The organism is Alteromonas sp. B31-7 (genome assembly GCF_015767655.1).
GTDB lineage: Bacteria > Pseudomonadota > Gammaproteobacteria > Enterobacterales > Alteromonadaceae > Alteromonas > Alteromonas australica.
Window position 1 is genome coordinate 2,133,841 of sequence record NZ_CP065233.1, and the last position, 115,343, is coordinate 2,249,183.

Genomic DNA, 115,343 nt, shown 5'->3' on the forward strand with positions numbered 1-115,343 from the left:
GCCATTGTGCGCTTAATTCAACTTTTCCCTCACAATGGAATAACCCCTAGTTTAGAGGCAGAATACAACAAACAGTCAGCGTTAGAATTCGAACAAATTCGAGATTTCCTGATACTCCATTATTCGGTAAATGAACGAACTGATAGTGCTTTTTTTAACGATATGCGGAATTTAGACTTACCCGATACCTTAAGGCACAAAATCGCACTTTTCAAAGAAAATGGCAGTTTGTTTAGAGATCAGAATGACTTGTTCTTAGAGAGTTCTTGGCTTCAAGTCATGTATGGGCAGGGTATTACTCCGAATGATTATCATGGTTTGGTTAATACATTTAGCGATGAAAAATTAAAAGAAATGTTAACAAGGTTGCTAAAAATAAAACGTGAACCGCTTTCACAATTACCGAGTCATGATGAATACCTAAATGGGATGGTAAAACGTGCGAAGCAGAACATGAGCGCTAACGCGTGATAAAAATGAGTGAAAATGCTCCTAACACCCTAGAAGTGGTATGAAATTCGCTATTTCCACTTAACACAAAAAAGAAAGCAGCTAATAGGCTGCTTTCTTTTTTCCCTTCGCCACTCCCCTTAAATGTTACTTTATTGTCAGTTGTATGCCTTATATGTAACTTATTTGTAAATGAATACGTATGCATAGCATTGCTCCCTTTTTATACAAACCAGTAATATTTGTTGTTGAACCATCACACTCCTTCGCCATTAACGAGACGGGGCAAACATGCCCATTATGTCGCGATAAAAACGAATGGGAATAAGTAGCACTTTTAATTGTTGTCGTGCTTAAAGTGCTTATAAAAAACAAGGAATGGGACACCAATGAAAACTTTTAAACCCAGCACCATCATGGCGGCATTGTTGAGTAGTGGGGTTGCGTTGTACACGCATCCAGCGCTTGCTCAAACAGCCCCCGACGCACCCACAGATGAAATTGAACGCCCTCAAGAAGATACGGTAGAACGTATAGAAGTGAGGGGATTTAGTACTAGCCTCATCCAATCCCTTAATCAGAAACGCTTTTCCGACATGGTTACGGAGCAAATATCTGCAGATGATCTCGGTGGGTTACCCGATGTCTCTATGGCAGATGCATTAACTCGATTACCGGGTATTTCCGCTGTACGAACCGGGGGACAAGCTGCACAAATCAACATACGCGGCCTATCTGGCGACTTTGTTTTTTCAACATTAAATGGCAGAGAGCAGGTGTCTACCAGCGGCAGTCGTGCCATTGAATTTGATCAATATCCCTCTGAACTTATCAGTGAAGCGGCGGTGTATAAATCGCCCAAAGCCTCTTTAATTGAAGGAGGAATAGCGGGCACGGTTGAACTCAAGACAGCTTCACCTTTAGCCATTGAAGAGCAACATAAATTTAGTGCTAATATGCGCGGTATGTATAACGACCGCGCCTCAGAAGTGAGTGACGCAACGGAATATGGCCACAGGCTGAGTTTTTCATATCAAGGCAAATTTCTTGACGATACGCTAGGTGTTTCCCTTGGTTATGCCAGGTTATTCCAACCCAGTGTCTCTACTCAGTTTATTGGCTTAGCCTATAATGGTCAGGTTGATGTAGATGGTCTTGAAGGGGATACAGACGGCCCAGCAGATTGTCCAAATTGTGAACTCATTTCAGAAGGCTTTGAAATGCAGCATAAAGGTGGGGAAGAAACCCGTGATGGATATGTGGCAGCGTTTGAATGGGCACCCATTGACACCTTTACACTAAAAGCAGATGCCTTTATTTCAAAGTTTGATTCAGAAGCCTTTGCCCGTGGTTTTAGGGTCAAACTGGGCGGCGTCAATGCAGGTATTACTAACCCTGTCGTGGTAAACAACAGCGTAGTGGGGGGCACGTTTACGCGCACCGACAGCAGCTTCACTCGTATCGAATTAGTCAACGACGATAATCAAGACTTCGACAGTGTCACCAATTTAGGAGTCAATGCGGCCTGGGAAATTACGCCAGACTTTGCGGTTCAATTCGATGTGTCACGCTCCAGTGCTGAAAGTGATTTTAGAAACGGTCTGCTGTGGTCTCTCGTAGGAGAAGACGCAAATGCCGCAAACCCAGTGTTTGATGAAAATATTCAAATTTCCTATTTACTCAACGGGTTAAATTTACCGGATATTGGGTTTAACCAAATGAATGACTTTACAGATTTAGATAAAGTCATGGTAAGTAAATACGGTATCTACCCTTATGAAAATAAGGATGAATTAGATGCCTACAGGGTCGATTTTCAGTACTTCCTAGATGTTCCTATTATTTCTGGTATCGAGTTTGGTTACCGCTATTCTGACAGAGAATATAGAAATGATCGCTCTGTTTTCGAGTACGGCAATGACAGCGCCTTTTCGGTTAGTGAGCCGCCATTACAACTTACTGATGCCATGGTAGAGGAAGTGAATTGGAGTGGCGATTTTTCTTATTTCCCAAGTTATCTTTCTGTAGATTTAGACAGTGCGTTAGATGCATGGTTTCCTAATGGACGACCTGAGCCCATACAAACCTGGGGACCTGGCGCAGCTGGGGTGATTAATGGCCCAGGTACTGGCCCTGCTACTGCATGGACATTGCAGGAAAGCGGCACCGTGTTTGAAACGGTGAATTCCGCTTATCTAATGGCCAGTATTAATACCGAGCTAGGTAGCTTACCCATCACGGGTAATGTGGGTGTGCGCTATGTGAAAAGTAAGCAAAGCTCCACCACTTTGCAGCGTGCCACGCAACTTATCACTGATGTAGAAACGGGTACGTCTGTTGAAGTGAGTGACCCAACGGCAGGCGCACAAAATATTACTGATGATGCAGGCCTCATTAATAATTTTTACCGTCCTGCAATTATATCGCATGAATATAACGATGTACTTCCATCAATTAACCTGAATTTTAAATTAACCGATGACATGCAATTGCGCGCTGCAGCCGCGAAAGTGATGGGGCGAGCTCCCATTAACCGCTTTGCAGCCAACGCCTCAACCACCATTGAAACCGTCACCGCATTTCAAGATAGAGACTCAGGGGAAATTACCCTTTCTAACCCCACTGCAAAAGTAAGTGGAAGTGCAAGAAACAGCCCCTATTTAGAACCATTTTATGCTACTCAGTATGACCTTTCATGGGAATACTACTTCTCAGAATCTGAAGGTGCCTTAGTGGTGGCAGGTTTTTACAAAGACATCGAGTCTTTTGTAGAAGATGTTGAAATTGAACCCTACGACTTCGAGGCCAATGGCATTGTTATTCCCGATAACGTGCAAGTACCGGTTTACCTTACTCCTGAGTTTACTGGGCAAGAAGCCGAACTTGCGCGAGATGAAAATGGCGACCCCATTTTTATTACCGTACCTACTGAAAATGGCAGCTACAGCACCGCGGTTAATAATGCAGAAGGCGGTTACATTCGCGGAGTTGAAGTTGCCTACACACAAATTTATAGCATGTTACCGGGTATGTTCTCTGGATTGGGGGTAAGCGCAAGTTATTCGTACACCGAAAGTGAAATTCAGCGAACTTTAGGTGACGGCGTTTACGCTGCTAATTTACCCGGCCTTTCAGAAAACGTAGCGACAGTAACCGTGTTTTGGGAATATGAGGGCTTTGAAACCCGCTTATCTGGTCGTTATCGAGATGCATTTGTTTCACAGCAAGTAGCGGTGAACGATCAAGTGGTTAATTTTGATGAGGAACTGGTCATTGATTACCAAGCGTCATATGAAATAAACGATAACTGGAGCGTACTGTTCCAAGTAAATAACCTCACAGACGAACCCACGAAAAGCTACTTCGCTTCCGAAGAGCAAACAGGCACCATTCAATACTTTGGCACGCAATACTACCTAGGGATGACATACCAACTATGAAAAACATCACCTTAGGATTACTTAAATGTGTTTCGTTTGCCAAACCTTGTGAGATGACTCAGGAGAATTCTATGTTTACTAATACACGAGTATGGCGCGCAGCTCTACTCCTAGTAGGCGCAATAATGTTAGCCGGTTGTGGAGGTTCAGACGTTGAGTCTGGCACCAATACCTTGTTAACGTGTGAGGTACCTAATGTTCCTAATGATTCAGGAACGGCGTGCGTACCTCCACCCCCTATTCAGTGCGAGGCACCTACCGTGCCCAATGAAACCAACGACGCCTGTGTCGTGGGCGCAGACCCTGCATTACCAGACCCTGTGTTTACACCTTCAGAAAACCAGGCCGTGCTTTACTATAACCGTGCAGCAGTGGATGCTGATAATTCAAGCAACGATCCAGCATATGAAGGTTGGCGATTACACACGTGGAATAACGACACCTGCGATGCCTATGCTGATGCCGATACAGATTGGGCAAATGGCCGTACACATACAGGTATAGACCCTAATTATGGTGCTTATTGGATACTGGAATTAAAAGAAGGGTATGGCGACTGCCATAACTTCATTATTCACCAAGGAACCGATGATGCCGGTAAAGAGATGGGCGGCGGCGATTTTCAGGCGTCGCTTGTTCAGGATGACGACACCTTTGTTCGTATGAACTTTACTTTATCGGGGGAACCAACGCTTTTTGAATACCCCATTATGTCACTTGGCCCACAGCCGGTGGACATTGACGGGTTTGCAGCGCATTGGTTAGACGCCAACACTATTTTGTGGAATGTTCCAGATACCGTAGCAGAAGTTAAGCTGCACTATTCAGCGCAAGCTGACTTAGAAAGCAGTCTAGAGGAAGGCATTAATGGTACAGCAGTCACTCTGATGTCCAGCAGCCTCACTGAAGCGCAGGCATCACGTGTGCCGCATCTTTCAAGTATGCAGGCCTGGGAAGGGGATTGGTCGGTTGAAGATGCAAAAACCGTCTTGACCACACAAGCGGTTGTTGGTGGGTATGATGCCGATGGTACGTTAGTGGTAGCAACGGGTATTCAACTTGCGAATGCGATTGATGCACTTTACACCCAAGGTGAGGACGACGCTGATGAAGCACAACTTGGCGGCATTTACACAGACTCCGGCATAGCGGCCGCACTGTGGGCACCGACAGCCACAAACGTTGATCTTTTGCTGTACAGTGAGAATAAAAAGCTAAACCAGCGTATAGAAATGCTGCGTGATGACGTCTCAGGCGTATGGCGCTACGAGGGGGATATGTCACTAGATAGGCAGCTTTATCGTTATGAAGTCACTGTTTACCACCCCATTACCGAAACAATAGAAACCCTGTTAGTTACCGACCCGTATTCAGTATCGTTAAGTACCAATGGCCGCTTTTCACGTTTTGTAAATTTAGCTGATGAAGACTTAAAACCCGATGGTTGGGACACCCACGATATCCCTACAGTTGATCACTTTGAAGATGCGGTAATTTACGAAGGGCATGTGCGCGATTTTAGTGTACGTGATATGTCGACGTCGCCAGAAAATCGCGGTAAATATTTGGCCTTTACTGAACAGGGAACCGCCCCGGTTGAACACCTTAAAAAATTAGTAGAGGCGGGCTTAACCTATTTTCACGTGCTACCTGCTAATGACATAGCGACTGTCGACGAAGACCCCGCTAACACGATAGATTTATATGATACTGTTGGTGATTTATGCCGCTTAAATAGTGAAGCTGCGGTGTGTGAAGAAGAAAGTGAAGATGCGTTAATCATTGATGTTTACAACGCTTATGACCCACTATCTCAAGCAGGTAAGGCACAACAACTCACGCATGACTTACAGGCTATCGATACCTTCAATTGGGGGTACGACCCTCACCACTTCAACGCGCCAGAAGGCAGTTATGCTTCCAGTGCAGAAGGTGTTGAACGAATCATCGAAATGCGTGCAATGATTCAAGCTTTACATGAAATGGGGCTTAGGGTGGCGTTAGATGTGGTGTACAACCATACCAATGCGTCAGGCGTATTTAGTAAATCTGTTCTAGACAAAGCCGTGCCAGGCTATTACCACCGTTACGAGGTAGATACCGGGGCTATCGTTCGGGAAACCTGTTGCGATGACACAGAGCCACGTAATGTCATGATGGAAAAGTTCATGGAAGACTCTTTGTTAATGTGGGCTGAGCACTATAAGTACGACTCGTTTCGCTTTGACATCATGAGTCAAGCAACAAAAGAGACCATGGTTCGCTTACGTGATGCCGTTCACGCTATTGATGAAGACAATTATTTCTATGGCGAAGGGTGGACTAAAATTGACCGCGGGTACGAACAAGCTAGCCAATTGAACATGGCAGGGACAGAAATTGGTACCTATAACGACCGAATTCGGGAAGCTATCCGTCAAGGCAATATCTTTAATCCAGACTCTGATGCACTGTTAAGCGATCAAGACCGCGTAAAAATGAGCATGATTGGAACACTTAAGGATTATGTTCTTGAAACGTCCGCGGGTACTGCTGTGGCCACCAGTAATTTAGGGGGGTACGCTGAAGACCCTGCAGACATCATTAATTACGTGTCAAAGCATGATAATGAAACCCTATGGGATCAGCTTAATTACACCTTACCTCAAACGATTACCTTGGAAGAGCGGGTACGGGCTCAAAATGTGGCCATGGGTATTAACCTAGTGTCTCAGGGCATTCCATTTTTACAGATGGGCGGCGACATGCTGCGTTCTAAATCCATGGACAGAAATACTTACGATTCTGGCGATTGGTTCAACTATGTAGACTTTACCTACGAGACGAATAACTGGAACGTAGGTTTGCCGTTAGCGCAAGACAATGAAAGCCGGTGGGAAGAAATGGGCGAGTTTATTTACAGCCCCGACCGCGCAGCCTCTATGGCCGACATTATGTTTGCATCCGATGTCTTTGCTGAACTTCTCAGTATTCGTATGAGTAGCCCATTGTTTAGACTAACCACAGCAGACGATATTATCGACAGAGTCGGGTTCCATAATATAGGTGCAAGTCAACAACAAGGCTTGATTGCCATGAGCATCGATGATGGTGTGACTGACGGTGATGAAAGTCGTACCGATCTCGACATGATGAACGATGCAATCATGGTGCTTGTAAATACCGGTTATGAAGAGAAATCGATTGCTGTTAACACAGCAACAGGCTTTTCACTGCATGTCACTCAAATGAACTCTGTCGATGCCGCTGTGCGTGGTGCTAGCTTTACTGAAGGTGAGGATGGAAACGGAATTTTCACGGTACCTGCGCTAACCATTGCAGTTTTCGTTAAACCGCAATCTGGGGCGCAGGGTTACGGATTATCAGCGTTCGCCACCTCGGGGGCGCCAGACGTGGTGCCTTACGGCGATACTGTGGCGTATTTACGCGGCGACATGAATGGTTGGTCTACTGATGATGCATTTACATATCAAGGCGATGGTAAATACACGGTAGCGGTTGCATTAGAAGCCGACACAACTTACAGCTTTAAGTTTGCTTCCGAAGATTGGGCAACAGTGAATTTCGGAGCAGGCGAGGGCGAAGATGTAAATGTGGTTGCACTAGCGGATAAAGTATTAGCTCGAACCAATAATAATTTGTCGTTCACGCCAACCGTATCTGCAACCTATTTGTTTACGATTGATGCGACAGACAGTGAGGCGCCGGTGCTTCTTGTTGAAAATGAAGAGCCCTATGTTGGCACACCCGTGTACCTTCGTGGTGCAATGAACGGATGGGGAACCGACGAAGAGTTTGTATACCAAGGGGGCCGCATTTACACGTTTGCCCGTGACATTGACGCGGGCAGTTACGAGTTTAAAGTTGCGTCAGAAGATTGGAGTACCGTCAATTTTGGCGCATTAACAGGTAATGATGCCGACCGTATTTTAACGCCTGGGCAAACGTTATCCGTCGCAGCGACGAATGATAACTTGGTCCTAAATGTTGAATCGGCTGACCGTTATGTCTTTGTATTTAATGTCACCGATGTCAATGCCCCAACCTTAGGCGTATTTAAAGAAAACTACTGGGGTGACACAGACGTGTATATTCGCGGTGGCATGAACGGCTGGGGCGTTGAAGATATGTTTAGTTATCAGGGAGAAGGCGTGTATACCACCGACATTGAACTTAGTGCAGGTAGCATTGAATTCAAAGTTGCCTCTGAAGATTGGGCCACTGTTAATCTTGGGAATCCCAATGATGCGGTGTCGAATCTGGTCGTTGAAGGGGAAGCAAAAACCTTAGGTAGCAGCAACAATAACCTAACCATTGAAGTAATAGATGGTGGTTTATATGAGTTTAAGGTAAGTGGCCCAGATGGAAATGCACCTACGCTAACGGTAACGATGAAGTAATATTAATTACGTGTAGTTAAAACTCAAAAGATAAAAACCGCGGCTAGCTCGCGGTTTTTTTATTCGCTTTTTTTGATTTCACCAATCGCAAATTTTCATCACCTAATTAATCCAAATAGCGCACAATACTTGTAATAAGACTGATGTGAACCTCCATGGCACAGTACTTGTAAACAAAAAATATACCGACATAAGTTAGTTAGCCGTTAATGGAAAAATCTTACCTATTGCATGTGAATGCGAGTGTAACAAGGAGATGATATGAAAAGGGCAATTGTAGTAGAAGGCGGCGCCATGCGCGGAATTTTTGCTGCGGGCGTACTCGATAAGTTTATGGAAGAAAACTATTACCCTTTTGATTTCGCTGTAGGGGTTTCAGCTGGTGCAACGAACCTGTCTACTTATGTGTCACGTATGCATGGGTTAAGTAAAACCATCATCACGCAATATGCTACAAAGCGCGAATTTTTCAGCCCCCTTCGCTTTATAAAGGGCGGACACATGACGGATGTGCACTGGCTATGGCATCATTCTAAACAATCTCTGGGTATCACTGGGCCAAACAGTAGTGCAGCGATGCCACTGTATGTAGGTATCACAAACACGCAAACAGGGCAGTGCGAATACCATCAGGCTACAGAAGACAATGTAGATGCCCTTATGGTTGCTTCTTGTGCACTGCCGACAGCATTTAGAGAGCAGCCTATTATTAATGGAACGCGCTACGTGGATGGCGGCGTGGCCGATGCCATTCCAGTCAAACAAGCGTACGACATGGGTGCCAGGGATATTACCGTGGTGCTTTCACAACCCCATGGGTTTACCAAACCCGAAGTTAAATCCACCTGGCTAATGGAAAAAATGTACGGTGACCAGCCTGCGTTGCTCAAGACGATGCTAGCGCGGGCAGGTATTTACAACGATACTCTCAAGTTTCTTTCCAACCCCCCGGATGATTGTAAATTAACCTTAGTGGCCCCCGACAGCGGCTTTTGCGTAAAGCGCCTTACTATGGATAAACGAAAGCTGCTTAAAGGGTATGCACAAGGCCGTCGTATGGCGCGGCGATTAGTTAAAGACACAGTAGCCATAGCAATTTGATTGCCGTGATAAAATGCATTTTTAGCGCTACGTCATATTAGGCTAGAGGTCTAGTCGCTATCATGGCACACTCTCGCTATTCATTCGTTAGCGAGAGTATTCACCTCGTGCAGTTAGAAAAACAGCAAATAAGTATTGGGCTGAGTAACCCTAAAAACCCTGTAAATGTTGCCTCTATCCTAAGGGCAGCAGGGTGTTATGGTGTAGCCAGCGTATTTTATACTGGGCAGCGTTACCGCTTTGCCAAAGACTTTAATGCAGATACCAAAGCCTTTCATAAAACCATCCCTACTATTGGGGTCGAAAACCTCAAAGAGGTGGTACCTAAGGGCGCTAAAGTAGTGGCGGTAGAGTTGGTAGAAGGCGCCACGCCTTTGCCTTCATTCACACACCCTGACAATGCGTTTTATATATTGGGCCCAGAAGATGGAAGTTTAGATAGTCGCGTGCTCTCATGGTGCGACCATGTTGTTTATATTCCGACGTTTTCTTGTATGAACTTAGCAGCCACCGCAAATGTACTTCTCTATGATAGGTTAGCTAAGTCTAACTACGAACACGGTGATGGCTTAATTCGTAAAAGTAGAGATAACAACAATCAAACCAAAATTTAGCCGTTGGTGGAGGCGCTAGCGGCAACATGAGTAACAAATTTTGGGTGAATACGTATGCATGTTTGTTAACATGTAATTAACGCGTATGCTGTATTAAATTTTTACCCATGCACGTTAATTTCTATGTACACACCGACATTTTCACGTTTTCGCCGCCACATTCTCGTTGCTGTCACCTCTGTATTTTTATCTTCTTGTGGTGGGGGAGAAGTCGCTAATGAAGCGGATTTATCAGACAATTATTTATCTTCAACGATGCAACACGATGACGTGTTGAAGGAGGCTAGCCTGGAAAGCCGTTTAGCAAGTGTGCCTACAGTGCAAGCTAAGCCCGTGGTTTATCAAGTGTTTACTCGCCTATTCGGCAACACGAATAGCACCAATAAACCTTGGGGAACCATTGACGAAAATGGCGTGGGTAAGTTTAGTGACTTTACACCTCAGGCACTTAAATCTATCAAATCATTGGGCACTAGCCACATTTGGTTTACCGGTGTTCCCCATCACGCTTTAATTAGCGACTATACAGAATACGGAATACGCGGTGATGATCCTGACGTGGTTAAAGGCCGCGCAGGTTCGCCTTATGCGGTTAAAGATTACTACAATGTTAACCCCGACCTTGCCGATGATCCCGCCAAGCGTTTAGAAGAGTTTGAAGCTCTCGTTGCCAGAACCCATGAGGCGGGAATGAAAGTCATCATTGATATTGTGCCTAATCACGTGGCCCGCGACTATGAATCACTGTTAGCGCCAGAGGGAGTCAGCGACTTTGGTGCCCATGATGATACCTCTGTTGAATATGCCCGCGACAACAACTTTTATTATGTGGTTGGCGAAGCGTTTGAAGTTCCTGATGGTGGTGACTATAAGCCCCTTGGTGGTGACAGTCATCCCTTATCCGATGGCAAGTTTGATGAGTTTCCAGCTAAGTGGACAGGTAATGGGGCACGTGCTGCTCAGCCCGATATTAATGACTGGTATGAAACCGTTAAGGTCAACTATGGCGTAAGGCCCGACGGTACATATGATTTCCCAACCCTACCTGAAGGTTTTAGCGCGGAACATGCGGCGTTCTGGGAAGGAAAAGACGTACCGGATTCCTGGTACAAGTTTAGAGATATAGCGCATTATTGGCTCGATAAAGGGGTAGACGGGTTTCGCTATGATATGGCCGAAATGGTACCCGTTGAATTTTGGTCATTTTTAAACAGCAGCATAAAACAAAAGGCGCCAGACGCCTTCCTGTTGGCTGAAGTTTACCAACCAGATAAATACCGTACTTATATCCAGCAAGGTAAAATGGATTATTTGTACGATAAAGTAGGTTTCTACGATACGTTGAAAACAATTATGCAGGGCAGTGGTGCAGTAAGTGATTTGGTCGCTATCCATGACGAAGTTCGCGATATAGCGCCACATATGCTGCATTTTTTAGAAAATCACGATGAACAGCGCATAGCCAGCCCAGATTTTGCCGGCGACGCTGACAAAGGAAAACCTGCATTAGCCGTAAGTGCACTAATTAGTCGCGCGCCTACCTTGCTTTACTTTGGACAAAATGTTGGCGAAGACGGTAGCGAAGAGACTGGGTTTGGCGACCCAACACGAACCACTATTTTTGATTATGCAGGCGTACCGGCTCATCAACGTTTTATGAACAACGGCAAATTTGATGCAGGGCAGTCAACAGAGAAAGAAAAAGCGTTGCATCGCTTTTATAAAGACGTCATGAACATCGCTACAAGCAATAGCGCAATTACTGGGCGTTATCAAAGTCTACATGCCCTGAACCTAAGCGTTGAAGGATCTGCGTATTCTGAGCAGCAGTTTGCATTTCTACGCGAGAAAAACGGACAGGGGATTATTGTTCTCGCCAACTTTAGCGAAACGCCTACGGGCCCCATTTCACTCGCGGTACCGGCCACTGCGATACAGGCCTCGGGCAGCAGCCTTGACCTTAAACCTTTACTTTCTCATGACGGTTTAATGCTTGAGCAAGGCGAGGTGAACTACCGCGCTACAACAACGTTAGGCGCGTTGGAAACCAAGGTGTTTGCTTTTTAAGTAAGCACGGTGATTCCCACCAAGTCAGCGCAAGCGTTCAACGTGGAAGGCTATTGTTTTTTACATGGTATTTTGACCAGGTGTTCTTAAAAGGACTTCGGTGAATACGTATGCATAGCGTTGGTCTGGTTACGTGGACAAGGTAATATCTCGATATAATCTTGCACTTAACGTATTTTTAACATTGGTGTTCATGTGTTTAATTTTAACAGCGTAAGCCAATCTATTTGTGTAAACCGCTATCGTGCATTACCGTTATTCATCACTTCGGCTGTATCACTAGCATCGGTTCCCGTTTATGCATTGCAGCAGGGGGAAATTGAAGTATACCCACCTAACTGGTGGGCAGGTATGCAAAATCCTGAAGTAGAGTTGATGATTTACGGTGAAGACGTAGCTGATGACGCCGTCTCTCTTGCTACGGGAAATGTAAAAGTTAGCCGAGTTAAGGCACTTGATAGTGAAAACTATCTTTTCGTAACGCTTGATACTTCAGGCGCCCAGGCACAAGACCTCGTACTTACATTAACCGACAATGATGGAAGCCAACGTACGGTGCATTACTCTCTTGAAAAACGCAAAGAAGGCTCTGCGTCAAGAAAAGGCTTTGGACCAGAAGACGCTATCTACCTTATTGCACCTGACCGCTTTGCAAATGGTAATACCGCAAATGATAACGTTGACGGTTATCAAGATAAGGTAGACCGCCAATTTAAAGGTGGCCGTCATGGCGGCGATATCCAAGGTATCGTGGACAACTTAGATTACATTAAAAGCATGGGCTTCACGCAGATTTGGACCATGCCTATGCTTGAAAATGCGATGAACAAGTACAGCTACCATGGCTATTCAACCACAGATTACTACCTCATTGACCCGCGCTTTGGGTCTAATGACGCCTTTATAGATTTCAGTGAAAAAGCAAAATCCGAAGGGGTTGGCGTTATCATGGATATGGTGCTTAATCACATCGGTAGTAATCATAAGTGGATGGAAGATACGCCATCAAAGGATTGGATCAATAATGAAGGAAAGTTCGTCGGCACCACCCATAAAAGAGAATCTCTGCACGACCCTCATGCAATAGAAAGCGATATCAAAGGGTTTAGCGATGGGTGGTTTGTGCCTACCATGCCAGATTTAAATCAACGCAATCCACACTTGGCGAACTATTTAGTTCAAAATGCTATTTGGTGGGTAGAAACTGCAGATTTAAGTGGTATTCGCGTAGATACATACTCTTACCCTGATAAAGCGTTTTTAAGTGAATGGACAAATCGCTTAATGGACGAATACCCTAACTTTAATATCGTGGGTGAAGAATGGTCTGTAAACCCTGCAATCACGGCCTATTGGCAAGCAGATAGTCAGCGCCACGATGACTATGATAGCGCGCTACCATCCGTGATGGATTTTCCATTGCAAGCTGCCGTTGTTAAAGCGTTAAACAGCGATGAAAGTTGGAACTCTGGTTTTATTACGGTTTATGAAACCCTGGCTACCGACTTTTTATATGGCGACCCGAACAATCTGGTTGTCTTTCCCGATAACCACGATATGAGCAGAATCTTTACGCAACTTGGACACGATAAAGCCAAGTGGAATATGGCGATGACTTTATTGCTTACAACCCGAGGGATCCCACAGGTATTTTACGGAACGGAAATTCTAATGGGTAACGAAGGCAGTGACGATCACGGTATTATACGCTCTGATTTCCCCGGCGGGTGGCCTTCAGATAGTGATAAAAACGCCTTTACGGGTAAGGGGCTTAACAGCGATGAGCGTTGGGCTCAGCAGCGCATTAAAGCCTTATTGCAGCTGCGCCAAACATACCCGCAACTATTTCAAGGCAAGTTAAAGCACTATGCGCCCGTTGACGGTGTTTACACCTATTTTCGAGAGGCTGAAAAGGGGGCTAAGCGCAGTGCCCAATCAGATAACGGAAACAATGTTGAAAGCATCATGGTAATTCTTAACAAGAAAGCGGTAGATTTACCTTTATCGGACTACGCAGAGATGCTTGAGTCGAACGATTCGATTACAAGAATAAGTGACGGTAAAACGTTCAAGCCAACAGATACCATTAGCCTTCCGGCGATGTCAGCAAATGTTTTCATTGTGCGATAACGGTATCCATTAAACTAAAACAATAAATAGAGCAAAGTATGCAAGCAAACCAACCCCGCCTGAGTTTTTGGCAAATATGGAATGTCAGTTTTGGCTTTCTTGGTGTTCAATTTGGATTTGCCCTCCAAAATGCAAATGTGAGCCGAATCCTCACGGATTTGGGCGCAGACCTTCACTCCTTGTCCCTATTTTGGTTAGTGGCACCCATCATGGGGCTTATTGTACAGCCCATTGTGGGTTCAGCCTCCGATAGAACATGGAATAAATTAGGTAGACGACGTCCTTTTATTCTCGGTGGCGCCATTGCCGCAGTAGTCGGTATGGTGTTATTGCCCAATGCGCCATTATTCGTGGTGTTTATTGCTCCCATGCTGATGGGCGCCCTCATGGTCGCCCTTATGGATGCTTCTTTTAATGTTTGCTTCCAGCCATTTAGATCTCTTGTGTCGGATATGGTGCCGCCATCTCAACGGAATGTAGGGTATTCCATTCAATCTCTGCTTATTAATATAGGCGCGGTTATTGGTTCCATTCTTCCTTTTGTTCTGACGAACGTAGTAGGGCTTGACAATACCGCACAAATGGGTGAAGTCGCGCCGTCTGTGATATGGGCATTTTACATTGGTGCGACGGTATTACTGGGCAGTGTTCTTTGGACGGTGTTGCGCACGAAGGAATACAGCCCTGAAGACTACAACCGCTATAAAGGTATTCATGCAAACGCAGCAGCGGTAGAGAAAAAAGCCCCTTTTGTGACACGGATGAAAGGGTTTTTCTCATTAGTGATCCATATGCCTAAAACCATGCGTCAATTGGCCATTGTGCAGTTTTTTTCGTGGTTCGCGCTCTTTATTATGTGGGTGTACACCACGCCCGCTATTACGCAACATATCTGGAACGTGGACAAACAATGGTTTGACCCCGCGTATATTGCGTCAGTACCCGCAGTCCCCCTTGCTATTACCCAAGCTAGAGGGGAGGCCGGCGATTGGGTTGGTATATTATTCGCTGCTTATTCTGTATTTGCCGCCATTTTTTCCGTTTTCCTAGCGCGCTTAGCGGACTCGTTTGGAAGGAAGGTGGTATATGCAGGTGCCCTAGCTATTGGTGGTGTGAGCTATATGAGTTTCTTACTGTTTCAGGATTTAACCTTGGTCAATGTGAATTTGTGGATCACCGAGGTGACCGTACCTATGGGGGCAGTGAAGTTGCTTATTCCAATGATTGGCATTGGTATCGCATGGGCGGCCATTCTTGCCATGCCGTATGCAATGTTAGCCGGTTCATTACCCGCAGAAAAAACCGGTGTTTATATGGGAATTTTCAATTTCACCGTGGCAGCGCCTCAAATTGTTTCAGGATTAACCGCAGGTTGGATTTTAAATCACATTTTTGACAACGATGCTAAATACATCATTGTGCTGGCGGGGGTTTCTATGGTGTTAGGTGCTATTGCCGTTTTCTTTGTCGATGAAGTCACTACCCAGCATGCTACAGACGCGCAAAACAACCCTAACTCAAATGAACACCCGCTTGAACAAGGGAAGTAAAGGAAACAAAATAATGAATAAAAAAATCACACTAATTGCACTTGCCGTCTCCGCGTTGATTAATACTGGATGTGCCGTATCTAACCAGAATGCGTCTTCGAATGCACAAGTGAGTACTGCTGCCGTTGAGGTATACGGTACGCAAACCCCTTTTGCCAGTGAAGCGGTGTATTTTGTCATGACAGACAGGTTTGTGGATGGCGACCCGTCTAATAACTATGAAAATCAAGGCGGAGAGTATTCTACTTGGCAACGCCCATTAGTCGGCCCGAATGGCGAAAAAGCCTACGTAGGTTACATGGGGGGGGACTTAAAAGGCATTTTAAACAACGCCGAATACATTGCTGATATGGGCTTTACCGCAGTATGGATGACGCCGGTTCATGATAACCCTGACTATGCATTTAATGGTGACGAGCCCATTACCTATGGCGGGGCGTTTAAGGATGGTGGTAAAACAGGTTACCATGGGTATTGGGCAACGAATTTCTATAAAGCCGACGAACATATTGTTAGCCAAGATCTTACGGTGAAAGCCTACACCGACCAAATGCGAAATCACGGCTTAAAATCAGTGTTTGATATTGTAGCGAACCACGGAAGTCCTAGTTTTACAATGGAAACCGACTTACCTGGTTACGGCGAAATTTACGATGCAAAAGGCAAACTCGTTGCTGACCATCAAAATTTAGCCCCAGAGGATCTTGACCCAGAAAACAACCCGCTGCACCGTTTTTTCCACTATTATCCCGACTTGGTCAAGCTGTCTAATCTGGATGATGAAAATCCAGAAGTCCGAGATTACCTGATAAATAGCTATCTTTATTGGATATCTCAAGGAGCGGATGGTTTCCGTATAGATACCATACGCCATGTTCCCCACAGTTTTTGGAGAGAAATGTCCGACCGCATAAGAGCGCAACACCCTGACTTTTTTATGTTTGGCGAAAGCTTCCAGTACGATGCTAACTTCATTGCCCAACATACGTTACCTAAAAACGGTGGTGTCAGTGTGCTTGATTTCCCCATGCAAAAGGCCATGGTTGAAGTATTTGAAAAGCCATTGGAAAGTGATTTTTCTACATTAGAAGAAGTACTGTTTCTAACGCACGGCCCTTACAATAACCCTTACGATCTAACCACATTTTACGACAACCATGATATGGCGCGTATCAATGCGACGGACAATGGCTTTATTAATGCGCATAATTGGTTATTTACCGCTCGTGGCATCCCCGTCATATACCAAGGCTCTGAAATTGGCTTTATGCGAGGAACCTCAGAGCATCAGGGAAACCGAAATTACTTTGGGCAAGACAATATAGATGCTGCACCTGCACACCCTATTTATCAAAAACTCCGTAATATCGCCAACGTTCGCAAAACCACTCCCGCGTTACAACGTGGCTTGCAGGTGAATTTGGCGTTTGAAGGGCATAGCGCGGCATTCTATCGAATACTTCAGCACGAAGATATAAATCAAATTGCATTGGTGCTGCTCAATAAAGGTAGCGAACCAAAAGCGTTCACCATAGACCAATTCATGCAACAAGGAGAATGGGTTGAGCAGTTGTCAGGTAACACGCAAACGGTAGATAGCCAAGCACAGCTGAGTACAACCGTTGAGGCAAATGGTGTTGAGGTTTGGGTACTGAACGACCAAATTAAACACCCAGCGTTATTAAATACCGTGGTATCACAAATGGCACGACAATAAGACAGGCATAATGCGAAAACAAAAAGGCGGTGTAGGGGCTAAACCTTACACCGCTTTTTCATTTGTATTGTTCGGCTTAAAGCGCTACTGGCTACCACAAGATTGACGTACGATAACCTCAGCCGGCATAAGGTAGTCGTCTACCTCTTCATTATTAATTGCTTTTAGCAGAGCAGAAACTAACAATTCCCCGGCTAATTTTGTGTTTTGCTGAACGGTGGTGAGGGCAGGGGTGGTATACGCTGACACTGCAATATTATCGTAACCGACCACAGCAACGTCATCGGGTACTTTAATTTTTGCTTGCCTTAATGCGCGCAGAGCTCCCATGGCAATGAGGTCTGACGCACACACAATGGCTTGAGGCAATTCACCCGCTTCAATTAATCCTCGAATAGCTTCTGAACCGGCGTCTTCGGTAGATATAGCATCGAACTGACTACTGTTTTTGTCTAATCCATGGGCAAGCAATGTACGATAATAACCCGTAAACCTCGCTTTAAATTCAGGTGCGTGGTCGCCGTTGTCGCCAATAAACGCAAACGTGGTTTTTCCTTGCGAGATGAGGTGCTGAGTAATGCTTTCACCGCCTTGAAAATTATCACAGCCAATGCTGATACCGGGATGCTTTTCGTCAGGCGCGCCCCACCTCACAAAATGAGTACCTTGCGACTCTAATTGGGCAACTTTGTTTTGATAATCGGTGTAGTCGCCATAGCCCAGTAGAATGATACCATCTGCTTTATTGGAGTCTTCGTATTCGGCGTGCCAGTCATCTTCTAAGTTTTGGAAAGACACTAGCAGGTCATAGTTAGCCTGCGCACACGCGCGAGTAATGCTCCCTAGCATGGCAAGAAAGAAAGGGTTTATCATTGAATCGTCAGACGTAGGATCTTCAAACAGCAAAAGGGCAATGGTACTGCTTTTTTGCAGCCGCAAATTGCTTGCGTTTTTATCAACTTTATAATTGAGTTCTCGCGCAATACGTTGAACCCGTTCCCGGGTTTCTTGATTTACAAGAGAGCTATTATTCAGCGCTCTAGAAACGGTTGACTGAGAAACGCCCGCTAGATGGGCAATATCAAAAGAGGTTGCTTTTTCTTTCATAAACACCATGTTCTGCTGCTACGACAGTGTTATCGCCGGTACAGATTAGCATATTTTTAGTTAAAGGCGTGACTTTAGCTACTTATGTTAAGCGATTACCGAATACCGTGTCTTGTTGACGAATATGACAAGGGAGATATCACCAGCAGGGGGGCGTGATAGATGCATATTCAACCACTTGCAAAGGTAAAACTAATTAAACGTGGTTGAACTAATTGTGTCAGTGTTATACTCCACTAAATTTTATGATTAGTTGCGTTAAGGGGAACATGCGAATGGCCGAGACTGACCATCGTCCGACCAATTTTATCCGTCAGATCATTGACAAAGACCTTGCCAATGGTGTGCACGACACTATCAAAACTCGATTCCCACCTGAACCCAATGGCTTTTTGCACATTGGTCATGCAAAGTCGATTTGCTTAAATTTTGGTATTGCCCAAGATTATCAGGGTACGTGTAATTTACGTTTTGACGACACCAATCCAGCAAAAGAAGATATTTCTTTCGTGAACTCAATTAAAGAAGATGTTCACTGGTTGGGTTTCGAATGGGACGGTGAAGAAAGGTACTCATCAAATTACTTTGATCAGCTTCACGGATTCGCAAAAGAGTTGATTAGCAAAGGCTTAGCCTATGTTGACTTCTCTAGTCAAGATGCCATGCGTGAAATGCGCGGCACATTGACCGAAGCGGGTAAAAATAGCCCTTATCGTGATACCGACATTGAAACGAATTTACGTGAATTCGAAAAAATGACGGCGGGCGAATACAAAGAAGGTGAATGTAGTTTACGTGCCAAAATTGACATGTCTTCACCTTTCATGTGTATGCGCGATCCTGTTATTTATCGTGTGAAGCATGCTCATCATCATCAAACCGGTGATAAGTGGTGTGTGTATCCAATGTACGATTTCACGCATTGTATTTCGGACGCCATTGAAGGCATTACGCACTCATTATGCACGTTGGAGTTTCAAGATAACCGCAGACTTTATGACTGGGTTATTGAGAATATCACCATAGATTGTGCCCCTAGGCAGTATGAATTCTCTCGCCTAAACCTAGAATATACGGTGCTAAGCAAGCGCAGGTTAATTCAACTTGTTGAAGAAAATCATGTAAGTGGCTGGGACGACCCACGTATGCCTACCGTTGCTGGCTTGCGCCGCCGAGGTTATACCCCTGGCGCGGTACGCGAGTTTTGTAAGCGTATTGGTGTTACGAAAATGGATAACATGGTAGAAATGTCTATGTTAGAAGCTTGTATTCGTGACGATCTTAACGTTAACGCCCCTCGCGCAATGGCAGTGCTAGACCCTATCAAATTAGTTATTGAGAACTATGCAGATGGGCAAAGTGAAATTCTCAATGCGCCTAATCACCCTAATGATGAGACGATGGGAACACGGGAAATTAGTTTTGGTCGAGAAATTTGGATTGAAGCAGAAGATTTTCGTGAATCCGCCAACAAAAAATTTAAGCGCTTAGTGTTAGATAAAGAAGTGCGTTTACGCAATGCCTACGTGGTTAAAGCAAATCGTGTGGAAAAAGACGCTGATGGCAACGTCACAACAGTGTATTGCACATATGACCCAGATACCTTAGGTAAAGATCCTGCCGATGGCCGTAAAGTAAAAGGTGTGATTCATTGGGTAGATGCTGGTACGGCGCAAGCAGCAGAGTTTCGTTTGTACGATCGTTTATTTAACGTGCCCAATCCTGCAGCACAAGAGGACTTTACCAGCGCGATCAACCCAGACTCATTGCAAATTATGCAAGGGTGGGTGGAAGCAGGTTTAGACAAAAATGTACCTGAAGTTGGCGCTTGGCAATTTGAGCGAACGGGATATTTCTGCTTAGATGCCGATAGCGTTGAAGGCAAGCCCGTTTTCAACCGTACCGTTGGACTTCGTGATACCTGGGCTAAAATTGGCGATTAATGGCTAACACAGCCTAGTCGAAACTTAAAAAAGCCGCGATTAAGATAATCGCGGCTTTTTTATTGCGCATTCAATGAAAGAAGCTTGGTCAATGTGCTTGCTGTGCCTTTTTTGAAACGGCAAGCTTTAACACTATTTTGGTTGGCAATCTAGCGATTCACCATTCACGTCTATGCTTTCGTCGCCCATTAAATAAAGATAAGTAGGCATAATCTCGGCAGGCGTCTTTAATGTGGCAGGGTCCTCTGCGGGGAACGCTTGTGCACGCATATTGGTGCGTGTACCGCCTGGGTTAATGCAGTTGAAGCGTAGTGACTTATTTTGGTACTCATCAGCTAATGTTTGCATTGCACCTTCAGTCGCAAATTTAGACACGGCGTATGTCCCCCAAAAAGCACGCCCTTTGCGTCCCACACTTGAGGTCGTAAAAACGACCGAAGCATGTGGCGCTTTCTCTAGCACAGGGAAGAGGGCTTGTGTCATAAAAATGGTACCGTTTACGTTTATTTGCATAACATCGCGCCATTCATCTTCGCCAATGTCTTTAAATGCACTTAAATGCCCTAACACTGACGCATTATGTAATAGGCCATCTAATCGCCCAAACTGGTCTAAGATGGTTTGTGCCATTTGCTGATAGTGAGAAACGGTTGCCCCTTTTAAATCCAGTGGAACAATGGCCGGTTCACTGCCGCCTGCAGCGACTATATCATCGTAAACCTTTTCCAATTTACTCACTGTTCTGCCTAGCAATATGCAGGTAGCGCCATGTTTTGCGTAGCACCGTGCGGCTTCAGCGCCTATACCATCACCTGCACCGGTAATGAGAATAATCTTCCCCGCTAACAAATTTTCAGGGGCATGATACGCATTCATTGTCTTCATTTAATTTACTCACCCAATTAGGCACTAGGCCATGATTTGTATAGATTTGCCGATCATACTTACCTAGCGCAATAAGTAAAACCATATACAGTGAAAAAGGTTAAACGTAAAAATATTTAACACAATTAGTTAACAAATCTTTGCAAAGTTGCAACAAAGTTAATAAGATTGAAATAGATACAACTGGTCTAACTTGTTTAATTAACGTTATTCACTGAAGAGATTGTCGCAATAACTAGCCGTCCAGCAGTATGAATATTATTTAAACACAGAATAACAACAATGCTTGTAGGGAGTAGTAATGAGAAAACTCATATTAAGTTCCAGTGTGGCTCTTGCACTGGGTCTAACAGGCTGTGGTGGTTCAGACGATACACTTTCTGACATTCAGGCTGAAACTGAAGTTCAAACACCTTTTTCACGAATTGTCTTCGATCCATCTTCAGGCGATTTAAATATCCCCAACGATCTTCTAATGCTTCCTGGCGACGACGGTTTCTTTGATTACACATTGAATATACCCGTAGACGATGCCACAGACTTTTCAGATCCTCAAAATGCACTTAACGTACTGGATGGTTGGTCTACACAACACCCCTTTGCCATTAATGTAGAAACCCCCGCGGGTGTGTCACTGGACGAAAGCACGCTATCAGCCGGTATTATGCTGTTCGAAGCCACATTAGGTTTAGACCAAAGCGACGCAGACTGCGCGCAGGTTTCCATTCCATCTGCTGGGTGTAAATTGGGTGATCAACTTACCTATGGCGTAGATTTTGTTTTATCTCTCGCCGATGACGACACAGTAACCGTTGTGCCGCTAAAGCCGCTTAAATCAGGTCAAGGCTACATGCTGGTAATGACCACTGGCTTAAAAGATACTTCGGGTAAATCTGTACAAGGGTCTACGTCTTGGGATTTAACGCGTCAGGATATTGATACCTTGCCATTATCGTCAGACGATCAACTATTACTTCAAGGCATAGTGAACTCGTTAGTCGACCCTGTAATTGCCCAAGGGTATGCTAGAGAGGACATCACCTATGTTTCTGCGTTTACTACTCAGTCTGTAGGTGTAGCGCTTAATACCATTAAAAAGGTCATGGTAAGCGACTTCGCACAAGCGTTTGCTGCCGGTGAAGCCACTGCCGCACAAGAGTTGCCCATTATCGTAGTAGGCGATTCAGCAGCACCTACGGCGATGGAGCGGTTAGAATTAGTGGATGAGGCCACGGTTGATGGCGCAGTTCAATTGGGAATTGCCTCGTTACCAGAAGGCTCAGAACAAACCATTGCATTTATTGAAGCGACAGACTTTAGTTCTTTGCAAACCTGTGCCGGTTTATCTGCCACTGCGTCTGGTCAAATGTCAGCCGAGTGGGGGGCATTGAACGAGTTTGCGACTGCGGTTGCATCAGGAATTTACACTCAGGTCGCGCCATTTTGTGCGGTACAGCACTATGAAGGGACGATTTCGCTACCTTACTTTTTGGGTACGCCCAGCGCCGAAAACCCTGAAGCCCCTGTTAACGAGTTTTGGACAGCAGCCTGTGATAGCGGCATTGTTCTCGCAAGTGCCTCAGACGAGGTGTTAAGCAGCGCAACGCCTGGTCCTAACCATGAGTTTTGTTCGGGTATCGGGCTTGCAGATTTACGTGTGAATGGCGAGATGCTTGATTCTGCACGGAACATCACAAAATTTAACCCGTATCCACAGCCCAAGGGCGGCAATGACGGTAATGAAACCCTAGATGTACAAGTTACTGTGCCTGATGTGGCGGTAGCGGCATCACTAGGGGTAACGCTAACCATGCCTGAAGCGGGTTGGCCAGTGGTTATTTTAGCCCACGGTATTACCAGTAAAAAAGAAGATATGTTGGCTATTTCAGGTGCATTATCCTTAGCTGGCGTTGCCACTATTGCCATTGACCAGCCATTGCATGGTTCTCGTGGTTATGACCTCACCGGTGACGGTGTGGACGACATTAATGCAACTGATGTCAGTGCCACCCATTATATGAACCTTGCAAGCCTGCCTACGGCCCGTGATAACCTTCGCCAGAGCGTGTCTGATTTACTTGGTTTGCGCTTGGGCATTAACGCGGTAGTTGATGCAACCACAACCCAAGGGGTGAAGTTTGATACCTCTCGCGTTTCTATCATGGGCGTTTCACTAGGCGCGATCACAGGCGGTAACTTCGCTGCCGTTGCGAATACCACCATGGGTGACGAATTAGCAGCCCTAGATAGTATGTTCGCCATTAAAGAGGCGTCACTCGAGTCACCAGGAGGTGGTTTAGCGCAGTTCCTTCTAGAGTCGCCAGCTTTCGGTCCGTTGATTAAAGGTTTACTACTTAGTTCAGCGTCTGAAGAATTCGTTGCACTGTTAGTACAGCTGTATGGCGATACGTCAGATTTGACTGAAGAGCAACTCGTGGCGGCGGTCACTGCATTCATGGATGCGTTAACAGACGAGCAGACCGCTGAAGTAGAAGCCGTATTCAGTGAGTTTGCTTTTGCCGCCCAAACCATGATGGATGCCGGCGATCCTACTAACTATGCCGAAACCTTAGGTGCAACCACTCCGGTTCACATGATGACCGTAGTGGGTGACGGCGGTGATGAAAACTTGCCAGATCAAGTGATTCCCGTGTCTACCGCTTTACCTTTGTCAGGCCAATTACCGCTGGCAAGCACTATCGGGCTAGAGCAAGTCACTACCACGAAAGCAGATACCCAACCGGTGAGCGGCTTAGTGTTGTTTAACAGTGGCGCACACGCGTCAAGTTTAAGCCCGGCTTCAAATGCAGATGTGACTACGGAAATGCAAAAAGAGGTAGCAGCTTATATTGCCTCTGATGCCACCGTAATTAATATCAGTGATGAGAGCGTTGTTGCTAACTAATTGAGTAACTTTGTTATTTTAAAAAGCCGGCGTATAGCCGGCTTTTTTGTATGCCCACTAAAAATGTTGTTTGAATGTTTACTATTGTTAATGTAGTGTTAATTGGTCGGATCTGTTGAAGTCACAAAACGCGACGTCTGCGGGTTCCGAACAACAACAATAGAAGGACATATTTGTGAAAATAACGACAGAAAAAAGGGCCATTCAAAAAACACTGGTTGCATTGGCAATTGCCACGACGCTAAGTGCCTGTGGCGATAATGATAACGACTTTAGCCATATCGATACTCCCAGTAATGAAACCCCTAGCACACCCACGACACCAATCACCACGCCGGTAACTGCCTTCGATGATGACGCATCTCTTGATGCTGAAATACGTTGGACCACCTATGGTGTACCACATATTAAAGCAGACAACTTGGAAAGCATGGCCTATGGGGTGGGCTATGCTTTCGCCAAAGACAACCTGTGTGTGTTGGCGGATCAAATCGTCAAGTACAATTCCCAGCGTGCTAAATATTTTGGCCCTGATGCAAATCAAGGTAGTGGTGACGCTGAACACCTTATAAACGATTTCGGCTTTTTGACGCTGGGGATAAGAGCGTTAGCAGAAGAAAATTTACCCCGCTTGTCAGCAAATTCTAGAGCCATGTTTCAAGGGTACACGGCAGGATACAATCGTTACCTCACTGAAACCCCGCTAGCGGACCAAGACCAAGCATGTGCAGGACAACCTTGGGTTACTGAAATTGACAGCGTCGATTTACTAACCTATTCATTAGGTGTAGCGTTGCTGCCTGGAGCAGCAAACTTTCTAGGCCCTATGTTTTTAGCTGCCCCGGAAGGTGAGAATTACGCGCCAACTGTGGTGTCAAGTGATAGCGGTGTGTCATCCGCGTTGGCAATAACGCCTAACATCTCACTTCCCGAAAAAAATCCACAGGAAATGGGATCTAATGGCTGGGGGTTAGGCAGCGACAAAACCACAAACGGGAAAGGCATGGTACTGGGTAACCCCCATTTTCCTCATACCGGCAACCTTAGATTTTGGCAATTCCATACTCAAATACCGGGGCATCTTAATGTCACAGGCAGTTCATTAATGGGGTTGCCTGGTGCCGTTAACATTGGCTTTAACGAAAACGTGGCGTGGACTCACACCTTCTCTACCGCTGAACATTTTGTCGTTTATCAACTGTCTTTAGACGAGGGTGACGCTTCAGGGCTTACGCACATCGTAGATGGAAATAAACGCACTATTTACGAAAAACCGTTACAAATTGAAGTGGCTGTGGCACCTGGGCAAACCATAACATTAAGTAAAACCGCTTATTACACTAACTATGGCCCCATGATTGAAGTGCCTGGCAGCTTTGATTGGACATCCACAAACGCCTTTGCCATTAAGGATGCTAACTTACCAAACTTTGATGTTGTAGATCATTGGTTAGCCATGAATATGGCCACATCAATGGATGAGTTTAAACAAGCATTTAAGGATTACGACGGGGTTATTTTTAACAATACAATGGCCGCGTCAGCAGATGGCGAAGTTTTCTATATAGATGACTCCACGGTCCCCAATCTTACAGATACCGCTATTAACGAGCTCACTAGCAATCCAGTATTGATTCAAACCAAGGCATCTGCAGGCTTTACCGTATTACCCGGCTTTTTATCTGCCTTTGATTTTAATAGTCCGGTACCGTATGAAAATGCGCCCAAATATGAAGGCAGTGACTCAGTCCAAAACTCAAATGATAGTTTCTGGTTAACCAATCTTTCGTCTCCAATTACAGGGGTATCCCCCTTATACGGTCAAGTAGACAATCAACAGTCTTTGCGCTCGCGTATGGGACAAAAATTTATTGAATCTGAAGCTGGAAGTGATGGCACCTTTACGCCGCAAGAAGTAGAGGCGCTTTTACTCTCAAACAGAAGTTATCTGGCGGAAGAAGTATTGCCAAGCTTACTGCAGCTATGTAGTGAGCAAGGATCTGCTCCTGTCGTAGTGGATGGCAATAATGTGTCCGTTGAAGACGCATGCAGTGCGCTATCAACATGGGACGGAACCATGAATACGGAAAGTGTAGGGGCGCATGTATTTAGAGAATTTGCCTTTCAATTTGCACAAAACCCCCAGTGGGTGACACCATTCTCCCTTGAGAACCCGGTGTCTACCCCTAGCGGCTTGATTCAAAACGATGAAACATTGAATCAGTTCGCTCGTGCTGTACAGGTAATTAATGAAGCCGGTGTGGCTGTCGATGCAAAACTTGGCGACGTTCAATTTGTTGAGCGAAGTTTGCCTGATGGCAGTGCAACAGGAGAGAAAATACCCTGGGGTGGCGCGCATAATATTGAGGGTGGATTTAATGTGTTTAATATCGTGGCAGGCAACAATGGCACGCTTTTGCCCCGGCATACTTATGCGCCGTTAAATTCAAACACCATCATGAGTGCAGAAGCGCAGGGATATCACATAAACTATGGCAGTAGTTGGATGTTGGTCATTAACTTCACGGACGAGGGGCCACAGGGAAGGGGAATACTTACCTATTCACAATCTCGTGTGTTTGGCAGTGACCACTTCTTAGACCAAACATTGCTGTATTCTCAGCAACCTAGTTTAAGAGACATGTATTTTACAGAAGAAGATATAGCTGCAAATACAATCAATGAGTTAATCCTATCGTCAGACTAAAAATTGACTGGTATTATAGCCGTCATTTTTTTAACGACGCCTGTAATATCAAGATTGGGCGATAAAGCGAAGAAGGGGTAAACTTTTTACCCCTTCGGATTAAACTGGGAGAGTAGTTTGGAGTTTTTGTACGAATACGGTTTATTTGTTGCCAAAGCCGTCACTTTAGTTGTGGCATTCGTTGTGATTGTTTCCACCATAGTGGGCGCGGCGAGCAAACAAAAGCAAGGTAAGGGGCAACTTGAAATAACATCACTGTCTGAACAGTTAAAAGACATAACCCATTACGCGCGGCAAGTACTGTTAGATAAAAATGCACAAAAGCAGCTTGCCAAAGAACAAAAGAAAGAAGAGAAACAAAAGAAGAAAAACAAGGAACCGCAAGATAAAAAGTCACGTTTGTTTGTGTTGGATTTCAAAGGCTCTATGGACGCCAATGAAGTTGAGCATTTACGTGAAGAAATTACCGCCCTTCTTTGTATTGCACAAAGTGAAGACGAAGTTTTGGTGCGATTAGAGAGTGGCGGTGGTGTCGTACATGGTTACGGACTTGCAGCGTCGCAACTACAACGCATTAAAGAAAAAGGGCTTAAACTTACTATAGCCGTTGATAAAGTCGCCGCTAGCGGTGGGTATATGATGGCTTGCGTAGCTGATAAATTAATAGCATCCCAATTTGCATATATTGGCTCTATTGGCGTGCTAGCGCAATTGCCTAACTTTAATAAACTATTAAAGAAAAACGATATTGAATTTGAACAACACACAGCCGGGGAGTACAAACGTACGCTAACTGTGTTTGGTGAAAATAACGACGAAGGTCGGGAAAAATTCAAAGAAGAAATAGAAGAAATTCATACCTTATTTAAAGACTTTGTTCACAGCCAACGTCCAGACATGGACATTGAGAAAGTGGCAACTGGAGAGTATTGGCCTGGCGTTAAGGCAAAAGAACTCGGCTTGGTTGATGCGTTATCCACCTCGGATGACTATATCCTTTCTCATCACCCTGAGCGTGAAATATTTAGTGTTAAGTACTCAGTTAAAAAGAATGTTGCAGAAAAATTAGGCTTGTCTGTGGCCTCAGTAGCTGAGCGCGTGTTAATGAAAAGCTGGAACAAAGCAAGACATTGGTTTTAAGTAAAAACGAATTCTATCATGGGGTTAACCTGGTTACGCATAACCCTTCTGATGGATTTATCTAGTCAGCGGGCTGCTAATAAGAAATATAAAAATGGCGAAAAATACCAAAACAGATATTCTCGATGCCGCAGAATTGTTGTTTTCTCAATATGGGTTTACACAAACCTCTATGCGAGAAATTACAACGCAAGCGAATGTTAATTTGGCATCTGTTAACTACCATTTTGGTAGTAAGAAAAACCTGATCCAATCGGTATTAAAACGTTATTTCGATATTTTAATGCCCGAAGTAGCGCTTTGTTTAAAATCATTGTCGCCATCAATGGGAACGCGTGGCATTGCCGAATTGCTTCAATCGCTCATTCCCCCAATGTTGAAACTTAATACACTTGGGCCTAATGGAACGGCTATTTTTGTTCAACTATTGGGGCGAGGTTACAATGAAACACAAGGGCATTTGCGTCGGTTCATTATGACCAATTATGGCGAAACTGTTCGCGCTTTGGTTGCGAGTATACAAAGGTGTTTGCCTGAGTTACCGGAAGAAGAATTATTTTGGCGGCTTCACTTTGCGATGGGAAGCTTTGTATTTTCAATGGCATCCAGTCAGGCACTTACCGAAATTGCAGAGTCTGACTTCCATAAGCAGGTAGAGATTGAAGAGGTAATTAGTCACCTTGTTCCTTTTGTGGCGCAAGGCTTAGCGGGAAATCTCCCAAACAATATATCAACAATCTAGGCTTATCGTGGCAAAATTGCAGTGGCAGATTTAGCGCGTAGCTTTTCTGCCCAATCGTCTTTTACCGAAAAGCCAGTCACTTTTTATACTAATTTTTTCTCACTTTTTGCACGGAGGACTTGTGTCAGTATCCATTCAACAACTTTCTACCTATTTAAACGGACTTTTGCGAGTACAGGAAATAACCGACTACTGCCCGAATGGCTTGCAGGTTGAAGGTAGGAGGGAAGTCACTCATATTGTGACTGGTGTAACGGCGTCGCAAGCACTCGTTGATGCCGCTATTGCACAAGGGGCGGACACCCTTTTAGTTCACCACGGATACTTTTGGAAAGGTGAGTCACAAACCATCACGGGCATGAAGAAGAAGCGTATTTCTGCGTTACTAAAAAACGATATCAATTTGCTTGCGTACCACTTACCGTTAGATGTTCACCCTGAATATGGCAATAATCGGCAACTCGCGAAGTTGCTTAATGTTCATCAAGTTAAAGCAGTATCTAGTGTGAAACCTGTCGGTGTTTTGATGGAAGGCGAACTTCCCAGCCCAATTAAGGGTGAAGACTTAAAGCAATTACTGGCTACGCAATTAAGCCGCGAAATTCTTATGGAGTGCCCGCAGAATAAAGAGATAACACGTATTGCGTGGTGTACGGGAGGCGGCCAAGGTTTTATAGAGCAAGCCGTGGAGGCCAACGTAGATGCTTTTATTACTGGCGAGGTATCAGAACAAACCATTCATGTCGCACGGGAAATGGACATTGCGTTTTTCGCCGCGGGTCATCATGCAACCGAACGTTATGGAGTAAAAGCATTAGGTGAGCACTTGTCAGAGCACTTCGATATACCTGTAACCTTTATAGACATACCTAACCCTGCGTAATGCAAAAGCCTAATGTATTACCTGGTACATTAAGTGAATTAACGATGAATAGTTTATGGAAAATGACCGCCTTTTTAACGGCATAGCAACTAAGTTTGCTGATAATATATATGGTACGACTAAGGGGCAATTGCGCCATCTTATCTTGTGTGATGCCTTGCAACCTTTCACCCAAGTGCCCTTATCTATATTAGAAGTCGGCGGGGGCACAGGTGTGATGGCCGCCCATTTAGCTGAGCAAGGACATCGTATTACGCTGACTGACGGTTCAAAAGATGTGCTTGAATTGGCCAGCGCTAATTTAGCTGCGTTTAGCAACGTCGATATAAAGCAGCAGTATCTTCAAGATATTACAGATATTGATGCTTATGATCTGGTTGTATGCCATGCGGTTTTAGAGTGGCTTGATAAGCCCTTCGACGCCATACGTTTTTTGTATAGCAACCTAAAGCCCGGTGGGTTGCTAAGCCTTAGCTTCTTTAATAGAGATGCTGCGCTCATGGCGAATGCCATTTACGGTAACTTTGAATATATTGAACGTGGCCTTAAGGTTAAAAACCAAGTTAAACTGAACCCGCAAAATGCCTTACCTGCTAAGCAAGTAGTGGAATTTTGTGAAAATTCAGGCTTTCATATCTTAAGTAAAACCGGGGTTCGCTGTTTTCACGATTACATGAAAGATAACAGCCATCAAACATCTAAATTCGACCAACTCGTAAGCGTGGAAAGGCAATACAATCAAACCGAACCGTTTCTATGGCTTGGGAAATATTTCCATTTGATGCTGCAAAAACCAGCAGCAAACGAACACAAAGAGTAACGATTTACACGTCCACGAGGTTGTCATTGGCAGTGACATCGCTGTTGTGGGTGAATAATAAAAGGTTGCTCACAGTCACCTGTGCAATTTCGGCTAATGCCTCCTGGGTAAAAAAGCCTTGGTGCCCCGTCACCAGTACATTGGGGAAAGTGAGCAGGCGTTGAAAAATATCGTCCTGAATAATGTCTAATGAGTGATCGCTAAAGAATAATTCACTTTCTCTTTCATAAACGTCAAGGCCAAGGTAACCAAGGTGCTGTTTTTTCAACGCACCAATGACCGCTGTGTCATCGATAAGCCCTCCACGCGATGTATTAATAAGCATGGCGCCTTTAGGCATAAGGGCTAATGTATCCTCGTTTATTAAATGATAGCTATCGTCGTTTAGTGGACAGTGCAAAGACACAATTTGACACTGAGACATTACGTTTTCTAACGAGGTGTAGGTTGCCCCAAGCTTTTCAACCTCGCGATGAGGATTTGGGTCACAACATAAAATTTTACAACCAAACCCATTAAGAATACGGATGACTGCTTGACCAATCTTGCCTGTACCAATGATGCCAACGGTTTTATTGAAAAGGGTGAAGCCCATTAGGCCTTCCAAGGCAAAGTTTCCTTCTCTTACTCTGTTGTAGGCTTTATGGGTTTTACGGTTTAACGTGAGGATTAACGCCAATGTATGTTCTGCAACTGTTTGTGGACTGTATGCGGGCACACGGGAAACCTTAATCCCTAGCGCTTTCGCTGCGTGTACATCCACGTTATTGAACCCAGCGCAGCGCAGGGCGACATGTTTTACTTTTAAATTGGCTAAGGTCGCAAGGGTAGGCGCACTTAAATCGTCATTAACAAACACACAAACTGCATCAAAACCCTTACAGGTTATCGCAGTTTGCGCATTTAATGGGTGGGGGAAAAACGTAAAGTCAATAGTGGAGGATGGAGTTTCATCTACACTTTTCTGTTTCAATCGCAACGATGAAAAAATAGCATTATCGTAAGCTTGAGCACTGAAAAACGCGACCTTGAGCATACGGTTACCTCCCTGTTTATTATGACTTATGCTAAGTGGGACTCAATGTCTTTTGCTATGTCTTCTGGTTTCGTGGTGGGGGCATATCGTTTAACAACAGTGCCATCTTTTGAAACCAAAAATTTCGTAAAATTCCACTTTATCCGCTTAGAGCCAAGTAAACCTGGCGCTTGGTCTTTTAGTTCAACATACATAGGGTGGGTTTGCGGGCCATTCACATCCGTTTTTTTAAAAAGCGAAAATGAAACGCCAAAATTGATATTACAAAACGCCGCGATTTCTTCATCACTGCCTGGCTCTTGATGGCCAAACTGGTCACAGGGGAACCCAAGAATTTCAAATCCCTTGTCTTTATAGCGCGAGTACAAGTTTTCTAGCCCTTCATATTGTTTGGTAAAACCGCACTTACTCGCGGTATTGACGATAAGAAGCAGTTTCCCTCTATAGCTTTCCATCTCTTGTGGTTCGCCAGTGTTTTTCGTGAGTGTGTGGGCATAAATTGACATCGCGTTTCCTCAGTATTGTTGTTTTTATTACTGTTGTCTTTGCTTCATTAAAGCTTGATACTTTGGGTATCAGTATAACCCTAGAATGGATAGTAAGATCAGCATGACAAAAATGAAAGTAAGCTTTTTGGGATTGGGTGTTATGGGGTATCCCATGGCGGGTCATTTGGTTTCTGCAGGTTTTGATGTGACTGTGTTCAATCGAACTACACAGAAAGCAAAGCAGTGGGTTGAAAAATATGGCGCCAAACTCGCTTTAAGCCCATCTGAAGCAGCCAAAGATGCTGATGTTGTACTAATGTGTGTGGGTGACGACAACGACGTTAGAACGGTGGCAAAAGAAGCCATTGCTGCGATGAATGAAGGCGCATTATTAATAGACCATACAACCGCATCTGCCACGGTAGCAAAGGAAATCGACCGGGTGTGTAAAGACCATGGTTTAGGTTTTCTTGATGCGCCTGTCTCTGGCGGGCAAGCTGGCGCTGAAAATGGTCAGTTAACCGTGATGGTCGGCGGGACGGAAAGAGACTATATCAAAGCTAAGCCTCTTTTCGACGCTTATTCTCGCCACAGCCAATTACTCGGGGAATGTGGCAGTGGGCAGCTAGCCAAAATGATGAATCAAATTTGCATTGCTGGGATTGTTCAAGGCCTAGCTGAAGCGTTGCACTTTGGCCAAAAAGCAGGCTTAGACTGCAGTGCTGTTATTGACGTCATCAGCAAAGGAGCCGCACAATCGTGGCAGATGGAGAATCGCGCCCAAACTATGCTTGATAACAGCTATGAATTTGGCTTCGCCGTGGACTGGATGCGAAAAGACTTATCTATTGCATTGGATGAAGCTCGAAGAAATGGCTCTACACTTGCGTTAACCGCATTAGTGGATCAATATTATGCTGATGTACAAAAAATGGGCGGTAATAGATGGGATACATCTAGCCTGCTAACACGGCTGAAGTAAGGCAGGCGAAAAGCCTTATTTTACCCTTTTTTTTCAGCAGCGGCTTGTGCTAACAATGTCAGTTGGTTTAGTCGTTGCTGGTTGCCCTGTGTGAGTTCAAGTTCCGCAACACAACTCAGTAGGCTCTGTACAGAGAACTTTCGATATACCGCAGTATCCGCTTCAATCATACATTGAACAAGGTTAAGACCAAAGGCCGCCGTATCTGCTGACAAGGTGAACGCATCATAGAAGTGTTTGAGTGCGCCTAAAAAGTTTTTTTCAACAAACATGTGTGTGCCTGTTTCATTAAGCGCAACAGCTTGTTCGTGATTTAAACCCAATTCTTTTCCACTTGTAATAATTAATGCACTGTTGCTAACTTGTTCTGTAATAGCCTGAGTTTCTTCGTTTTTTTGCCTGGCTAATAGTAACAATGCGTTCGCTTTTTCTTCGTTGCCCAACCCATAATGCACTTTGGCGGCAATAACCAATAGTGAAGGTTCTGTCCGTAAATAATTATCCATGTAATCTTCGTCTAAAAGACTTGCGGCTTTGTCTTCATCCTGTTCGAGAATGGCAGAAAATGCTAATAGGTAGTCGCGCTTTTGCAGCATTTGCCTATCACCTTGATTTCGACCAGCAATGCCCACTAATTTTCTTGCTTGCGACAAGCTTTCTCTACGGTTAGTCGTAGGAGACTCTTCAGCAAGAAGTAGATAGAACTCTGCTAATTCAAAGGTAAAATCGTTAAAACGATCTTTCGCACTTCGGTGCATAGCGCGTTTTTTCTGAAACAAGTCTATGGCTTCTACCACTTTATTTTGCTTTTGAAAGGCAATAGATTTCATTCTGGTTGCCGATAAACTCAACTCGCTAAACTTAATGTTTTCGAGGTAATCTTCCACCTGTCCGTAGGACTTTTTTTCGAAGGACAGTGACGCCAACCACTCAAACGCCCGGTCTCTAGCTAAGCTAGAATGCACCATGGTGCTTAATTCCGACTGACATTCCGGCCATTTACCTGCAGCATATTGGCAACGTATTTTACCCCATTGTGCCCACAGCACTTTGTCAGAGCGGGTAAGTACTTCATCATAGATATTCATGGCTCGTTGAATCTCGCCATTTTCATAAAGAAGCCGTGCATACAATTTGCGAATGTCATTCACTAAACGAGAGGGCACACCTTCTCTCACTTGCTTTTGAAGTAAACTTATTGCGTTACTTCGCTGCTTGTTATCCATTTCTTTTAATATCGGGTCAGCATAGTGGCGATAAGAAATATAGTGTCGAATTTGTCGAGTGAGTGACGCAATGGTGTAGGGTTTAATGAGTAGAATGTCAGGCTGAAGATCCATAATTCTACCAATGGCCTGTGGCGATCTATCCGACGTAAGAAAGATAATACCTGTACTTGGACGAATGTAACCCGCTTCACGAAGGGCGTGGATCCATTCTACACCAGACTTGCCTTGACCAAGGTGATAGTCCATTAAAAGCAGCTCGAAATGTTGTTTGCGCAGTGCGCTTTTCAACTCTACACCCGATGCAAAACTACGTACGTTTAAATGACCAATGGGCAGCAGATGACCACGAAGGGTCGTTCTTGCTGTCGCATTGTCTTCAACAATTGCAATCCTGTATTCCATCGGTGCTGTACTCAACATTCTATCAAACAATAGCTTACCAGTGCTTCGGCTAAAGTGCATTAAGCAAAAAGATGTAAAACGAAGCGGCGACATGTATCTATCGACTTAGTCCTAAGAAAACATAAGGAATCCAACCTTTGGTGTCACAATTAATTTACAATTATTTTAAATTGATTTGACGTTAACGTTTACGTGAAGGTTAACAATTCGTTACTGTTACTCTCATGAGTTAATCACAGGCAGAAAAGTATGAAACAGGTTCCTTTACTTATTAATGGTGAATTTATAACGTCGGCAACCGATGAGTTCATTACGGTGACTAATCCAGCCAACAACACACCCATAGCACACGCGCCCTGCGCGACTGAGAGCGAAATGGAAGGGGCGATCGCATCAGCAACACACGCATTCTCAAAATGGAAAAACGTGCCCGTTACTGAGCGAGCACGAGTCATGATGCGCTATCAGGCACTACTTAAAGCACACCATGATGAAATTGCGACTTTGCTCGCTCAAGAAACGGGGAAAACCTTCGACGACGCAAAAGGCGATGTGTGGCGTGGCATAGAAGTGGTTGAGCAAGCGATGAACGCCCCCGCATTAATGATGGGCGAAACTGTTGAAAACGTTGCAAGAGGCGTCGATACCTACAGTGTCACGCAACCCCTTGGTGTTTGCGCAGGTATTACCCCATTTAATTTTCCAGCCATGATCCCACTTTGGATGTTTCCCCTCGCTATTGTTTGCGGTAACACCTTTATTTTAAAACCGTCAGAACAAGACCCCTTAACGCCTAATCGCTTAGCTGAATTATTTCTTGAAGCGGGTGCGCCTGCCGGCGTTCTCAATGTTGTCCATGGCGGTAAAGAGCAAGTAGAGCCTTTGTTAACCGACCCTCGCATTAAAGCAGTTTCTTTCGTGGGTTCGGTTCCTGTTGGTCAACACATTTATCGTACCGCAACGGCGAATATGAAAAGAGCACAATGCTTTGCGGGTGCCAAAAACCATACGGTAATTATGCCCGATGCCAATAAGGAGCATGTATTAAATAATCTTGTTGGCGCTTCAGTAGGCGCAGCGGGACAGCGTTGTATGGCAATTTCTGTGGCGGTCTTTGTTGGCCAGGCGCAACAGTGGATACCTGAATTAGTCGCCCGAATTGCTAAAGTAAAACCTGGCCTGTGGGACGACGAGGAAGCAGGATTTGGCCCTCTCATCAGCCCTCAGGCAAAACGACGTGTATTAGGTTTAATTCAAGAAGCGAAAGAAGAAGGGGCCGAATGTTTATTAGATGGTTCCACCGCCACTGTGGAAGGTTATGAAGACGGCAACTGGGTAGGCCCAACGGTGTTTAATAAGGTCACTGCCGATATGCGTATTTATACAGAAGAAGTTTTTGGCCCAGTACTTTCCTGTATGTCAGTGGATTCACTCGATGATGCCCTGACACTGGTTAACAACAACCCTTATGGTAATGGTACTTCCATATTTACAAACAGTGGTGCAGCAGCGCGAAAATACCAAAGAAATGTCGAGGTAGGGCAGGTAGGTATTAATGTTCCAATTCCTGTGCCCTTGCCATTTTTTTCCTTCACAGGGTGGAAAAACTCTTTTTATGGCGACCTCCACGCCTACGGAAAACAAGCCATTCGTTTCTATAGCGAGACTAAAACGGTCACCGCTAGATGGCTAGAAGACGACGTACCAAGCGGTACAAATTTAACCATTTCGTTAGACTAATCCAAAACGGCAGTGTGGAGTAAAACACAATGAATGTAGAGCTTTCAGAAGACCAAGTGGCGTTTCAGGAGACAGCACGACAGTTTAGTGAACAAGCACTGGCACCTTTTGCGGCGCAGTGGGATCGCGAACATTTTTTCCCTAAAGAAACCATACAAAAAGCCGGTGAACTGGGTTTTTGCGGCTTATATAGCCCAGAAAGTGAAGGTGGTTTAGGTCTCAGTCGTTTGGATGCCTCTGTGATATTTGAACAATTGGCAATGGGGTGTACGACAACCACCGCCATGTTAACTATTCATAATATGGCAACCTGGATGATAGCCACCTGGGGAAGTGATGAGGTTCGCGCTAAGTGGTGTCCTAGTCTCGTCACTGGCGAACAACTGGCATCCTATTGTCTTACCGAGCCCGGTGCGGGTTCTGATGCTGCATCACTAAAAACAAAAGCGGAAAAAAAGCAGTCTGGCTATATTCTGAATGGTTCGAAGGTTTTTATTTCTGGTGCCGGTGAAACAGACGTTCTTGTGGTAATGGCTCGCACTGGCGGCAGCGGTCCTAAGGGCGTTAGCGCATTCGCTGTACCGGCCAATGCGCCGGGAATAAGCTACGGTAAAAAAGAGAGGAAAATGGGGTGGAACGCTCAACCCACTAGAATGATTGCATTTGATAATGTAGAGATTGACGCAAATTGGCGATTAGGCGAGGAAGGCCAGGGCTTTAAAATGGCCATGCAAGGCTTAGACGGCGGGCGTATTAATATTGCAACTTGCTCTGTAGGGACGGCCCAACAAGCACTTAATTTGGCCAACGCCTATCTACGTGAACGCGAGCAATTTCAAAAGCCTATTGCCACATTTCAAGCGTTACAATTTAAATTAGCCGATATGGCCACGGAATTGGTGGCAGCAAGGCAACTCGTTCGTATGGCAGCGTGTAAACTAGACGCGAACCACCCAGACAAATCCACTTACTGCGCTATGGCGAAACGGTTTGCCACCGATGTGGGTTTTAAAGTGTGTAATGAAGCCTTACAGTTACATGGTGGGTATGGCTATATTAATGAATACCCATTAGAACGCCATGTTCGCGATGTACGCGTTCATCAAATTCTTGAAGGCACAAATGAAATTATGCGCGTTATCATAGCAAGGCGATTACTTGCAGATACCACAAGCCTGCTTTAACAGGGATAAGGAGTTTTTATGCAACAGTCAGCCCCCGTCGTCATCGCCGAAGAGCGTAAAACCAAAAGCGGCCATGTATTGGGCGTCCTCACTTTAAACAAACCTAAGGCTCTGAATGCCCTAGACTTGCCCATGGCGAGTATCCTGTTAGATACATTAGAGCAATGGAAATCACGGCAAGATATCACGTGCATTGTTCTCACATCAGCAGGCGATAAAGCGTTTTGTGCGGGCGGCGATATCGTCTCTATGTACCACGCAATGTGTGAATCCCAAGGAGAGATCCCTGCATTTTTAACATCATTCTTCAAAACTGAATATACCTTGGACTACTGCATACATTATTACCCCAAGCCTATCGTGGTATGGGGTTCAGGTATTGTAATGGGCGGCGGTATGGGCCTTTTATGTGGAGCAAGTCATAAAGTGGTGACAGAAACATCACGATTGGCAATGCCTGAAATTTCCATTGGTCTTTATCCCGATGTAGGAGGCAGCTATTTTTTACCGCGCATGCCAGGTAAAACAGGCTTGTTCTTAGGATTGACAGCCACGCAAATGAACGGTGCTGATGCTGTACATGCGGGATTGGCTGACTATTTGGTGGCTGCCAATCAACTAGACATCTTAATGCAGAAGTTAAACGACGTTGAGTGGGGCGGTGTTAATCATCACGATTCGGTCTCTCAGGTACTCGCGAACTTAGATGCGCCACTAAGCCCGCCCAAGAGCCTTATCGCTCTGCATCAAAACGCTATTAATACATGGTGTGACGGCAAAACAGTGGCTGCGGTGGTAGACAATATTTTAAGCGCCCAAGAAAGTGATCTACCGGTTAGTGAAGACCCAGAGGCACACGCAGTGGCGATAAAATGGCTTAATAAAGCACAAAAAAACCTCAAAAATGGGTCGCCTATTACCGCCCATCTGGTTTTTGAGCAGTGTGTTCGCGGGGCAACGATGACGTTGGCTGAATGTTTCAAAATGGAGGCCGTTATGTCTTGCAGATGCGGAGAGTCAGGCGAATTTCAAGAGGGCGTAAGGGCGCTGCTCATCGACAAGGACCTTTCCCCTAAGTGGAAATATAACCACGTAGAAGAAGTTCCCCACGACGTTGTTGAAGGTTTTTTCAGTTCTCCTTGGGCAGAAGACGAACATCCGCTGGCTCACTTAGGAGAGGAAAAATGACACACATCGCATTTATTGGTTTGGGCAATATGGGCGGTCCTATGGCCGTAAACTTAGTGCAAAGTGGACATAGGGTAACCGTATTTGATTTGTCGGTGCCGGCGATGGATTCACTAAAGCGTGAAGGCGCCAGTGTTGCTGATTCGGCGTTGAGTGCGGTAAAGGATGCAGACATTGTCGTGACTATGTTACCGGCGGCTCAACACGTTGAGCGCTTGTATTTAGGTAATGATGGTATTATTCGTGGCGCCAAACCCGGAACCCTATTTATCGACTCCTCTACCATAGATGCAGATACTGCAAAACGGGTTGGCGCTGATGCATATGCGTGTAACATGCACTTTATTGATGCTCCCGTCTCTGGCGGCACGGCAGGCGCGAAAGCGGGAACGCTCACCTTTATTATGGGAGGCAGCCCACACGCGGTTGCGCAGGCGACACCTGTTTTACAATGTATGGGGCGGAATTTGTTTCACGCCGGCGATTTAGGGGCAGGACAGATTGCAAAAATTTGCAACAATATGCTGTTGGCGGTGCTTATGGCGGGTACTTCAGAAGCCCTAACGATGGCCACAAAAAATGGCATAGACCCTAAGGTTATGTCTGACATTATGCTGCAAAGCTCGGGGTGCAACTGGACACTGGAGAAGTACAATCCGTGTCCAGATGTTATGGAAAATGTGCCCTCTAGCAATCAGTATGAAGGTGGTTTTATGGTTAAGCTTATGAACAAAGATTTAAACCTTGCCATGAACACTGCGGCCGACAGTGTCTCTACCACACCCATGGCAACAGCAGCGCAAAGCTTGTATAGAATGCTGGAGTCACAGGGCCATGGAGAAAAAGACTTCTCCAGTGTTTATACACTCTTTAATAAACACACTAACACGTAAAGCAATACACAAGAGAGAGGGCTAAGCCACAGTTTCCAATAAGACACTGACAGTGAAAATTGATAAACTTATTACTCGTCGTCGTTTTTTGGATATTTTTTATGTGGCAATGCCCTTTATGCCAACTCCCCATCAATGTAAATGAAAAAGCCATTCAATGTGCAAACAAACACACTTTCGATAAGGCCAAAGCAGGCTACGTAAATTTACTTCCTGTACAGTTTAAAAAATCTAAGTCGCCGGGAGACGATAAGGAAATGGTACGTGCACGGCGCATGTTCCATGAACAAAAGGGTTATCAGCCGCTTAAAGACACCATGTGTGAAATTTTAGCGCGGTATTTCGCCAGCCAATCTTTAGAAAATACGCCGTTAACCCTGTACGATGCTGGTTGTGGCGAAGGAAGCTACTTACATGCGTGTGTGAAAGGGTTAAAAGAAAGCGGCTTTATCCTTGACGGTGCAGGCAGTGATATTTCGAAAACCGCTGTTGAACTGGCAGCGAAAGCCTACAAGTCGTGCCAATTCGTTGTCGCTAGCAGCTTTGATTTACCGCTACAAAATAGTACGCTAGACGCCGCCATCCAGGTGTTTGCGCCGGGATGCACAAAAGAATATGCTCGTGTATTGAAACCCCATGGCGTGTTGCTTACGGTTGACCCTGCGCCAAGGCATCTCTTTGAATTAAAATCACTGGTATATAGCAACCCACAGCCGCATAAAGACGAATCAACGGAACGTGAGGGTTTCAATCAAATAAAACATGAAAACCTCTCTTACACGTTATCTTTACCATCCCCAGAACAGCGTCTCGCTCTTGTTAAAATGACGCCTTATTACTGGCGCTTAACACCTGAAAAATTAGATAAGGTGGTAGAAAATTTAGCATCGGTCACCGTCGACTTTAACATTCAGGTATTTTCACTATCATCCTCATAAAAACCTGAGTAAACCGCGTTCAAGCCAGAAGAATACAAATGCAAAAACAAAAAGCCGTATTTTTAGACCGTGACGGGATCATCAACATAGACCATGGTTATGTGGGGCACTACCACAATTTTGATTATGTGGAAGGTGTATTTGACATGATCAAGCACTTTGTCGCGCAAGGTTTTAAACCTATTATTGTGACTAATCAATCAGGTATTGCACGTGGCTACTTCACGGAGGCCGACTTTCTAAACCTGATGAAACAGGTTCAGGATGAATTTTCCGACCAAGGGTTACCTCACATTCCCGTATTTTACTGTCCACACCATCCTGAAGGAAACCTTTCCGCCTACCAAGTCATGTGTGAGTGTCGAAAACCCAAACCCGGTATGCTGTTAAACGCCGCCAAACAATATGCTATTGATTTACCAAATAGCATAATGATTGGAGATAGTTGGCGCGACATAGAAGCTGGCCAGGCAGCTGGGGTGAAATGGTGTGTCTATGTGTCTGATAAAGCCCCTCCGTTAGAGGCTGATAAAAGCCAGGTTTACCTCGTCAATAAACTCACCGATATACCAGGCTCTATAGAGTAAAAAAGCGCCCGTAGGCGCTTTTTTAATGTTGTTGCGAGAACCGCGACAAATGTTTTATCGCTTGGCTAAGTAGGTCCACATTGAGCGGGGCGTTACTACGCTTATTGGTGGCCAAATCGGTAATTTCATAACTGCCATTACTTAACACATCAGTACGTTTTCCGTTATGAAACACCACGATACGTTCACCAGATGTACTCACCAACCAATTGCGACTTGGCGATAACAGGCTTTGCCCTGTGGAATAGAAGTGCGAAGGAGCATTACAGCCCAATGCATTTAAAATAGTAGGAGCAAGGTCTTCAGTACTTGCCATCGTACCCTTAATAGGCAGGTTGCTGTATAAGGTGCCAGCGTTATTCGTGTTATTACTGCTGTAACCCGTTGCCACAATCACTTTACTGTTGGTAAGCAACTCAGACGTTAAATAGCTTTCAATACTCGATGCCGTTAAAAACGCAATATGTAAACCACCGTGTTGACTACCTAAAGGTTGCGTATAACTGTCAAACCTTTGCGAGGGAAGAGCCTCGTCAAAGTGGAGTGATACGGGCATTCCAAGCCCCACAGGGAGCGCCAATAGCACCGGGCGTTTAGCTGATAACGATGCTTGATATATTTCTGGAACCCCAAATAAGGTGGTGGAAATCAGGCTTTCTTGATTGCTTGCGGTAGAGTAGTAGCGAGCCACGGTATTCAGATTAAAGCCGTCAATATTGGCAATTGGCATATCGTCTGTTTGCACAATTACCGTCATATTATCGTTTGCATTAACCGAACAATACACCGGCTCTGCTGGGTAATTGATGTTGTGAATGTCTGAATTGAATTGTAGTTGCTTGCGTTCTTCATACGCCGCTAGGTCAAGTAACCCATAACGAGACATCGTGGTTTTTGCCGTCGCTGGATACGATAACGGGAACATGTTGTCCTGTTTGATAATAGGCTGATACAGCTTAGCGTCTGCCCACACATGAACGGCATGACTTGACACAAAACAAACAACGAAAAAGCTCGCTACAGGTATACCAATTTTATACTTAGTAAAGCGCTCAACCCGTTTCCAAATCGCATTGGCAAGTACCAATTGAAAACCTAGCCACACTATGAACAACAAAAACAAGTACGCCCATTGCTGCCAGTCAAATGCACCAATTTGCGTTTGTGCTTCATCTTTAAGTAGGTCAGCGGCATGCACGCTAATATGAAAACCTGTACGGTTAAACAGGAGGGCATCGAAAGCAAGGAGTGCAAGCCCAACCGCAGCAATCACCGACGCCGTTGCTTTAATCACCCTAGGGTTCGACACCAGATAACAAAGTGGCAATATAAAAATAACGAAGCCAAAGAAGGTCATGAAACCAATATGACCGAACCAATTGGTAAGTAAATACACTGTTCCCACACCTGTACCTGGCATAGGCGATGAAAATACAAAAATTGAAGCAATCACAATAGCAATAATAATATTGGCTAGCGCAAACCAGTGGCCCCAATTTACCAGTTTCGTCACCCGTTGACGGCGTGGAGATTCAGCTAAAATCATAAGGGCGCCTATTTACCTTGAACACTCTTTTTAAGAACGTTAGCGAATTGATCAGCCATGGTTTCTCTGTTCTCAGGTGCAACCTGTGTATTAAGGATATGGGTAATAACGTTACCTAGTACCATAAGAGATAAATCTCTGTCGGCTTCGTTTTTCTCTAATGTTAGAATGACGTCGTTCATTAGCGCTTCGAACTGATCGTTTGTGTAACGGCTCTGTTGGGGCATTGTTACGCCTCTTTTTAATAATTTCTTTGATAAAAAGAATGGTTTTAGTCGTAAAATGATTATAATCGTTGTTTGAGTGATAACAATCATTCATTCTAAAATCCCGCAAATCCTTGGATATTTCTGACACTTTTTAAGCAACAGGACACCCTTTTTACTATGAGTGCACTGATTCACCACTTTGTCGTACATCGTCTCATCCTCAATAAAGAAGAAAAAATTGAGGCTATTCCACGTGATAACTGCTTGGCCGTGACGCCAGAAATTGAGTTATTGGCGCATCAAATTAATCACAGTTTCAATGCTAAACCCGGCAAAGGCGTCGGCCATTTTGTTGATAACGCGCCCAGCGTAGATAACGAAAACGAAGATAATGACGAAGAAAAAAGTGGCATCACTGATGTTTCAGCGTTCGCTAACGAATTAAAAAACTACATGGCAGAGAAAAAAGCCGCGGGAGACAATGTAGAAGATGCATTTCATCGTTTTTCCGTATCGGCAACCAATCGCTTAGTTAAAACCTTGGCCGATACCGGAACCGTAGAAACCGGTTTTTTAATCTTCTGCCAATATGAATACCTTGCTACACAGTACTTAATGATTGCGTTACTGAATACCCGCTCTCATGTAGAAGTTACGCATTCCCTTGATTTGTCAGCCAGAGAGCATTTAGACCTTGCTCGCATGCAATTGGCTGTGCGGTTTGATTTAACCCAGTGGGATATCCAGCCAGAACAACAACGTTACGTAAGTTTTATTAAAGGCCGCATGGGAAGAAAAGTTTCAGACTTTTTTATGCAGTTTGTCGGATGCGAAGAGTTGGTCGACGTGAAGCAACAAAATAAACAGTTAATTTCAACTGTTGATGCGTACTTAGCCAGTGAAGCCCTAGACCCTCAAGAACAGCATCAACACAGAGAAGAAGTTAAAAGCTACTTCAAGGAAAAAATTGATGCGGGCGAGAGTTTATCTGTGGATGAATTAGCCAACCGCTTACCCGCGAACGAAGAAACGAATAACAATTTTTCCGCGTTTTCACAGCAAATGGAAACCCCACTTGAAAAAGAAATTCAACCCGACCCCGCAGCACTAAAACAATTAGCCAAATTTAGCGGGCAAGGCGGCGGTGTTTCTATTAGCTTTGAAAGAAAATTAATGGGTGATAGGGTATTTTACGATCCTGCCACCGATACCCTAACGTTGAGAGGATTACCACCAAATTTAAAAGATCAGCTTAATCGACAATCTTCTATGGACTAATCACTGATTTAAGCCTTAAAAAAACGTATACTACACAAAGAAAAATGAACACGATTCAAGGGTGTTATGCAATTATTTGTAAATGATTTGACAGTGATGGACTTTTCATACCTTTGCCCGAAGCGCGGCATGGTAGGTGAAAGCTGGATTGTCGACGTGGTTCTGGATGGAGAGCTCAATGAAGAGAGCATGGTCCAAGACTTCGGTAAAGTGAAAAAAAACCTAAAACGATTGATTGATGAATATGTTGATCACAAATTGCTTGTGCCAGCAGAATACGCAGGTTCAAAGGTTATACATGATGAAGTAACTGAACAAGTTGAAGTACAATTTACCTGCGAAGACGGCCGGCAAATTATGCTGCACTGTCCCGCTGAAGCTTACGCAATTTTGTATTCAGACGTGGTCACCATGGCGTCTGTCAGTGTTTATTTGAAAGAAGTTCTGGCTACGCATTTACCAGAAAACGTAGATAATATTACGTTGAAGTTAAGAACAGAAGTGATTCATTCCCCCTTCTATCACTATACCCATGGTTTAAAGAAGCATGACGGTAACTGTCAGCGTATTGCTCACGGCCATCGTTCTCGTATTGATATTTTACTAGATGGTCAAGTGAGTGAAGCTGAGCAAAGATACTGGGCTAAACGGTGGGAAGATATCTATATTGCCACGCAAGAAGACGAAATTGCCTACACTGAACGGAAAATAACTGGCAGTGTTGCTGAACCGTCTGCCTATCTCTGTTTTGCTTATGAATCTTCGCAAGGGTATTTTGAACTCATTATTCCAAAATCAGACTGTGAAGTTATCGACACCGATTCTACCGTGGAATGCTTAGCGCAATATCTATTGGAAGAGCAAAAAAAGCGTACACCTGATTCTCACTGCCAAGTTATTGCCTACGAAGGGGTTGGAAAAGGCGCCATGGTAAGCGAATAATCTAGGGCAAATAAGCAAGGAAATGAGCCACTCTATGACATTGATGAAGAAAGTTAATTTTGACGTTAACCCTATTGGTAAATTCGGAAAAATAGTACGACGCACAAGTCTATTATGTGTTTGCGTACTCTTCTCAATGGTCAGTGTGGCCAGCGAAGCAAACGAAACGTCCCCTTTGGTTTTACATGGCGAAATGACCCAAGGGGCACTATTACGAGGTCAAGTGCCAGAGGGTGCCAAGGTACGACTCGATGGCGTAAAGGTAGAGATTAACTCACAGGGTAAATTTGTTATCGGTTTTGAACGCAAAGCCCCGTTGAACCATGAACTCACTGTATCTTTACCCGATGGAAGTGTCATCACTAAACCCATCACGTTGACCGAGCGGAATTATAACATCCAGCGCATTGACGGCCTCGACCAAAAAATGGTGACGCCACCGCAATCGGTCACCGATCGCATTAAACAAGACAACATTGATGTCGCGATTGCCCGTCAGCCTAAATCGGCTCTCGATGCAGTATTCACGCGTTTCATTTGGCCGGCAAAAGGGCCAATTACTGGCGTTTATGGTAGCCAACGTATATTAAATGGTACGCCTAAGTGGCCGCATTATGGCGTAGATGTTGGCGGTCCAACAGGAACGCCAGTTTATGCGCCAGCCAGCGGGAAAGTGACCCTAGCCAAAGATCTATATTACTCTGGCAACACCCTGATTATGGATCACGGGATGGGGGTTTTCTCTACCTTTCTTCATTTAGATTCTATAAATGTAAAAGTGGGGGAATACGTAGAGCAGGGTAAACCTATCGGTACCATTGGCGCAACAGGGCGTGCCACAGGCCCACATTTAGATTGGCGTATCAACTTAGGTAAGATGCGATTAGACCCGCAAACTATCGTTACGGGCCAGCCTAACTAACGCCTAGCTGCTTATTCGTGTGTGATTCTTTGCGCGAGAAAAGTGCGCGCTAATCAACGCGCACCTTGATGAATACCGCGCGTTATCTGGTTTAACATGAAACGCGCTCAACCCGCTTAATGGTCTAACCATTGTTGAAATTTTTCTTCATTTTCAATGGTAAAGTAGGCTCTATCCTGACGCGCTTGCAATACCGGCAAGGCGACATTGACGATTTGCCCATCGCGAATGAGTGTTAGGGTTACATGTGTATCAGATGCACAATCCAGTAACCGCTGTAATTTTGCTTGATTAACAACTTGATTATTTAAAGCCAAAATAATGTCATTTATCATAACGCCCGCTTTTGAGGCAGCTAACCCTTCAAACACCTGAATCACAGATAACCCCATGGCCGCGGGCTTACAAGTTGCGCCTAATTGATGTCGAATTTCTGTTGCATCAGTATAACCGCCTTTATCTTCTGCGCTTACTACAGATCGCGTGTGCAGTTTAACGCCTATATCATCAAGCCAAGTTTCAAGAGGCACATCGTCAGTGCCGTAAACCACGCTATCGAGATAATCGTTAACGTCAATATCAAACTCTTGCTGACACAAGGTAGCAATGACGTTATCTGGCGTACCACATTCGTCACGACCATAAATCTCCCAAAGGCGCTTCATGACAGTATCAAGTGACACGGTTTGATTCGAACGATGGCGAAGGAGCAAATCTAGGCCAAAAGCAATGATGCCGCCCTTGGTGTAGTATGAAACTATGTTGTTAGTGGCACTGGCGTCTTGTTTGTAAAACTTTGTCCATGCGTCGAAACTACTTTGTGCCACCGACTGTTTATATCGTCCAGCATTTTGTAGCAGGCGCGAAATATTCTGCGCGACAATGTCGAGGTACTTTTTGCCATCTATCAACTTAGCCCGAGCAAGGGTGAGATCATCATAAAAACTGGTAAAACCTTCATATATCCACAGTTGGTTTGTGTATGTTTCTTCACCTAGTTTTGGTGTAACCATCACATCTGGTTTAATGCGTTTCACATGCCAAGTGTGAAATAGCTCGTGACTACATAAGCTTAAAAAGGTGATGTAACCGTCTGTTTTATTTGCCTGGCTATTGTCTCCCAACCGCGGTAGGTCGTGACGAGGATAGAGCAGTGCGGTGGAGTTTCGATGTTCTAAACCGCCAAAACCATTTTCCGCCAGTAAGGTCATAAATACGTAGCGAGATACAGGCTGGGGGTGGTCAAACAACGCCATATGATGGCGACAAATGGGCTTAAGATCCTGTGCAATTCGCGCTAAGTCCAGTTGATGGCTACCACTAAAAACCAACTCGAAGGTCACACCATCCACCTCGTAACTCAGGGTTTCGCATTCACCAATAAAAATAGGGTGATCAATAAATTCAGCGTAGTTGTGGCTTTCATATGCCCAATATTGAGGATTACTGTCTAGCGCAATAGGTGTCATACCGGTATGCGCCTGCCAATGGCTCTGCGCCGGCTTTTCTATCTGTAATGTGCAACGCACTTCGCTCATTTCCACTACATTCAAAAACGCACTTGTGCCATTAATGAAGGCATATTCATGATTAATAAACGCCGAACGTACTGATAAGTCATTCGCGTAAACCACATAATTGACAATAACGCCATCGCCGTTGGTGGCAACCTCCCAGGTTTGCTTGTCTATTTTCTGAGCCGCTATTTCTGCCCCAGTGTCGGCATGGGTAAAGGTTATTTCCGTGATACTTTTTGCGAAGTCGCGAATCATATAACTGCCGGGGATCCAAGACGGTAGCGCAAAGGTGAGGGTGGCTTCGTTGTGTTCTGGAACCTTAAGTTCCACGGCGAAAAGATGCTGCTGCCAAGATTTAACACTAAGCTGATACTGAAGAGATAAAGTACGCATAAAAAACCTAACAATAAACGAGACCTTCATGATGCCTTATCATGAAGGTTTTGTCAGCTAGGCTAAAATTAGTTACATTGGTGGTAATAACAATTAAAAATGGCGAAGCATGGAAGAAAAAGTGGTAAATAGGCGCATGAACCGAGAAGACGTTGAAAGTTTACGTTCACTCCTTCCTGGCACTATGGTAGACCTTCAAATTACTACGCCTACCGCGCCACGGCGCGTTAAAACTGGCTATGTAGGAATGGAACTGGGTAACTGTCTTTTATTTCAAGCGCCCACGTCAGCCAAATGGATGTCCACCCGAGATTTGCTCACTATTGGTAACGATTTAGTGGTTCGTTACGTACTGGAAGGAGACGCAGGGCAAGTCATTGCATTTCGCGTAAAAGTATTAAAGTTGCTCTCGAAACCTACGGGGCTGCTAATAACGAGTTTTCCTTCTCACATTGAATCCATTGGTCTTCGTGCGAATAAACGTTCGCAACCAGGTATTTCAGTTATCGTGACCTCTGAAACATTTCCTGAAGCGGATAAAGTGACGGGGATAATCGTGGACATATCACAACATGGTTGCAAAATTGCGCTCCCCTTAAACCCAGAGTGGCCCGTATTATTAGATAATGCGAATCTCACCCTTACTTATTCTACCGATGGCGTGGAGTCTAAAATTCAGGCGTCGGTGCGGAATCACAAATTAGAAAGTGATTTTGTATATTACGGAGTAAAATTTAACAGTGATAGCGAAACAGTAAATGCGCTTTTATCACGCCACACATTAATTAGTTAGTATTAAAAGCGCTTGACCTAAAATAACTAGAAAGAGAATTGTTATGCGTACTATTGAACGACTGCTAACCCAATACAGCGAAAGCCATCAAAACAAAGCCAACGTTGCCATTCACGCTGTTGCTGTGCCCAGCATTTACTTTGTTACTTTGGGGCTTTTATACGCCATTCCCGTGCCGGAACTGCTTGCGAAGGTCAATGTTACGTGGGCCCACCTTATTGCGCTGCCCATACTCTATTATTATTTTTCGCTTTCAGGCCCAATAGGCGCTGCCATGACACTGCTTACCATTGTGTGTTTTTCTGCTATACGATTGCTTGAGTTTTACGGTGTGTCGGTTTGGCAAACCTGTTTAGCGCTATTTGTGATCATGTGGGCATTACAATTTATTGGCCATAAAATTGAAGGTAAGAAGCCCTCTTTTTTGGAAGATTTGCGCTTTCTACTTGTTGGGCCTGCCTGGTGGTGGGTACATTGGCTTAAGCGGCTAAATATCAGTTATTAAAATTAAAATCTCATGACTTTCTTTCCTGCGATAAGTCGCCTATGGCATACGACCAAGCCGCTACGGTTAACCTTCGGCTTGCGTATAATCTCTTTATTATTTATTAAATTGGTATTTATGTGAGTCGCTTTCAGCGCGTTATTGAAAGTAATGAACGCTTGTTTTGGACGCTGCACAGTGCAGGGTGGGCAGGCTTCGCTATTATTTATTATATAGGTTCGTTTCTTCATGACGTTCGCCCTATTTGGGTATTTATCATTTTGCTTAACGCCTATGCAGGGTGGTTGCTTACCATTCCATTAAGATACATTTATCGCTGGGCTCGAAAACAATCTCCTTTAAACATGATCATCATTGTGATTGCATCGTGTTACCTCATTGCACTTTTATGGGCGGTGGTTAAAAACGTCAATTACTGGGAGATATATAAACACGGTTACCGTCCCGACGAGTGGTATATGTATTTCACCAATACCATTAACTCTCTCATTATGGTGGGGTGTTGGAGTGGTGTGTATTTCGGCATTAAAAACTTCCAAATGCTACAAAAAGAAAAGCAAAATGCGTTGAAGGCAAGTACTATGGCGCATCAAGCGCACATTAAAATGCTGCGTTATCAATTAAATCCACATTTTCTATTTAACACGCTTAATGCTATCTCTACGCTTATCTTGTTGAAAGAAAACGACACCGCTGAAGCCATGGTCTCTCGCTTAAGCGACTTTCTTCGCTATTCGTTAGATAATGATCCAATTAAACGGGTTCCTTTAGGGCAAGAGATTAAGGCGTTAAGGCTTTACCTTGAAATAGAAAAAGTCAGGTTTGATGACAGACTAGAAGTGGTGTGGGATATTGATGATCACTGCGATAATGCGTTAGTGCCCAGCATGATTTTGCAACCCATTATTGAAAATGCAATAAAACACGCCATATCTAAAATGGAAAACGGCGGTCAAATAGCCATTACTGCCCGAACTTTTGGTAATGATTTGCTACTTGATGTGGCTGATAACGGCCCTGGAGCTGATATTAAAAATGGCCAGTTAAGCCGTGAGAATGGCGTAGGTCTGGTTAACATCAAAGAGCGTCTGCAGTCGCTTTACCAACGAAACTTTGCATTTTCTATAGAACATAATCAGCCTTCAGGAGTGCGGGTTAGACTGCGTATTCCTTATGAAGTAAAGGATGTATGAGCATGAGCAAGCAAATAATTAAAACTCTGGTGGTAGATGATGAGCCACTTGCACGGCGCGGCCTGCGAGCTCGATTGGAGCGCCACGACGATGTAGAAGTTATCGCAGAATGTCAAAATGGCCTTGAAGCCGTAAGTACCATCTCCCAATTGCGCCCAGATTTGGTGTTTTTAGATATTCAAATGCCTGGGTTGAATGGTTTTCAGGTTATTCACAAGTTGCGTGAATTGAACCAACCCATTCCTGTGATTGTCTTTGTTACCGCCTACGATAGTTACGCTATTAAGGCGTTTGATGTTCATGCTCTGGATTATCTATTGAAACCGGCCGACGATGAAAGACTTAAGTCGGCTCTCGATAAAGTGCGTGACTACCTGACCACGGCCCATCAAGATGAACAGTCTAAAAAACTGGTTAGCTTAGTGGCCGAATTGACCGGTGACGACTGTGAAGAAATTCTACGTAAACTGGCTAATGGTGAAGCGGTGGAAACAAATCCTTACCCTGACGTGTTAGCCATTAAAGACGGCTCAGAAGTCACCCGGGTTAATGTACAGGATATTCAGTGGATAGATGCTGCCGGTGATTACATGTGTGTACACGCATTAGACGGTATGCACATTATGCGTAAAACCATGAAAGAACTTGAGCAAGAGTTAAACCCGCAATGGTTTGTTAGGGTGCACCGTTCTGCCATTGCTAATATTCGTTTCGTGAAAAAATTGGTGAGTCACATCAGCGGCGAATACCACTTAATTTTACAAAACGACACCGAGCTCAAGGTGTCAAGAAGCCATAGAGACAAAGTCAAAGCCGCCATGAAAATGTAGTAGCGAACCTCTGGCGAATACGCATAAAAAACGCCCACACAAAGTGGGCGTTTTTTATTTTGTGGCAGAGTAATGGGGCTCAGTACCTATTATTCATGGTAATTCGCATGGTACTTAAGCTGCAATCATCAAGGGGCTTATTGTTTTCCCACGTTGCCTTAAGGGGGACTTCAACGGGCTTGTGGTTAACTTCACCTACCATCACTTTATTCTTATCTGTTTCAACCAGGGCCACAGCATGGGTGCCTAATTTAGTCGCAAGTAACCTATCTTGGCTAACGGGCGAACCACCACGCTGAACGTGTCCTAGAGTGACTGGGCGAACTTCCGACTGCATTTGTGAAGATAAACGTTCCGCAAGTGTACTTAAGCCACCAGGCCAGACATTTTCAGCCACCACCACAATAAAACTCACCGGTCCCTTCAGCTGACGTCTGGCTTCAATTTGAGCCGCAATACTTTTCAGCTCAGCGTCTTCGCTCTCGAATAACTCAGGCACAATTACGTAGTCCGCAGCCGACGCTAACGCCGCATTTAAGGCTAAAAAGCCCGCATGCCTGCCCATGACTTCTACTAAAAATATGCGTTCGAAAGCATCGGCGGTATCTCGTACTTTATCTATGGAAGATACGGCGGTATCGATAGCTGTGTAATATCCCACAGTAGCGTCACAACCCGCCACATCATTATCAATAGTACCGGGAATTCCGAGAATTTGGCCGGGCCAGTATTGGGATAAATGTTCTGCGCCCCGAAAAGAGCCGTCCCCCCCAATAACAATCAGGGTATCAATACCTAAAGTATTTAGGTTTCTAGCCGCATCTTTTGCGCCCTGAACCGATTTAAAAGCTTCACAGCGAGCGCTGTGCAAGATAGTACCACCTTGTTGTATTAAATTGTGGGTAGCATTCAGTGAAAGGGATTCATACTCTTGGTTAATCAATCCATTGTAACCGTGCTGGTATCCAATAAGGGCATAACCAAGGTGCTCACATGCAATGACTATCGCGCGAATGCACGCGTTCATCCCAGGGGCATCGCCGCCGGACGTTAAAACTGCTACACGTTTTGACACAAGTTCTCCCTTTTTTGTTACGTGATTTCCCTTAATATAACCCCTATATCGGTATCACTAAAGCGTAATGACTTGCGAAAGTGAATACCTTAGTAAAAAGTGAGCTTAAAATAAGGCCACTTAATGTAATACCCATTTAACGGTAATACGTATCACATGGCCTAATGTAGACTGTTCAAGGATGCCCATGAAAAAATTTGTATGTTTACTGGTTTTCATAACAAGCTTAACCGCATGCTCATCTAAAATTGCTTATAACAATGTAGATTGGTGGATATATTGGTATCTCGATGATTACGTTGAGTTAACAGATGAACAAAAAACAGTGTTTGATGAATATCTAAACACGTGGCGTCAATGGCACAAAAGCACGGAATTATCGAAATACAAAACCCAGCTTGAAGAAATTAAACAAGACGTACTCACTAACCGTCTAACTTCCGAACGCATTCTTGCCCATTTATTGCACGCCCGTACGCACTGGACCCGCGCTAGGGACAAGGTTAGCCAAGATGTGGCTGCTATTGCGAAAACGTTAAGTGATGAGCAGGTTGTTACATTATTTGCTCAAATCGAAAAAGAAAACCGCGAAGAGATTGAAAAGCGCCAAGACTATCTGTCGCTGTCAGAAAAAGAAAAAGAAAAAAAGCAAAAGCGTAAAGCGCAACTATTGGAGAGTGTGGAAGAGCAAATTGGCCGCCTTACTGATACCCAAGAACAAATTATTGCCACCTATAGCGAACAATATCTATCTACCAGAGATGAATGGATTAACTACCGCGAAACGATGACTAATGCGGCAAGGCGCATTATCGCCACACGACATATCAATAAAGATTTCGAGCAACAGCTCATCACTCTTATTCAAAACCCAGATACCTACCGCAGCCCAATGTACATCAACGCTAGAGCACATAATGCTGAGGTTATGGCGGCAATGGTCAGTGAATTGGCCACCACATTAAGTGATAAGCAAAAGCACGTGTTTATTGGCAATATTGAAGACGTTATTGAGGATATCGAAGGCTTTATGGAATAGCTGTTGGTGTATACTGAATACGTACAAAACGTGACAAGAAACGCCCCTTAATCCAGAGCAAAACCGTGAGGTTTGCCAAGGCCTAAGGGGCGTGATTAATGTAAACAGCTTAGTGACTTTATTTCACCCTGCGGCGCACGACGAATGCTGCCCCCATTAAGATAAGAACAACCATAGCAGGCTCAGAGACTTCTGCCACCGTCAACGTGGCAGACGTAGACGATGTTGGGACTATTATATTACCACTCCCATCAGACAATAGCAGACCGCTGGTGTCGAAACTAAACACGCCGCTCTGCAGTGCATTCAATGAAAGAGTGAAAATGTTAACGGTGCCGGTTAATGCGCCTGTGAATGATAGCCCAAGGCTGCTTAAACTCGTGCCATTATCTGAGTTTGACGTAAACCCAGCCACATCAAATTGACTGGAAGCGTTGTTGATATCGAAGGAAAAGGCATTTGCATCATAAGGCAACGATAGTTGGTAACCTTGAAAATCATCAGCAAAGTCAAATATACCACTGAACGAAAGTACCACCTCATCGCCCACATTTATTGTGGTTTCGTTCACAGAAACTGAAATTTGAGCTGAATGAGCATTTACGGTCCATAGTAGGGTCAGTATAGCGAATAGTGTTTTCATCTTTTTTACTCCATTTAAAAGCTAGTTAGTTTGTTGCGCAGCCCGTATTTGTGCACATGTTTCGCAGCATCATGACGTCAAAGATATTAATGAGCCCGTCATTATTTAAATCAAAACTGTCATCCATGTTTTGGTTGGTCGCGATGGCCATAGATAAACGTTGTAAATCAATCATGTCGATATCACCGTCGCTATCCCAATCGCCGGCCATTGTTTCGCTAGGCATAGTGAAGGTCGCGATCACGGGGTCGTGATCAGAGGCACGATATAGCAGAGAATTTGTGAATAAATCGCCATTGTCTTCAGTGTTGTAGTCTAAAACGGCGGGCTCATCAGCATTAATGTGCCACTCAGTGGCATCAAACAGCCATTCAGAGGCAAGGGTATTGGTCATTAAATAGTCCAACGTACCAAGTTGGCCATCAAAGGTGTAGCTATAGGCCAATTCACCAATCACAGTTGCAGCGGCATCTGAATAACCATAATCATTTAACACGGTAATAGGGTCTTCTTTCGCGTAGCTATTTAAGTCACCCAGCAAGATAACCGGGGTGTCTGGATATTCAGCTTCTAACCATGTGGCCACGGCGGTTGCCGCCCTTGTACGGGTTTTGTTACAGTTACCTTGGCCTGTCTCATAGTCATCATCCCCAGTGCCGCAGGACGAACCTTTCGACTTAAAATGGTTAACATTGACCACAAACGTTTCGCCCGAGGCCAGGTGAATAAATTGCTGAGCTAGAGAAGGGCGGTTTTTTGTATCGACAAACAGCACACCCTCATCATCGCTTGGGCTATTACTTGAGTACAATACTCTGGGCGCTTCATTCACACTTACCGTTGCAGGTTTATATAAAATTCCCACAACGATTTCGTCTGTACCAATCGCACCATTATTATTGGCCACAGAAGACGCATCAATGTAGGCATAGGTACCTTCACCCATAGCGCTATTTAGTGCATCAACAAGTTGAGCAATTGCGCTGTCGCTACCAAACCCATCATTTTCTATTTCCATCAAACCTAATATATCGGCGTTGATGACAACGAGTGCGCTGACAATCTTGTCTAATTGACGGGCGTATTCGTCAGCCGTGGTGGCGCCACGAGCAGTAGGAAAATCGCCGCCATTACCGTCACCATTAAACAAATTAAGTACATTGAACCCTGCAATGGTCAAATCCTTCGCGGAAATGGCGGGAGCAGCTTCACGAGGATTTGTGTTTACTGTCGTTGGCGACTTAGTTTGATAAACACGGTACCAATTAAAGGCATAGCCCAATACCCCTTCGATGTTACTCACTTGCATACCACTTCGCGCGCTATTGTCAGCAGTGAAGCCATCGTCAGGTACATAATAGGCACTAACCGCATCGCCTGAACCTGTGTCATCAATAAGCATTTGTGATAATGCGTTTGCGCTTGCTAACGCGAATGCTTCATCACTGCCTGGCAACGCTATTTGTGTAGGCTGATATAACCGAGAAGGTGCCACCCCAAGTTCGCCAAATTCACCATAATTGTAATTTTGAGTCACGTACAAGGTTTGCGAATTGCTAATTAACATGCCTTCTAAGGCTTCAAACGCCAATGCATTTTCCACAGGGAGCCACATTGATGTCGCAAGCGTGGTGTTACTTCCACACGCTAAATTAGCTTCAATATCGGAGAGTTGAGTTTGCTCATAATACTCCTCAGCGGTACCGAGTAACCTCACGATTTGCCCAGTACTTACGCTGACATCAGGGGCATAGACGGCAATACCTTCAGAAGTGAGTGGATTGCTGTCTTGGTCAGACGGTTCTTCTTGAACAAAGAAACTACCGCCGTCGAGTACCGCAGTTACAGCAGCTTCTATAACCACGCGTTGTCCATTTAGTGGTGTGACAAAACTGTCGCCTTGAACGTCACTTATCAAGGTGGCGCTATCGCCACAAAGGCCGATAACGAGATCGTCTTGGTTGTCATCGCTACCATCGTCAATGTCGCTACACTGTGCATCATCTTCCTGTGTGAATAGTTGCCCAGCATTTATCGACCCCATACTTGCGTCAGCTGGGCCGGCAAAGGTAAATGAACAACGTTGATTGCCTTCACCCACACGCTGCAATGACTGTGTTGATAATGCAGTTCCCGTTTCACTCACCAAAATGTCAGTACTGGTTAAGCCAGACGCTGGGCCATTGGTGGCAGTCATAACCCCTTCGTAGCTTAGAAACTCAATAACATCGCCGTCAACAACAAGCGCTAAACCGTCTGGTGCACCATTTTGAATACCTGAAACAAGCATGGCTGCAGTACCATACCCATTTCCTTCATCTGGGAGAGTGCCTGTAAAGGTCACTGTTTTGTAGCTAGTGCCGCCATTGCCGTTATACAAAACCAGCGAGACAGTGCTTAAATCGGCGCCCGCTGGCCCCGCTATTTCAACAAACTCGTTCTCATCGCCACCGTCGTTGTCGTAATGAAACTCGTTAATAAACACGCCTTCTGGAATGATGCCCGGTGCGTCGTTTCCATCGTCGTCACTGCCACTATCACCGTCATCAGTATCACTAGAAGTGCCAAATACTTGGGTAAGGTTTACGGCACCCGCCGTTGCACTGGCAGGGGCATTCCAAGTGAAGTCACTGTATTGCCTTCCTTCACCACCAAGTTGTAAAGACAGGCCAACTTCCGTTGAGGTGGTCTCACTTACGCCAATATCAATACTGGTTAAGCCATTTGCAGCGCCGCTCGTGGCGGTTAATTCACCTTCATAGCTTAAAAATTGGATCACAGTGCCATCAGGGCCGACCAATGCAATGCCATCTGGACTGCCATTTTGAATACCCGACTTTTCAAAGGCAAGAACGCCAAAGCCGCTATCGTTGAGATTAGGAATAACACCAGAGAGCGACTCGGTCGCGTAATCACTTCCGCCATTACCGTTATAGAAAACTAACGTGTAACCAGATAAATCAGTATTGGCAGACCCAGCTATTTCAACCAACTCGTTAATGTCTCCACCGTCGTTATCGTAATGAATTTCATTTATAAACGGAGTAACGGTAAAGTTGAATGTTTGCCCTTGATTAGCCGCGCCCGGTGTTTGGTTATTCGCGTGCCATGTAAAATCGTCGTATTCGCTACCTTCTCCAGTCAGTTGCAAAGACATACCTATTTCCGTACTTGCGGTTTCTTCAATACCAATGTCTACGCTCGTTATACCGTCTGCTGCACCACCTATAGCGGTAAAACTGCCTTCGTAGCTCAAAAACTGAATCAGTTGACCGTTGCTATCAACTAGCGCTAATCCGTCGGGTGCTCCATTTTGAATACCGTTGGTAGGCAGGTTGATAACGTAACTTCCCATTCCATCACCAAGGGATGCTACGGTGCCCGACAGGGTCTCTGTCAGGTATGCGGCACCATTATTTCCGTTGTAAAGTACCACTGAATAGTCGGTTAAATCAGTGCCTTCTGGTGCAACTATTTCGATAAATTCGTCAACATCACCACCGTCGTTGTCGTAGTGAAACTCATTGATAAACACCGAAGTCGCGAAAGCTGAACTTGAGATAAGGGCACTGGCAATGGCGCCGGCTACCTTTGCTGAAGCGAGAGGTTTCATTATTGTTCCTTTGTTCCATCGGAAGCATAAAGCTGCAGTTATGCTGAATAAAAAAGAAACAAAACATTACCTGTACCGAATGACAGTTTGGTTACATGGACAAAGCACCTCAGCTTTAACGTAACACGTTGAATAATAGTGAGTTAATGTAATTTTGGCTAATTTATTCTTATATTGGTGTAAAAAAATTAGACGGTCGATAGGAGGCGAATATGAGGAGAATAGGGCGTGGGGTGACTTGCCATTAGTGATGATAGGGTACTTGCCTTACAAAAATGATGAATCTAATTATGTAAGGAAAACTGACAGATGTCACAAAAATATCATGAAAAATTCAACAACGAATACCCATCGACATCACTGACATTGGCACGAGCGGTGAACAGGCTATTTTTTACTTGACGTTTCCTTGTCATTTTTTCCAATGGCAACGTTTGACCCCTTACAAATAGTGTCGTAATCGTCACGATAAAATCGAAAATCTTCACACTCTGCTTGATAACGCTTTCTGGCTGTTATGGCTTGTTGAGGGTATCGGTTATCATCCATTGTTCTGGCGAGGGTTTCACAAACGTGTAATTGTCGGTTAACTTCTACAATATCTTCGCAAGGCTGCGTTTGACTACAACCGCTAAGTAAAAAGACAGAAACTGTAGCATGTAGTGATATACCTGTTTTCATTATGTTCACCCTATAATCTGATCTAGTTCCTGCCTTAGTGTCTGATACTTTTCAGCATGTTGTTGCTTTAAAGGCATATCATCTATTAATTTGAACAGCTTTCTGCACTCTAACATCATTTCGCGAGAAGGCTTGTCGGATTTTACAAGTAATTGTAGTAAGCATTGCAGTAGGTTTAGGGTGACCCCGGTATTCACCGGCGCAAACCCTTGAGCAAGGGCAAACGCTGCTTTTGCTTGCTCGTATTTACCTTGTTGATAGTACTTTATGCCTTCGCGATTAAACTGTTGATAATTAGCAAAGTTTTGTTTTGAGTTGTGTTGCTCTTTAGAAAGTAAAAAACGGCTATTAGGGTCAAGATTGCCTTCACTGTTTTTTAATACTTCCTGCAGTTTTAACGCATCTTCAAATTCACCTAAGTCATACATAACTTTAATGCTATCAGGAATGAAAGCGATAGGCGGAGTTTGGTACTTCTCTTCAATTGCCCATTGCGATCGCACTAAGTGTTTCTTGGCATCTAACATCTTGCCGTCAATCGCGTTCACCCGAGCATTCATGATTCGGCCAAAAATTTCCACATCAAAATCTTCATCTAGGCGATGGAGGTATTCATCAAACTTGCCACGTTGTAGCGCTAATAATGCTTCTTGTTGGTACTTATTTCGAGTTCGCTTATCATCGGTATATTCTGCAACATCCAATAAACTTCTAATGTAACCGCACCAATGAAGGCAGTCGTAATGTACCGTTCGCTTGGACAAATCCCAAATGGCGAAACTTGATTCAGCAGCTAATAGGTAATCGTCGTGATTACGGGCAATTTCACACGCGTGAAAATGGCGAGGTAGTGAAAAGGGAGACAGCTTAATCGCTTGCCTTATGGCGCTTATAGCTAATTCACCTTGCTGCTTGGCATCACTGGCCTGTGCCAAAATATCTTGTGCTTCCGCACTGAAGCGATTTCGCTTTAGAACCTGTTCAGCCATGTCCATCGCTTTATCGTATTGCTGCAAGTGAACATAGGTTTTCCCCAACGCTACTTGCGCCCACATAATGGGCTTGCCATCTAAGTAGGGCGTGAGTACATCAAGAGCCTTGTCTGGCTGTTCAAGTTGCCAGTACAGTTCAACTAAGAGTTGTTCGCAACTGCCTCTGTAAGGAGAGGGGCTGGCGAGTAAGTCTTCGCATATATCCACCGCCGTATTTAAATTATCGTTGGCAATTTCACGGTAAACATCACCTAAATATTGGCGCTTAGACCACGCCCTAGAAATACGGGATTTTAATTGAACCTGAGAAAAAGGCTTAATAAGGTAATCATCTGGACGGCGTTCTATAGACCCAAGTACTACAGGCCTCGCACTATCAGCACTAATTAAAATGAACACCGTTGTAGGCTTGATTAACCGTCTTACCCTTAACTCTTCTACAAACTCAAAGCCGTTTTTCCGGTCACTACCTAAGTGTAGATCTGACACTACCACATCAAATTTTTGCTTACGGCAAATTGAAATGGCCTTTTCAGCAGAAGACTTGGTCACGATATCCGTGGCACCCATAGAATGCATTAAACCGCGAAGGAGCAATAAAAAGGGGCGCTGATCCTCAACAATAAGCACTTGCTTATTAGCAAAGTTCATTTCGTGTCCGAGTAAATAAGTACAATACGCATAACTACATGATTAATTAAAATAACCATTAGAGCAAGAATAAGCTTAAGAAAAACATTATCTTGCCGACAACGTACGTATGTAATCAAATGATTAACGGCGATTTGTGAATCACTCTATAGACCAAGCCACTGTTTCCATCGATCCCAGTAGTGGGTTTGAACTTAACGGGAAATTGTCCAACGCAACCAAAAATGCGCGATTGTTTTCGCTGTATTTGGCGATGCAACAGACAGCACTGGCAGATACTATTGGCATTGAGAGCCCCACTGCGTCTACGCCTGACGTTGAAACACAACTTCGCTCGCTAAATTTTTACCGCCACCCGGCCTTGTCAGCAGACGATTTGCATTGGGAAACCTTGAATCGCGTGAACCAGGCATTTAGTCAACACCAGTTTGCAGACGCACGGCTACACCTGGCCATGCACCCCATGCCACTGGCACAGGTTGATAATGCGCAGAAAATAAGCGACGACATTGTTAATAACTGTCCCTTAGGGGCGCAAAAGCGACTTTCCAAGCAATACAGTTCGACCCTGTACGAAGACAACACACTTATGGAAGAGGTTATTCTCAACGCCAAACAGGCTGTTGCTGCTTAAACTGGCAATCGTCCTGGCCATTTGTTACACTCCGCGCCGCATTTTTTGCACTGGTTTTACGTTCCAACTAGCAAAGGTGAACACCATGTCTAAATATATTGTTTGCGCGATGTATAAATTCGTTGCGCTTGAAAATTACGAAGCTATGCGCCAGCCTCTTTTAGAGGCTATGGAATCTAACGGAATTAAAGGTACTTTGTTACTTGCCGAAGAAGGCATTAATGGTACTGTGTCCGGCAGTAGAGAAGGCATTGATGCCTTACTTGACTACCTCAACAATGATGCTCGCATCAACCCTATTTCTACCAAAGAGTCGTTACATGACGAACAACCGTTTTATCGCACCAAGGTAAAACTGAAAAAAGAAATCGTCACAATGGGTGTTGAAGGTATAGACCCCCGAAGAACGGTAGGCACCTACGTTAAGCCAAAAGATTGGAATGCGTTAATAAGCGACCCAGACGTTACCGTTATTGATACGCGCAACAACTACGAAATCGAAATTGGCACATTTAAAAATGCCATCGACCCGAAAACGGAAACGTTCAGAGAGTTTCCTGAGTACGTGGAAAAAGCCCTAGACCCTGAGAAAAACAAAAAAGTCGCCATGTTTTGTACTGGGGGTATACGCTGTGAAAAATCCACCGCTTACCTTAAAGAACAAGGTTTTGAAGAGGTCTATCATTTAGAAGGCGGCATCCTCCAGTACTTAGAAGATGTGCCAAAAGAAGAGTCACTTTGGGAAGGGGATTGTTTCGTGTTTGATAATCGCGTTGCGGTTAACCACGATCTGGAAAAAAGTCATTATGAACAGTGTTATGCATGCCGCTTACCGATTACTGCTGAAGATAAGCAAAGTGATAAGTATGAAGCGGGTGTTAGTTGTCCACACTGCTATGGCACCCACACCGAAGACCAGCTTGCGCGGTTCAGAGAGCGCGAAAAGCAGGTGCAACTGGCGAAGCAACGTCAGCAAGAACACGTTGGCACCGAAGCACGCTTGACCATGGAACAGAAGCGCCAAGAAAAAGCGCAGCAACAACGCGAACGCGCGTTAAAAGCGAAAGAAAATCAAGCGTAGACACTGAAAGAGAAGGGCGTTACACTCTCCCTTAAATGTTGTAGCTAAAAGGGAAAGCGAGTGGACGCCCAACTTTCAGACGAAAAAATTGAAGAGATAAAAAAAGATTTTAGCTTTTTTGATCGCGATGGTAACGGCCAAATAGACTTAACTGAGTTTATTGAATTACTGACGGTCATTTCACCAAAAACAAAAGCGAGCCATGTAGAAGAAGGCTTCAAACTTATTGATGAAAACAACGATGGTTTTATCGATTTTGAAGAGTTCTTAGAGTGGTGGCAAGAATGTTGGTGGGAATACTAAGTTCCCATTCGCCATCGTAAAGATTTAAAAAGCGAGCTACTAGCTCGTTTTTTTATGCCAGTTATTCAGCAAAAATTACACCGTTACATAAAGGTTTATATCATGAGCGAGCAAACAGAAAAGAGGCTAAATAAATACATCAGTGACACTGGGTTATGTTCGCGACGAGAAGCCGATAAGTTAATTGAACAAAAGCGGGTAACAGTCAATAACAAACCACCAGAATTAGGCACTAAAATTGGGTCTAAAGACGAGGTGAGGGTAGATGGCAAACTTGTTAAGGCAGTAGCAAAAGATAAATCAGACAGGGTATACATTGTTTACAATAAGCCCATCGGCATTACCTGCACCACAGAGCGCCATATAAAAGGCAATATTATTGATGCTATTAAGCACAAACAGCGCATATTTCCGGTTGGACGATTAGACAAACCTTCTGAGGGGCTAATAATACTGACCAGCGACGGCGATATTGTAAATAAAATTTTACGCGCCGAAAATGCCCACGATAAAGAGTATGAAGTGACCGTTAATCAGCCAATTAGCGAACGTTTCATCCAGCGCATGTCGCGAGGCGTGCCCATTTTAGGTACAGTCACCAAACCCTGTGTGGTTAAAGCCAGAGGCAAGTTTTCTTTCACTATTATCCTAACGCAAGGGCTTAACCGTCAGATTCGTCGTATGTGCGAATTTTTAGGGTATGAAGTGACTAAGCTAAAACGTACACGGATAATGCACTTAGAGCTCAATAACTTAAAACCTGGACAATGGCGGAATTTAACGGATCGGGAATTAAACACCCTTAATAATGCGGTGAAAATGTCCTCTAAAACCGCAGCAGCGACCAAGTAGAGCCAATGATTTAGGCCAGTCCTTTCGTTTTTCTTATTGTTTTTTCAAACGGTTTTTTATACTTTAAGATACTGTCAGCAAATAAATTTTTTCTACTCAGTGTGTACGCAGACTTGAATATTTCGCCTATACTCATGGTTGCTTCCTACCGGTATGAATTCGTCATTTGCACGATGATAGGGGTAGATTGATGAAAACGTCGACAGGAATGGCCTCGCTTGAAAGAACCCGTAATCCCACAAGATGACAAAGCCCGTGTAAAAACGCTGCAATGTCTTAATATCCTTGATACCCAACACGAAGAACGATTTGATCGAATCGCACGTTTAGCCGCTCAGTTGTTTCAATGTGAATTTGCCTCAATTTCTTTTATTGACGAAAAACGTCAGTGGTTCAAATCTCTCGTTAACCTCTCACTCGAACAAACAACACGAGAAACTGCATTTTGTGCGCATACGATAAATCATGCGTCGACATTTATTGTGCCCGATACGCATCAATCAGAAACATTTAAAGGCAACCCTTTTGTTATCAATGCCCCCCACATACGCTTTTATGCTGGTACGCCCATTGTGGTTAATGGACATAGAATTGGTGCACTTTGCGTCTTTGACCCCAAGCCTAGAACATTTAGCCCACAAGAAGAAGGCCAACTAAATGATTTATGCCGTCTCGTTGAAAGTGAATTAAATCGCGAAGAATTAACCTGGTTAACGGCACAACTTTCTCAAAAGCAAACCGCGTTAGAAGAAAATCAGAAACTTACCCGCGTGCGTAGCGTCATTTTAGAAAAAGTAGTGAATTGCGAATCTCTACCCAGTGTACTTAAGCATATAGTGGAGTCTATTGAAGAAGAGTATCTTAACCAATACTGCAGTGTGCTCTTACTGGAAGGGAATAGGCTACGCATGGGGGCGGCGCCTTCTTTGCCAGCATTCTATAACGATATCATCGACGGGGTTGAAATTGGTGTAGGGCAGGGCTCTTGTGGTACCGCCGCTTTTACCAATGCCCGCACGGTTGTAGAAGATATCAATGTGCACCCTTATTGGACCGCATGGAAAGCGTGTGCTCAGCAAGCCAATTTAGGCGCCTGTTGGTCTGAACCTATCCGGGGTGCTGATGGCGCCGTTTTAGGCACTTTTGCCATTTATCATGAACATGCTGCAACACCATCAAAAGACGAACTCGTCCGAATAGAAGAATTCGCCCACCTCGCCAGTATCGCCATTGAACGTGAGCGCGCCAACCAAATCATTTGGCGGCAAGCCAATTATGACGTGTTGACCAATTTGCCGAACAGAAAGCTCATGGAAGAACAGTTAAAACAGGCAATAAGCATAGCATCACGTAAACAAAGCAAAGTCGCAGTGTTGTTACTCGATCTAGATAATTTCAAAGATATTAATGACACACTAGGCCACAGTGTAGGCGACCTTTTATTAATCGAAGGGGCGAAAAGAATAGAGTCTTGTGTGAGTAGCAAAGATACCGTCTCCCGATTAGGTGGCGACGAATTTGTGCTCATTATTAACGACGTCTCCAACTTCATTGAACTGGAAAAAGTGGCGCAGAATATATTGCAAACGATGTCGCTTCCCTTTGAGTTGCAAGAACATAAAGTGCATTCTTCGGCAAGTATTGGGGTAACGGTTTTCCCGGATGATGCAAGAGACATTGTTAACTTGCTAAAGAATGCAGATCAGGCCATGTATAGCGCTAAGGCTGCCCAGAAAAATAGCTACCACTATTATACGAAGGCGTTAAGAGACCAAGCGTTAAAGCGAATGGGGTTACTGTCCGACTTAAGAACTGCCATAGATGAAGGGCAGCTGTTCATTGAATATCAACCCATTGTCGATATTCAAACCACATCCATTGTAAAAGCAGAGGCGCTAATTCGTTGGCATCACCCCTCTAGAGGGCGGATAGCCCCCGATGAATTTATTGGCATTGCTGAAGAGTTTGGGCTTATTAGTGAAATCAGCAATTGGGTATTTGCCCAGGTATGTACAAAAGTAAAACGGTGGCGCCGACATTTTGGTCAATTCCTACAGATAAGCGTAAATACGTCACCGAAACAATATGCCGATTCAGACACCTGTATTACTCATTGGCTGCAATACTTGCTCGATACCAATACGCCCGCCAATGCTATTGTGCTTGAGATAACTGAGAACCTATTAATGGAAGGCGACGATCGAATATCTGAAAAGCTATTTCAATTTAGACAAGCGGGTATCGATATTGCCCTTGATGATTTCGGTACGGGCTATTCTTCCATTTCCTACCTTAAAAAGTACCCAACTGACTTAATTAAAATAGATCGCAGCTTTGTTAACTCCATGACGGAAGTGAGTAATGATAAGGTGCTCTGTGAAGCCATAATTGTGATGGCGAAAAAGTTGGGAATTAGTGTGGTAGCTGAGGGGATAGAAACCAAAGAGCAACACCATATATTAAGCCAGATGGGATGCGATTTTGGTCAAGGTTATTTGTATTCAAGACCGGTAGATGCAGAGACGTTTGAGGGGCTGCTGATTGCACAACACAGGCAAACCGCTACCCCCTAACGTAAATTCCAGCCGTTATAACTGATTATTCGTCATCATTATCGTCGGATTCAATGGCTCTAGGTCTTCGCTTGATAGGTGCCATACCAATGTCTTTACCTTCCATAGTATCAACACGTTTCTTAACTTTTTGATGTGTTGATTGACCGTCGCTACTGCGGTTATTTTTCGACTTTTTAGCCTTGTCGGCAGACGGTTTATTTACTTTAAAGCCAGAAAAACGTGCTGGTAATTCACTGTGGTTGTCACAAGCTAATGCATACTGTAGGTGCGATTTAAGCGCTTCAAAACTTTTCCAATCTCTTGGGCCGACCAGTGAAAAGGCCTCACCTTTTTGGCCTGCGCGACCTGTACGACCAATACGGTGAATATATTCATCAGCATTTTTGGGCAAGTCAAAATTCACAACCAAGCCAACTTTTGACAAGTCTAAGCCACGCGACGCTAAGTCTGTTGTGACTAAAATTGAATATTGGCCGCGGGTAAACTCACTCATAATTGCCGCGCGTTTGTTCTGCGGTAAATCGCCCCGCAATGAAATGGCTTCAAGATTATCTTGGTTGAGCAACGCCGTTAGCCTGTCGGTATCTTCTCGGGTGGCAGTAAAAACAATAGCTTGATTGAAAGTTCGATGGCTTAGTTCATGGCGCAATAAGTTATCTTTGTGCTCAATATTATCAGCGAAGAAACAGGCTTGTTCAATATCACCATGCTCAGCCGTTGCATCACCCACACTGACTCGTACGGCAGAGCGTGTGAGTTTAGTCGTCATGTGGTTCAATTCAACGTTATCTAAAGTGGCAGAAAACATCATGGTTTGACGTTTTCTGTGGTTAGCAAACCCATTTATCATTGATAATTGTGGTGCAAAACCTAAATCAAGCATACGGTCAGCTTCATCAAAAATAAGTAACTCTAAGCCGTTAAGAAACATGCTTTTGTCACTTAAATGGTCAGCAATCCTGCCAGCCGTACCTACAATAACATGGGGGTTGCGTCTAAGCGCTTTTACTTGATCGTTATAATTTTCACCACCAACGATGAGTGAACAACTAAGGTTAAGACCTGAACACAGTGTTTTTGCTTCAATAAATACTTGTTTGGCCAGTTCACGGGTTGGCGCGAGAATGAGGGCGCGAGGATCTTGTCGACTCAGTGCTTTTTGCGACATCAACCGGTTTATTGCTGGCACTAAGAACGCAAAGGTTTTTCCCGACCCCGTCTTCGATGAAGCAATAATATCCTTGCCCTGAAGCGCAGGTAGAATGGTTTTCTCCTGTATTTCAGTTAACTCAGCAATATTCTTATTTTCCAGCTTGGCAATAATTTTGTGATGAACAGGTAAGTCGGTAACTAGCAAGGTAGGGCCTCATAAACAATCGTAAGGCCTATTATCTCTTAAAGCGGTATATTATGAAAGCACGGCGAGTGCGTGCTTTCATTAAATGGTTAAACGACCATGACGTTAACGTCGTCAGGCACCACCAATTTACCCTGTGTTTTCTGTTGAATCTCATCAACCGTCACACCAGGTGCAGTTTCTTTTAACACGAAGGCACCCTCTGCCACTTCCAGCACCGCCAAATCGGTAATAATGCGAGTAATGCAATTTACACCGGTAAGGGGGAGAGTGCATTCGGAAAGTAGCTTTGAATTGCCATGTTTATCAGTATGAGTCATGGTGACAATGATATTTTTTGCCCCCGCGACTAAGTCCATAGCCCCTCCCATGCCTTTGACTAGCTTGCCAGGGATCATCCATGAAGCTATGTTTCCATTCACATCCACCTCGAAAGCACCTAACACGGTAAAGTCAACGTGTCCGCCTCTAATCATGGCGAAACTTTCAGCTGAATTGAAAATAGACGCGCCGGTAATGGCGGTAACCGTTTCTTTCCCCGCATTTATCATATCTGCGTCGACTTCATCTTCTCTTGGGTAACGTCCCATGCCAAGCAACCCGTTTTCTGATTGCAGCATGACATTAATATCATCAGGAACAAAGTTCGCTGCAAGAGTAGGGATGCCAATCCCTAAATTGACATAGTCACCATCCTTGAATTCTTGTGCCACGCGCATTGCTATTTGATCTCTCGTTAACGCCATTAGTTATTCTCCTTCGCAACAACCCGTCGCTCTATGCGCTTTTCAAATTCACCTTTAATAACGCGGTTCACATAGATGCCTGGTGTATGAATTTCACTGGGTGACAGTTCGCCGGGTTCTACAATTTCTTCAGCTTCCACCACGGTAATGCTACCGGCCGTGGCAGCCATAGGGTTAAAGTTTTGAGCGGTATGTCGATACACGCAATTGCCAAACCTGTCTGCTTTCCATGCTTTTACAATGGCAAAATCACCAGTAATGGCTTCTTCAAGGATATAGGGCTTGCCGTTGAATTCTTTTACTTCTTTACCTTCACCCACGGGGGTTCCGTACCCGGTAGCGGTATAAAACGCCGGGATCCCCGCTCCGCCTGCGCGCATTTTTTCGGCCAATGTGCCTTGCGGCGTCAACTCAACCTCTAATTCACCGTTGAGCAGCTGCTTTTCAAAGAGGGCGTTTTCACCCACGTACGACGACACCATTTTCCTAATCTGCTTGTCCTCTAAGAGCACACCAAGACCAAACCCATCAACCCCACAATTATTTGAAACAACAGTAAGCTGATTGACGCCACTTGCCTTTATTTGAGCAATTAACCCCTCTGGAATACCACATAAACCAAAGCCGCCCGCAATAACGGTCATCCCGCTTTCTAGCCCTGACATTGCTGCCGAATAATCTGAAACCACTTTGTCGAAACCCGACATTGAATATTCTCCACCTGTTCACGTTAATAAAAAGTATCATCAATGTTATTAAGTATGTAAAATTGAATTTAATGTCTCATTGATAACTTATATTTATTAATCATGAACGTATCATATCGCCAGTTAAAAGCGTTTATCCACGTGGCACAATCCGCTACGTTTGCAGACGCGGCCACCAAGCTTCATATCACTCAGCCTGCGTTGTCGTCATCTATCCAAAAACTGGAAGGCCAGTTAGGTGGGCGACTATTCACGCGCAGCACACGACGGGTGGAATTAACCAAAGAAGGCGAAGCGCTCCTTCCTAATGCCATAAGAATCATGCGGGACTGGGAGGAAACCTTCTCTGACATTCAAAACCTCTTTGCCATGGCAAAAGGACAGTTAACGCTTGCCGCCATGCCGTCTTTTGCTGAGAGTCACTTGCCTCTGTTATTAGCGCAATACCACGCCATTGCGCCGAATATTAATCTACGCATTTTGGATGTGGTTATGGAGCAAGTGATTCGAGAAGTCTCTCAAGGCCGCGCTGAACTGGGGTTTACTTTTGAACCGGTGAGAACCGAAGGGCTTAAATTTAGTCCATTGTTCGACGATGAGTTTTTGTTAGTGCTAAGTGCTAATCACCCATTAAATACAGCAAAGCAGATATCTTGGCACCAATGTCTCGATTATCCCTTCGTCATGATGAATAGAGGCTCGGCGGTAAGGCATTGGACCGAACAACATCTTGCTCTTTTTGGCGAACCAACTATTGTGGCTGAAACAGGTCAATTGGCCACGTTGGGTAATTTGATTAAACAAGAATTGGGCATCGCCGTCATGCCTAATTTATGTAAAAATCATATGGAGAATATTGGGTTGCGAACTATAAAGCTAAGTACGCAACCCTTGGTAAAATCGGTAGGTATGATTGCAAAATCTCACGGCGATTTGTCGGTAGCCGCGCAACGCCTTTGGACCCAAGTGGCAATGCATTACGGTGAAAACGCAGAGTAAGGGCTGGACGATGGCGTTTACGGTTTTCTCCATCTCGCTTTGAGCCCGCGCGTATCAATGTGAATAAACGGGCCGCGATGAGGTTTTGGCCCATAAATGCCCAAGCCGCCAATCAGCCCCTTATATTCACTGCGTTTATTAAGTTCGGCAATCACACTGGCCATCACATCAGCATCACCTATGTTAACAGCACCATCATTGTTTAAGTCATCCATACGATAATTGCCATCATTATCAACGAAAATATCTGCTGCATCACCATAGACGTGGCGACTGAACTTTACATTGCCAATCGCTCGATTGTACTGAGGCGTACGATACCCACTCATAATAACCATGTTCTGAACCGGAATATCGTTCATGTTCATTTCACGCCTAAGCATTTCAAGCTTCAGCAATAAAGGCGCTCGAAGATACACGAATTTTGGATAACCAGAACGCTGCTTGCTGGTAAATTCTTTCAACTTAAAATGCGGTGACAATCGTTTTTCCTGATTTGCCTTCGTGACCTCAATAAAACCATTAGGCTCTACGTACATGTTTTTGTCTGTGACTTCACTTTCATCAGGGTAGGGACCAATATGGTAATACTTCAAGCGGCCGCCCTGTACTTCTTCGGCGGGGATCATGACAAACACATTCAATGTCATGCTGACATCGCCGTCTTGGCTTTTAATGGTTAACTGCTGCTCACCGGGTTCATCTGCCGCTCTCCAATGCCAAGTGAGATCTTGAGACTTTTGAACTTTCGCACCATTTTCGTAAAGTTCATAGCGTTTGTCGGGCTGAGGATAAATAATCTCTAATTCTGTCACTTCCTCAGGAAGTACAAACAACGAAAACACATTGTAAGGTACAACAATGTTATTAATTTTAAGGCTAAATTCCGCATCTATGAGGGCGTCTTGGTTATCAATAATCACGGGCTCATGAGGTGGCACCTTTTGCAGCGCGGCCTTAGTTTGCATATCGTGTGCTTGGCAAGCACTCATCATGGTAATGCTAGATAACACCCATAATGTTGCCAGCGTGATTGTTTTCATAGTCACCTTTGTCAGCATCAAAAACTCCTGCCTTTTTATAAAGAAGCTAATTGAGATAACGATAGCGTGTCTCGCGCATCACGTCGATAAATATCATTTCTGAAATTAATTCTGCCATTTTCATCTGCCCAAGCGGTCCAATACACTAAATGAATGGGTAGGGGTTCCTTAAGATGAAATGTTTTTGATTCACGTAGATCTCTGGCCGATATTACGTTGTCCATTAAACTCTCTACGCCTTGTTCTTCTGCAATTAGCTTTGCTAAAGAAAATGGGTCTTCTAGACGAATACAACCGTGAGACGCTGCACGTACAGGTTCGTTAAACCACTGTTGATAAGGCGTATCGTGTACATACACCGCATGTGGGTTAGGGAACAGGTATTTCACTTTTCCCAATGGATTTTTATCGTGAGGTAGTTTCACAAGGAAATGGTCAAATTGATACGGCTTTACGCTGGCCCAATCAATGGTACTAGGGTCAACCAATTCATCGTCAATGAAGCTATTTTTACGAATGACGATGTTATTTTTTTCAAGGTAATCAGGATCTTCAGCTACTTTTGGTGCAATTTCTCGCGTAGCGATAGAAAGCGGGATTCGCCACTCTGGATTAACCACAAATTTTTCAATTTCATCGCTAAACGAAGGCGTGGCCCAACTTGGCTTACCAACAACCACATCTTTTTTCGCCTTAACCTGACCATCGTTGATATAACGCAAACGAAATTCTGGAATATTCACGAGCACATACGCATCTTCATCGTTTGCCTCAAACGCGGTTAGACGCGCAATGTTTAATGCCAGTTGTTGCTTTTTTTGTTCTGCGGTTATATTCAATGCGGCAAGCGTATTTTTGCCTACTACGCCATCAACATCTAGTCCGTGGCGTTGTTGAAAGTCTTTCACTGCGTCTTCAATTAATTCATCAAAAGTACAGTGGCGAAGGCTAGGTGATAGAACGGAACGGTCATCGCATAAAGTGTGAAGCGCAGGATACTCCATAGCAAGGCGAATGATAAGTATCGACACCGCTTGTGAGGTGTCACCTTTACGCAGTGCGCCTTCTGCCAATAGTTCACCGGCGTCTAATGGCTTCCAACCACCTTGCTCTATTATCGTTTCATAATAGGCTTGCGCCTCTTGCATACGTGCTACACGACTATCTAATGAAGAAAATTGCTCAGTTGGTTCAGTGTTTTGATGCCATGGTGTGGTTACTGGTGCTGCAACGCCTACAAGCGGCGGCCATAATGCCGCAAGTGCAATAAAGGATTTGCCCAATGATCGTTTAACCAACACCCTAGCGCGTCGCGTAGACACCGATTTGTGCTTTGGCGTTGAGGTTACATTTTTGCCGCTTTGCTTTGAAAAAGGTTTAGTAGCCAATTTACGCTGCTTGATATCCATTTAACTATTCCCTTGATTAACTGATCCTTCGAAAATCTGTTCAATCTGGAACTCGCAAAACCAATGCCAATAGACCAGCAGTCGCTAAGCTTCTGATTGCAAAAGAATATATTTAATAGCCAATAAAAAAGGCCTAACGTCGCTAGGCCTCTATGTGTAGGATTGAGGAATAGGTGGTAAATATTTTATGGGAAAAGAGGAGAGACGAAGAGGTAACTTTTACAATTACCACTTCTTCTTTGGTGCAAATAATTCGTCTAGCTCGTCGCGCTCTTCTTCTTGACGTTTCGCACGATCTTGCGCATTCACACTTTTCAGGTTGCTTTGAATTTCGTTTAACCATTCCGTTAAGTTGGCTAACCGAGAATGGGCGTATTCATCTTTTTGATTCTGGTTTTCTAGCGCAGCTTTGGCTTTTTCATAATATTGGCGTGCTGAACCTAGCATATTTGTTTGGTGTGCAGCCCGACCTCGTTTAATCAGTGTTTCCACATTCACTTTAATTTGTAGACGCTCTAACTGCTTTTCTTCATCAATAAACGTTTTAGAATCCACTTTGCCTTTACTATGTTCCGAGCGAAGGAGAATACGTAGTTTCTTGACCGCCTGAATATACTGGATAATTAATTTGTCATTATCGGGCAAAACGAAATCGCTCGTCGCGGTGCCATCACTGCCACTGCCACTGCTTGTGCGTTGTTCAGCGTCATTAATCCGTTGTTTAATCTCAGGGGTACTATTGTGCTCATTAATCACTTTAAGCGCATTTAGCACGCGATTATGCAAGACTTCCATCAAACGAGGTGAGGTAGGAATATTCACACAGGCCATAATGACATTCTCTGTCTCATCGATAATTGCTTTTTGTTTGGACACCTCAGCACGGCGTTCTGATTCAATTTTTGCGCGATGCTGTTGTACCGCATTAATAAATATGGCCGCAATTAAAAGTACAACAATCAGAATTATTATTATCACGTACATTCGTGTAGTTCCATTTAAGTCATTATGTATTGCTATCGTTCGATAGTTATAACGTGTTTTCTATTCTATCGGCTAATGTTACGGTATTTTTACCTCAAAAACACTTCCACCTAGATCACCGCCGTTGGAAAGTGATATTTCACCACTATTTTCACCCTGTGAATGCGCGGCTGCAATTAAACGTGCAAAGAATAATCCTAAGCCCGTACGCCCTTGACTAAGTTGAAACTCAGACAAAGATTCGTGACTCTTTTCAAGCATGGATGGGGGATAACCCGCACCGTCATCTTCTACTTTAATGTTGAGGTGTGCGTTTTGCACTGAAGCCGAAATGATAATCTTCGAAGTTCCGTAACGAAGGGCATTGACTAATACATCGTTAATTAGCAAATAAATAAGTTCACTGTCTAAATACCAGCTTAGTTCGGAATCCACCTGAATGGTAATGCCAATTTTCTTTTGCTCTACGTACAGGCGGTTAGACCCCACCACATCATCTATTAGATCGGCGATGAAGCACTCATCCACAGTAATGGGTAAGCTTTCTAATTCTGAACGATATAACGACAATATTTGAACTAAGTTAGTATTTAACCGTGAGGCTTCATAATGCACATTAGCGACTTGCTCTCGTGCTTCAACATTGTCAGAAGGCAATTCTCCCGCCAGGTTTTCAATGGACTGAATAAGTAAAAACAAAGAGTTTTTCATATCATGAACAGCAGCCGCTAATACGGATGAAAAGTCTATGGGAGAGGATAGCTGCTTATTATCAGTCATTTTTTTAACCTTATATTTTCTTCAACATAGTGACGCTACGCCACACTACATGCCGCTTATCGGCCAGAAAATAAAATACTCGGTAAGTTACAAGCGGTTAGTATCACTTATTTCGCTGTAAAATGCCTACCTTTTTCGCAGTCAAAACTGCTTTTTGTAATAGTGTATAGCAATAAATAGTAGTTTTGGTTATAAGGATAGCGTTATAGTAGTAGTACAACAATGACGAGTGGTGTTCACAATGAAATTACAACAGTTACGGTACATCGTAGAAGTACTGAACAATAATTTGAACGTATCTGCAACCGCAGAAAGTTTATTTACCTCGCAGCCGGGCATCAGCAAACAAGTGCGCATGCTGGAAGACGAGTTAGGCGTTCAGATTTTTGGCCGTAGCGGTAAGCACCTCACCCACGTCACCGATGCAGGGCATGATGTTATTAATATTTCTCGCGAAATTTTAGCCAAGGTAGAAAGCATCAAAGCCGTTGCCCGTGAACACACCTTACCCGATCAGGGTAAACTCAACATTGCAACTACCCATACCCAGGCTCGCTATGCATTGCCTGATGTTATTCAAGGGTTCATGTCAAAGTACCCCAAAGTGTCCTTACACATGCATCAAGGCACACCGTCTCAAATTAGTGACTTAGCGGCCAAAGGTGAAGCTGACTTTGCCATTGCGACTGAAGCTTTGCACTTATATAACGACCTGGTCATGTTGCCTTGCTACCACTGGAATAGAAGTGTCATCGTAAACAAAGATCACCCTTTGTCGAAAAAGGGCACTATCGACATTAGCGATATTGCCAAGTACCCCCTTGTGACTTATGTTTTCGGTTTTACTGGCCGTTCAGAGTTAGACCAAGCATTTGAGCGCGCTAACCTTACCCCTAAAATCGTATTTACCGCCACCGACGCTGACGTAATCAAAACGTACGTAAGATTGGGCGTGGGAATTGGTGTGATAGCGTCTATGGCAGTCAGTGAAGAGCTAGACGACGATTTAGTTAAAATTGATGCCAGCCATTTGTTTGATTACAGCACGACCAAAATCGGGTTCAGAAAAGGGTCGTTTCTACGCAGTTACATGTATGACTTTATTGAGCGCTTCGCACCTCATTTAACTAAAGATAAGGTGGAAAAAGCCATGATGCTTAAAAACAATGATGAAGTAGAGAAAATGTTTAAAGGCGTTACCTTGCCAGTGAAATAAGGCGAACGCTGTCACCAGTGCATTTAATATTACACACCAAGGTGTTCCATTAAATGTACTGGTCGATATAGACGCCCATTAACACTCAATAATGTTGACTGCTAAACCGCCTCGTGCGGTTTCCTTATATTTGGTTTTCATGTCGTTGCCCGTGTCACGCATGGTTTTAATTACCTTATCTAACGACACTTTGTGTTCACCGCTGCCTCTTAAGGCTAGTCTAGACGCATTTATTGCTTTAATTGCGCCCATCGCGTTACGCTCTATACAAGGCACTTGAACTAAGCCTCCCACGGGGTCACAGGTCAGTCCAAGGTTATGCTCCATGCCTATTTCTGCGGCATTCTCAACCGCCGACACCGTGCCCCCCATAATTTCAGCGAGCGCGCCAGCAGCCATAGAACAGGCCACGCCAACTTCACCCTGACAGCCCACTTCAGCACCAGAAATTGATGCATTTTCCTTGTATAAAATGCCTATTGCACCCGCCGTGAGTAAAAACCGACTTGCCACTTCTTCATCAACCGGGCGAATAAATTTATCAACGTATTGCAACACAGCCGGCAAGATACCCGCAGCGCCATTAGTAGGTGCTGTGACCACTCGGCCACCCGCTGCATTTTCTTCATTTACCGCTAGGGCAAATAAATTTACCCAATCCATGGTTTGCATAGGATCGCTAGTGTGTTCCGTTTGCAAACGTCGATAAAGCGCAGGGGCTCTGCGCACGACTTTAAGTCCACCCGGTAATATGCCTTCCGTTTCGATACCACGTTGAATACAGGCTTTCATGGTTAGCCATATATGGTGCAGTTTTTGTTTTACTTCATGACGAGGTCGAAACGTAGTTTCATTGGCCAGCATCAGCGCGCTAATACTCAATCCATTGTTTTTACATTGAACGAGCAAGTCTGCAGCGCTTTTAAAGGGGAAGGGCACCTTTGACTGTGTCTCTGCCGCCAACGTCTTGGTTTCATCAAAGTCTTCATCTTTAATGATGAAACCGCCGCCAATACTGTAGTAAGTTTGTTCTGCCACTATCTGTTCGCCACAATAGGCATATAGCGTTAATGCGTTTGCATGCTTTGGTAATGTTTTACGACGATGAAATACAATGGCATTTTTATTGGGGAACGATATAGCATGCGATCCATTTAGCGCTAAGCGCTGTGTGGTATGTACCTCTTCTAATAGAGGGTCTATTTTATCGACATCAATCAGGTCGGGAAGTTCGCCGCATAAACCTAGAATAACCGCTTTGCCGGTTCCATGGCCCACTCCGGTTTGCCCAAGGGAACCGAACAATTCCACGGTAACTTTATCAATGGCGTTAAATTGGGCTTCATCATTAGATAATGTTTTCACGAAATCAGCAGCGGCGCGCATGGGTCCAACAGTGTGTGAACTCGAAGGCCCTATACCTATACTGAACATATCAAAAACACTAATCATTATAACAAACCTCAACGATGACTTAGACTTAAGATCATGCATGTATAGTAAGGATAGTACAATACAGAAAAGCTAATCAGATGATTAGAAATGCTAATGAGGTGTAAAGAAATATTTAAGGGTGGATATGATGTGACAAGTTCCGCAGTATGGCCGCGGTAACACCCCAAATCATTTTATCTTGCCAAGGTATAAAATAAATAGGAAAAGGGCGTTTGTCGCGATGAGTGGTATGGACCAGATGATTGCGCCTGTCTAATAAGTGGGCGAGGGGAACTTCAAAAGCACTTTCTACTTCATTGGCATCTAACTGTGGTTGAAAGTTCGGGTCGACAAAGCCAATGACAGGGGCAACTTTATATCTGCTCACCGTTCTGTAGGAAGGCAATAGACCTATGACTTCCACATTTTGTCGCGGTAACCCTATCTCTTCATTCGCTTCCCTCATTGCCGCTTCGACTACAGTTTCGTCGCTCTCTTCAACTGCGCCGCCAGGAAAACTAATTTGTCCAGGATGATGTCGTAAATGATGCGCGCGTTCGGTAAGCAAAACATGCAATTTATCGCCGTAATCTAACAACGGAATAAGCACCGCCGCCGGACGAGCTTCAGCTTTAAGTGGGTAATCCGGCTCTCTTCGCGTTAACCGTAAATGATGAAATTGGTGTAAAAATTCAGTCCTTGTCACTATTGCTCCCAAACTGTGACGATAACACAGGGAGGATTTTTGAAACCTTATCTAATGTTTCCTGAAACTCATCCTCGGGCACAGAATCAAGAACTATCCCGCCGCCTGCCCAACAGTGTATTTGTTCTTTTTCGGCAAGTAAGGTTCGAATACAAATGCTTGAATCGAGATCCTCTCTAAATCCCATATAGAACATACTGCCACAATATATGTTTCTGCGGTGTATTTCTAGCTCATCAATGACTTCCATCGCGCGAATTTTCGGCGCTCCAGTAATAGAACCACCCGGAAACGCCGAGGCAAGTAACTTAAGAGGACTAACGTTATCATGGAGTACCCCTGTTACCGTGCTTACCAAATGATGCACGGCTTCATAGCTTTCAAGGGCAAAAAGCGAGGGCACAGTGACACTATGCGGTACGCAGTGCTTGGAAATATCATTGCGCAGTAAATCCACAATCATTAAGTTTTCCGCCCGATCTTTTTCCGCCGTTAACAATGAGGACGCGCTTGCAGCATCTTCTTCTTTATCGGCAAAGCGTGGGCGCGTACCCTTTATGGGTTTGGTTTCAACGATTTTATTGACGACCTTTAAAAATCGTTCCGGGGAAATACTGGCGATACTGCTATCAGCAAGTTTCATATATGCCGAGAAAGGCGCTTGATTTGCCACCCTTAATGCCTCGTACGCTTGCCAAACAGAGCCGCTAAAGCCAGCCGTAAAACGCTGCGCAAAATTGACTTGATAGCAATCGCCGGCTTTTAAATAGTCATGTATCTTTTCGATGCACCTAATATAGGTTTCTTTGGATAAATTCGATTGCCAATCACTAGTAAGACGAAACCCTTGGTTATCGGCTTTCGGTACGCTATCGAAGGTTCGCAGATTCGGGATTGTGGTGCCATCTGCGCTACAGTAATACATTTTACCTGTTAGGTTGTCTTCAATTAATGAGTATAAATAAAGCCCAGCGGCGAAATCTTCTGTCTGGTAGTGGCTTTCAGCGTATGAAGGTAAGGCTTCGTAATAGCGTCCTGTGTCGTAACCAGCCATTCCAGCAACACCAATCATAAACGGCAACACGTTTGCAATATCAGGCGCTGATGGCGCTATCGATAGGTGTTTAACCACACTATGAAGGAAGTGCTCGGCTGCCTCAAAAGGCGGGGAGTCTATTTCTTCTTTCTTGTTTGTTAATAGGCAATGCGTGCGCGTTTGCCCTTGATATGCTGTTACCGTGCGAACTGGTTGCCACAGCATAATACTGAATCGACCATCGCTTTTTGTTGAATCACAATTATCGAACAAGATAGCCCAAGGATCGTTTGCATGTGGCGCAAATATATCGACTAAGCGTCTATTGTGGGTGTCGTTGTATTCAGTTATGGTTATTGACGAGAGAGGTAACACGGACATGAAAATCTAAACTCTGCGCTAGGTAATGATAATAATAGTTAGAATACCCACCAAGGGTGTTGCTAATGCGCCCGAATCATCGCCAACTGAGGCTGTTTTCGTGGTGCGATTGTTTTAGATGCGCTAGTATACGCTTTTTTACCAAGCCAAGACCACGAAAGCTCAATAAAAAGAGGATGCCATGACCGTTATCCGTCAACAAGACTTCATAGATAGCATTGAAGATTCCCTGCAATTTATATCCTACTATCATCCGCTCGATTACGTAAAAGCAGTAGAAGAAGCTTATAACAGAGAGCAAAGCCAAGCAGCAAAAGATGCCATGGCGCAAATTCTCATAAACTCCAGAATGTCTGCTGAAGGTAAACGCCCGCTCTGTCAAGATACGGGTATTGTGACCTGCTTTGTTAAAATAGGCATGGGTGTAACCTGGGACAAAACCGACATGACGGTACAGGAGATGGTTGATGAAGGTACACGTCGTGCCTACCTGAACCCTGATAACCCATTACGCGCATCCATTGTTGCCGATCCTGCTGGCGCAAGAAAGAACACGAAAGATAACACGCCTTCTGTGGTGCATATTGATATGGTACCAGGGGAAAAAATTGAAGTCATGATCGCTGCGAAAGGTGGCGGTTCTGAAAACAAATCAAAAATGGTAATGCTAAACCCCAGTGATGATATTGCTGATTGGGTGGTTAAAACCTTACCGACTATGGGCGCTGGCTGGTGTCCACCGGGCATGCTAGGCATCGGCATTGGCGGTACTGCAGAGAAAGCCGCAGTACTTGCAAAAGAAAGCCTTATGGATCCGGTTGATATTCAAGAACTCATAGAGCGTGGCCCAGAAACCACCGATGAAAAGCTTCGTCTTGAAATTTTCGACCGTGTTAACCGTTTAGGTATTGGCGCACAAGGCTTAGGTGGGTTAACTACCGTGGTAGATGTTAAGATTAAATCACTGCCTACCCATGCTGCGTCTAAGCCAGTGGCAATGATCCCTAACTGTGCCGCCACCCGTCACGCTCACTTCTATCTTGATGGCTCAGGCCCTGCGGAACTTACGCCGCCAAAATTAGAAGATTGGCCAGAGGTCACATGGGAAGTGAGCGAAAACACCCGCCGCGTTAATCTTAATGATGTCACGAAAGAAGATATACAAGACTGGAAAGTCGGTGAAACCGTGCTTCTGTCGGGCAAGATGCTTACCGGTCGAGATGCTGCACACAAGCGAATCCAAACCATGATGGAAAATGGCGAAGGCTTACCTGAAGGTGTGGATTTAACCAATAGGTTCATCTATTACGTAGGACCCGTCGATGCAGTTGGCGACGAAGTCGTCGGCCCAGCAGGCCCGACTACGGCAACGCGCATGGATAAATTCACCGACCTTATGCTAGAAAAAACCGGCCTTATCGGCATGATTGGGAAGGCTGAACGTGGCCCCGCAACAGTAGATTCTATTGCCAAACACCAAGCCGTTTATCTGATGGCGGTAGGTGGCGCAGCTTATCTTGTATCTAAAGCTATTAAGAAATCTCGTGTGGTCGCGTTTGAAGATTTAGGCATGGAGGCTATCTATGAGTTTGAGGTAGAAGATATGCCTGTTACCGTAGCCGTAGACAGTACCGGGGCAAACGCCCACAAAAATGGTCCAGCCATTTGGAAAGCGAAAATAGAAGATTTAGATAGCACATTGTCGAAATAGGCTAAAATCTCGCTTTTTTTTAAAAACAGGTGCCATTGGCGCCTGTTTTTGTTTATAGTGCTGTATAAAATAACAGTGCTCGTGTTCATATGACTTTTGACGTTTCTAACCCCGTTTATCTTCTTTTCCCATTATTTCTTGTTCTCATCATAATGATCTGGGTGTTTTCAAAGCAGCGTTTAAAAACAATACAACAGCAGCTTGACGCCGCTAATGCATTGATTGAACAACACCAACACCATCAGACAACACTTCAAAAAGAACTTGGCTCCCTCAGTGAAAAAGCGCGTCATTACGATATCGTGTTAGAAGAGAAGCGCGAGCTTTCTAATGCGTATAACAACTTACAGTCAAACTTTATGAAAGTTCAGTCGCAAAATGAAGCGCAAAAAGCGCGATTAGATGCTCTTATGCAAAGCCATGAAGAAAAATTGGCGCTAATGAGCAGTGCTGAACAACGTTTACAGTCGCAATTTGAAAATTTGGCTAATCGCATTTTCGACGAAAAAAATGCCCGCTACCATCAGCAAAGTAAGCAAGATATTGAAGCACTACTTGCCCCATTTAAAACCCAATTAGATAGCTTTAAACAACAAGTTACCGAGCAACACATCCGAGAAGGTCAAGAAAGGGCTTCCTTAAAAACCGAAATTCTTGGGCTAAAAGAACTGAATCAAAAAATCACTCAAGAAGCAGCTGCACTCACTAACGCGTTAAAAGGGGATAACAAAACCCAAGGAAATTGGGGGGAAGTGATCCTAGAACGAATTCTAAAAGAGTCAGGGTTACGTGAAGGTCATGAATTTGAAACTCAAGTAGCAGCGCAAAGCGAACAGGGGCGTCGATTACAGCCTGACGTCGTGGTTCATTTACCCAATGATAAAGACGTTATCATTGATGCGAAAGTGAGCTTAGCCAGCTATGAGCGTTATTTTAATGAAAGCGATGAAAACGTGAGAAAGCAACATTTGCTTGGCCACGTAAACTCGATTAAAGGTCACATTAAGGGGTTAGGGGCAAAAGATTATCAAGCTATTTCGAGTTTAAGAACACTGGACTATGTCTTGCTTTTTATCCCCATTGAGTCGGCATTTTTACTGGCAATTGAAGAAGAGCCTAGTCTAGTGTCTTTGGCATTAGATAATAATATTATGCTGGTTAGCCCAACAAACTTACTGGTTGCGCTAAGAACCATCAACAATATATGGCAGTACGAATACCAAAATCAAAATGCTCAGCATATTGCTGAACAAGCCGCCAAACTTTACGATAAATTCGTGGGCTTTGTAACCGATATGGAAAGAGTAGGGAAATCGCTAGATACCGCACAAAGTCATTACGACCTTGCCGTTAATAAGCTCTCTCAAGGGCGGGGAAACCTACTGCGCCAAATTGAAAAATTCAGAGAAATGGGCGTTCAGCCTAGCAAAAAACTGTCGAATACTGGCTTAAAAATTCAGGAAAACGATGAAGAATAAGCCACTATCTGGTTTCTTCCACTTCGCTTAGCTTGATATAAAGCATCATCGGCATGGGACAGCAGTTGATCAATACTTTTGGTGTGGGTTGCCGTCTCACAGCCAATACTTAACGTTATCGGATTCGCGCCCTCGCGCCATACCGCCTTTGAAAAGTGATCACATATTGCTTCTGCTCGACGCAGGGCTGTGTCGTGAGTAGTATTGGTGAGTATAACGATAAACTCTTCTCCGCCAAAACGCGCACAATAGTCAGTTTCACGGACTAATTCAGACAAAGTTTGCGCTACAAATGTGAGGGCGTAATCACCAGCCTCATGACCGAACTCATCATTAATCTGTTTGAAATGGTCAATATCTATCATTAACACACTGAAGTTGTTGTCTTTATGGACATCACTTTGGTTGTGCTGTAGGACGCCTTTGGTTAGACGTAAATGGCGTTCCCGCTTAGTCGCCGAATGGTTATCACTGGAAAGTTTTAACCAGAGTGACACAAGCGTTTTGGAAATGGCGCGCCGATTTAGTAAACCCGTGAGTTGATCGTGTTCGGCTAAAAACTTCATTTTAAGCACTAACCGCATTACCGCAGCCGCCATGGCGGTAACATTGATTAGCAAAACTAAACCTATTCCGAACCACAGGGCTATATCCATGTTGAGCGATAAAGGCCATATACTTTCTGCAGTACTGAATATTAAAGATGAATAAGAGACGCCAGCAATGGCTAACACACCAATGAATAGCCCATCGGGTATACTTAACATTAACGCCGATAATGTATTAAATTCGCGCTTTAGCTCCGAATACTTAATAACAGTGCCGTTAAAGAAAATGGCCGCCGTCATGTAACATATTATGGCGAGGGATAAAGGCATCGCCATGGCGTTCATGAAAGGCAGTGCCGATGAAATACACACCAATGCAATGACCAAAGTTAAGCCAACCAACGACAAATGGCGTTTAAAAAGTATGCGGACACCACTTTGGTAAAGCAGTGCAAAGAGGAACAAACTTAAATGACTTAATAAACCACTGAGACTGAAAGCACCAATGGATGTGTTTTGATAGGCTATGATATAAAGAAACAGCGTCGCGTTTGCAATAGCAAAACGTTTACTAGCGTATCGGTACAAACGGAGAGGTTGCACCATTAGTAGCCAAGTACAGGTGGCCACAGCAGACAATAAGGCAATGACGTTGAGTAAACTCACACTGGGTGAAGACAACACGTGTGTAATTGCAGTCATATTGGTTAAAAATCACTCCTTTGATACGTTTATTCCCGTTATTACAACAGGCTACCTTTTTTGTTAAACGAATTAATATTACATGTGATTAACAAAATGTCTATGCTGATAGCCCAAAAGAAGGTGTAAAGATGTGTGGTAGATTAAACGTCACTGACTGCGAAGGCGTACGGGCCTTAATGGAAGGGCTTCAAATTCGTTTATGGCCTGAAACCGGCCCCATCTTTTCTAGGGTTATCACTGCCGCGAACACGGTATCTATTGTGTTCGAAAACGCTCATGGGCAGCGAGAAATGCATAATGCGTTGTGGTGGCTTTTGCTGGAACCACGGATAAGCAACGGCACTTTGGTAGATTTTAAACCTTCGAAGTACACGTCATTTAATACACGTTACGATAAACTTAACGTGAAACGAAGCGCTGGCTATCAATCATTTCGAAGCATGCGTTGCGTTATTCCTGCCGCAGGCTTTGGCGAAACCGAGGGGAAGGGAAGTCAGGCCAGGTATACGGACTTCACGCTTTTTGCACAAGACAAGCCTCCCCATGCAATGGCCATGGGCGGGTTATACCGAATTTGGCAATATAAAGGGCAAGATAATACAAACCATTACAAAGTAAGCTGCTCAGTAGTAACCTTACCTGCACACCCAAAAATGGAAAAATACCACAGTAAATCCAGCCCCTTAGTGTTATCACATAACGATGGCAGTATTGATACTTGGCTAGATAGTGGTTTAACAGATACCCGTGCATTAGCGTGGTTACTTAAACCCAAGCTACGACACTCACTTATGGCTCACCCCATTGTAAGGCCCACGCAACCCGAGTCAGTGGGGGAAGATACCTTATTAATGGCTGATAACTAGCAGCAAGGCAAAAAGGTTAGGGTGAACCACACCACAAGCGGTAATAAAAAAGGCCGCGTCATTCATAAGCGGCCTTTTAATGGTGCACTAACGGCGTCTAATGATAGCGCCGCGTATGGCGTCTTCGAACAAACAATAGTGGAACGAGAAGCACCGATAACCAACTTATCGCGCCGCCACTCTTTTCTTCTACATGTATAGTGACCGTTTCCGATGTCGTGTCTATGCCGTCAGTTGCCGACACCTGTAACGACACCGATGTTGCGGTATCATAACTCGGTGCAGTGCCAGTTAAACTGGTTCTTTCAACACCATCAATAGACACAACAACATCATCACCATCGGCATCACTCGCCGTTACACTTACCGAGTAACTTTCGTTTTCTTTCACGCTTGAAGGGGCACTGATGGTAACCACAGGCGCATCCTGAATACCCGCTACAGCTATATTAACCGTAGCTTCCCCGAACACTTGCCCATCGAGGGGGTCGTCACCGCTCGTTGACGTTTCGGTGCTCACCGTGTATTTGAAGCTATCTTCACCAAAAAAGTCAGCCGTGGGAGTATAGGTTATGGTGCCGTCACCGTTGGTGGTTGCTACTCCATTTTCAGGCGCGACTGAAATGGTGACAGAATCTATATCAAGCGCATCTTTATCAATGGTGATGGGCGTAAAGGTTCTATAATCACCTGATAAGGACGCCATTGTAAATGTATTGACGATAGTGTCGTCTGCTTCATTAGCGATGACATTTGCAGTAATGCTAGCATCTTCATTCACGCTGAAACTATCATCCATGTAATCGGCAACAGGTAACACTGTCCCTTCGAAAGAAATGGACACCTCATCGCCTTCACTGTATGCAAGTACATATTCGCTACCTTCTGTCGGCAAGCTCCCCTGAGAACCGTCCTCGGAATAATAGGCTAGGGTTGCGCCTACAGTACCGAAGCTATTTTCAGCCCCCACTACAACTGGGTCTACTGGCGTATCTATTGCACCGTAAACAAAGTGGAAGCTTTCATTAGAATAGTCATACCAAATTTGGAAGTTAAAACTGGTCCCTGGTTGGTCCCAAAGCTGCGCATTTGCCCACTCCACAACCAGGTAGCTACCGCCGCCAAGGATAGCCACGTACATGTCACCCGTACCATCGTCGTTCGCGTCAGTGCCGTCTAAATCTAAATCTGTCCAATAGGGCGCGAGAATATTGTTTGGATCGTCAGAGCCTGGCAATTGCTCCGCAAAGGGAGAAGAAATATCTCCAGACTCAGCTCCCATGGCCATAAAACCATTTGAGGATATTTGAATGGTTGTGTAACCGTCACCTAAATAACGTATTTCAGGCACCCCACTAAATACAATTGACGTATCATCACACAGTGAAGTACAGGATACGGGGGTGACCCCTAGCGATGCCAAAGGAAGATAATCGCCGCCTGTTACCGCTGCTATTCCAGTATCCTCATTGAAGTTGATACTGGCGATATCTAACGAACCTTCCCAGGTGAGCACATTGGTTTGCGCATCAAAGGTCACCGTGTCTTGTGAGCCGTTTTTCATGGCCGTTATCGAGTCCGTGTTAACAGACAGCTTTTCGTCTATTTGCCCTGTAATACTGGTTACGCCAGTGACACCTTTATTATTTGCATAAATTGTAGTGGTGACATTATCTCCTGCTTCTACCGTGCTAACACTTACTTCGCTGTTCAGCAAAGAAGGTTCATCTGTACTCACAGAATAGATCGCCATTGGAATATAGTAATCAGTGGTAGCGTCATCACCGTCAGACCAATTTGCACCACCCAATAACCATTCACTGGAAGCAGCATTTGCCACATCAAGGGTTAATATCACTTCCTCAGACGACCCTGGTGCAAGCGTGGTCAAAGCAGGAGTGAGATACCCATCCGTACCATCATCGCTAAACAACAGGCTACCACTAAGCGTCACGGCGCTGTCAGTCGTATTCGTCAGGGTGATTGACAAGTCACAGGTAAGAAAGCATTCGGCCGACACCAAACTCAGTTCGCTGAAGGTGACTTCTACTGTGCTAGCCCGAGATAAATCGAGCCGTCCCGCCCCCATGTCGAAGTTGTCAGCTTGTGTAAGACCATCTTCTTTCAGTACGTCGCGAATAGAGGAAGTGACCAAGGCACTTTTTATTTGCTGTGCACTCCATTCAGGATGCATTTGTTTTAGCAATGCGGCGGCACCAGCAACATGGGGAGACGCCATGGAGGTACCGTTTTTAAACGAAAAGTTTTCACCAATATGATCCGGGGCATCTGGCGACTCACCGGAAAAAATACGCACACCAGGAGCCGCAATGTTTGGTTTCAAGAAACTCGGGTCGCCGTTTGGCCCGCGAGAACTAAAGTCGCCCATAATATCCGCTAAACTATCGGAATAGGACGCAACCACCTCGTTGCCGATAGTCACAATAACATCCTCATCGGTGGCGCCAGCTAATTCAGCGAGCGCTAATCCCTGTGTGGCGGGCAGCATGAGTGAGGGAACAGTTTGATCTGTACTTAGCCCGCCCATAATAATGGGCGCTTCACCGCGGCCCTCTTCGTTAAACACCAAAACCGCCAGTGCGCCCGCGGCCTCAGCGTTGGCAATTTTATCGACAAAGCCACACGTGCCTCGGCTAATTAAAGCAATGGCATTTTCAAAGGTGGAGTCATCTGCGTAAGCCGAACACCCTTCAATGTTAGCTTCATCAATTTCCCCCGCGTATATCACAGGTGCCGTTAAGGGGCTGGTAAATGTAATGGCAGCATTACCAACAGAATAGAGGGCTGGGATAGCGCCGATACTGGTATCGCCGTCAACCGTGACTTCGTTTGCAAACAAACGGTTGGTTGAGGTGGCAGCAACTGTTAAGACATCTTTTGAACACCCAGGACAACCTATTGTGGTGGCTTCGGGGCCTTCATTGCCGGCGGAAAATACCGTCACTACGCCTGCTTCGTCCATAGCAGCAAATATATCTTCATAAACGGAACCCACTGGGCTTGCGCCACCATCTCCGCCCCAGGAGTTATTGATGATGTCAGCGCCATCTTCTAGTGCTGCCTCAAGCATTTCCAATAACATGGAGGTCATGCCGCTTGAGGAGGTAGGGTCGTCAGGCGTCGCATACAAACCTTTATACACCATTAGGTAGGCGGCAGGTGCCACTCCTGATATTTCTGCGGTCGCTCCATCTCGTGATGCGGTAACGCCCGCATTGCCCACCGCCGTTCCCGCTACGTGGGTACCATGGCCATTATAACCAAGAGGGGAAAGATACTCGCCATCAACAATGTCAAAACCGTCTGGTATCGACGCATAACGCGCCACAATAAGCTTATTGTTACAGAAATCTGGCGTGTCTGAGCAATAGTCATCAGAGGGCAGGGTGGATGCGTCCGGTGCGTCAAAATCATCACCGCTAAAAAGCGCGTTTTCAGGCCGTATTCCACTGTCTATAATGGCGACGCGAATGCCTTTCCCTGCGTTTTCTGCGCCCCCCAACTGAGTCCATGTATCAATTGCGCCAATTAAATCCAAACTTGCGTCCATCTGTGCGCGGTGCATCACATCGGGGTAAATCGCCTTTACCTCTGGCAAACTCGCTAGGTTGTCTAACGCGTGTTTACTTACAATGCCAGACACACCATTAAAGGAAGCGGTAAAGGATTTATCGGCTTCAAAGGCAGGGTCAAAGTTGTGTATATCCTCAACCAGGCTTCGCTGCTTGTTCTTAAGTATTTTTTTGTAGCTTATGGCCGCGTTTGATGAGAAATCTACCTTTGCGCCTTGTTGGGCAGACGCGCTTCGTACGCTGGGGTTAACCCCACTAAACTGAGCTAAAGGTGAATCATGCAACTGCACAATAACTCTAACTTGATGGTCATTAACCTTAACGGCATTCGCAAGAATATTTTTTTTGTCGAAAGACGCTTCAATTGGATTGTTTTGCTCTAGCGTATGGCTTGCCATGATGTTCGATTTCACATCCTGAGCGGACAACATCGATGGCGTTGCAAATAGGGTAGAGGCAATGATGGTACTCAAGAGTTTCTTTTTCATACTAAGTCTCAATAATGATTGTTCCCTGGAGCCCCGTTTTTTATTATTAAAATAACCCATTTACCTGCCAGCGCTTCAATAAAAAAGCAAGGGAATATAAACAGAGTTTCGTTCGAGGATTAATGCATTTCTAACACAGTTGATGACCGTTTGTAATGAACAAAGGCGTATTAAATTTAATACATCTATCCAAATACAAAAACGCCAGGTCACCAAATTTCACGCAAATATCGCAATTAATTAACATTAAATTAAAACATTAGGATGCTAATCATGTTTAGCTCCTAAAAAGAGTATAGATGTTCCTTTTAAAACTACTTTTCGTGGAGAAATAGCAAGAAAGTGCCAGCGTGAGTCTACTAGCATATTCATTCTAAATTCGTGGAAGCTTCCCACTGTTTCTGGAGAAAATAATGAAAGACAGAAACCACCTAGCACAAGTAACAACTGTTGCCGATGTGAATATTATAGATAACGGTATTATTGACATCCCAATGCTGCAAATTCTCGACGAAAACGGTAAAGCAACGCCGGAGGCAACCTTACCCGACATTAGTCAAGCGCAAGCGTTAAAGATTCACGAGACCATGGCCTACACGCGGGTGCTTGATGAACGAATGGTGGCGGCTCAACGCCAAGGGCGTATTAGCTTTTACCTTGCAAGTACCGGCGAGGAAGCCGCAACGGTAGCAAGCGCAGCGGCACTAAGTACCGAAGACCTCATCATGTCACAATATCGTGAGCAAGGGGCATTGGCTTATCGAGGATACACCACTGATCAATTCATGAATCAGATGTTCAGCAATAAAGACGACCCTAATAAAGGCCGCCAAATGCCGATTCATTATGGTGATAAAGCGCTAAATTTCATGACGATCTCATCTCCTCTTGGCACCCAAATACCGCAAGCTTCCGGCTATGCGTATGGTCAAAAAATGGCAGGGAAAGACGCAATTACCATATGCTATTTCGGAGAAGGTGCCGCGTCAGAAGGAGATTTCCACGCGGGGCTTAATATGGCAGCGGTACTTAGCTGTCCTGTCATCTTTTTTTGCAGAAATAATGGCTACGCTATCTCCACACCAGCAGAGGAACAATTTGCAGGTGATGGCATAGCGTCTCGCGGGTTAGGTTACGGAATAAAAACCATTCGGGTAGACGGCAACGACGTATTAGCGGTTTACGCGGCAACGAAACGGGCGAGGGAAATCGCTCTTGCAGAACAATGCCCTGTACTTATTGAAGCGATGACCTACAGGTTAGCCGCCCATTCTACCTCCGATGATCCTAGCGGTTACCGCTCAAAAGAAGAGGAAGAAAAATGGCGCACAAAAGACCCTATTACTCGGTTTGCCAACTGGTTAACCCACAAAGGCTGGTTTAACGAACAAGACAATGAAAAACGCCTTACCGCAATGCGCCAAGAGGTTTTAGCGTCAATGAAGCGGTGCGAAACCACCGAAATTTGTCCTATCGATGACATTGTGAGTGATGTCTATGATTCAGTGCCTTGGCACCTTGATGAACAACTTCAAGACCTTAAACAACACATTAAAAAATACCCACACATGTACCCTAAAACGTCAGGGAGAATGAAATAATGGCACAAATGAATTTACTACAAGCCATCAATAATGCCCTCATTACTGCCATGACAGACGACGATAAAGTCATGGTTTTTGGTGAAGATGTGGGTCACTTTGGGGGCGTGTTTCGCGCTACCAGTCACCTCCAGGAAAAATTTGGAAAGGGACGCTGCTTCAATACCCCCTTAACCGAACAGGGTATTATAGGTTTTGCCAATGGTTTAGCAGCCCAAGGGTCTGTGCCTGTCGCTGAAATTCAATTTGGTGACTATATCTTCCCCGCATTCGACCAAATTGTGAACGAAACCGCTAAGTGGCGTTATCGTTCTGGAGGACAATTTGATGTAGGCACTCTGACTATTCGTACCCCCTATGGCGGCGGTATTGCTGGCGGGCACTACCACAGCCAATCGCCAGAAGCGTTTTTCGCCCACTGCCCGGGCCTAAAGATAGTGGTGCCTAGAAACCCGTATCAAGCCAAAGGGCTGTTACTGGCGTCTATTAGAGACAAGAATCCTGTGTTGTTTTTAGAGCCTAAAAAGCTCTATCGTGCGTCAATCAGTGACGTGCCAGAGGAAGATTATCAGTTACCCTTGGGTAAAGCAGATATTGTTCAAGAAGGTTCAGATATCACATTGTTAGGCTGGGGCGCACAAATTGAAGAGCTTCAAAAGGCGGCAGCAACGGCACTAGATGATGGCGTTTCCTGTGAAATTATCGACTTGCGCAGTATTTTACCCTGGGATGCCCACACAGTAGCTGCATCTGTCATGAAAACAGGGCGTTTACTTATTAATCACGAAGCGCCGCTCACGGGCGGCTTTGCCAGTGAAATAGCGGCAACAATTCAAGAGAAGTGTTTTTTATATCTGGAAGCGCCGATTGCTCGGGTGTGTGGCTTAGATACGCCTTATCCACTGGCGCACGAAAAAGAGTATATGCCAGACGCGACTAAAATCTACGAAGCCATTAAGCGCACACTTCACTACTAAGGGGCCCAGCATGACTATTGACTTTATATTGCCTGACATTGGTGAAGGCATTGTTGAATGTGAGCTTTTGGAATGGTTAGTGTCCGAAGGCGACGTCATTGAAGAAGACCAGCCGGTTGCTGAGGTCATGACAGACAAAGCCACGGTTCAAATTCCGGCAATGCATAGCGGCACAGTCACCAAGCTTTACTATAAGGAGGGCGATATTGCAGCCGTGCACGCGCCATTATTTGCCATGGAGACGACAGGGGGGCTATCCACTGAACCGACCTCCACAGCAGATGCCACTCAAGAAGACGCAGTCCCACCACACCAAGATGATTCTCCTGCTCAAGAAAATCTTGGTGATCAAGAAGCCGTTCATGAAGATTTCATTTTACCTGATATTGGTGAAGGTATCGTTGAATGTGAAATCGTAAAATGGAATGTAAAAGAAGGCGATCTCATTGCGGAAGACCAAAGCGTAGTTGAAGTCATGACCGACAAAGCGGTGGTTGAAATCCCAGCCAAGCATTCTGGCGTAGTGGGCACGCTGTATTATGCCCAAGGAGACATCGCTAAAGTCCATAGCCCGTTGTTTTCGCTCATCAGAAAACCCGAAACAGGCGAATTAAAAGGGCAGGAAAGCGCGGGCAGTGAATATTGCGAACCGTTAGCGGCAAACCAAAATATGTGTCACGGGAAGAGTGAAAACAACAGCAGAGACAACGCGCCCGTAAAAGACGATAAGTGGCCATCAGGTGATTTTGAGCCTCCCGTGGTTATTCCCGGTAAAGTCTTAGCTAGCCCTGCTGTTAGACGAATTGCCCGGGAACAAAGCCTTGACCTAGGTGACATAAAGGGGACAGGAAAAAAAGGAAGAATTTTAAAACAGGACGTACTGGCGCAATTAACAAAAGGTGCGAAGGACTCGCACACACCAACCCTAAAGGAGATGCCTAACCAGACACAAGAAAACGACCGTGTGAAAACAGTAAAAGTACGCGGTGTTCAGGCTGCCATGGCTAAACAGATGGTGGCCTCAGTTTCCACCATCCCGCACTTTACCGTAAGTGACGAACTGGTTATGGACAACCTAATCGCGCTTCGTCAACGCTTAAAGCCAGTATTTGAGGAAAAAGGTGTGAAACTCAGTTTGATGCCATTCTTTATTAAAGCCCTGTCGTTGGCCTTAAGCGAATTCGAAATTATCAACAGCCAGCTTAATGATGATGCCACTGAGTTACGCTATTTTTACGATCATAATATTGGTTTTGCTGTAGATACGAAAATAGGCTTGCTCGTCCCCAATATTAAACAGGTTCAGCAGTTGTCTATTTTTGATATAGCGACACAAATGCAAGAAATTATAGATGAAGCAAGGAAAGGGCAGATAGCTAGCCATCACTTAAAAGGCGGCACGATTAGCATATCTAATATCGGTGCAATAGGGGGCATAACCGCAACGCCTGTCATTAATAAGCCAGAGGCCGCTATTGTTGCATTAGGCAAAACACAGTCGCTTCCACGGTTTACTCCCAAAGGTGAGGTGGTAGCGCAGCAAATCATGATGATTAATTGGTCAGGAGATCATCGCATTATTGACGGCGCAACCATGGTTAAATTTAACAATCTTTGGATGAGCTACCTACAAGCACCAGAAAAAATGCTAATGCATTTGCGCTAGGGCTACATAATGCCTGACGCTGTACTTGTCACTGCTAAGCGTCAGGCGTTACTATTGCATGCTAAATTAGCTTATTCGTGGAATTTTCCACTGAGAACACGGTAAATTGTGCTTAGTTATCAACATGCATTTCATGCCGGCAATCACGCCGATGTTATAAAACACCTGTGCTGGATAGGTGTCATTAATCATTTAAAGAAAAAAAATAAACCCTTCACCCTATTTGATACTCACAGTGGGGCCGGTGAGTATCAACTTGATCACGCCATGTCTGCTAAAAATAAAGAGTACGAATCAGGGGTAAGTAAAGTGGCTCAGCTTTCTCCTCAGTCCTCTTTACTTAACCACTACCATACGTTGATTCAAACGTATTTCGATAAAGGGATGTACCCTGGTTCGCCTATGCTAAGTGCTAACCTTGTGCGCGAAATGGACAATGTGCATTTGATGGAACTGCACCCCGCAGAATTTGAGAAGTTAAATCACGTGATATTTTCTCAACAACATGCCGCTAAAGTAGGGGGAAGCTGCCACGTGCATCAGCGGGATGGCTTTGAAGGCATTAAAGCGCTCACACCTCCCCAGCCTAATCGTGGTGCTGTACTTATTGACCCACCTTACGAGCGTATCCAGGAATACACTGATGTATCTGTCACCGTTAAATCGGTATTACAGCGCTGGCAACAAGGGCAAATTGTCATTTGGTATCCGCTATTGTCTGCCAGGGCAGACAAAAAATCCCTGGCGTGCAGTGCGATGATAGCGAGCTTAGTGGAACTTGGTATTCCTTGTTTTCAGGCCGAACTCACGGTAATTGAAAACACAGAAGAAGCGGGCATGTATGGCTCAGGCGTATTGGTGCTAAATCCACCTTGGCAGCTAGACGTTCAGTTAAATGATGCACTCCAAGAGGTCGCTCCCCATCTAGGAGACAATACAGCGTTCCATCTTACCTGGCTGGTTAACGATAATTAGGTATGCCAAATCCAAGTGACATCAAGCATTTTTACATTCCCGAAGAGCAATCCATTTATTTGCTTTCTCATGCGGATGCTAAAAAACTAAAAGACTGGGTGGCCTTGTGTATTGCACAGTTAGAAAACGTTGGCTATCGCTCGTTGTCACTTCTAGGAAAAGGTGCCTTTGGCTTTGCTTTTTCCGGTGTCACCTCGTCCGGGGAGGCGCTGGTGTTTAAGTTTTCGCGAATTAACCTGCCGCAGCATGTTCAAGATAGACTGGAAGAAGAAGCTTTTATGCTGTCCCAAGTTGTGCACCCTTACGTGCCAGACTTCAGAGCTTTCCAGCAAATAAAAAAGCAATCTATCTTAGTCATGCAGCGAGCGATTGGAGAAGACCTAGAAAAAGTAAGTTTAAAGCAAGGGCCTCTGCCCCCGCGAATCATCGTGAAAATTGCTGTGCAGGTGGGGGAGTTGCTGATAACACTGAGAAGCAACACTCAGCACGGAAAAGAGAAGCCTATTGTTCATGGCGATATTAAACCTTCCAACCTAGTTTGGGACGCTCACCATGAGACTATAAGCTTAATCGATTGGGGGTCGTCTGTTTTTGCGCAGGTAGACGCCAATGGGCAATTTATCGGTAGCAATGTCATGGATCTCATGTCCAGCGAGTTGCAGCAAACTAACGCAAGGTTAGGCGATGTTTACTTTATTGGCGAAGAGCAATTAAACGGCGCATTGTCCTCGCCGCGCTTTGATGAACAAGGCTTAGCAAGTACTCTTTACGCTTTAGCGTCAGGGCAATCTTGCCGTTATGGTGCCAGTGTTATTCGCCCGATATCACTGGGTTTACCTAAAATGTTGGCAGATATACTCACTTTCATGCTATCTGAGGATCCTCTTAAGCGACGCCAAGGCGGCGACTACTTTCTAAAGCACCTTCATGTACTCAAAAATATGGTGTTCACCGAAGACAAACCAACACGCTACCAGGCCAGCATTCCTACGTGGATAACAGAAGCATCCAATGAAATAGAGACTGTGGTATACAGTTCAAGAAAGTCATACCTTCGTCAACAAGCAGACCTTCACGAAGATACTTTACGCTACATCAATGATGCGCAGTTCGATCGCTACTATAAAAACTACCTGCAAGGTATGGGAGATACAGAAAAAGCATTTATTTCCGCCATTGGCAGATTAGGTCGTTACCCTGTGGTAGGCGGCATGGCCATTCGATGGGAACCCAATGGCGTTTATATTGATTCCAGCTTAAATTTGTACGACAGAACACTTAAGCCAGCGTTTGAGATGGCGGTGAACAATGTCATTGCGTTGGCTCGCGCTATTCATAAAGTTGGGGTGTTCAAATGTTGTATGTTTAACGCTAAAAATACCCTACATATAGAGCGCGAACATGTTAATCATGATTTTATTCCCAATGAAGACTGCCGTATACCCTTTGAAATATCTCAAGTGTCTGTTGCCAAAGATCAAAGTAGGCACCATTCTTACTTTGAAGACGGTGACGACCCCGACGAACTTTTAAAATTGCCCAACAGCATAATTTCTTTAATAAAATCCCTGAATAATATCCATCATACTGGGTGTATTATTTTTGAAGCACTACCACATCATTTGAAAGTGCATAGCTACTACACACTACTGGATCACAGTAAAACACATCAATTTGAACAGTTGCTTCATGCACTGGTACAAGAAATCCCGAACATAAAAGGGTTAGGCATTTCCGGCTTTATGAAGTTACCCTATAAAGATACACGCTTTTTTGAGCACAGCCCGTGTCTACCGGAAAAGTACTACCCAAGAAACCCAAGAGCAGAACAAAGAGAGAAAAATCAGCATGTCTGACGTTAAACTATCTTCACTTTTTGAGTTAGAAACCGTGGAGCAAAACCTTTATCGCGGCGAAAGTTGGGATTTAGGCTTTCGCGCATTATTTGGTGGGCAAGTCCTTGGTCAAGCCCTTGCGGCCGCATATGAAACCGTAGATAAAGACAGGGTGGCGCATTCATTTCATACCTATTTTTTGCTTCCTGGAGATGCTAAAAAACCCGTGGTTTATGATGTTGAAGTGGTTCGTGACGGTCGTAGCTTTTCAGCTCGTCGTGTAAAGGCCATTCAAGACGGTAAAAGTATTTTTTATATGACAGCGTCTTTCCAAGTGCCACAAGACGGTATGCATCATCAAGCACCAGAAATGCCAGATGTCCCTCCTCCCGAGGCAGTTCAATCGGACATTGAATTTTATGAAGCCAATTTCAATAAAATAGCGCGGCCCATGCGCGAAGCATTAAGTTATCATCGACCGGTAGATATACGTACAATTGATGCAGCAAACTCATATCAAGCGGCTAAACGCCCGCCAACGCGCTATATCTGGATGCGAGCTAGAGATACATTATCGGGCGCTCTGTCGATTCACCAAGCGGCGCTTGCTTATGCATCAGACTATCATTTTTTAAGCACCTCTTTACAGCCTCACGGTATTGCGGTTACCGATAAATCATTAAGAATTGCGACGATAGATCATGCTATGTGGTTCCATCGTCCAGTTAATTTCAATGAGTGGCTGTTATATGCAATGGAAAGCCCATTTAGTGGCGGCTCTCGTGGCATAGTAAGGGGACAAATTTTCAATCAAGCTGGCGAACTTGTCGCATCAACAACCCAAGAAGGCTTAATGCGAAAAGTGGATGTGTAATCTAGCGGAAAACACGCTTGCAACAAGGGAAATCTAAATGCGCTATCAATTAAATGACCGAAGCCCTCAATGTGCAGATGACTGCTTTATTGCGCCAGGCGCACAGGTTATCGGTGATGTGGAACTGCATGAAAAAAGCAGTGTTTGGTTTAACGCTGTAATACGTGGAGATATGGATAAAATCTGTATAGGTGAAGCGTCGAACATTCAAGATGGCAGTGTTCTGCACACCGACCAAGGTATACCATTACACATTGGCAAAGGGGTAACGGTAGGACATAAAGCGATGTTGCATGGGTGCACAGTAGGGGACTATTCCCTTATTGGCATCAACGCGGTTGTGCTAAACGGCGCAAAAATAGGCAAGTATTGCGTCATTGGTGCGAATGCGTTGATCACTGAGAAAATGGACATCCCCGATTACAGTTTAGTGGTTGGTGCTCCGGCAAAGGTCATTAAGCAGCTAGACGCGAGTGCAGAAAAGCAATTACAAGGCTCTGCACAACATTATGTTGAAAACGCGGTTAACTACCGACAAAATCTTAAACTGATCTCTGAAACATAAAACTGACGGGCGCGTGTTTCCACTCTCTTATTTTTACAGTCGCCCATAAAAAATGCCCAGAACTGACGTTCCGGGCCTAGGGGAATGGCTCATTACTGAGCCGTGCGCTAACTGTTGCAAGGGAGAAGCACTCGCTAAATCTCTCAAGCGGACTGTCATTATAGTTCACATTTGTTCAATTTATAAACAAATTATTTGTGAAATTTATCTTACAGACTGAATTTTATTTAAAGGTAGTCAAAAAAGCTCAGAATTTCAAAAAGTTCCTACTGGTCCGACTTTATACTTAAAAATGCCCACCAATGATCACTGAGTTGTTCAATATTTACCCACCCGATATTCACAACCCATCCACCGCCACCTATGAATACAAATCCTTGCCCCCATTCATTTCATTTATGTTGAACACAGGCGGTTGTACCCACGCGCTATCACTGTAAGAATGCCACCAAACAACATTGATAATTCGAGGCCTACATGAAGCAACTGTCTACTTTTCTTCCCCCTGAACGCACGTTAATGGGCCCAGGACCATCAGATGTCTCACCGCGCATTCTCAATGCAATGGCACGCCCTACGCTAGGTCATTTAGACCCGTTATTCATTGAGCTAATGGATGAAACAAAATCATTGCTGCAATACGCATTTCAAACAGAAAATGCGTTAACCATGCCTATTTCCGCCCCAGGTTCTGCAGGCATGGAAGCGTGCTTCGTTAATTTGGTTGAACCCGGCGACAAAGTGTTGGTTTGCGTTAACGGCGTGTTTGGTAACCGCATGGTTGAAAATGTAGAGCGATGTGGTGGTGAAGCCATTGTAATCAATAATCAGTGGGGCACACAAACGGATCTCAATACGGTTGAAGACCTATTAGCTAAACACCCTGATATCAAAGTATTAGCGTTTGTTCATGCTGAAACTTCTACCGGCGTAAGAAATGACGCCAAAGCATTATGTGAATTGGCCAACAAATACCAGTGTTTAACCATTGTAGACGCAGTAACGTCGTTAGGCGGTATTGAGTTGAAAGTGGACGATTGGGGCATTGATGCCATCTATTCAGGCTCTCAAAAATGTTTGAGTTGTGTACCGGGTATTTCACCCGTGTCGTTTAGTGATCGCGCAGTCAGCCTTATTCAAAACCGAAAAACCAAAGTACAAAGTTGGTTTTTAGATATGAATTTAATTGTAGGGTATTGGGGAAGTGGTGCGAAGCGAGCCTATCACCATACGGCCCCCGTAAATAGCATGTACGCCATGTACGAATCCTTATTGATGCTAAGAGAAGAAGGGCTTGAAAATGCATGGCAACGTCATCAACGAGGCCATGAAGCGCTAGCGCAAGGACTGGAAGCATTAAATCTCACCTTAGCAGTAGATAAAAACTACCGCTTACCACAATTAAACGTTGTAGAAATTCCATCGGGCGTAAATGACGCCGATGTGCGTCAACGCTTGTTGAACGAATTCAATTTGGAAATAGGCGCTGGACTGGGCGAATTTGCCGGGAAAGTATGGCGAATAGGGCTGATGGGCTATGCCTGCAAACCCCGCAATATTGACCACTGCCTTGCCGCGCTAAAACAGGTTTTAAAATAACGGCGTATTCACCTGCGTTAACCATGCAGACCCGTGTAGCTTCAACGAGTCGCAAAATACTGAATTCGTCTTCTAAAAGCCTTACTTTAATGTAAGGCTTTTTGTTTTTTGCGACTAGGCATTATCAACGTTATCTATAGACCATTCACCTTTCATTCAGCAACCGTAGTGTAGTGTGTCATAACCCAAACGCGACGCCTTAAATTTTTGGTATAGATTAACGCTAATAATGGCTATGCTTGAATGATATCAAGGGCTGCGTATTTCAATACAGCCGGAATGTACAACGTTAACGTCAGCGATAACCGTCGTTGTATAGGCAAAGTAAAAGGAATAACCATGATCAAAAAAATTCTTACACACACTGTTTTTGCTATTACTACGCTCTTATTTGTAGGCGCTCTCCATGCCCAAACACAAGAGCAAACACCGCAAATTCACGTACAAGGTTCAGGCGCGGTTAGCGTCACACCCAATGCTTATCGAGTCACGTTTATTATTGAAGCGCAAGGGAATACTGTAAGTAAGCTTAACGGAATGGCCAACAGTGAAATTAACAACGTGGTTAACTTTTTGCTTTCGATGGACATTCAAGAGCAAAACATTCAATCAATGCAGGTTCGGTTAAACCCTAGATACGTCAATGGGCCAAATGGTCGCATTCAGGATGGATTTACCTTAACCAGAGAAATTGTGGTGACCGATTCAAACATAGATCATTACGATCAAGTATTAGATGGCGTGCTAAAACGTGGGGTAGATCGGATTCAACAGTTCAATTTTATATCCCAAGGGCAAAATAACGCTTATGATGTTGCTCTTGTTGCTGCGGTTAAGGATGCAAAGGCGCGGGCGACCCTTTTAGCCAAAGAATTAGGGGTAGAAATAGGGGAAGTAGTTGCAATCTCTGAATCTGGTGGCAATATGCCCGTTCCAGTTATGCGTGCAGATGCCTTTCTCAGTGAAAAAGTCACCTCTTTACCTGGTCAGGAAACGGTAGAAGCGCGAGTAAATGTTAGTTTTCGTATTATTCAAAATTAGGGTTACTCCTTGAAAGAAGAACACTATACCCAGTTAGTAAGCCAGGCGAAAAGCCTGGTTTCTGGTGAGCACGATTTAATTGCCAACATGGCAAATGTGAGCGCGCTGCTATTCAACCAGCTTGAAGACGTCAATTGGGCTGGTTTTTATCTCCACAAAGAATCTCAGTTAGTACTAGGGCCGTTTCAAGGTCAACCCGCATGCATACGTATACCAATAGGTAAGGGTGTATGTGGCACTGCTGCAGAAACCAGAACCATTCAACGTATTGACGATGTACACGCCTTCTCAGGCCATATCGCATGCGATGCCGCGTCTAATTCAGAAATTGTTATTCCCCTTATTGTGAACGACGAATTACTCGGTGTGCTAGATATTGATAGCCCCAAATTTGGTCGTTTTGACGCCGATGATGAGGCGGGACTTAAACAAATCGCTGATATTCTAATTGAATCTCAACGTACATTATGAAATACAATGTAGATATTCACGTTGTTCTTTCTACGTTCGAAGATATGGACGACTTTCATGACGACCCAGATGAAGCATCTGAGCGTCTGAATTTCATTCTTCATGCTATGTATGACAGAGCCGACGAAGATATTGAGACCGAGCGTCTCGAAAAACTGTTACACCACGTATGGGAATCTTGGCAACAAGATAGCCATTTATTAGAAATTGATGATGATGAATTGCTCGATTGGGTTGACCACACGCTGGCAACTTGGGATGATGCGGGTAATGAAGAAATCTCTTAAATAATTTAGAAAGTTTAATGGAATCACCACAGAAGTTTACCAATAGTAAGGAAGTCATAGCTTTCCTTGCAGAAACCTTTCCGAAATGCTTCAGCGTAGAAGGTGAAGCTCGCCCTCTCAAGATTGGCATTTTTCAAGACTTAGCGGAACGATTGAATGATGAAGAACGTGTTAGCAAAACGCTTCTACGCTCAACCCTTCGTCATTACACCAACAGTTGGCGCTACCTTTACAGCATTAAAGAGGGCGCACATCGTGTGGATCTTGATGGTGCTGAAGGCGACGCTATCGAGAAAGAGCATGCCGAACACGCCCAAAAACAACTAGAAGAAAGTAAGGCGAAAGCGGCAGAAAAGCGTAAAGCTAAACAGGCGCAGCAACCTAAAAACAAAGAAAGACGCCAATTTTCTCGCCCAAAAGGTGAAAAATCGGTCAGTTCAGGCCATGCTGATAATAAGCAGGGAACTAAACCGAAAATTAACAGACCAAATAAAACACCACCCGCAAAACTGACTGATGAAGATTTGCAGCAGGGTACAAAAGTAACAGTTAAGCTAGGCAAAACACCTATGCCGGCTGTTATCACTGAAGTAGCCAAAGACGGGATCCATGTTCAGCTAGACACGGGCATGGTGGTAAAAGTAAATGCAGATGCTTTACGTTTGGCGCGTTCCAAGAGGTCGTAATATATGAAAGATATCCTTCGAATTTCCATTGCCAGTGCGTTTCTTACCGTTGGGGTAGGCGCCGGCGCTGTCACAACCACGCCTGATGTTGAAGAGCTTCCCATACTCCAACAAGAAACTCAGCACAGTGTTGCAGCAAAGCGAGTGAGCGCCTTATTTACCCGCGCTCACTACAAGGAAATTTCGTTGGATGACGCTCTCTCTGCACGTATTTACCAAAAATTTGTTGATTCGCTAGATCACAATAAACAGGTTCTCATGTTGTCTGATGTGGTGGCGTTTGAAAAATACCGCACTGCATTCGATGATGCATTAAAGAAAGGTAACCTTTCTATTGCATACGACATGTATAACGTAAGTGCAAAACGCAGAGTGGAGCGCTACGAATACGCGCTCTCCTTGTTAGACAAGGGGCCATTCGACTTTGAAAAAGCAGACGATAAGTTTTATTACGATCGTGAAGAAGCCGATTGGCCAGCAAATCAACAAGAGCTAGACGAAATCTGGCGTCAACGGGTTAAGTACGATGCACTTAACCTCATCCTCGCTGACAAAACCTGGGAAGAAGCCAAAGAGTTATTGCAAAAACGTTATAACCGCGCAATTAAACGCACAAAACAGGCGAAAAGCGAAGACGTTTTCCAAACTGCAATGAATGCCTTTGCCCGAACAGTAGAAGCGCACACCAGTTATTTATCGCCCCGCAATGCAGATCGCTTCCAAATGGAAATGAATTTGTCGTTTGAAGGGATTGGTGCCGTATTGCAAAGTGAAGATGACTATACCGTTATCAAAAGCATTGTACCTGGCGGCCCAGCCGACGAATCTGGTGCACTTAAACCTGAAGATAAAATTATTGGCGTTGCGCAAGAAGATGAAGAATTCGTCGATGTTGTAGGTTGGCGGTTAGATGAAGTGGTAGAACTCATTAAAGGGCCGAAAGGCAGTACAGTGCGTTTACAGGTTCAAAAAGGGGTTACCGACGGTAAAACCAACTCTGTGGTTAGCTTAACCCGAGACAAAATTGAACTTGAAGACCGTGCTGCGAGTTCTGAAGTGTATGTTCCAGACAGTGGTCCACACGCAGATGAACCGCTAGGGGTTATCACTATCCCAAGTTTTTACAATAACCTGCATGCTGATGTTGCTAAAGAAATCGAAAGCCTTAAAGCACAAAATGTGAAAGGTATGATTGTCGATTTGCGGGGTAACGGTGGTGGTTCACTGACTGAAGCCACTTTACTTACCGGTTTATTTATCGAAAAAGGACCTGTGGTTCAAATACGTTATGGCCAAAACAAAGTCAGCGTCAATAGAGACACAGACGGTATGGTGGCGTATGACGGCCCGCTAACCGTGCTGGTTGACCGCTACAGTGCATCAGCATCAGAAATTTTTGCTGCCGCCATGCAAGACTACAACCGTGCCTTAATTATTGGCGAACAAACCTTTGGTAAAGGTACGGTACAACAACACCGTGGCCTGGGTAAAATCTACGATTTGTATGATAATCCGCTAGGCAGTGTTCAATTCACGATTGCAAAATTTTACCGTATCGACGGTGGTAGCACACAGCATAAAGGCGTAGTACCAGACATTCTTTATCCGTCAGCAGTTGAGCCTGAAGAGTGGGGCGAGGCTAAGGCAGAAAATGCATTGCCATGGGACAGCATTAAACGAGCGAATTATACTACCTTCGCTGATGGTCAAGCTGCATTAGACGTATTAACGGCGAAGCACAATAAACGTATTATCCAAGACCCTGAGTTTTCTTATATTTATGAAGACATTGAAGAATATAAAGAAAACAAAGATAAAAACTATATCTCGCTAGTAAAGTCTGAGCGAGAAGCCGATAAGAAAGAAGCTGAAGAAAAGTCGCTAGCGCGCGCTAATGAGCGTTTACAGCGCCTTGGTATGGAAACCGTGGCTTCGTTAGACGATTTGCCTGAAGACATGGATGAGCTTGATCCTTTCTTGGATGAAGCAGCAAATATCACCTTCGATATGATTCAAACAGGCAGATACGCAATAACAAGAAATTAAAGGTTGTCGATGAAGGGCTGGTCTATGGCCAGCCCTTTTTTTGTGTCTGACATCCGCATACAACAATAATAAAGGGAAACGACATGGCTATCAGAGGCGAATTCTCTTCGCGCATAGGGTTTGTGTTGGCCGCGGCAGGGTCAGCAGTGGGATTAGGCAATATTTGGGGGTTCCCGACGAAGGTGGCAAGCAATGGCGGTGCCGCTTTTGTATTAGTTTACCTTTTACTCGCCTTCGTATTGGCCTATCCAGTATTAATGGCCGAACTCATCATAGGGCGAAGTTCTCGCGCTAATATGGTGGACGCGCTGGGTAAAATTTCCGGCAATTTCGTTGGCCGAGCCACAGGTTTGTGGGGGTGCGTAACTGTCTCCCTTATTCTCGCGTTTTATGCCATTGTGGGTGGTTGGATGCTAGTGTATTTCGCCGACGCCGCCGTAAGCCTGTTCGGCTTAACCAGTGCAAGCGAGTGGCTGCTTACTGATTCGGTTACGCGTAACGTGATATTCTGTTTTCTTTTCATGGCATTAACGGCGTTTATCGTGGTGGGTGGTGTAAAAGCCGGAATTGAGAAGTGGTCTGTTCGTTTAATGCCCACATTGGTTCTTCTCATCATAGCACTGATTGTTTACGTGAGTTTTCAGCCCGGCGCCATTGAAGGCTGGAGCGCTTATTTAGTGCCTGACTTTTCTCGAGTGCTCGATCCTGACTTACTTATCAATGCCATGGGGCAAGCATTTTTCTCTATGTCGTTAGGTGTTGGTACCATGCTGGTCTACGGTTCCTACTTAAGCAAAAAAGAAAACCTTCCCTCAATCGGTGCATCTGTTGCGCTAGTGGACATTGGTGTTGCCGTTATCGCAGGTATGCTCATCATTCCAGCCATGTACGTGGCACTTAATAACGGTGTAGAGATCTTTACGCCAGACGGCGCGCTTATCCAAGGCGACACACTCATTTTCAAGGTTTTGCCTGCATTATTTGATACTATTGGCGGTGTCGGCATTTTTGTTGCTTTTACTTTCTTTGCGTTAATGGCCATTGCGGCAGTTACGTCTTCAATTTCGATGCTAGAAGTGCCTGTCGCTTACATGTTAGAAAGCAAAGGGTTAGTAAGAAAGAAAGCGGTTTTGCTCATGGCGTCAATTATCTTTGGGTTGAGCTGCATTATCATTGTCAATTTCTCAACCTTATTTGGATTTGTCATCGCACTAACAACAGAATACAGTCAGCCGCTACTCGGCCTTGTATTATGCATCTTTGCGGGTTGGATTTGGAAACGCGACGCCATTTTAGCGGAACTCAAAGAGGGTGATGAAAACGCTGAACACAGTGTTTTTTGGAAAATTTGGCCTTGGTATGTTCGTTTTGTCTGCCCGGTCATCATTGCGCTCATGTTTTATCGCTCCGTAATGTAAACAGTAGGTTTTTAAAAATATAACAATGAAAAAAGAACTAAAAACACCATCATTACTTGATGCATTTATCCCCATAGTTTCCTTGGTTATCATGATGGGAAGTGCCGTTTTCCTATTTGAAGATGACTCCTCTTATGGTCCTAATCAAATCGCCTTGCTTTTGGCGATGGGCTTAGCCGCTATCATTGGTATGAAAAACGGCCATACTTGGAAAGCCATTGAAAAAGGCATCGTAGACGGTATATCCATGTCACTAGGGGCCTGTCTAATCTTGCTGGCAGTCGGCTCTTTGATTGGGACATGGATGCTAGCGGGTACGGTGCCCACGCTTATCTATTTTGGCTTAGAACTCCTTAATCCTTCGTTCTTTTACGCTGCAACCTGCTTAATTTGCGCTGTAGTAGCAATGAGTATAGGCAGTTCATGGACAACCGCTGCAACGGTTGGTGTGGCACTCATGGGGGTTTCTGCAGGCATGGAAATGTCTACCGCGATTACTGCAGGTGCCGTGGTATCGGGCGCTTATTTCGGCGATAAAATATCACCGCTATCCGAAACCACTAACTTAGCGCCAGCAGTAGCAGGCACCGATTTGTTCGAGCACATCCGTTATATGCTTTGGACCACCATACCCAGCTTTGTGATTGCTTTATTGTTGTTTGTATTCTTAGGGTTTAGCGAAGTAGGTGAAGCGAAAGCTGAACGTATTGAGCAAATGCAATTACTCTTAGGTGAATCGTTTGACCTTAGTTGGTACATGCTCGTGCCCTTAGTGGTTCTGTTAACCTTAGCGGTGAAGAAAATGCCAGCCTTTCCCGCGGTATTTATTGGTGCGTTGCTAGGTGGTGTTTGGGCGGTCGTTTTTCAATGGGATTTAGTTTCATCAATGGCAAGTGAAGGCGACAGTGCTAGCATAGGTGCGCTAAAAGTCGTTTGGATTGCCTTGTTTGACGGCGTGAGCTTTTCTACCCCAGATGAAAACCTAAATAGTTTGCTTTCTCGCGGCGGCATGTCGTCCATGCTCAATACCATCTGGCTGATTATTTGTGCTATGTCATTTGGCGCAGTACTTGAACGAGTAGGGCTATTAAAACGTGCTGTTTCGGCCATTCTGCTCGGTGCAAAATCGGCCGGTGATATGGTTAGCAGAACCATACTAACTTGCTTTGCCACTAACTTAGTTACAGCAGATCAATATATTTCTATCGTCATGCCAGGACGTATGTATAAAGAAGAATTTAAAAAGCGCGGACTAGACCAACTTAACCTATCTCGCAGCTTAGAAGACGGTGGCACATTAACCTCGCCACTTATTCCTTGGAATACCTGTGGCGCTTACATGCACAGTGTTCTACTGGTCAATCCATTTGATTATATTTTCTATGCATTCTTCAATGTTATTAATCCAATATTAGCCATCATTTATGCTTACCTTGGAATAAAGATACTTCGTTTAACACCACCGCAAGGTTCAACAGGTGCCAACGAAGCTAGTCAGTAATGTTGTTGCGTAGAATTTCTGTTAGGAGAATCTATGTCAGTACACGTAAAAAAGAGGGCGGATTATCAACCGCCCGCTTTCCTTATCTCAACGGTCAATTTAACCGTTAATCTTCATCCAACTGCCACCCGCGTCGTCAGCGTACTCACTATCAACAGGCAGGGTGACCACAACAAACCATTAGTATTAGATGGGGATAAATTAACGCTTAAATCCCTACTGTTAAACAAAAATGACTTTTCAGATTTCACACTCAGTGACGAAGGTCTCACCATTAATACCGACGAGGATACGTTCGAGTTAGAAATTCACACAGAAATAGACCCTAAAAATAACAAAGCGCTTGAAGGCTTGTATTTGTCTGGTGGCGCCTATTGTACGCAGTGTGAAGCAGAAGGGTTTCGTCGTATTACCTATTTTATGGACCGACCAGATATTTTGGCCGTTTATACGGTTACTGTGGTGGGCGACACTGATTTACCCATGCTATTGTCTAACGGTAACCCCGTGGATAAAGGCCAAACTGACGACGGCAAACATTTTGTCACTTGGCACGATCCGCACCCTAAACCCAGTTACTTATTCGCGTTAGTCGCAGGGGACTTTGATTTACTTTCCGATACGTACACCACCATGAGCGGTAAAGAGGTGGCGCTCGAATTGTATGTCGATAAAGGAAAAAAAGCCCAAGGCCATTTTGCCCTCGCTTCACTTAAGCGCGCGATGAAGTGGGATGAAGACGTATTTGGGTTGGAATATGACCTAGATATTTACATGATTGTGGCCGTGGACTTTTTCAACATGGGTGCAATGGAAAACAAAGGTTTAAATGTTTTCAACAGTAAATTTGTACTCGCTGAACAAGCGTCTGCCACCGACGATGACTTCTTCAATGTAGAATCTGTAATAGCCCACGAGTATTTCCATAACTGGACAGGTAATCGCGTGACATGCAGAGACTGGTTTCAGTTAAGCTTAAAAGAAGGCTTAACTGTGTTTAGAGACCAGCAATTCAGTGCCGATATGACCTCGCCACTAAGCAATAGAATTAAGCATGTACGGGTAATGCGTGAACATCAGTTTGCAGAAGATGCCAGTGCCATGAGTCATCCCATTCGCCCTGATGAAGTCATCGAAATGAATAATTTCTACACAGTGACGGTATATGACAAGGGCGCTGAAGTAATTCGTATGTTCCATACCTTGCTAGGTCCAGAAGGCTTTAGGCGTGGCATGGACGAATACATTAAACGTCACGATGGTCAGGCCGTCACCTGCGATGATTTTGTGGCAGCTATGCAATCTGCCACAGAGATAGATTTGAGTCATTTCGCACATTGGTATAGTCAATCAGGTACGCCAGAAATCAGCTTAAGCCACCAATTCAATGCGCAAACAGGCAAGCACAACTTCACGCTTTCACAGACGACACCTGCCACTGCCGATCAAGCAACTAAGCAACCTCTTTATATTCCTGTTGCCATAGAAATTATTGATGAAGACGGCAATCAGTATGTTGATGAACAAGGTCTCATTAACAATGGGCTTATCATTCTGGATACCCCTTCGCTCAGCTTTTCAGTAAGCGCAACCACAGAAAAATTAACCCCTGTTTTGTTAGGTAATTTTTCTGCACCGGTGAAGGTAGATAATCCCCTTGAAACAGACGGTTTACTGACAATATTTACTCACGGTAAAGACCCCTTTAACCGTTGGGATGCCATGCAAACCCTGTATAGTCGCTGTATCAGTGCATTGTATGATGACGTAACGGCACCTATAGAAGCCTCATTGTGGACAGATCTGGAATCAGCGATAAAAAGCGAGCAGGGCAATTTAGAATTGCTAGGCGAGTGTTTAGTTATTCCCACCTTTGAAACGTTGTGTCAAACGAGAAAAGACATTGATGTGGCGCGCCTCGTTGCCGCTAGAAACCAATTTTGTCTTCTCTTTGCACAGCAATTAAGTAAGGTGCTTAACCATATCTTTTTGCAGATTGATACCGGGGACTACGCCTATAACCAAAGCGCGGTAATAGCACGACGTTGTAAAAATGTGATTTTGGCTCACTTAGCGAGATTACCTGAGTTTGAGCACGTCGTGGTTTCCCAATTTGATAACGCCGATAACATGACAGATTCTCTCGGCGCACTTAAAGCGGCGCAGTATACCCGTGTTTTCGAGACCTTGATGGCGCGCTTTGAAACCCAATGGTGTCATGACGCATTAGTGTTAGATAAATGGTTTGCGTTACATGCCACCCAACCAAAAGACGATATTTTAGCGACCATCACCATGCTAAGCGAACATCCGCAATTTAGTCTGGGTAATCCTAATCGTGTACGTTCTCTGGTGGGTAGTTTCGCTTTTTACAACAGTGAAAAGTTTCACGCGCTAGATGGAAGTGGCTATAAATTTGTGACTGATTACTTATTAAAGCTTGATGGGATTAACCCGCAAGTGGCAGCGCGAATTGTGACGCCTTTAACTCAATGGCAAGGGTTCAATGCAGATCATCAGCAATTGATGAAAGCACAATTAGCGCGATTACTGAATCATAAAGGCCTTAGCAAAGATCTTTTTGAAAAGGTAAGTAAAAGCCTCGCTTACGATGAACAGCACAACCACTAATTCAACGTATTACTTTTTCTCAATCAATGTGCCTTACAGTCAATGTGAGGCACTTTATTCTCCTTCTGTGCCTAATGTAGTATTGGTCGCTGACAATGGTGTTAAAGTGCAAGTGCCAACCAGTCGACTTAGACAATTTATCACCTCACAAGGTGTAAAAGGGCGCTTTAGAATGACAGTGAACGCACAACTTAAAATTGTCGCTTTCGAACGCGTTCGGTAATTACCAAAACGCAAATAGCGTCACACACATCTTATACTTATTCTCAATTTCATTCTTCCGAGAACTGCGTAATATTAGTAAATGTTAAAAGCTGTTTATTTTTTAAACATGAAAATAAACAGCTTTTATACTCTTACTGCAGCATTAACTATTTGATACCACTAATGTTGTAAATTTTGTTAACTGGTAGGATTAGTTCTTGCGGTTCTGACAAAATGATGTAATCATTTTGTTAATCGATATGATTGATCACGTTGTCACGCAATCTCACGCGTAGACTTGGGAGTATAAAAATATGATAAACAGGCCTAGCGCTTTCAAAATGTCACCCGTTGCTGCTGGCGTACTCACGCTATTAGGTGCAGTAAGTCTTCCCGCACACGCTGCAAACTGGCAGGTCGGTGACGCCACCATTTCACTGGATTCAACGTTTACACTCGCGACGAGTATACGCACAGAAAGTCGTGACTATAGTTTAATAGGTAATAGTAACCACGCGCAGTTTGATTGGTCTGGTTATCATGCAGCTTTTAATCCGCTTTATGCTAGCAGTGACGTATGGGCACTTGCCGATGGCGGATACTCTACGAATGGCGATTTAGGTAATTTATCCCACGATCCCGGTGATGCGTTCGCGACGCAAATTTCCGGTAGCCATGAACTTGATATTAATTTTGGCGACTACGGCTTCTTTGCCCGTGGTTTCTGGTTCTATGATTTTGAGCAAATGGATGGCGATCGTCCTTACTCAAATCCCATTACTGGTGTGCAGCACGATTTATGTGAAGCCCCTGCAGCCGAAGATTTACTCTGTACTGATGTTCGCCTTTATGATGCCTTCTTTTATGGTGATTGGTGGATTGGCGATAAGCCCTTCACATTACGTGTAGGCCGCCAAGTTATCAGCTGGGGTGAAAGTACCTTCATTCAGCACGGTATTAATACCACCAACCCTGTTGATGTTACCCGTGCTCGAGCGCCTGGTGCGGAACTTAAAGAAGTCTTTTTACCGGTAGGCATGGTTTACGCCTCACTAGGTATAACAAACAACGTGAGCATTTCAGGTTATTACCAGTATGAATGGCAACGCAGTTGGCTACCTGTTTCAGGAAGTTACTTCGCCGGCAATGACTTTGCAGGCGAGGGCGGTCAAAGCCAAAATATTCAGTTAGGCTTTAGTGGTAACCCTGATATTGACCTAGATCACTTACTAGAAGTGCTCAATCAGTACGGTGCACTGCTTAATGCGGGTACTAGCGAAACCGATTTGTTAGGCGCTTACGCAGTTTACGGCACAAAAGTGGCCATTCGAGGCTATTCTGATGAAGCCCATAACGACGCTGACGACCAAGGCCAATATGGGTTACGTTTAACGTGGTTTGCTGAAAACTTAAACGAAACTGAGTTTAGTTTTTACCACATTAACTACCATAGCCAACGCCCTTTGATTTCAGGTAAAACATCTGATTTCTCTGCCGCAGGTATTTTCACTGACTTAGCGTACTTAAAAGAAAATACCATCACAAAAGACAATATCACCGACTTAGGCGTGTTTACTCAGTCAGAGTTTTACTATCCTGAAGATATTGGCCTGTATGGCATGAGCTTTAATACCAATATCGGCACAACCGCCTTTGCAGGTGAATTTGCTTATCGTGTGGATGAGCCTCTACAAATTGATGATGTTGAACTCCTTTATATGGGTATGCCTGAACAGTTAGCTAACTCAGATATTGACGCTTTACGTCGTGACGACTTAGCCGGCATTTCACAGCTTAATAATATTGGCCGTACGGTAGGACCTGGCGAAACAGCCGAAGGTTATCTATTTTCAGATACTTGGCAAATGCAATTTACAGCATCTCATGTGTTTGGCCCTAAATTTGGCACTGACAACTTCGTACTTTTAGGTGAAGTGGGTTACGTCAATATTGTTGATATGCCAGACCCGGACGTTATTCGTTTGAACGCGCCAGGCACGTCACGTACCCCCTCGCTTGAGCCTACCGCCGATGGTAATACCCGTGACGGGCTACTCGTTGGCTTGTCAAATGGCCCAGAAACCAATCCATTTGCCACTGAAGATGCGTGGGGATACCGTTTACTTGCGGTGGCCGATTGGAACGACGTAATGGCAGGCATTAACCTGCGTGCAAGAGCAACGTTTTCTCATGATGTAGATGGAACCACACCGGATCCACTATACCTTTTCACCGAAGATGTTAAGTCAGCGGCAGTATCTTTGACATTTGACTACTTAAGCAAATGGTCAGCAACCGCTTCTTACAGTGCTTTCTGGGGCGGCATAGGTACAACGAATGCGCTTTCAGATAGAGACTTCATTTCGTTTAACATCAAGTACGCAATTTAAAGAGTGGTATTTATGATTAAGAAACTAGGAATTATCGCAGCGGCAATGTCGCTAGCACTCACCGGAACGCATGCGTTAGCGAAAATCACTGAGGCTGAAGCAAACAAGCTTGGCAACGAATTAACGCCATTGGGTGCAGAAAAGTCGGGCAATGCTGATGGCAGCATTCCCGCTTGGACTGGCGGTATTACCAAAGCACCTGATGGGTATTCAGTGGGCGACCATCACCCTGACCCTTATCCAGAAGATAAAGTGCTTTTTGAAATAACCGCACAAAATTACAAAGAGTATGCTGAGTACCTTTCTGAAGGCCAAATTAAGTTATTTGAAGCCTACCCAGAAACGTTCCGTATGCCGGTTTACCCAACCCGTCGTTCAGCCTCTAACCCGCAAGAAATTTATGAGGCCACTAAGGTAAATGCTACCCGCGCAGAATTGCTAGATGGTGGTAACGGTATTAAAGGCGCGGTACTCGGTATTCCATTCCCTATTCCAAAAAATGGGTTAGAAGCGATTTGGAATCATATTCTTCGCTATCGCGGTGAAGCCGTACAACGAAACGGCGGTCAAGCAGCAGTAACCACCTCGGGTGATTACAACGTTATCGGTTTCGATGAACAGCTTATGATTAAATACGCTGAAGAAGGGGCAACACCTGAGAAACTGACTGACGAAAACGTATTGTTCATGTTTAAACAGAAAGTGACTAAGCCTGCACGTTTGGCCGGTACGGCACTATTGGTACATGAAACGGTTGACCAAGTTAAAGAGCCTCGCAAAGCATGGACTTACAACACTGGTCAGCGCCGTGTTCGTCTAGCACCAAACATTGCTTATGACACGCCGGGAACCGCAGCAGATGGCCTTCGTACTACCGATGACTTTGATATGTTTAATGGTTCACCTAACCGTTATAACTGGAAGTTAGTTGGTAAAAAAGAGATGTATGTTGCCTATAACAACTACAAGCTACACTCTGAGAACGCAAGTTATGAAGACATCTTAACGCCAAACCACGTTAATCCTGATTTAACCCGTTGGGAAAAGCACCGCGTTTGGGTGGTTGAAGCAACGCTAAAAGAAGGCTTCCGTCATATTTATCAAAAACGCGTATTCTTCATTGATGAAGATAGCTGGCAAGTACAAGTGGCTGATATGTATGATAACCGTGGCGAACTTTATCGTGTTGCTGTAGCTTATGGTGTTAACTACTATGAAGTACCAACACAGTGGTCTACCCTTGATGCGTATCACGATTTAAATTCTCGTCGTTACTTGGCTATTGGGTTAGATAACGAAGAGTCTATGTACGACTTTAGTGTACGCCCAAGAGACGTTGAATTTACGCCTCAGGCGTTACGACGAGAAGGTATGCGCTAATCACCTTTCACAACAAACGGTTGGCACTGCCAACCGTTTTTGTTTTTGGACAATTAAAATTTAGGGGAATGGTTAATGATAAAAAGAACCATTGCAGCCTGCATGACAGCAGCAATCGCAGTAAGCTATTCATCTAAGCTGCACGCGGAAGAAGCGTTTATCGCACCTTTGGTTGAACAGTCCGTACTGCTTGATGTGGACGCAGGTAATTTTGTGGTTATTGTCGGTGAAAGAGGTCACATCCTTATTTCTGAGGATGGTAAATCGTTCAAACAAGTTGAAGTGCCTAGTCAATCAACGCTTACCGCAACCACCATTGTGGGCGAAAACATTTGGGCAGTAGGGCATGATGCCGTTATTTTACATTCACCGGATAAAGGTGAAACCTGGCAAGTTCAAAACTTTCAGCCAGAATTACAACGCCCATTCCTTGATGTATTATTCTTCACCGCCGAACATGGCATTGCTATAGGCGCTTACGGCCTTTTCTATCGCACAACAGACGGTGGTAAAAACTGGGCAGCAGAGAGGCATGCCAGTTTATTAGACCCTTATGACCTTGAATACTTAGAAAGTGTTCGGGAAGAAAGCGAAGCATTTTACCAGCAAGAATTAGAATCAATACTGCCTCACTTAAATAGAGTCACAGGCTCAGCGTCAACATTGTACTTGGCTGGCGAAGCTGGATTATTGGCTAGCAGTACAGACGAAGGTAAGACCTGGCAACGCTATACCGTAGATTACACCGGCTCATTTTTTGATATCAAACCGTTAGATGAGACCACAGTGCTTGCCGTTGGGCTAAGAGGAAATGTGTTTGTTTCAAGAGATAATCAGAATTGGGACTACATCAATACCTGCTCTACTAGCACTTTGAATTCTATTTACGTTGGTAATGACAATCAGGTTTTCGCCCTTGGTAACAATGGTATTTTAGTGTCTGCAGAGCGTCCATTTGAAACCAGTTATCACGACCCATACGCAAGCCCTTCCAATTGTGAACCCGCTAAGGGCGTTGCAACTCAACAAGTTGCAGATAAGGCAGCATTGCTTAATGCTGTGTCGTTTAAGGGCCAGACCATTGCTGTAACAGCCAATGGTATTAAAACGCTAACGTTAGAGTAGGGTAGCACTAGACAATGACCCAATTTATAGAACATCTTGTTTTTGCAAATCGCAAACTATTGGTTGCTATCTTCGCACTTGCAACCCTTTTTCTCGGCTATCAAGCCTCACAAATGCGTTTAGACGCAGGTTTCGAAAAAAACATCCCACTGAATCATGAATACATGAAAACCTATATTGAACACCGCAAAGACTTTGGCGGTGCAAACAATATTTTGGTTTCGGTGTGTGATAAAGACGGTGATATCTTTAACACGAACTTTTTCGACACGTTAAAAAATGTGCACGATCAGCTGTTTTTTATAAACGGTGTGAATCGTTCCTTGGTGGTATCACTTTTTTCTCCTTCTACGCGATTTACCGAAATTGTAGAAGGGGGCTTTGCTGGCGGCCCCGTCATTCCAGCAGACTTTAATTCGCAAAGTGACGATGCCCTTGCATTGGTGGCCGCCAACATTGAAAAAGCCAACATTGTTGGACGTCAAGTGGCCAGCGATTACAGTTGCGCCATGGTCACGGCACAACTATTAGACATCGACCCGCAAACAGGCGAACCTTTAGATACCCTTGCGTTAGCCGCTGAATTGGAAGAGCAACTCCGTACCCAATACGAAAATGATCGCATTTCCATTCATATCATCGGCTTTGCGAAAATGATTGGTGATGTGGCTGATGGTGCGAAAGATGTATTACTGTTTTTCGCCATCGCTATCGCGATTACCGCTGTCATGGTGTACTTCTTCTCGCGCAGTTTAATGCTGACTTTACTGCCATTACTTTGTTCGGTAATTGCCGTCATTTGGCAATTAGGGTTGTTAACCTCGTTAGGCTTTGGCATGGACCCCATGTCGATATTAGTGCCTTTCTTAGTCTTTGCCATTGGCGTCAGTCATGGCGTTCAAATGATTAACGCTGTTGAGAAACAGGCCGTTACCGGCATTGGCGCGAAGCGAGCCTCAATGGCAGCCTTTAGAAACCTGCTTATACCAGGGGGCATAGCTTTGCTTTCTGATACCGTAGGCTTCATGACATTATTGGTTATTGATATCGGCATTATTCGAGAACTCGCCATTACCGCCAGTATGGGTGTGGCAGTGATTATCTTGACGAATTTGGTGCTGTTACCAGTGCTGATGAGTTTCTTAAAGCTTGATAAAAAGTATGTAGACAAGTTTGCCGGTAAAGAAAATGCCAATGCTCGTTTTTGGGCAGTGATTGCGGCGTGCTCTCGTAAAAAACCAGCGGCAATTATTTTAATCATCACCGGCATCTTGTTTGTATTTGGGCATTTCCAGGCACAAAACATGAAAATAGGTGATTTACATGCCGGAGCGCCTGCGCTTCATGAAACATCGCGCTATAACCAAGACACGTTCCTTATTACGGACAAATATGAAGTTACTGTTGATTACATTTCTATCTTGGTAGAAACCACGCCTGAAGCTTGTACGTCACACAGCGTGATGCGAGCCATGGATGATTTCCAATGGAAAATGGAGAATGTTGAAGGTGTGCAGTCTACGGTTTCACTCGCGTCTGTGGCGAAAATTGTCAACGCAGGGTACAACGAAGGCAATGTGAAATGGCAAGTATTACCACGTAATCAGCAAACACTGGTACAGGCTATTTCGCGGGTACCAACCTCATCGGGTTTACTGAATGGCGATTGCTCTGTCATGCCCATCATCCTCTTTATGGAAGATCACAAAGCCGAAACCATTTCTCGCGTGGTTGAAGCGGTGAAGGATTATCGCGATGAGTACCAAACCGATGACATGTCATTTAGCTTAGCTTCGGGCCCTGTTGGCGTAATGGCGGCGACGAATGAAGCGGTTAAGGCAGCCCAAGATCCCATGATGCTTTACGTATTTGGTGCGGTTATTGCGCTTTGTTTAATAAGCTTCCGTTCTATACGAGCAACTCTTGTAGTGGTGATCCCACTCTATGTGGTGTCGGTTTTAGCGCAAGCCTTAATGACATATCTTCAAATTGGTCTCACCGTCTCTACGCTACCTGTTATCGCACTTGGAGTGGGTATAGGAGTGGACTATGGTATTTATATCCTTTCTACGAAGAGTTTAATGCTGAAAAAAGGTGCCACCGTTCAGGAAGCTTACTTAGCGGCATTAAAAGAACGGGGAAGTGCGGTCCTCTTTACGGGGATTACACTCGCAATAGGCGTGAGCACGTGGGTATTCTCATCGCTTAAATTCCAAATGGACATGGGAATTTTGCTCACCTTTATGTTTGTTGTGAACATGTTAGGGGCCATTATTGTGCTTCCAGCCTTAGCGCGTTTCCTCTGGTGGAATAAAAACGACCCTGACGCATAATTATTTTTGCGTAAG

Annotated in this window: 87 protein-coding genes (1 of these 87 running past the window's edge); 62 read left to right on the forward strand and 25 right to left on the reverse strand. The window is 44.6% G+C overall.

The genetic code is table 11. From position 1 onward, the window contains the following. The 9 genes from IUA53_RS09060 to IUA53_RS09100 form a co-directional block, all read left to right on the forward strand. Positions 1-471: the end of a tryptophan halogenase family protein gene (locus tag IUA53_RS09060; protein ID WP_196899260.1), read on the forward strand. It extends 1,059 nt beyond the left edge of the window; 471 of the gene's 1,530 nt are visible here — the last part of the coding sequence; its start codon lies off the left edge, out of view; the stop codon is at positions 469-471. Between the two features lie 368 nt (positions 472-839). Then, on the forward strand, positions 840-3,890 hold the full coding sequence (locus IUA53_RS09065) for a TonB-dependent receptor (protein WP_196899262.1): 3,051 nt from the start codon (positions 840-842) through the stop codon (positions 3,888-3,890). A gap of 71 nt (positions 3,891-3,961) precedes the next feature. Next, the gene (locus tag IUA53_RS09070; RefSeq protein WP_196899264.1) at positions 3,962-8,290 is read left to right on the forward strand and encodes an alpha-1,6-glucosidase domain-containing protein; all 4,329 of its coding nucleotides are present in this window, start codon (positions 3,962-3,964) and stop codon (positions 8,288-8,290) included. Positions 8,291-8,551: 261 nt separating this feature from the next. Then, positions 8,552-9,391 carry a patatin-like phospholipase family protein gene (locus tag IUA53_RS09075; RefSeq protein ID WP_196899266.1) on the forward strand — a complete coding sequence of 280 codons (840 nt, stop codon included), beginning with the start codon at positions 8,552-8,554 and terminating at the stop codon, positions 9,389-9,391. 62 nt (positions 9,392-9,453) lie between these two features. Beyond that, positions 9,454-10,005, forward strand: a complete 552-nt coding sequence (locus IUA53_RS09080; RefSeq protein WP_196899268.1) for an RNA methyltransferase — start codon at positions 9,454-9,456, stop codon at positions 10,003-10,005. Between the two features lie 123 nt (positions 10,006-10,128). Beyond that, positions 10,129-12,072, forward strand: coding sequence for an alpha-amylase family protein (locus IUA53_RS09085; RefSeq protein WP_231401295.1), 1,944 nt, complete (start codon positions 10,129-10,131; stop codon positions 12,070-12,072). Positions 12,073-12,267: 195 nt separating this feature from the next. Beyond that, complete coding sequence (locus IUA53_RS09090) at positions 12,268-14,202, forward strand: glycoside hydrolase family 13 protein (protein WP_196899270.1); 1,935 nt, start codon at positions 12,268-12,270, stop codon at positions 14,200-14,202. A gap of 38 nt (positions 14,203-14,240) precedes the next feature. Continuing rightward, positions 14,241-15,752 carry an MFS transporter gene (locus IUA53_RS09095; protein WP_196899272.1) on the forward strand — a complete coding sequence of 504 codons (1,512 nt, stop codon included), beginning with the start codon at positions 14,241-14,243 and terminating at the stop codon, positions 15,750-15,752. A gap of 13 nt (positions 15,753-15,765) precedes the next feature. After that, complete coding sequence (locus tag IUA53_RS09100) at positions 15,766-17,469, forward strand: alpha-amylase family glycosyl hydrolase (protein WP_196899274.1); 1,704 nt, start codon at positions 15,766-15,768, stop codon at positions 17,467-17,469. Between the two features lie 84 nt (positions 17,470-17,553). On the opposite strand, the gene IUA53_RS09105 is transcribed toward IUA53_RS09100, so the two are convergent. Then, the gene (locus IUA53_RS09105) at positions 17,554-18,576 is read right to left on the reverse strand and encodes a LacI family DNA-binding transcriptional regulator (RefSeq protein WP_044057067.1); all 1,023 of its coding nucleotides are present in this window, start codon (positions 18,574-18,576) and stop codon (positions 17,554-17,556) included. A 275-nt stretch (positions 18,577-18,851) separates the two neighbouring features. Here IUA53_RS09105 and glnS point away from each other — a divergent pair, with 275 nt between their 5' ends. Then, entirely contained in the window at positions 18,852-20,519 is a 1,668-nt protein-coding gene (gene glnS / locus IUA53_RS09110; protein WP_196899276.1) for a glutamine--tRNA ligase, read from the forward strand. Between the two features lie 132 nt (positions 20,520-20,651). Here the strand turns inward: glnS and IUA53_RS09115 are convergent, their stop codons facing one another. Continuing rightward, positions 20,652-21,395, reverse strand: coding sequence for a YciK family oxidoreductase (locus tag IUA53_RS09115; protein WP_196899473.1), 744 nt, complete (start codon positions 21,393-21,395; stop codon positions 20,652-20,654). 310 nt (positions 21,396-21,705) lie between these two features. Here IUA53_RS09115 and IUA53_RS09120 point away from each other — a divergent pair, with 310 nt between their 5' ends. The 6 genes from IUA53_RS09120 to IUA53_RS09145 all read left to right on the forward strand — a co-directional run bounded on the left by IUA53_RS09120 (position 21,706) and on the right by IUA53_RS09145 (position 30,601). Next, positions 21,706-24,309, forward strand: coding sequence for a VolA/Pla-1 family phospholipase (locus tag IUA53_RS09120; protein ID WP_044057070.1), 2,604 nt, complete (start codon positions 21,706-21,708; stop codon positions 24,307-24,309). 181 nt (positions 24,310-24,490) lie between these two features. Next, positions 24,491-27,016 (forward strand): acylase, encoded by a 2,526-nt coding sequence (locus tag IUA53_RS09125; protein WP_044449484.1) that lies wholly within the window; start codon positions 24,491-24,493, stop codon positions 27,014-27,016. A gap of 117 nt (positions 27,017-27,133) precedes the next feature. Further along, positions 27,134-28,156, forward strand: a complete 1,023-nt coding sequence (gene sohB / locus IUA53_RS09130) for a protease SohB (RefSeq protein WP_044447321.1) — start codon at positions 27,134-27,136, stop codon at positions 28,154-28,156. A 94-nt stretch (positions 28,157-28,250) separates the two neighbouring features. Continuing rightward, positions 28,251-28,898 carry a TetR/AcrR family transcriptional regulator gene (locus IUA53_RS09135; RefSeq protein WP_044057072.1) on the forward strand — a complete coding sequence of 216 codons (648 nt, stop codon included), beginning with the start codon at positions 28,251-28,253 and terminating at the stop codon, positions 28,896-28,898. Between the two features lie 121 nt (positions 28,899-29,019). Then, positions 29,020-29,781, forward strand: coding sequence for a Nif3-like dinuclear metal center hexameric protein (locus IUA53_RS09140; RefSeq protein WP_044057073.1), 762 nt, complete (start codon positions 29,020-29,022; stop codon positions 29,779-29,781). Positions 29,782-29,836: 55 nt separating this feature from the next. After that, positions 29,837-30,601, forward strand: a complete 765-nt coding sequence (locus IUA53_RS09145) for a methyltransferase (protein WP_044057074.1) — start codon at positions 29,837-29,839, stop codon at positions 30,599-30,601. A 4-nt stretch (positions 30,602-30,605) separates the two neighbouring features. Here the strand turns inward: IUA53_RS09145 and IUA53_RS09150 are convergent, their stop codons facing one another. Together IUA53_RS09150 and IUA53_RS09155 are read right to left on the reverse strand one after the other, a co-directional pair. Beyond that, positions 30,606-31,637, reverse strand: coding sequence for a 2-hydroxyacid dehydrogenase (locus IUA53_RS09150; protein ID WP_044447323.1), 1,032 nt, complete (start codon positions 31,635-31,637; stop codon positions 30,606-30,608). Positions 31,638-31,663: 26 nt separating this feature from the next. Next, positions 31,664-32,143 carry a glutathione peroxidase gene (locus IUA53_RS09155; protein ID WP_044447326.1) on the reverse strand — a complete coding sequence of 160 codons (480 nt, stop codon included), beginning with the start codon at positions 32,141-32,143 and terminating at the stop codon, positions 31,664-31,666. A gap of 103 nt (positions 32,144-32,246) precedes the next feature. On the opposite strand from IUA53_RS09155, the gene IUA53_RS09160 reads away from it, so the two are divergent. Further along, positions 32,247-33,107, forward strand: coding sequence for an NAD(P)-dependent oxidoreductase (locus IUA53_RS09160; protein WP_044447328.1), 861 nt, complete (start codon positions 32,247-32,249; stop codon positions 33,105-33,107). 20 nt (positions 33,108-33,127) lie between these two features. Here IUA53_RS09160 and IUA53_RS09165 read toward each other — a convergent pair whose 3' ends face one another. Beyond that, positions 33,128-34,738 (reverse strand): response regulator, encoded by a 1,611-nt coding sequence (locus tag IUA53_RS09165; protein WP_082052887.1) that lies wholly within the window; start codon positions 34,736-34,738, stop codon positions 33,128-33,130. 249 nt (positions 34,739-34,987) lie between these two features. Between IUA53_RS09165 and IUA53_RS09170 the strand changes: the two genes are divergently transcribed. The 6 genes from IUA53_RS09170 (at position 34,988) to gmhB (ending at position 41,268) form a co-directional block, all read left to right on the forward strand. Further along, a complete protein-coding gene (locus IUA53_RS09170) occupies positions 34,988-36,478 on the forward strand; it encodes a CoA-acylating methylmalonate-semialdehyde dehydrogenase (RefSeq protein WP_044447330.1) in 1,491 nt (496 codons plus the stop codon). 29 nt (positions 36,479-36,507) lie between these two features. Then, positions 36,508-37,662, forward strand: a complete 1,155-nt coding sequence (locus tag IUA53_RS09175; protein ID WP_044057080.1) for an acyl-CoA dehydrogenase family protein — start codon at positions 36,508-36,510, stop codon at positions 37,660-37,662. Positions 37,663-37,680: 18 nt separating this feature from the next. Then, positions 37,681-38,850, forward strand: coding sequence for an enoyl-CoA hydratase/isomerase family protein (locus tag IUA53_RS09180; protein WP_196899278.1), 1,170 nt, complete (start codon positions 37,681-37,683; stop codon positions 38,848-38,850). Next, positions 38,847-39,743 carry a 3-hydroxyisobutyrate dehydrogenase gene (gene mmsB, locus IUA53_RS09185; protein WP_044057082.1) on the forward strand — a complete coding sequence of 299 codons (897 nt, stop codon included), beginning with the start codon at positions 38,847-38,849 and terminating at the stop codon, positions 39,741-39,743. The genes IUA53_RS09180 and mmsB overlap by 4 nt, the downstream gene beginning before the upstream one ends. Before the next feature lie 101 nt (positions 39,744-39,844). Further along, a complete protein-coding gene (locus IUA53_RS09190; protein ID WP_044447332.1) occupies positions 39,845-40,681 on the forward strand; it encodes a putative RNA methyltransferase in 837 nt (278 codons plus the stop codon). A gap of 38 nt (positions 40,682-40,719) precedes the next feature. Next, positions 40,720-41,268 carry a D-glycero-beta-D-manno-heptose 1,7-bisphosphate 7-phosphatase gene (gene gmhB / locus IUA53_RS09195; protein ID WP_044447334.1) on the forward strand — a complete coding sequence of 183 codons (549 nt, stop codon included), beginning with the start codon at positions 40,720-40,722 and terminating at the stop codon, positions 41,266-41,268. Between the two features lie 22 nt (positions 41,269-41,290). On the opposite strand, the gene IUA53_RS09200 is transcribed toward gmhB, so the two are convergent. After that, the gene (locus tag IUA53_RS09200; protein ID WP_044447336.1) at positions 41,291-42,814 is read right to left on the reverse strand and encodes a DUF3413 domain-containing protein; all 1,524 of its coding nucleotides are present in this window, start codon (positions 42,812-42,814) and stop codon (positions 41,291-41,293) included. Between the two features lie 8 nt (positions 42,815-42,822). Beyond that, a complete protein-coding gene (locus IUA53_RS09205; protein ID WP_044058877.1) occupies positions 42,823-43,041 on the reverse strand; it encodes a DUF1414 domain-containing protein in 219 nt (72 codons plus the stop codon). Positions 43,042-43,200: 159 nt separating this feature from the next. On the opposite strand from IUA53_RS09205, the gene yejK reads away from it, so the two are divergent. From yejK to IUA53_RS09220, 3 genes are all read left to right on the forward strand, one after another. Then, positions 43,201-44,301, forward strand: a complete 1,101-nt coding sequence (yejK, locus tag IUA53_RS09210; RefSeq protein WP_044447338.1) for a nucleoid-associated protein YejK — start codon at positions 43,201-43,203, stop codon at positions 44,299-44,301. 66 nt (positions 44,302-44,367) lie between these two features. Continuing rightward, complete coding sequence (locus tag IUA53_RS09215; protein ID WP_044447340.1) at positions 44,368-45,243, forward strand: 6-carboxytetrahydropterin synthase; 876 nt, start codon at positions 44,368-44,370, stop codon at positions 45,241-45,243. Positions 45,244-45,379: 136 nt separating this feature from the next. Beyond that, on the forward strand, positions 45,380-46,165 hold the full coding sequence (locus tag IUA53_RS09220) for a M23 family metallopeptidase (RefSeq protein WP_044449488.1): 786 nt from the start codon (positions 45,380-45,382) through the stop codon (positions 46,163-46,165). A gap of 116 nt (positions 46,166-46,281) precedes the next feature. Here IUA53_RS09220 and IUA53_RS09225 read toward each other — a convergent pair whose 3' ends face one another. Then, positions 46,282-48,075, reverse strand: coding sequence for a M61 family metallopeptidase (locus IUA53_RS09225; protein WP_044447342.1), 1,794 nt, complete (start codon positions 48,073-48,075; stop codon positions 46,282-46,284). 109 nt (positions 48,076-48,184) lie between these two features. Between IUA53_RS09225 and IUA53_RS09230 the strand changes: the two genes are divergently transcribed. From IUA53_RS09230 to IUA53_RS09245, 4 genes are all read left to right on the forward strand, one after another. Then, complete coding sequence (locus IUA53_RS09230) at positions 48,185-48,868, forward strand: PilZ domain-containing protein (protein WP_044057090.1); 684 nt, start codon at positions 48,185-48,187, stop codon at positions 48,866-48,868. A gap of 43 nt (positions 48,869-48,911) precedes the next feature. Further along, the gene (locus IUA53_RS09235) at positions 48,912-49,373 is read left to right on the forward strand and encodes an Mpo1 family 2-hydroxy fatty acid dioxygenase (protein ID WP_044447344.1); all 462 of its coding nucleotides are present in this window, start codon (positions 48,912-48,914) and stop codon (positions 49,371-49,373) included. Between the two features lie 119 nt (positions 49,374-49,492). Continuing rightward, positions 49,493-50,566: a sensor histidine kinase gene (locus tag IUA53_RS09240; protein ID WP_196899280.1), complete on the forward strand. Its 1,074-nt coding sequence runs from the start codon at positions 49,493-49,495 to the stop codon at positions 50,564-50,566. A 2-nt stretch (positions 50,567-50,568) separates the two neighbouring features. Then, complete coding sequence (locus IUA53_RS09245; RefSeq protein WP_044057093.1) at positions 50,569-51,396, forward strand: LytR/AlgR family response regulator transcription factor; 828 nt, start codon at positions 50,569-50,571, stop codon at positions 51,394-51,396. Between the two features lie 79 nt (positions 51,397-51,475). Here IUA53_RS09245 and IUA53_RS09250 read toward each other — a convergent pair whose 3' ends face one another. Continuing rightward, on the reverse strand, positions 51,476-52,471 hold the full coding sequence (locus tag IUA53_RS09250) for an ATP-dependent 6-phosphofructokinase (protein ID WP_044057094.1): 996 nt from the start codon (positions 52,469-52,471) through the stop codon (positions 51,476-51,478). A gap of 187 nt (positions 52,472-52,658) precedes the next feature. Between IUA53_RS09250 and IUA53_RS09255 the strand changes: the two genes are divergently transcribed. Further along, on the forward strand, positions 52,659-53,510 hold the full coding sequence (locus IUA53_RS09255; RefSeq protein WP_196899298.1) for a DUF6279 family lipoprotein: 852 nt from the start codon (positions 52,659-52,661) through the stop codon (positions 53,508-53,510). A 118-nt stretch (positions 53,511-53,628) separates the two neighbouring features. Here IUA53_RS09255 and IUA53_RS09260 read toward each other — a convergent pair whose 3' ends face one another. The 4 genes from IUA53_RS09260 to IUA53_RS09275 all read right to left on the reverse strand — a co-directional run bounded on the left by IUA53_RS09260 (position 53,629) and on the right by IUA53_RS09275 (position 60,090). After that, positions 53,629-54,153 carry a cohesin domain-containing protein gene (locus tag IUA53_RS09260; RefSeq protein ID WP_196899299.1) on the reverse strand — a complete coding sequence of 175 codons (525 nt, stop codon included), beginning with the start codon at positions 54,151-54,153 and terminating at the stop codon, positions 53,629-53,631. Positions 54,154-54,178: 25 nt separating this feature from the next. Then, entirely contained in the window at positions 54,179-57,766 is a 3,588-nt protein-coding gene (locus IUA53_RS09265) for an ExeM/NucH family extracellular endonuclease (RefSeq protein ID WP_196899301.1), read from the reverse strand. A 387-nt stretch (positions 57,767-58,153) separates the two neighbouring features. Then, positions 58,154-58,447 carry a hypothetical protein gene (locus IUA53_RS09270; RefSeq protein ID WP_044057097.1) on the reverse strand — a complete coding sequence of 98 codons (294 nt, stop codon included), beginning with the start codon at positions 58,445-58,447 and terminating at the stop codon, positions 58,154-58,156. A 5-nt stretch (positions 58,448-58,452) separates the two neighbouring features. Further along, positions 58,453-60,090: a response regulator gene (locus IUA53_RS09275; RefSeq protein ID WP_044447371.1), complete on the reverse strand. Its 1,638-nt coding sequence runs from the start codon at positions 60,088-60,090 to the stop codon at positions 58,453-58,455. Positions 60,091-60,226: 136 nt separating this feature from the next. On the opposite strand from IUA53_RS09275, the gene IUA53_RS09280 reads away from it, so the two are divergent. From IUA53_RS09280 to IUA53_RS09300, 5 genes are all read left to right on the forward strand, one after another. Beyond that, positions 60,227-60,724, forward strand: coding sequence for a VC2046/SO_2500 family protein (locus IUA53_RS09280; RefSeq protein ID WP_044447373.1), 498 nt, complete (start codon positions 60,227-60,229; stop codon positions 60,722-60,724). A gap of 85 nt (positions 60,725-60,809) precedes the next feature. Further along, the gene (trhO, locus tag IUA53_RS09285; RefSeq protein WP_196899303.1) at positions 60,810-61,805 is read left to right on the forward strand and encodes an oxygen-dependent tRNA uridine(34) hydroxylase TrhO; all 996 of its coding nucleotides are present in this window, start codon (positions 60,810-60,812) and stop codon (positions 61,803-61,805) included. A gap of 60 nt (positions 61,806-61,865) precedes the next feature. Beyond that, on the forward strand, positions 61,866-62,108 hold the full coding sequence (locus IUA53_RS09290) for an EF-hand domain-containing protein (protein ID WP_044057100.1): 243 nt from the start codon (positions 61,866-61,868) through the stop codon (positions 62,106-62,108). A 102-nt stretch (positions 62,109-62,210) separates the two neighbouring features. Further along, positions 62,211-62,960, forward strand: a complete 750-nt coding sequence (gene rluF / locus IUA53_RS09295) for a 23S rRNA pseudouridine(2604) synthase RluF (protein WP_196899305.1) — start codon at positions 62,211-62,213, stop codon at positions 62,958-62,960. Positions 62,961-63,178: 218 nt separating this feature from the next. Then, positions 63,179-65,533 (forward strand): EAL domain-containing protein, encoded by a 2,355-nt coding sequence (locus IUA53_RS09300; protein WP_196899307.1) that lies wholly within the window; start codon positions 63,179-63,181, stop codon positions 65,531-65,533. A 25-nt stretch (positions 65,534-65,558) separates the two neighbouring features. Here the strand turns inward: IUA53_RS09300 and IUA53_RS09305 are convergent, their stop codons facing one another. The 3 genes from IUA53_RS09305 to IUA53_RS09315 all read right to left on the reverse strand — a co-directional run bounded on the left by IUA53_RS09305 (position 65,559) and on the right by IUA53_RS09315 (position 68,346). Beyond that, positions 65,559-66,893 (reverse strand): DEAD/DEAH box helicase, encoded by a 1,335-nt coding sequence (locus IUA53_RS09305; RefSeq protein WP_196899309.1) that lies wholly within the window; start codon positions 66,891-66,893, stop codon positions 65,559-65,561. A gap of 89 nt (positions 66,894-66,982) precedes the next feature. Next, positions 66,983-67,639: a CoA transferase subunit B gene (locus IUA53_RS09310; protein WP_044447376.1), complete on the reverse strand. Its 657-nt coding sequence runs from the start codon at positions 67,637-67,639 to the stop codon at positions 66,983-66,985. Beyond that, complete coding sequence (locus IUA53_RS09315) at positions 67,639-68,346, reverse strand: CoA transferase subunit A (RefSeq protein ID WP_044057104.1); 708 nt, start codon at positions 68,344-68,346, stop codon at positions 67,639-67,641. The genes IUA53_RS09310 and IUA53_RS09315 overlap by 1 nt, the downstream gene beginning before the upstream one ends. 102 nt (positions 68,347-68,448) lie before the next feature. Here IUA53_RS09315 and IUA53_RS09320 point away from each other — a divergent pair, with 102 nt between their 5' ends. After that, the gene (locus IUA53_RS09320) at positions 68,449-69,345 is read left to right on the forward strand and encodes a LysR family transcriptional regulator (protein WP_044057105.1); all 897 of its coding nucleotides are present in this window, start codon (positions 68,449-68,451) and stop codon (positions 69,343-69,345) included. 17 nt (positions 69,346-69,362) lie between these two features. Here IUA53_RS09320 and IUA53_RS09325 read toward each other — a convergent pair whose 3' ends face one another. From IUA53_RS09325 to IUA53_RS09340, 4 genes are all read right to left on the reverse strand, one after another. Continuing rightward, positions 69,363-70,406, reverse strand: a complete 1,044-nt coding sequence (locus IUA53_RS09325) for a D-Ala-D-Ala carboxypeptidase family metallohydrolase (protein ID WP_196899311.1) — start codon at positions 70,404-70,406, stop codon at positions 69,363-69,365. Between the two features lie 17 nt (positions 70,407-70,423). After that, on the reverse strand, positions 70,424-71,797 hold the full coding sequence (locus IUA53_RS09330) for a L,D-transpeptidase family protein (RefSeq protein WP_196899313.1): 1,374 nt from the start codon (positions 71,795-71,797) through the stop codon (positions 70,424-70,426). A 225-nt stretch (positions 71,798-72,022) separates the two neighbouring features. Further along, complete coding sequence (locus IUA53_RS09335) at positions 72,023-72,781, reverse strand: hypothetical protein (protein WP_196899315.1); 759 nt, start codon at positions 72,779-72,781, stop codon at positions 72,023-72,025. 78 nt (positions 72,782-72,859) lie between these two features. Continuing rightward, positions 72,860-73,561: a sensor histidine kinase gene (locus tag IUA53_RS09340; protein ID WP_044057107.1), complete on the reverse strand. Its 702-nt coding sequence runs from the start codon at positions 73,559-73,561 to the stop codon at positions 72,860-72,862. Between the two features lie 241 nt (positions 73,562-73,802). Between IUA53_RS09340 and cysB the strand changes: the two genes are divergently transcribed. Continuing rightward, positions 73,803-74,777 (forward strand): HTH-type transcriptional regulator CysB, encoded by a 975-nt coding sequence (cysB, locus tag IUA53_RS09345; protein ID WP_044057108.1) that lies wholly within the window; start codon positions 73,803-73,805, stop codon positions 74,775-74,777. 78 nt (positions 74,778-74,855) lie between these two features. Here cysB and IUA53_RS09350 read toward each other — a convergent pair whose 3' ends face one another. The 3 genes from IUA53_RS09350 to pabB form a co-directional block, all read right to left on the reverse strand. Further along, positions 74,856-76,229 carry an L-serine ammonia-lyase gene (locus tag IUA53_RS09350; protein WP_044447380.1) on the reverse strand — a complete coding sequence of 458 codons (1,374 nt, stop codon included), beginning with the start codon at positions 76,227-76,229 and terminating at the stop codon, positions 74,856-74,858. A gap of 115 nt (positions 76,230-76,344) precedes the next feature. Continuing rightward, entirely contained in the window at positions 76,345-76,917 is a 573-nt protein-coding gene (locus IUA53_RS09355; protein WP_044057110.1) for a CoA pyrophosphatase, read from the reverse strand. Beyond that, a complete protein-coding gene (gene pabB / locus IUA53_RS09360; RefSeq protein WP_196899317.1) occupies positions 76,904-78,334 on the reverse strand; it encodes an aminodeoxychorismate synthase component I in 1,431 nt (476 codons plus the stop codon). The genes IUA53_RS09355 and pabB overlap by 14 nt, the downstream gene beginning before the upstream one ends. Before the next feature lie 181 nt (positions 78,335-78,515). On the opposite strand from pabB, the gene IUA53_RS09365 reads away from it, so the two are divergent. Together IUA53_RS09365 and rmuC are read left to right on the forward strand one after the other, a co-directional pair. After that, positions 78,516-80,045, forward strand: coding sequence for a fumarate hydratase (locus IUA53_RS09365; RefSeq protein WP_196899319.1), 1,530 nt, complete (start codon positions 78,516-78,518; stop codon positions 80,043-80,045). Positions 80,046-80,134: 89 nt separating this feature from the next. Next, positions 80,135-81,523 carry a DNA recombination protein RmuC gene (gene rmuC, locus IUA53_RS09370; protein WP_196899321.1) on the forward strand — a complete coding sequence of 463 codons (1,389 nt, stop codon included), beginning with the start codon at positions 80,135-80,137 and terminating at the stop codon, positions 81,521-81,523. Here the strand turns inward: rmuC and IUA53_RS09375 are convergent. Beyond that, positions 81,502-82,773, reverse strand: coding sequence for a GGDEF domain-containing protein (locus IUA53_RS09375; protein ID WP_196899323.1), 1,272 nt, complete (start codon positions 82,771-82,773; stop codon positions 81,502-81,504). The two genes, rmuC and IUA53_RS09375, sit on opposite strands and share 22 nt — an antisense overlap. Positions 82,774-82,904: 131 nt before the next feature. Here IUA53_RS09375 and IUA53_RS09380 point away from each other — a divergent pair, with 131 nt between their 5' ends. Continuing rightward, positions 82,905-83,642, forward strand: a complete 738-nt coding sequence (locus IUA53_RS09380) for an SOS response-associated peptidase family protein (protein WP_196899325.1) — start codon at positions 82,905-82,907, stop codon at positions 83,640-83,642. 97 nt (positions 83,643-83,739) lie between these two features. Here IUA53_RS09380 and IUA53_RS09385 read toward each other — a convergent pair whose 3' ends face one another. Beyond that, positions 83,740-87,723 carry a S8 family serine peptidase gene (locus IUA53_RS09385; RefSeq protein WP_196899327.1) on the reverse strand — a complete coding sequence of 1,328 codons (3,984 nt, stop codon included), beginning with the start codon at positions 87,721-87,723 and terminating at the stop codon, positions 83,740-83,742. Between the two features lie 413 nt (positions 87,724-88,136). On the opposite strand from IUA53_RS09385, the gene IUA53_RS09390 reads away from it, so the two are divergent. The 21 genes from IUA53_RS09390 (at position 88,137) to IUA53_RS09490 (ending at position 115,328) form a co-directional block, all read left to right on the forward strand. Further along, complete coding sequence (locus IUA53_RS09390; protein ID WP_044057117.1) at positions 88,137-89,324, forward strand: thiamine pyrophosphate-dependent dehydrogenase E1 component subunit alpha; 1,188 nt, start codon at positions 88,137-88,139, stop codon at positions 89,322-89,324. Beyond that, the gene (locus IUA53_RS09395) at positions 89,324-90,301 is read left to right on the forward strand and encodes an alpha-ketoacid dehydrogenase subunit beta (protein ID WP_044057118.1); all 978 of its coding nucleotides are present in this window, start codon (positions 89,324-89,326) and stop codon (positions 90,299-90,301) included. The genes IUA53_RS09390 and IUA53_RS09395 overlap by 1 nt, the downstream gene beginning before the upstream one ends. A 10-nt stretch (positions 90,302-90,311) precedes the next feature. Then, the gene (locus IUA53_RS09400) at positions 90,312-91,967 is read left to right on the forward strand and encodes a dihydrolipoyllysine-residue acetyltransferase (RefSeq protein WP_196899329.1); all 1,656 of its coding nucleotides are present in this window, start codon (positions 90,312-90,314) and stop codon (positions 91,965-91,967) included. Between the two features lie 108 nt (positions 91,968-92,075). Then, positions 92,076-92,942, forward strand: coding sequence for a 23S rRNA (adenine(2030)-N(6))-methyltransferase RlmJ (locus IUA53_RS09405; RefSeq protein ID WP_044447402.1), 867 nt, complete (start codon positions 92,076-92,078; stop codon positions 92,940-92,942). A 2-nt stretch (positions 92,943-92,944) separates the two neighbouring features. Beyond that, entirely contained in the window at positions 92,945-94,798 is a 1,854-nt protein-coding gene (locus tag IUA53_RS09410; protein ID WP_196899331.1) for a protein kinase domain-containing protein, read from the forward strand. Beyond that, the gene (gene tesB / locus IUA53_RS09415; RefSeq protein WP_044447406.1) at positions 94,791-95,651 is read left to right on the forward strand and encodes an acyl-CoA thioesterase II; all 861 of its coding nucleotides are present in this window, start codon (positions 94,791-94,793) and stop codon (positions 95,649-95,651) included. The genes IUA53_RS09410 and tesB overlap by 8 nt, the downstream gene beginning before the upstream one ends. A 37-nt stretch (positions 95,652-95,688) precedes the next feature. Continuing rightward, the gene (locus tag IUA53_RS09420; protein WP_044057123.1) at positions 95,689-96,216 is read left to right on the forward strand and encodes a gamma carbonic anhydrase family protein; all 528 of its coding nucleotides are present in this window, start codon (positions 95,689-95,691) and stop codon (positions 96,214-96,216) included. 477 nt (positions 96,217-96,693) lie between these two features. Further along, entirely contained in the window at positions 96,694-97,815 is a 1,122-nt protein-coding gene (locus IUA53_RS09425; protein ID WP_231401297.1) for a pyridoxal-phosphate-dependent aminotransferase family protein, read from the forward strand. A 339-nt stretch (positions 97,816-98,154) separates the two neighbouring features. Beyond that, positions 98,155-98,856: an SIMPL domain-containing protein gene (locus tag IUA53_RS09430; RefSeq protein ID WP_052364354.1), complete on the forward strand. Its 702-nt coding sequence runs from the start codon at positions 98,155-98,157 to the stop codon at positions 98,854-98,856. A 9-nt stretch (positions 98,857-98,865) separates the two neighbouring features. Beyond that, positions 98,866-99,327, forward strand: a complete 462-nt coding sequence (locus IUA53_RS09435; RefSeq protein WP_044447408.1) for a GAF domain-containing protein — start codon at positions 98,866-98,868, stop codon at positions 99,325-99,327. Beyond that, a complete protein-coding gene (locus tag IUA53_RS09440; protein WP_044057125.1) occupies positions 99,324-99,614 on the forward strand; it encodes a hypothetical protein in 291 nt (96 codons plus the stop codon). Before IUA53_RS09435 ends, IUA53_RS09440 begins: the two co-directional genes overlap by 4 nt. 17 nt (positions 99,615-99,631) lie before the next feature. After that, on the forward strand, positions 99,632-100,300 hold the full coding sequence (gene proQ, locus IUA53_RS09445) for an RNA chaperone ProQ (protein ID WP_044057126.1): 669 nt from the start codon (positions 99,632-99,634) through the stop codon (positions 100,298-100,300). A gap of 3 nt (positions 100,301-100,303) precedes the next feature. Then, on the forward strand, positions 100,304-102,346 hold the full coding sequence (gene prc, locus IUA53_RS09450; protein ID WP_044447411.1) for a carboxy terminal-processing peptidase: 2,043 nt from the start codon (positions 100,304-100,306) through the stop codon (positions 102,344-102,346). 83 nt (positions 102,347-102,429) lie between these two features. Next, the gene (locus IUA53_RS09455) at positions 102,430-103,764 is read left to right on the forward strand and encodes a sodium-dependent transporter (RefSeq protein ID WP_044447412.1); all 1,335 of its coding nucleotides are present in this window, start codon (positions 102,430-102,432) and stop codon (positions 103,762-103,764) included. Between the two features lie 25 nt (positions 103,765-103,789). Further along, positions 103,790-105,265, forward strand: a complete 1,476-nt coding sequence (gene nhaC, locus IUA53_RS09460) for a Na+/H+ antiporter NhaC (protein ID WP_196899333.1) — start codon at positions 103,790-103,792, stop codon at positions 105,263-105,265. A 33-nt stretch (positions 105,266-105,298) separates the two neighbouring features. Next, positions 105,299-107,896, forward strand: coding sequence for an aminopeptidase N (gene pepN / locus IUA53_RS09465; protein WP_196899335.1), 2,598 nt, complete (start codon positions 105,299-105,301; stop codon positions 107,894-107,896). After that, positions 107,877-108,119, forward strand: a complete 243-nt coding sequence (locus IUA53_RS09470; RefSeq protein ID WP_044447413.1) for a DUF2835 family protein — start codon at positions 107,877-107,879, stop codon at positions 108,117-108,119. Before pepN ends, IUA53_RS09470 begins: the two co-directional genes overlap by 20 nt. A 295-nt stretch (positions 108,120-108,414) precedes the next feature. Beyond that, complete coding sequence (locus tag IUA53_RS09475) at positions 108,415-110,490, forward strand: DUF1302 domain-containing protein (RefSeq protein ID WP_044447543.1); 2,076 nt, start codon at positions 108,415-108,417, stop codon at positions 110,488-110,490. A 12-nt stretch (positions 110,491-110,502) separates the two neighbouring features. Continuing rightward, on the forward strand, positions 110,503-111,870 hold the full coding sequence (locus IUA53_RS09480) for a DUF1329 domain-containing protein (protein WP_044057133.1): 1,368 nt from the start codon (positions 110,503-110,505) through the stop codon (positions 111,868-111,870). Between the two features lie 75 nt (positions 111,871-111,945). Next, positions 111,946-112,995, forward strand: coding sequence for a WD40/YVTN/BNR-like repeat-containing protein (locus tag IUA53_RS09485; protein ID WP_231401298.1), 1,050 nt, complete (start codon positions 111,946-111,948; stop codon positions 112,993-112,995). A 14-nt stretch (positions 112,996-113,009) separates the two neighbouring features. Then, positions 113,010-115,328, forward strand: coding sequence for an efflux RND transporter permease subunit (locus IUA53_RS09490; RefSeq protein WP_196899337.1), 2,319 nt, complete (start codon positions 113,010-113,012; stop codon positions 115,326-115,328). Positions 115,329-115,343: the final 15 nt, after the last annotated feature.

What these genes read in the sequence shown, in the direction of transcription:
- IUA53_RS09065 (WP_196899262.1), top strand. Translation starts at nt 840, where the DNA reads ATGAAAACTTTTAAACCCAGCACCATCATGGCGGCATTGTTGAGTAGT.
- IUA53_RS09070 (WP_196899264.1), top strand. Translation starts at nt 3,962, where the DNA reads ATGTTTACTAATACACGAGTATGGCGCGCAGCTCTACTCCTAGTAGGC.
- IUA53_RS09075 (WP_196899266.1), top strand. Translation starts at nt 8,552, where the DNA reads ATGAAAAGGGCAATTGTAGTAGAAGGCGGCGCCATGCGCGGAATTTTT.
- IUA53_RS09080 (WP_196899268.1), top strand. Translation starts at nt 9,454, where the DNA reads ATGGCACACTCTCGCTATTCATTCGTTAGCGAGAGTATTCACCTCGTG.
- IUA53_RS09085 (WP_231401295.1), top strand. Translation starts at nt 10,129, where the DNA reads ATGTACACACCGACATTTTCACGTTTTCGCCGCCACATTCTCGTTGCT.
- IUA53_RS09095 (WP_196899272.1), top strand. Translation starts at nt 14,241, where the DNA reads ATGCAAGCAAACCAACCCCGCCTGAGTTTTTGGCAAATATGGAATGTC.
- IUA53_RS09100 (WP_196899274.1), top strand. Translation starts at nt 15,766, where the DNA reads ATGAATAAAAAAATCACACTAATTGCACTTGCCGTCTCCGCGTTGATT.
- IUA53_RS09105 (WP_044057067.1), bottom strand. Translation starts at nt 18,576, where the DNA reads ATGAAAGAAAAAGCAACCTCTTTTGATATTGCCCATCTAGCGGGCGTT.
- glnS (WP_196899276.1), top strand. Translation starts at nt 18,852, where the DNA reads ATGGCCGAGACTGACCATCGTCCGACCAATTTTATCCGTCAGATCATT.
- IUA53_RS09115 (WP_196899473.1), bottom strand. Translation starts at nt 21,395, where the DNA reads ATGAATGCGTATCATGCCCCTGAAAATTTGTTAGCGGGGAAGATTATT.
- IUA53_RS09120 (WP_044057070.1), top strand. Translation starts at nt 21,706, where the DNA reads ATGAGAAAACTCATATTAAGTTCCAGTGTGGCTCTTGCACTGGGTCTA.
- IUA53_RS09135 (WP_044057072.1), top strand. Translation starts at nt 28,251, where the DNA reads ATGGCGAAAAATACCAAAACAGATATTCTCGATGCCGCAGAATTGTTG.
- IUA53_RS09145 (WP_044057074.1), top strand. Translation starts at nt 29,837, where the DNA reads ATGGAAAATGACCGCCTTTTTAACGGCATAGCAACTAAGTTTGCTGAT.
- IUA53_RS09150 (WP_044447323.1), bottom strand. Translation starts at nt 31,637, where the DNA reads ATGCTCAAGGTCGCGTTTTTCAGTGCTCAAGCTTACGATAATGCTATT.
- IUA53_RS09155 (WP_044447326.1), bottom strand. Translation starts at nt 32,143, where the DNA reads ATGTCAATTTATGCCCACACACTCACGAAAAACACTGGCGAACCACAA.
- IUA53_RS09160 (WP_044447328.1), top strand. Translation starts at nt 32,247, where the DNA reads ATGACAAAAATGAAAGTAAGCTTTTTGGGATTGGGTGTTATGGGGTAT.
- IUA53_RS09165 (WP_082052887.1), bottom strand. Translation starts at nt 34,738, where the DNA reads ATGGAATACAGGATTGCAATTGTTGAAGACAATGCGACAGCAAGAACG.
- IUA53_RS09170 (WP_044447330.1), top strand. Translation starts at nt 34,988, where the DNA reads ATGAAACAGGTTCCTTTACTTATTAATGGTGAATTTATAACGTCGGCA.
- IUA53_RS09175 (WP_044057080.1), top strand. Translation starts at nt 36,508, where the DNA reads ATGAATGTAGAGCTTTCAGAAGACCAAGTGGCGTTTCAGGAGACAGCA.
- IUA53_RS09180 (WP_196899278.1), top strand. Translation starts at nt 37,681, where the DNA reads ATGCAACAGTCAGCCCCCGTCGTCATCGCCGAAGAGCGTAAAACCAAA.
- mmsB (WP_044057082.1), top strand. Translation starts at nt 38,847, where the DNA reads ATGACACACATCGCATTTATTGGTTTGGGCAATATGGGCGGTCCTATG.
- IUA53_RS09190 (WP_044447332.1), top strand. Translation starts at nt 39,845, where the DNA reads ATGTGGCAATGCCCTTTATGCCAACTCCCCATCAATGTAAATGAAAAA.
- gmhB (WP_044447334.1), top strand. Translation starts at nt 40,720, where the DNA reads ATGCAAAAACAAAAAGCCGTATTTTTAGACCGTGACGGGATCATCAAC.
- IUA53_RS09200 (WP_044447336.1), bottom strand. Translation starts at nt 42,814, where the DNA reads ATGATTTTAGCTGAATCTCCACGCCGTCAACGGGTGACGAAACTGGTA.
- IUA53_RS09205 (WP_044058877.1), bottom strand. Translation starts at nt 43,041, where the DNA reads ATGCCCCAACAGAGCCGTTACACAAACGATCAGTTCGAAGCGCTAATG.
- yejK (WP_044447338.1), top strand. Translation starts at nt 43,201, where the DNA reads ATGAGTGCACTGATTCACCACTTTGTCGTACATCGTCTCATCCTCAAT.
- IUA53_RS09215 (WP_044447340.1), top strand. Translation starts at nt 44,368, where the DNA reads ATGCAATTATTTGTAAATGATTTGACAGTGATGGACTTTTCATACCTT.
- IUA53_RS09220 (WP_044449488.1), top strand. Translation starts at nt 45,380, where the DNA reads ATGGTCAGTGTGGCCAGCGAAGCAAACGAAACGTCCCCTTTGGTTTTA.
- IUA53_RS09225 (WP_044447342.1), bottom strand. Translation starts at nt 48,075, where the DNA reads ATGCGTACTTTATCTCTTCAGTATCAGCTTAGTGTTAAATCTTGGCAG.
- IUA53_RS09230 (WP_044057090.1), top strand. Translation starts at nt 48,185, where the DNA reads ATGGAAGAAAAAGTGGTAAATAGGCGCATGAACCGAGAAGACGTTGAA.
- IUA53_RS09235 (WP_044447344.1), top strand. Translation starts at nt 48,912, where the DNA reads ATGCGTACTATTGAACGACTGCTAACCCAATACAGCGAAAGCCATCAA.
- IUA53_RS09245 (WP_044057093.1), top strand. Translation starts at nt 50,569, where the DNA reads ATGAGCAAGCAAATAATTAAAACTCTGGTGGTAGATGATGAGCCACTT.
- IUA53_RS09255 (WP_196899298.1), top strand. Translation starts at nt 52,659, where the DNA reads ATGAAAAAATTTGTATGTTTACTGGTTTTCATAACAAGCTTAACCGCA.
- IUA53_RS09260 (WP_196899299.1), bottom strand. Translation starts at nt 54,153, where the DNA reads ATGAAAACACTATTCGCTATACTGACCCTACTATGGACCGTAAATGCT.
- IUA53_RS09265 (WP_196899301.1), bottom strand. Translation starts at nt 57,766, where the DNA reads ATGAAACCTCTCGCTTCAGCAAAGGTAGCCGGCGCCATTGCCAGTGCC.
- IUA53_RS09270 (WP_044057097.1), bottom strand. Translation starts at nt 58,447, where the DNA reads ATGAAAACAGGTATATCACTACATGCTACAGTTTCTGTCTTTTTACTT.
- IUA53_RS09275 (WP_044447371.1), bottom strand. Translation starts at nt 60,090, where the DNA reads ATGAACTTTGCTAATAAGCAAGTGCTTATTGTTGAGGATCAGCGCCCC.
- trhO (WP_196899303.1), top strand. Translation starts at nt 60,810, where the DNA reads ATGTCTAAATATATTGTTTGCGCGATGTATAAATTCGTTGCGCTTGAA.
- rluF (WP_196899305.1), top strand. Translation starts at nt 62,211, where the DNA reads ATGAGCGAGCAAACAGAAAAGAGGCTAAATAAATACATCAGTGACACT.
- IUA53_RS09310 (WP_044447376.1), bottom strand. Translation starts at nt 67,639, where the DNA reads ATGGCGTTAACGAGAGATCAAATAGCAATGCGCGTGGCACAAGAATTC.
- IUA53_RS09315 (WP_044057104.1), bottom strand. Translation starts at nt 68,346, where the DNA reads ATGTCGGGTTTCGACAAAGTGGTTTCAGATTATTCGGCAGCAATGTCA.
- IUA53_RS09320 (WP_044057105.1), top strand. Translation starts at nt 68,449, where the DNA reads ATGAACGTATCATATCGCCAGTTAAAAGCGTTTATCCACGTGGCACAA.
- IUA53_RS09325 (WP_196899311.1), bottom strand. Translation starts at nt 70,406, where the DNA reads ATGCTGACAAAGGTGACTATGAAAACAATCACGCTGGCAACATTATGG.
- IUA53_RS09330 (WP_196899313.1), bottom strand. Translation starts at nt 71,797, where the DNA reads ATGGATATCAAGCAGCGTAAATTGGCTACTAAACCTTTTTCAAAGCAA.
- IUA53_RS09335 (WP_196899315.1), bottom strand. Translation starts at nt 72,781, where the DNA reads ATGTACGTGATAATAATAATTCTGATTGTTGTACTTTTAATTGCGGCC.
- IUA53_RS09340 (WP_044057107.1), bottom strand. Translation starts at nt 73,561, where the DNA reads ATGACTGATAATAAGCAGCTATCCTCTCCCATAGACTTTTCATCCGTA.
- cysB (WP_044057108.1), top strand. Translation starts at nt 73,803, where the DNA reads ATGAAATTACAACAGTTACGGTACATCGTAGAAGTACTGAACAATAAT.
- IUA53_RS09350 (WP_044447380.1), bottom strand. Translation starts at nt 76,229, where the DNA reads ATGATTAGTGTTTTTGATATGTTCAGTATAGGTATAGGGCCTTCGAGT.
- pabB (WP_196899317.1), bottom strand. Translation starts at nt 78,334, where the DNA reads ATGTCCGTGTTACCTCTCTCGTCAATAACCATAACTGAATACAACGAC.
- IUA53_RS09365 (WP_196899319.1), top strand. Translation starts at nt 78,516, where the DNA reads ATGACCGTTATCCGTCAACAAGACTTCATAGATAGCATTGAAGATTCC.
- rmuC (WP_196899321.1), top strand. Translation starts at nt 80,135, where the DNA reads ATGACTTTTGACGTTTCTAACCCCGTTTATCTTCTTTTCCCATTATTT.
- IUA53_RS09375 (WP_196899323.1), bottom strand. Translation starts at nt 82,773, where the DNA reads ATGACTGCAATTACACACGTGTTGTCTTCACCCAGTGTGAGTTTACTC.
- IUA53_RS09380 (WP_196899325.1), top strand. Translation starts at nt 82,905, where the DNA reads ATGTGTGGTAGATTAAACGTCACTGACTGCGAAGGCGTACGGGCCTTA.
- IUA53_RS09385 (WP_196899327.1), bottom strand. Translation starts at nt 87,723, where the DNA reads ATGAAAAAGAAACTCTTGAGTACCATCATTGCCTCTACCCTATTTGCA.
- IUA53_RS09390 (WP_044057117.1), top strand. Translation starts at nt 88,137, where the DNA reads ATGAAAGACAGAAACCACCTAGCACAAGTAACAACTGTTGCCGATGTG.
- IUA53_RS09395 (WP_044057118.1), top strand. Translation starts at nt 89,324, where the DNA reads ATGGCACAAATGAATTTACTACAAGCCATCAATAATGCCCTCATTACT.
- IUA53_RS09400 (WP_196899329.1), top strand. Translation starts at nt 90,312, where the DNA reads ATGACTATTGACTTTATATTGCCTGACATTGGTGAAGGCATTGTTGAA.
- IUA53_RS09410 (WP_196899331.1), top strand. Translation starts at nt 92,945, where the DNA reads ATGCCAAATCCAAGTGACATCAAGCATTTTTACATTCCCGAAGAGCAA.
- tesB (WP_044447406.1), top strand. Translation starts at nt 94,791, where the DNA reads ATGTCTGACGTTAAACTATCTTCACTTTTTGAGTTAGAAACCGTGGAG.
- IUA53_RS09420 (WP_044057123.1), top strand. Translation starts at nt 95,689, where the DNA reads ATGCGCTATCAATTAAATGACCGAAGCCCTCAATGTGCAGATGACTGC.
- IUA53_RS09425 (WP_231401297.1), top strand. Translation starts at nt 96,694, where the DNA reads ATGAAGCAACTGTCTACTTTTCTTCCCCCTGAACGCACGTTAATGGGC.
- IUA53_RS09430 (WP_052364354.1), top strand. Translation starts at nt 98,155, where the DNA reads ATGATCAAAAAAATTCTTACACACACTGTTTTTGCTATTACTACGCTC.
- IUA53_RS09440 (WP_044057125.1), top strand. Translation starts at nt 99,324, where the DNA reads ATGAAATACAATGTAGATATTCACGTTGTTCTTTCTACGTTCGAAGAT.
- proQ (WP_044057126.1), top strand. Translation starts at nt 99,632, where the DNA reads ATGGAATCACCACAGAAGTTTACCAATAGTAAGGAAGTCATAGCTTTC.
- prc (WP_044447411.1), top strand. Translation starts at nt 100,304, where the DNA reads ATGAAAGATATCCTTCGAATTTCCATTGCCAGTGCGTTTCTTACCGTT.
- IUA53_RS09455 (WP_044447412.1), top strand. Translation starts at nt 102,430, where the DNA reads ATGGCTATCAGAGGCGAATTCTCTTCGCGCATAGGGTTTGTGTTGGCC.
- nhaC (WP_196899333.1), top strand. Translation starts at nt 103,790, where the DNA reads ATGAAAAAAGAACTAAAAACACCATCATTACTTGATGCATTTATCCCC.
- pepN (WP_196899335.1), top strand. Translation starts at nt 105,299, where the DNA reads ATGTCAGTACACGTAAAAAAGAGGGCGGATTATCAACCGCCCGCTTTC.
- IUA53_RS09470 (WP_044447413.1), top strand. Translation starts at nt 107,877, where the DNA reads ATGAACAGCACAACCACTAATTCAACGTATTACTTTTTCTCAATCAAT.
- IUA53_RS09475 (WP_044447543.1), top strand. Translation starts at nt 108,415, where the DNA reads ATGATAAACAGGCCTAGCGCTTTCAAAATGTCACCCGTTGCTGCTGGC.
- IUA53_RS09480 (WP_044057133.1), top strand. Translation starts at nt 110,503, where the DNA reads ATGATTAAGAAACTAGGAATTATCGCAGCGGCAATGTCGCTAGCACTC.
- IUA53_RS09485 (WP_231401298.1), top strand. Translation starts at nt 111,946, where the DNA reads ATGATAAAAAGAACCATTGCAGCCTGCATGACAGCAGCAATCGCAGTA.
- IUA53_RS09490 (WP_196899337.1), top strand. Translation starts at nt 113,010, where the DNA reads ATGACCCAATTTATAGAACATCTTGTTTTTGCAAATCGCAAACTATTG.